Origin of the sequence: Psychrobacillus sp. AK 1817 (assembly GCF_008807035.1) — a bacterium.
Taxonomy (GTDB): Bacteria; Bacillota; Bacilli; order Bacillales_A; family Planococcaceae; genus Psychrobacillus; species Psychrobacillus faecigallinarum.
The window spans coordinates 288,357-403,699 of sequence record NZ_CP031739.1; the positions used below are offsets into that span (position 1 = coordinate 288,357).

Consider the following 115,343-nt stretch of genomic DNA (forward strand, 5'->3'; position numbering starts at 1 on the left):
TAACTAATTCCTATTACATTGTACGAGCAATTGTTTAATAGAAGATCATTCCTGTCCAACTTTACTACTTCTTCTTTCTAAAAAGTAATTATCTCTCCATTTATTTTTCAGTCTACCAATACGTTCACGGTGACCTACCACTCTAAACCCATTTTTCTTGTGTAGTTCTATACTAGCTTTGTTTTCTGGAAAAATACTTGCCTGCAGCATCCAATAGCCTTGTTCTTCTGACTTAGTGATCAGTGTTTGAAGCAGCTTATTTCCAATTCCCATTCCAGTGGCTTTGGGATGAACATAGATCCCCACTTCACCAACCCCTGCATAAACTGCTCTGTTTGAAACGGGGCAAAGTCTACACCAACCTAACACTAATTCACCATGGTAAATGATAAAGGTACAAAACTGATCTGCTTTTGAAACCCATATCTCATAGGATGAAGGAGCAGACGTTTCGAATGTTGCGTTACCTGTAGCACTGCCAGCCTCATAAATATATTTGATTTGCTCCCAGTCTTTTTCACTAGATAATCTGCATATATATTCCACGGTTATATTCCCCCTTGTAAAGAATATAAATATTTTACTTGTACTTTACAAGTAAAATTTAAAACGAAAATATATAATAGTTGTCTTTACAAATCAAACGAAAACAATTAACATTAGTTAGTCTAACTAACTAATGTAACTAATCCATAAGGGAGTAATTTTATGCAACCATTTTTCACGACATTAAAACTAATTTCTCGGCCATACAGTAGTAAGATGCAGGATTTACTACTGCCATTTGGCTTAACCGAAGTTCAGTGGGGACTCATACGTATTCTTTACGAAGAAGGACCTTCAACCTTCACTGATATAGCTACTTATTGGCGAGTTGAAAAACCTTCGGTGACTCCAATTGCTCAAAAACTAATTGAGCAAGAGTTAATTTACATAGGAATAGGTCATGACAAAAGACAAAAAGTAATGCATTTAACTAATAACGGGGTAGAAAAGTATAAAGAGACGAAACAAATAGTGGATACCCTACAAAAGAATTTACTGATTGGTATTACTGAACAAGAAAGACAAATTACAGAACAAGTATTGGAAAAATTACTTGTTAATTTAAAGGGAAGATGATGACGGTGACAAAGGAAAAACTATGGACAAAGCAATTTTTAATCGTTTCGTTGATCAATTTTATGATCACTTTAATGTTTTATTTATTAATAGTTACAATTGCGTCCTATGCCCAATCAAAATACGGTGCCTCTACAAGTACAGCTGGTCTAGTATCTAGTATTTTTATAATAGGCTCATTAATAGGAAGGTTAGGAACAGGAAGAGTCATAGGCGATTTAGGGACAAAAAAAACACTATGGACAGGTTTAGTATTTTTTACTATTACATCTATCTTATATTTTGCGGCCTTCAATATTGGACTTCTAATTATTATTCGATTGCTTCAAGGAATTGCTGTTGGTATTGCAGGTACTGCAACCGGAACAATCATAGCGCAAATTTTACCTAATACTAGAAAGGGAGAGGGGATAGGTTATTACAGTTTAAGTGCCATTTTAGCAACCGCCATTGGTCCGTTTATAGGTATTCTATTACTTAAAGCTGAAAATGGTTTTCAATGGATTTTTGCTTTAAATATTGTATTGTCATTTGTATGCTTAATCATCTATGCAGTGGTAAAAATAGATGTGGCATTGCCGAAATCTACTACTCAGCATCTAGAAAAAAGCTCGCTTCTCTCGAAATTCATAGAACCAAGAGCATTACCAATTTCTATGGTGGCACTCATAATAGGATTTAGTTATTCTGGCGTAATGTCATTTCTATCCTTTTATGCAGTAGAGGTAGACCTTGTATCTGCAGCAAGTTATTTCTTTTTAATTTATGCGATAGTAGTTATTATTTCTCGTCCATTCACAGGGAAACTGCTAGATACTAAAGGAGCTAATATTGTCGCTTATCCTTGTTTCGTTTTGTTTGCACTAGGTATGTTTTTATTCAGCCAAGCTTCAGCCGGGTGGATGCTTTTACTTGCTGCTGCGCTGATTGGATTCGGCTACGGTAATTTTAATTCGATTGCTCAGAGCGTCGCTGTGAAAGTTACTCCACCCCATCGATTTGGACTTGCTACCTCAACCTACTTCATTTTATATGATATTGGGTTAGGAATTGGTCCGTTTCTATTAGGATTTATAGTGCCTTATAGTGGTTATCGTCCGATTTTCCTCTCCATGGTCGTTTTAATCGTCATTTGCATTCCTCTATACCATTTGTTGCATGGTAGGAAGGACAAAGAACTGTTGAATATATCTTAATATAAAAAACCTTTAAGCTTTATCAAGCTTAAAGGTTTTTTCCCTTTTGTTAATAAGACAAGGGATATGAGTTGAAATGGTTCACCCCTAAAGGAGAAATAGACTTATGTGGACACGCAAACATTAGCATCAGCTTATGTAATATATACTTAACTTAGACAATGATTTAAAGAATAGGCTATGTTAAAGTCTAAGGTTGATTTTTAGTGAGGAGATTTTGTTTGTGAAATGTTACACTCAAACTAAAGGTGCAGTTTAGTTGAACAAGGATTATCGTCAGATTTACTACTACTAAGTAAAGAAACGTTTCCAAACGACGATTTTGGCACTAAATACCCAACGTTTAATCAAAAGTAATTAAATATAATATTATCTTTTAAATCTTAAGAGCATGTTTTGATAAGTATTTTATCAAAATATGCTCTTTCTATTTGTTATTTTAAAGTTGACGGTGGTAATTCAATCAAATAGTTAGAAATGAATAATATCATCTTTTAGATAGCTGATACTTTATTGTAAATATGCTTGTTCAGGCTTCTATTCTATTAATTTATGGCTGTTTTATATAAAATTTTCTGGAATTTCAAATAAAGTGGTTGCGCGATTGTTTTATGTGTGTATATAATGTGATTATAGTATATATACAATATATGAGGGTGTGAGTGATTTATGCAAATTGGTCTTCGATGACTGTTTTCAGCAAGCGGTACATGACATTTGTAAAGTATGTTTTCAAAAAAGTAAAGAAGAGGTATTGGCATGCAAATAATTATTTCCAACAGTTCAAAGGAACCGATTTATGAACAAATTACCAGTCAAATTAAATCGCTTATTTTAGCAGGTGAACTACAGGAGGGGGCAGCAATACCTTCTATGCGTAACCTCGCAAAGGAACTGCAAATTAGTGTTATAACGACGAAGCGTGCCTATGAGGAATTGGAAAAGGCGGGCTTTATCTATTCCATTGTCGGAAAAGGGTCTTTTGTTGCAGAGCAAAATCTAGAGGTTATAAGAGAGAAGAAGCTGAAGGTCATTGAGGAGCAACTCAGTGCAGTCATAACAAATAGCAGAGAAATTGGACTGTCACTTGATGATCTGCAGGACTTATTAAAGATTTTATATGAGGAGTGAATGGAATGGAGAATGTGGTTGAATTTACAAATGTAACGAAAAGGTTTAAAGATTTTTCCGTAAAAAATATTGATTTGCAAGTGAAGCAAGGCTTTGTAACGGGATTCATTGGAGCAAATGGTGCTGGTAAATCGACATCGATAAAAATGATGATGAATCTCTTAAGACCAGATGTTGGGGAAATTAAGCTTTTCGGGTTGGATTACAAGAAACATGAGAAGGCGATTAAGGAGCGCATTGGATTCGTGTATGATGGCAATGTATTTTTTGAAGGGCTAAACATGAAAGATATAAAACGGATTGTAGCACCAGCATACAAACACTGGGATGATACAGTATTTTATCAATATATTGAAAAATTCGAATTACCACTTAATAAAGCAATAAAAACTTTCTCGAAAGGGATGCAAATGAAGGCGTCATTGGCGATAGCACTATCACATCATGCAGAGCTGATCATTATGGACGAGCCAACAGCAGGCTTAGACCCCATTTTTAGACGAGAACTGTTGGATCTTTTACAAGAATTAATGATTGATGGAAATCGTACCATTTTCTTCTCAACGCATATTACAACAGATTTAGATCGTATCGCAGATTATATAGCTTTTATGCAGAGTGGCGAATTAGTATTTAATCAGTCCATTCACGACGTTGCTGAAAACTATGCCATTGTTAAAGGAAGATTGGATCTTCTGGATAGAGATACTGAAAAGGCATTTATTCATGTTCATCGTGCATCAACAGGATTTGAAGCATTAACGGACAATACTAAAGCAGTGAAAAATATCTTTGGAAACTCAGTTGCCATTGATCGTGCCTCTCTGGAAGATATCATGTATCACTTGAAAGGAGGAATACACCATGTTTAATTTAATCAGACGTGACGTCATTCTGCAGAAAAGGCAGCTATTACTCTTTATTCCTTTTATCTTATTCTTTATTATTATGGGCAAAGACCCAGCTTTTACTTTTCTCGTTTCCAGTATTTTTATTCCCTTTAACACATATGCTTACGATGAAAAAGCAGAGACAAACATATTATTAAATTCCTTACCATATACACGTACGGAAATTATCGCTTCACGCTATCTTGGTGCTATTATTTACATGATTTTAGCAATCGGGGTGACTAGTCTAACATTATTGGCTTTCAATAAACCTTTTACTATGACTGACATTGCGATTGGCTGTGGCTTATTCTTATTATTTGCCGCATTTACCTTTCCATTATTTTATATATTTAAACCAGGCTATATTTTTCCGGTTGTACTCATTTGCTTTATCCTTTTGGCAGCTATAGGTCCGGCTATTGTCACGTTTTTAACTGAACAATTAACCGCAATAACTGATTTCATTGTTAATTTAACTGTCTCGTCTTTATATACAGGAGCGACACTTGGCATCATGGTAGTCTATGCTATCTCTTGGGGACTTACCAATATCATTTACCAGCGAAAAGCGTTCTAAGTGGGGGAATTATATAGTTAGTAACTTAACATTAAAGTAGGTTACTGATATTTATAAAAGAACGTTAAAATCACCTCTCTAGTTTAACTGAGAGGTGATTTTTTTGTTGGATGTTTATGGTAAAATATCTATGTATTGAGAAGGGTTTCATTTAAACTAAACCACAGGAACAGCAAAAAAGTAGCGTTCGAAATCATTCGTTCATGCGGTGCTTAAAATAATGAGTGGAATAGAAGAAGAATTGGTAAAAATAAAAGACTTAAAATAGAGACGTATTAAAAGAACCCTACTTTCTGGGTTCTTGGCAACTCGGGAGACCCTACCGGTCTCTTCTTATAGAAGAGTATGGTGTACAAGTGATAATAAGCAAGGAAACCAAATGCCGTTGTAGGGAGTCGGATAGCAGCGTAGTACCAATGAAGTTGGGTAATGCCGATGGAGGAAAGGCTGCTACCAAGTTATCACCCTTACTAGGGACACATTTACTACACTCGGAGGTAGGAATACTAAATGGAAACAAAACTATTAAGGATAGCAGAATTAGCAAAATCTGATCCCGAATGAAATTTACATCTATTGTACATTTACTAAATAAGCAATCTCTAGTTCAATGTCATCTTGAATTACCTAATAAGAAGGCAACTGGGATTAATGGCACAACTAAAGAGCAATACAGTGAAAGACTAGAGGAAAATATAGAGGACTTAGTAAGTAGGCTTAAAAGTAAAAGCTATCATCCTGTTCCCGTAAGGAGAATGTATATTCCTAAGCTTAACTCCAACAAGAAAAGACCATTGGGGTTACCGGAACATGAAGATAAGATTGTACAGAAAGGCATTACCAAAATACTAAATGCCATCTATGAAATTGATTTTCTAGACTGCTCTTTTGGGTTCCGCCCAAATCGTAACTGCCACGATGCTTTGAAAATATTAAATCATTATATTGAAAAGAAATCAGTAAATTATATAGTAGATGTAGATATTAAAGGGTTCTTTGACAACGTTGACCACATATGGATGATGGAGTTCTTAAAACTGCGAATTACTGACCCTAACTTACTAAGAATAATTGGTAGGTTTCTTAAAGGTGGATACATGGAGGAAGGAAAGAAATACAAGACAGATAAAGGCACACCGCAAGGTGGGGTCATATCTCCGGTACTCGCCAATCTATACCTTCATTATGTCCTGGACCTGTGGTTTGAGAAGGAAGTCAGAAAACAGTGTGAAGGACATGCATACATAGTTAGATATGCCGATGATTTTGTGTGTTGCTTCCAATATAAGAGCGAAGCTCAGGAATTCTTTCAATCATTAAAGTTGAGATTACAGAAGTTTAACTTAGAAATAGCGGAGGATAAAACCAAAATTAATCTGGATACTTTCGTGTGAAACGGAAATCAAGCAGGAAAAAGCTACAAGGTAAACTAAAGGAATCGAAGGAATGGATAAAGAAGAACCGAAATAATGATATTCATATGATAATGGATAGATTTAAACGCTCGCTTGTAGGTTATTACAACTACTATTGCATCACGGATAACACTCCAAGTGTTCACCAATTTAAAGACAAAATCCAATATCTACTGTTTAAATGGCTCAACAGAAGAAGTCAAAGAAAATCCTTTACTTGGGATAAATTCAATCTCTTTCTTCAAAAATATCCGTTACCGTCACCAAGAATTAAGGTGAATATATACGAATTAAGAAAAGAGATTAGCTATATCTTGTGAAAGATGATTTGGAGGAGCCGTGTGCGTAAATAGCGCAAGCACGGTTCTGTGAGGGGGGAAGAACACAATCTACCGCAAGGTAGAGAGGTTCTCTTCTACTCGAATACTTTAATAAAGGGAGAAGACCAGTATGATAGATTTATGTAAATGTAATGAAACTTATGATTTAAAAGTTGAAGCAGATATAGGTGCCGACGCTATTTGGTGTAAAAAATGTTATTGTAACTTTGACATAGAATATGTTCCAATTTCAATCAAGTTGAAGGCTGAATTAATGGAGTGGATCTTGAAATATGGTAAATGGATTGATTGGAAAAATGATGGCATTTTTCCTAGTGGCGTAGAACTTGAAGAAACACATAATAAAGAAGGCTTGATATTAACTGAAAAAGTACAAAAAGAACTTGTAGGAAAATATAAAATTACGTTTTCACCTTCTACATTTGCAAGAGAACATGCAAATAAAAAGCAGTAACTCTTATTGCATTAACGCGTGCTTTACTTCAAGAAGGAGTTAAGCCTTTTTTCATATTGAACTAATGTCGCAGGTTAGCACAAGAAGGTTAGTTGAAGGATGTTGATTAACTCTAGGAGGGAATTGAAAGTGTTTACTAATAAGAAAGTTTTGATTGGAATTATTGCTATTATGATAATTGTAATGTCGTACTTCTTCTTTTTTTCTAGTTCCAATTCCGAAAAGAACAAAAGTATTGGTAAGGTTCTTTTTAAAGTTGAAAGTAAACACAATTACACAAAACCAAGAGAATATACGGAAATGTGGATTATTGGGTACAACAATTCTGATGAAAAAGATAACCGACGTTATAAAATTTTTATTGAGGATGCAATGGTTTACAACCTTATTAAAGTGGATGAAGAGTATATGATAAGTGCGAGATCTTTTAGAAAAGATAAAGATTATGATTATGCTTATGAGTTAATTCAAATTAGCAATCAAAAAGAATATCAGGTTAGAGGGAAAGGGAGGATTAAATGAAATTAATCGTTCTGCAATTGGGTGAGATTGTGGAATTAGAGTAGCTGTTCTTAAAAAATATACGGGTGCTTTAATTCAAGAAGGAGTAAACCTTTTTTCTTATTAATCTAAAGGAGCAGGTAAGCAAATCTAAGGGTACGTAGGATTCTATAGTAGACTTCATTAATTGGGAGGTAATTAATTGGTAAAAGTTAGAATTATTTTAGGTTTATTTATAGCCGTTATTGCAGTGTTCGTATTTATAAATAAATTATATTATCCTTCTCTTCCGATAGATGATTTATCTGCAAAACAAGCGATTGAACTACTAAAAGAATCGGATAGTAAGATAGCTGAAATTGCCGTAGAAGCCAATTCTATTTGGTATATCACAAGTAGTGAGAATCAAGGTATTTCGATTGCGGATGAAAATCTAATACAAATGATAGGTTCAACCGGATGGGAATTTAAGGGGAAAGATGGTGCTGGCCTGTTCTTTGAAAAAGACGAAAAAAGATTAATTGCCACCACTCAAATGTGGACTAAAAATTATGTTCTCGTTAAAATTCCAAGTAATTTTAAATAATCTTAAGAGACTTGTATTAATTTGATGGGTGCAAAATGTAATGAGCATGGAGGTACATTTCCAGCTCATTATTTATAGCATTTTTAAATCCACCTTTACCTTTATCATAGCTTCTATATTAAAAAATAGAAGGAATATCTGCTTTTATAGTCGAATTTAAATAGGCTATGGAGGGTTGTCTAATGAAAATTTTTCGTTTTGATCAACAGGTTGGACATAAGATTCACCACTTTAATTCGAATTTTATCATGTCACGGATCGCTAAAATAGAAAGTGAAACGGTAATAGGCTGTATGCATTTGGAGGAAAAAGGAGTCATTGGATATCATGAAGCAGTTGTTCCTCAGCTACTACTGATTGTTAATGGAGAGGGTAGGGTATCTGGTACGAATCAAACGAAGGTTGAAATACGAGCTGGCGATGCAGTGTTCTGGGAAAAGGGGGAGGGGCATGAAACCACAACTGATACTTATTTAACAGCAATGGTCATAGAGGCAGAAGGACTCCAACCAGAAATATATATGCCAATGAAAGGGGGAAGTAAAAATGATTTGGGCTAATGCTTCAGAAAATATTAAAGCATTTATAATACAGGTGATTGGCCAAATACAGAAAATAGTTGACGAAAATAATGTTGGTTATTACTTACATGGCTCTCTGGCAATAGGTGGTTTTAATCCATCAAGGAGTGACATAGATATTTTGGTGGTAACCAAAAAAGCATTGTCATTCCAAGAGAAATTATCGTTGACTGAGTTATTTTTAAAGATTTCAAATAATCCTTATCCAATTGAAATTAGTTTTATGAATAGAAGCCAGCTAGAAAACTGGGACTATCCTCCATCCTATGATTATCATTTTAGTGAATATTGGAGGGAAAGATACGAAGAATGTAGTGAAAAATGGTTATTAGGAGAAAAAGTAGATGCTGATTTAGCTGCACATATAACCATTGTTACTTATAAAGGAATATGCCTTAGAGGTGAACCCATAAAAGCAGTGTTTCCAACTGTACCCACTATTCACTATACATCAGCAATTTTACAAGACTATAAGGATTGTTTAAATGATTTAGAGATAGATCCTGTTTATTCCATATTAAATATGTTAAGAGTTTATCGTTATTTAAAGGAGAGTACAATATGCTCTAAATTGGAGGCTGGTCAATGGGGAGCCAACAGTTTACCAGAAGAGCATAAAACGTTAGTATTCCAAGCTATTAACATATATACAGGAAAAATATCCGAATCAAACTTTCAAAGTCAACAGCTAGTCGAATTTAAAGAGTTAATAGCTAGAGAAGTAAATGATTTACTAACTCAAAATTTTCAATTCGGAATTGAAGAGGCACATCAATTAAAAAATAGCTAATTAAAAATTACTGTAAACAAACTATACCGGGCTTGCGTTTGTTTGCAGTATAATTTAGTTTACTTCATATCTTCCGCAGGCAAAGTATTGTGCAATGAGGGAGGGGCAGGACTAAGAACTGGTTTTTCACCGAATGCTTTACCTTGGTCTTAGGAGAAAGGGTGTCCATCAGGAGCATTGCCCTTTAACCAAGGCAATTCGGCACTGTCTTCTCCTTCCGAATGATTATATAGAGTATGAGAAAATTCGGTTGCTTCCCACTCAGGTGGAATAGTTGTGGGACAAATAACTCCACCTTCTGTTGCTTCTAAGTCTTTTATAGCTGCTAGCCCTTGATTTTGGTGCATTGTATCTAGAGCTAAAAGGAAGGACAGCATATCTCTAACTCCTTTATCATCTGTCATGCTATAAAGACGAGCTACTTGTAAACGCCCTTCTGAATCAGCCATCACGTTATGTCGCATATCTGCTAATAAGTTACCACTTGCTACAATATAACCAGCATTCCATGGCACTCCAACTGAGTTCACAGGCATAGCACCTAAGCCCGAGACGATTGCGTGCTGAGGATTCATACCCTCTACTAATACATCCTTTGGACTCATAACCTCCCATAATTGCACCTTTTACTGGGTTAACTGCGCCATTTTCCTGTTCTGTGACTGGTGCGCCTTCTAAAAGTCTTGCCACCATTGTAGCTATCATTTCAATGTGACCAAGTTCTACTGTTCCTGTATCCATCAGTAAGTCTTTATATTTTTCGTTTCCTCTTGTATTCCAGCATTGGAAAAGATACTGCATCGCAACACTCATCTCTCCAAATTGACCACCAATAATTTCTTGTAGGTGTTTTGCTAATACTGGATCTGGATTGTCCGGTACCGCATGAAAGCTCAATTCTTTTTTGTTAAAGACATATATAGAATCCTCCTTTAGAAATTTATAGACAATTTTTAAATTTTACCCATGAATTTATCTATAAAACTTTCAATAAAATAAATAATCTAAAAGTCTTAATGAATTTAAAAGGAAATATGATTTAGTTAACAAAAAATTATATTGTTTTCAAAAAATTGAAATACTTAAACGTACTAAAAAGTGCTTGTGAAAGAGATTAATAATAAGTAGAAGAGGGGAATGTATATATATTGAACTGAGATAAAAAAGATAGGGGGATACTTTTTTGATATATGTAAAGTTAATTGTACAAATAATTTTAATATCTTTATTTATTTACTATGTAAGTGGAAAGCTGATGGGTTCCCAAATCAATTTTATGAAAAGAATCCTTTCTGTTTTTATTAGCATTGTGTTTACCTTTTTTGTTTACTGGTATGCTTATTTAAGGAATATTGACTTTCTTTCCGAGGATTTCGTTTATTCATTTATGGACGTCAGCACTATAATATGGATAGGTAGTATGCTTTTGATTTCTATGCTATTGTACTTATTCTTTGAATTATTTGGACCGATGGATAATGGGGAACGAAAATCAAGTACTATGCGACAAAGACCTTTTCTTTTAAGGCTAAGAAGTCAATGGAGAGGTCAAAAAAGAATGCGACAAGTAATTCAAATAGCTGCTAAGAATGGGATTTCTAGAGCTTTGAAATATACCAAGCATAGAGATAACGATTATGAAATGGCAATCGCCTTTCGCGATACACTAGAGCAAGCCGGAGGTATTTTCATAAAGTTTGGTCAGGTACTTTCAACTCGTAAAGACTTGTTTTCTCCTGTATTTATAAGAGAGCTGGAAAAGCTTCAGCAAAATGTGGAGCCATTACATGAATCAGAAGTAAAAAAGATTTTAGATAAATCGTTGCCATGTAGTATGGAAGATATATTTTCATATTTTGATATGATTCCTTTGGCTTCCGCTTCAATTGGTCAAGTACATAAAGCGGTACTGAAAGAAAACAATCAACAGGTTGTTGTCAAATTATTACGTCCCGATGTCAAGTCAATGATTAGGGATGATTTAAATATTTTATTAGAGTTTGTTCGTTGGTTAACAGACAAATCCTCTTGGGCAGAAAGATTGGGCCTATGTGAGCTAGCACTAGGATTTGCAGATAACCTTAAAGAAGAAGTCAATTTTGAAATAGAAAAACGGAATGCAGTTCAAGTCAAAAATGCCCTAAAAAACAGTAAATATGAGGTGAAAATACCTTATGTTTACACCGATTTGAGCAATAAAAACATCATTATTTTTGAGCATGCTTACGGGCAGAGTGTAGCAAATGGCGACACTTTGTTTCAAACACTAAATATAGATCGGGAGGAGTTTGCTCAAACGGTACTCTACTCATTTTTCGATCAAATGCTTTATTCTGGAATTTTTCACGCTGATCCACATCCGGGAAATATCTTCATTGATAAAACAGATGGACTCCCGATTTTGTTAGATTTTGGCGCAGTAGGAAGACTGGCAGAGCCTCAGCAAGAAGGAATGAAGATTTTTTTAATGGGTATTCAGCATAATGACGCTAATATGCTCTATGATGCAGTAACATTGCTTGTAGAAGATCATGATCACATTGATAGAGTAAAAATGGAACAGGCTTTGTCTCAAATCCTTCTTCGAATTTCATACGTAGAACGAATACCAACGGATGAGCTAATTCAAGCGTTCTTTAAGTTAGTTAGAGAATTTGGCTTATCGTTTTACCCTTCCGTAGGAATTGCTATGCGTTCAATCATAACTTTAGAGGGCACGCTTAAGCTAATCCAACCTAAATTTGATATTTTTGCAGAAGCAAAAGAATATTCGTCGGATTATTTGACTTCTCTGTTAAAAAAGCCATTTAAGGAACCAAAAGTTACAAAGGAAAGAATAGAAGAAGAGTTTGCTTTATTGCTACCAGCATTGCGAAAAATACCAAGACGAGTTGATAAGCTCGTCCAAAAAGTGGAAAGTGGAAAAATTATTTTACATCATGATATTTTTTCAGATAAGAATAATGCTCAATTTGTAACTCACCTCTTTTCTCGATTTATTCTATTGTTTGTCGGGATTACTTTTGGAATAATTTCTGTTTCATTACTAGCAATTGCTCAGTTTATAGAAACTGCATATGCTGTATATTTAAATACTGCTGCTTTTGTTGGATTATTTCTATGCGCAGTATTGCTTGTACGTCTCTCCATACAAGCAATTAGATTGATGAAACGACATTAATTTGAATGGATTATACTCCGAACGTCTACAAAGTACCTTGAGACTACCAAGTCTCAAGGTACTTTCTCATTTTAGAAGGTGGTGAAACAAATTCCCATGACTTTCATGCGTGTTACTCATCTATTGGACGTTTCATATCATAATAGGTAGCCTGCCATCTCCAACTGGGGATCTTTTTCAAATTCATCAATTAATAGCAAGCATCTTCACCATGGACAATTTTATGAGCACATATCATGATTTAAATTCTATGTCTGGCTTGACCCATAGCTTTGAAAAATCAACATACCCGAAATGCTTTATATTTATGTTCATTAAATCAGAAGAAAAAGGAATTTGTCTTTTTGAATAATATAAAGGACATGCTAAAGAATCCTCTATTAACATCCGATCAATTTTTTTGTGCAAGGAAGTCCATTCTACAAAAGGGGTATTAGCGTACTTTCTTAATACACATTGATATTTATCTTGTTTTCGTAAGACATTGGCTATAGGAGAATATCCATTAAGAAGAAAATGAAAAAAAGAAAAATTTTGATTCATTTCAAATATTTCCCCATGTATGTATAAATCTACTTCATTATTTGAGTCCCTATTCATAAGATTGTCCTCAAAGGAAACTGTTTTAATCTCTACAGGAACACCATTCTTTGTAAGAATGCCTTTTAACCAAAGAGTAGGTTTGTTTGTATAATCTATTAATTTCAGTATTATAGGTCTCTTAAACTCAGGGCGAGGTATACTATTTAAACGATATTTTTTACTTATTCCAATTAAGCAACCTTCTTCATTGGGTAATAGCCTCTCATCGGCAGTATTTATTTCATTTCGGTATTTGGAAATTATGTAATGAAGATAATGCCGTATTTCAATATCTAAATGTGGATTCATCAATACAATTCCAAAGCCAGAGTCACTTTTAATTGGAAAATAAGTTTGTTGAGCAGATGATGTGCGATAAACGTTCTCAAAATCTACTGGCACTTGAACAAATTCAATTTTATCTAAAAGAGGCCTTTCCCCATAGTAATCTTTAAAGACTACTAATGTAGTGATTGTTGGATTATTTTCTTCTACATAGTAACATCCCGTACCATAAATAAAATCCAAATGCTCCTTATAAATACTTGCATTCATACTTCCTAAAAGCTGTAGGCAGTAACTACAACCTGTTGGATAAGAGATATCTACTATTAATGGAGCAACAGCTTCTATTTTTTCAATTGGCTTACATAATACCGAAAATTGTATATTGTTTTTTAGTTTGCGAAGACATAATACGACATCTTCTGCGGTGAGAATAGAGCCGTCGTGAAAGGAGATATCTTTCTTTAGGTAAAGTCGAAGTTTGGTGTCTGTAATATCCCAACTGTGACAAAGTTCTGGAGAAACTATGCCGCTTTCATCCACAGAAACTAGACGATTATAAATCGTAGCGACCATATTGGCACTATGTGCGTCAGCAGATTTTAACGGATGAAGTGTAAGAAACGGGTTTTTTCTTGGAACAATGAGCTTATCGTCCATTTGCTGTACAAAGCCAAGTTTGTTTTGAAACTTTTTCATCAATCTTTGTCGACACTCTGTTGACCAATCATACATTAAGTATTTACTACTTATTTCTGCGCTTTCAATTTCTAAAATAAGCATGACTTGCTCCTCAAAGCAAGCTTCGACATCCTTTAACCACATTAATTGTGAAGAATTTCCTCTACCTTTTCCAGAGATGAACTTCATCCAGCCCTCAGAGCACCACTTCTGTATATACCTCTTTGTTTGCTTAGTGCTGAAACCTATTATATTTGCAATCTCTTCTTGCTTAATCTTACCTGAAGGGACAGTGTTCCAAAGGGTTAGCAATGAACGATCCATGTAAAACACCTCATTAAGTGGACAACTTATAAAAAAATGTCCATTTTTAAATTCAAAAGTCTAGTTTAATATACTAAATACAAAGGAGGTGTACAATATGAAATGGAAAAACTACCCACAAAATATTAAAGTTCGATTAATTACATCTTTTTTTAACAGAGCTGTTTCATCTGCTGTCATGCCTTTTATGGCATTGTTCTTTGCACAAGAGATGAGCAAAGTATGGGCCGGTTTATTTTTAATAGGCACAGTAGGAGTTAGTTTTCTTATCAGTCTTATTGGAGGATACATTTCAGACCGTCTACCAAGGAAGGGTTTATTAGTAATCACTTCATTTTTAAGTGGATGTATGTTTGTTTGTATGACAGTTAGCTTGTTGCCAAAATCGAATATCATTTGGCTGTTTGCAGCTGCATATACTATATATATTATTACAAGCAGCTTAGGAAGGCCTGCTATGCATGCATTAGTCATTGATTCAACTACTCCTGACAATCGTAAAGAGGTATATGCGTTAGATTATTGGTTAACTAATTTGTCTATGGCTATTGGGGCAGCATTAGGGGGATTACTATATTTAAACCACCAGGTTGAATTGTTTATGTTATTATCATTCACTTCTTTATGCCTGCCGATAGCATATAAAATCTGGTTAATTAACGGACATAATAAGCTTTTGGAAAAGCAGCATCAGAATGTTTTTGTTGATTTAATACATAATTATAAAATTGCTTTTAAGGATAAACCATTTGTTCAGGTAGTTGTAGGTTCCATGTTTATTTTTGCTGCTGAATTTTCATTAAACAGTTATATAGGAGTTCGGTTAGCGGAGACTTTTAAGGTGGTTAATATAGGAGAGTTCGAGCTTGTAGGAGTTCGAATGTTAAGTCTGCTAAATATTGAAAACATGCTTTTAGTTGTTTGTTTAACATTTTTTATAAATAAAATTACTGATCGTTTCAGCAACAGGCATGTTCTGCTTATAGGTTTAGCTTTCTATAGCGTAGGATACATCACCATTACATCTGCTAACACATGGTATATACTTCTACTCTTTAACTTTATAGCTACGGTCGGTGAATTAATCTATTCTCCTGTTAGAAATGCAGAGCAAGCAAATATGATTCCAGCGGATAAAAGAGGATCGTACTCGGCGTTTTCCAATTTCTCTTTTAGCGGAGCAGAGCTAATTGCTCGTTCAACAATCATAATAGGGGCTTATTTAGTACCAACTATGATGTCTGTATACATAGGAATAATATTAATGATAGGAATCGGTTTGTTATATGCAGGTTTGTTTCGGAGAAAACTAGCTATAGTTGTTTAAATAATTTTAAAATGTTTTTGTTCTATATCCTTCTAAGAAAACCTCACACCTTTGAAAGTGTGAGGTTTTTCGGTATATGTGTTTCAGAAAAGAAGACTCTCCAACTGGATGATTGAATCAGAAAATCATTAGATCTCATAGCTATCTCTTTATTGTTATAAAAAATAAGTATAAATAAATTGATTAAAATAATATTTTAAAATTTTCATTGTTTCTTATAATTTTATTTTATATACTATAAATGTGAATTATCTGAAAATTATGTGATAAGGGGGAGGTTTTATGCTAAGGGAAATTATACAGAAGTATATTGAGGAAGAAAAAATCCCAGGTGGAGTTATCCATGTTCAGCGTCATAAAAAAATTCTCTATAGGGATAGCTTCGGTTCTTTTATCACAAGAAATAACGAAAGACAACCTGTTACTTTTAGTACTCTCTTTGACATCGCTTCATTGACCAAGGTGGTTGCAACGCTTCCTGCATTCCTAGTGTTATTAGAAAGAAAACAATTATCTTTAAAGGATCCTGTTCAAAAATATATTTCCCAATTTCGTTATTCAGATATTAATATTGAACACCTTCTATATCATAATAGTGGACTACCAGCAGATTTATCTCCACCTGTTCAAAGGGATGAAAATAGAAAAATTTTAGAAGAGATACTAACAGTTGTTCCACTTTTTAAGCCAGAAAAAGAAGTTGTTTATAGTGATTTAGGGATGATTTTGTTAGGGAAAATTATTGAGGAGGTTTCTGGAGAAGTTTTCGATACATTCGTAGCAAAGGAAGTTTTAACACCAATGGGAATGCATCAAACAATATTTAATCCTAAGGGAGAGATAAGAAATCTAATAGCAACTACTGAAAAGATAAATGATTGCTTTATTCAAGGTGTGGTCCATGATGAAAAAGCATTTTTGTTAAATGGAGTTTCTGGTAGTGCTGGATTATTTTCATGTCTAGACGACCTCGTCCACTATGCACAGTTTTGGTTGAATATTTCAGAGCATTCTGTGTTTGATCCTGTTTGGTTACAAAATTGCCATCAAAACACTTTTAAGCACAGAGGCTTAGGATTTGAAGTATGGAATGGTATAGATACAGAAGTAACCATTAATAGCAGTTGGTCCAGAGGTTCGTTCGGGCATACAGGTTTTACTGGAACCTCGGTATGGATGGATCCAAAGGAGGAACTGTTTGTAGTATTACTAACTAATGCTATCCATTACGGGAGGGATGCGCCAAAGAAGGAATTTAGGCAGGCAATTCATAAAAGCGTTTACGACATGTATATCAAAAAAGGGGCGTATAAAAATGAAACAATGGATTAAAAATGGACTCTTAGTCCTTACAATCATGTTATTAACTTTTGTCATGGCTGCTTGCGCAGATGACAAAGATAATGATTCTTCATCAACAGGCTCTGAAAATGGTGGAGATAAGATAACTACATCAGCAGAAAAGGAAACAATAAATTTGACCATTGGCAGTTGGAGAACTGAAGATGTTTCTAAGTATGAAAAAGTAATTGCTCTTTTTAACGAAACGCATCCAGAAATAAAAGTAGAATTCAGTCCCACTAAAAATACGGAATATAATACAGTTTTAAATACTGCTTTACAAGCTGGAGAAGGTCCGGATATTTTTCACTTGCGTCCATATGGTGCTGGTTTAAAGCTAGTGGATGCTGGATTCGTTGAGCCGATTACTGGCTTAGAAGGGTTAAATCAATACTCGGAGGAATTCTTGGCAGCCTCTCGAGGAGCAGACGGAGAGCAATATGGTGTGCCATTAAACATTAGCTCTACTCAATTTTTCTATAACAAAAAAATATTTGCTGAACAAGGAATTGAAGTTCCAACTACTTGGGATGAATTCATAGCGGTCAATGAAAAACTTTTAAAAGCAGGAGTAACCCCAATTGCTATGGGTACTAAAGAAGGCTGGTTACTATCATTAACACATGGAATCTTAGGTGCAGGAGTTATGGATGGTAATTCGTTTGCAGATAAACTTGTAAAAGGAGAAACAAATTTTGCTGACCCTTCATTTGTAGAGTCAATCAAAGCGATGAATGATTTGAAGAAATATTTCCCAGCAAACTCTGAGGGCTTAGGTATGGACGATATTCGTACATTGTTTGCAATGGAACAAGCAGCAATGTTTCCGCTTGGTAGTTGGGAAATACCTGTCATAAACGATTTAAACGGAGATTTGGATTACGGTTATTTTGCAATGCCTTCTAAAGAAGGAAATCAAACAGTAACTTCGTGGGTAGATGGTTCATTTGCTATTAATGCTAATTCTAAAAACAAAGATGCTGCTAAGGAGTTCCTACAATTTCTAACAACTAAGGAATTTGGAGAGCTATTTGTTAAAGAATTTAATATGATTAGCGCGATTCCTGGAATTAGCTCTGAAAATGAACTTCTTAGTGAGTTAAGTAAAGAGGTGGAATCCAAATCGACGCCATATTACTGGGTTATCAATTTTGCCGGTGGAGATCCAACGACAAAAACTGTTTTAGAAACTGAACTTCAAGGGATGTATTTAGGTCAAGTAACACCTGAGGAAGTAGCGGATAAGGTACAGAAAAGTGCTGAATCTTGGTTTACACCTTTCCAATAATAAAAAGGAGGCTGTGATAAATGTCAGAAAAAACAGCTCCAATAAAACGATCAAAGAAGGGAAAAGGGTGGACTATACACCTTTTTCCTATCCCTATATTAATCATTTATGGGATGTTTGTACTTTATCCTATACTGGCTGCATTATCATACAGCTTTTTCTCCTTTAAGGGGTTCTCTAGAGATGCTTTTGTTGGCTTAGACAATTTTGTCACTCTATTTACTACGGAGCCTTATGGTTCTATGTTCTGGAACGCTTTTTCACATAATGTACTTTACTTTTGTATTCAAATGGTTGTAATGAATGGATTAGCGTTTTTATTAGCTTTTATCATCTACAAAAAAGTAAAGGGAGCAGAATTTTTTAAGGTTGCCTTTTTCTTACCACGGTTGCTATCTGTAATCGTTGTAGGTTTCTTATGGAAGTTAATATTAAACCCAAATTTCGGAACTTTAAATCTTATATTGGGAAAGCTTGGATTAGAAAATCTGCAAAGAGCTTGGCTAGGTGAACAAGAAACTGCTTTAATCTCTATTATTTTAGTAAACTGTTGGTTTGGTTTAGGTTTTGGAGTTCTCATATTTTTAGCTGGTTTTCAAAATATCCCAGGGGAATTGATTGAAGCTGCCAAGCTAGATGGAGCAAAAGGCTTTACGATGTTAAGGAAAATATTCATTCCATTGATGATTCCATCTATCTTAATCATGACGGTCTTAACTTTTATCCAATCATTTGAGGCATTTGAGCTGATATATGCTATGCAGGGCTCGATGGGTGAGCCGTATTATTCAACAGATACACTGGCTGTTTTCTTTTATCGGTTAGCCTTTGGTAGTTCTACAGCTTCTAGTTCTACTGCAATTGGTCTAGGTTCAGCCCTTGCGACTGTTTTGTTTTTCTTCATATTAATATGTACAATGATTTTCTTGAAGTTTATGAATAAAAAAGAAGTCCAAATGTAAGAGGGTGAAAAAGTATGGAGAAAAATTCAATTTGGATTAGGCCAATCTATTATGTAATTATGTTTGCTGTTGCCACGATAAGTTTGTATCCAATCTTTTTAATGTTTCTTTCCTCCTTCAAATCGAGTGCAGAAATATTTAAGAATCCTTTAGGACTACCTACGAGCTTCAGCTTAGATACTTATAGAACACTCTTAAGTAAAATACCTTTTGATCAGTATTTTATAAACAGTGTTATTGTAAGTGTCACCTCTGTAGTACTAGTGGTGATTTTTTGTTCATTAGCTGCTTTTTATATCGCCCGTTTCAATTTTAGCTGGAACAATGCAATTTTCTTTTTATTTTTATTGGGAATGATGATACCAATAAAACTAGGAATTGTACCATTATTTATATTAATGCGTGATCTTGGTCTAATTAACTCCTTGTGGTCCTTAATCTTTATGAATATAGCAACCGGTACCCCTATTACGATGCTTATATTAACTGGCTTTTTCAGGACTTTGCCTTTGGAGTTAGAGGAGGCTGCTAGAATTGATGGGGCAGGCAACCTACGCACTCTATGGCATGTCCTTCTTCCTCTCATGAGACCTGCATTAGGAACTGTTGTCATTATTAACTTCATCGCTTCTTGGAATGACTTCTTCTTCCCGCTTATTTTTATAACGGAGAAAGCAAAGATGACAATTCCTGTTGGTATGCTCTCTCTTTTTGGTGAGCATTCTGCTGATTGGGGCTCATTGTTTGCTGGTCTGACTCTAGCATCCTTACCAATGATGGTTCTATTCTTAATAGCATCTAAGCAGTTTATGGAAGGATTAACGGCGGGAGCAGTGAAGTAATTTGATTAGTGAGTGTTTGTACAAACTCCAGAAATGCAAATAAATATATTGGTTGAATAAATGTAAATCAATGGAAGGTTTGACATTAATGATTCAATTGGATAAATTATCAACAGAGCGACATAACCCTAAAACAACGGAATTAGACATGATGTCTGTCACTGAAATTCTTCACATAATGAATGAAGAGGATCAAAAAGTAGCGAATGCAATAACAAGGATCTTACCAAAAATAGAAAGTGCGATAGAGATAGTATATGAAAAGCTCACTGCCCAAGGAAGACTATTTTATATGGGAGCTGGAACTAGTGGCCGATTAGGCTTGCTAGACGCGGTTGAATGCCCTCCAACGTTTAGTACTGATCCAAATATGGTTCAGGCTGTATTAGCTGGAGGTTTAGATGCAGTCATGGTTGCAGTAGAGGGGGCAGAGGATAACTTTGATTTAGGAATAGCAGACTTAATGTATAGGAAATTTAGTTCTAATGATGTTGTTATTGGGATCGCAGCTAGTGGGAGAACTCCATATGTAGCAGGTGGACTTTCTTATGCCCAATCAATTGGTGCAAAAACAATTAGTTTAACTAGTAATACCGAATCTTTGATTAGCACGTATGCAGATGTTGCAATCGAAGTCGATACAGGTCCCGAGATTTTGACAGGCTCAACTAGACTAAAGGCAGCGACAGCACATAAAATGGTGCTAAATATGATTTCTACTGTAGCTATGATAAGGCTCGGGAAAGTATACAAAAACCTCATGGTGGATGTACGTGCGAGTAATCATAAGCTTCAAGAAAGGGCAAAAAAAATTGTTTGTGAGGCCACAGGTTTTACATATGAAGAAGCCGAGCTAGCATTAGAAGAAACCGAATATAATGTTAAACAAGCTATTATTATGATATTAACCAAGACAAATGCACAGGAAGCTGCAATATTGCTTCAAAAGGCAAACGGTAAAGTAAGGTTAGCGATTATTGAAGGTGGAGCGGAAGAGTAGCCCATTTCAAACAAACAAAAAACAGATAGAATTTCTAGGGATAATCATTAACTTTTTCTATATTCATATAATCATAGCTAACAACTTTAATATACTATAGAACTTTTATACCTCCCTTTTCTTAGGGAGGTTTTTGTTATTTATGAAATCCCGAGTATTAGCGTAGCGAATGTTTTATCGACATTAATCGTATATATAAGTAGCGTGGTAATTATTCTTCAGAAGGATGTGTAAATAGATGAAACTGATTTCTAGAACACCGTCCTCTAAAAGAGGATATGGTATTTTTTTAATAGTCCTTGTTTTTGTTATTGTTTTAAGCATTGTTTGGTTGATGAAAAAAGAAGACACTCAGAGTTCTGTCGATTTATCGGAGAGCATCAAATTAGCTGCTATATCCATATTAGAGAAAGATCCTAATATAACGGATTTCACGATTGATAATATTAAACAAAGTCATAGAAACAATGAATCAGAAGAGGTGTATATACTTACATTCTCCATTAAACCGATAGACCCAGCGAATTTCATACTAACTGGAGGAGGGGTAAAGGGGGAGAATGGTTGGATACACGAACGTGTCAATTATGTGACAGTCAAGGATAGTGAGACATTAGTTTTTAGTTCCAATCCATCGGAAGACCATTAGCAAGGAAAGGAGAAGCATGCCCATGAAGTTAATCTCAACCACTCCCTATCAAAAAATAGTAATGTTAAAATTAACTTTATTGATGCTATGTTTTTTCGTAATTATTACTGTTCCTTTTTGGTTTTTCTTTTTAAGAGGTGGATCAGAAGAAGATGAATTAAGAGAAAGAATTACAGAAACGGCAAAAGAAATTTTGAAAAGTGATGAAATTATAAATGAATTTACTCTGGATAATTTGGAGCTAAGTTATACAACTGATTCTTCTGAAGATGTATATAGATTGGAGTTTTCTGTAAAGACCATTAATCCGGATAGCTTTATCTTAGCAGGGAGAGGGGTTAGAGGAGAGGATGGATGGGTACATCAGCTTGAAAATTACATAACCGTCAGGAATGATAATAGTCTTGTGTTTAGTACCGTTCCTGAAGATGATGGTCATTAACTACAGTTACTTAGCATTGTACACTGTCATCCAAATCCTGATAATTTTATATACGTATGTTGTTATACTTGGCAAAATAGTAGTTTAAATGTCTCTTTATACTCAATTCTTTTCCTCGAGTGGTTCGCAGCAAAGATACCGTTTCCTTTTTCAAGCTCTGATTTTAAACTGCTTAGAACACTTGTCCAAGCGTTATCATGCCAATATAAAGCCTCATTCCAATCTTCTGTTTTAGAAAATCCGCTATGAATAAGATTTATCTTTGTTAAATTTGTTTCATTTTCTTCTAATGTAATTTCAATAATAGTCAGGTTGTCTTCCACATTCATGATTTCAGCAAATGAATCGGGAGCCTTCCACGTAAACATTAGTTTTTGCCTTTCAACTAGATCGATTATTTTGCATCCCTTTGTATTCATTTGCTTGAGATTTCCAGGTATAAAATAAAGTTCATATTTCCCACCTATACAAGGCTCTATAATGGCAGTTGGAGCGAACCATTGAGATACAATATTATTATTCATCCATGCATTCCATACAATGTATATAGAAGATTCTACATGTAAGTCTTTTTTATTTGAACTATCTCCGTATCATTCTTCATTTTCGAACCTCCTAATCTTTTATATTTTAATATTATTTTAACTATACTGAATAGTTAATAATATTATTTGTTTGATGGGAAAATAAATTCTTTCCAACTTGTTAGACCAATTAAACAAATAGAAATTCCTATCAATACCCCTTGTATTCTCGGAGCTATGAAAATGTCCTTTCCGATCCACATGAAGAATATAGAACAGACGGATAGGGAGAGGAAACAAACTAATAAAGACATTAGTTTCTTTTTACGAAGTAAGAAAAGACTAGTGAGTGCAAAGCCCTCTGGAATATGGTGTAAGATGGTAGAAGTAGTAATCGCGATTGGAAACATTTGATTGTTAAGCAACGAACCAAGAGTTAGGCTTAAAGGAATTGTATGTAAAAATAGTCCGAAAATCAATGGAGTCATAGAGCTCACATGCTTCTTTTCGTTATGTGAGTGAAGAACCGTTAGGCTATAAAAGAAATAACCAATGATAAATCCTAGAAGCAAACTTAGCTTTTCATAGGATTCAAGGGATTCTGGAATAATCTCAAAAACTAATAGACCGACCAATAATAATCCACACAATAACCCTAATGCTCTATTAAACTTCTGATGGAACATTTCATATGCTAAAAGAGCAATGGTTCCTCCACTGACAAGACTAATAAATAAAAGTATACCCATAAAGACAAATATCATATTTTACCTCTTTCGTTTAAGTTTGATAACATAATGAAATGAGCTTATATAAGGCTATATTAAAATTATATGTATGTTCGTTAGCGAGCAGAAGGAGAGTTAAATTGCTTAAAGAATTTAATATCCTGAATAAAGGTTACTTTCTGACAAGGGACAAAATCACTTTATTACCATGAAGCACTCATGTAGAATAGAAATATAACAATAATTATACAAGGGGGAAGCGAAAGCGTTCATATGACTATAAACGACATGAAGCAAACCAATTTTACCGAAGCAAGCTTTGCTGATTGGGAGCAGGCTGCAATTAAATCATTAAAGGGAAAATCGTTGGAATCTTTGGAAACTAAAACTTTAGAAGATATTATTTTGAAACCGCTTTATACATTGGCAGACTTAACAAATATTTCTTTAGACCAAACTAATACAGTAAGACATTCTAAAGAAACTGCTAATTGGAAGGTCGCGCAGCACTCTACAGCAAACACAGCTGAAGAAATTATTGTAGATATGAAGGAAAACCTATCTAAAGGAAATGATTTGATCAATTACAAGGTCGATGCTATTCATGAATGGAGTCCTTCTCAAATAGAAGAACTAAAAATACTGTTCCAAGAACATGAGGTATTATTGGATGTTGAAAATAATCCTAGTTTTCTGGATCACTTTGACGAATTACATGGCTTTATAATTGGAGCCGACAGAAAGCTTACAGGTGCTAGATCATTACATTTAGACGGCACCCAACTACATAAGGCTGGTGGAGACGTAGTTAGTGAACTAGCAAGTGTATTAGTTCAAGCAGATACACTAGCACATTTAAATGGTATTGAAGAACTAGAAGAAAAGGCATTTGTGCAATTTTCTATCGACACAAATTTCTTTATGGAAATTGCTAAGTTGAGAGCATTTAGAGTGCTTTGGAAGGCTTTTGGCGAAGCCTTTGGAAAAGAAAATATCAATGCTATCCCAGTTTATACTGAAACTTCTCTACGCTCTTTTTCGGCTCTAGATTCTAATGTAAACCTATTGCGTGCAGGTAATAGTATATTGTCTAGCGTTTTGGGCGGTGCAGATATAGTTTCTAGCTATCCACATAATTATCTTTCCGAGATAACTCCAACTTCTAAGCGCATTGCCCGTAACATGCAGCTTGTTTTAAAGGAAGAAACACATATTCAACGTGTTATTGATGCCGCGGGTGGTTCTTACTATATTGAGTCATTGACTAAGCAATTGGTTGAGAAGACTTGGGCATATTTTATAGATTTAATGAAGGACAGCTCTCCAGAATCGAGGGAAAGTATGTTGCTGCAACGTGCTTCAGAGAAATGGGAGCTACAGCTAAAAGCAGTATCAACCCGTAAAAAATCTCTCATCGGTACGAATAATTACGCTAATCCAGAGGACGGACTGGAGGAAATTGTTATACAATCCGACTATAGACGATTGGCAGAACCATTTGAGCATTTGCGCAAAGCTTTTAAGCAATATCAGCTAAAAGCGGCTATACTTCCATATGGAGTTTTGAAGGAGTATAAACCAAGAATGGATTATATTAATGGCTACTTGAATGCCATTGGAATAACTCCAGTTATCGCACAAGAGAATTTAAAACCATTTGATTTACAACAATGGATTAACAATGAAAATATTCAATATGCGATTTTTGTCGGAAGTGATGAGCAGACAGCTGGACTAGTGCCTGCTTTATTAAACGAAAAGCTATCCGTACCGTTAGATGTAGCGGGGAAATTTGCAGAGTATGATGATTGGCTTGAGGCTGGTCTATCTGGATATATTTATGCTGGCCAATCAATGCTTGTAAAAGGAAAGGAATTATTAGCATTAGCTCAAAAGGAGGGCTCACATGACAACGCCTAATTACGAAGCTGTGTCTATAGATGACGTATTAAAAAAAGCAGTAGGAAAGCATGCAGAAAATGACAACACATCTTTTGTGTCCAATGAAGGTATAAAATTGAAGAAAGAATATACAAAGGAGGATATAGAAAAGTTAAAACATTTAAATGATTTACCTGGTATAGCTCCTAATACACGTGGACCCTATCCTACTATGTATGTTTCTAAACCTTGGACAGTACGACAGTATGCAGGGTTTTCAACTGCGGAAGAAAGTAATGCATTTTATAGAAGAAACTTAGCTATGGGACAAAAGGGTTTGTCGGTTGCATTCGATTTGGCAACCCACAGAGGTTATGATTCCGATCATGAGCGAGTGACAGGTGACGTTGGTAAAGCAGGTGTGGCGATTGATTCGGTTGAGGATATGAAAATTCTATTTGATGGTATTCCTTTAGACCAAATGTCTGTATCAATGACGATGAACGGCGCAGTGCTGCCCATTATGGCTTTTTATATTGTAACTGCCGAGGAACAAGGTGTAACTCCAGAACAGCTTGCTGGTACAATTCAAAATGATATTTTAAAAGAATATATGGTGCGTAATACTTATATTTATACACCGGAAATGTCCATGAAAATAATCTCTGATATTTTTGCATACACTGCACAGCATATGCCAAAGTTCAACTCTATTTCCATATCCGGATATCATATGCAGGAAGCAGGAGCCACTGCAGACATTGAGTTAGCGTATACACTTGCAGATGGATTAGAATATGTTCGTACAGGTATAAAAGCAGGAATTGAGATAGATTCTTTTGCTCCAAGACTTTCTTTCTTTTGGGCAATCGGTATGAACTACTTCATGGAAATAGCTAAAATGAGAGCGGCTAGAAGAATATGGGCTCAAATGATGAAGAGCTTTAATCCTAAAAATCCAAAAACCTTAGCTTTACGTACCCACTCGCAGACATCTGGATGGAGTCTCACTGAGCAGGATCCATTTAACAATGTGACACGTACACTTGTGGAAGCAAATGCTGCTGCGATGGGACATACTCAATCGTTGCATACTAACGCTTTAGATGAAGCAATAGCTCTTCCTACAGATTTTTCGGCGAGAATAGCTAGAAATACACAGCTTTTCTTACAAGAAGAAACAAATATGACAAAAGTTATAGATCCGTGGGGCGGTTCATATTATGTAGAAGCATTAACAAATGAATTAATGGAAAAAGCATGGACATTAATAGAAGAAATTGAAGAATTGGGTGGAATGGCAAAAGCAATTGAAACGGGACTGCCTAAGATGAAAATTGAAGAAGCTGCTGCTAAAAAACAAGCACAAATAGATTCATCCAAAGAGATTATCATAGGGGTAAATAAGTACCGCCTAGATCAAGAGGATGCAATCGATATTTTGAATATCGATAATACTGTCGTTCGTCAAAAACAAATGGAACGCTTGGCAAGTGTAAAAGCTAATCGAGATGAGAAATCAGTTAAGGAAGCTCTATTAGCTTTAACGGAAGCTGCTAAAACAGGCAAAGAGAATCTTTTAGCTGCAGCTGTAAATGCCGCTCGACAAAGAGCGACCATAGGAGAAATATCGGATGCAATTGAGGTAGTTGCAGGGAGACATAAGGCGGTGATTCGCTCCGTGAGTGGAGTTTATAGTGCTAATTTTAGTGATGCTGAAGAAATTCAATCAGTGAAGCAAATGGCAGAAGATTTTAAAGAAAACGAGGGAAGACGTCCTCGTATTTTAATCGCCAAAATGGGACAAGATGGACATGACCGTGGTGCTAAGGTAATCGCAACCGCATTTGCTGACTTAGGTTTTGATGTAGATATTAGTCCATTATTCCAAACTCCTGCTGAAACAGCACAACAGGCAGTAGAAAATGATGTGCATGTAGTAGGAGTAAGTTCTCTTGCCGCAGGGCATATGACCCTCGTTCCATCCTTAAAAGAGGAACTTGCAAGACTAGGACGTGAAGATATTTTAATCGTCGTTGGTGGAGTGATCCCAGCGCAAGACTATGCTTTTTTACGTGAGAATGGTGCTTCAGCTATTTTTGGTCCAGGAACAGTTATTCCAGTTGCAGCTCAAAAGGTTATAGAGGAGATCTATAAACGTCTTGGCTACGAGGAAGTGGAAGGCTAATGGCTGATGAGGATAAAGTAACATCTTCTCTACATGTCAAGGGTGGTATTATATCTCAGCACGATGGTATGGGCAAGTCCTCTGTAAAAAAGTTTTCAAAGAAGAAATCTCTTACTATTGACATTCAGAGTTACAATCACGAGATTCAAGCAGGCTCACGCTTACATTTAGCAAAGGCAATTACATTTATTGAAAGCACTTCCTCGGAACAACAAGAGATAGGTCAACAAATTTTGAAAATGTTGCTTCCATACACAGGAAATAGTATACGCATTGGTATTACTGGGGTGCCTGGTGTAGGAAAAAGTACTTTCATAGAAGCATTCGGAAAAATGTTATGTGATTTAGGTCATAAAGTAGCTGTATTAGCAATAGATCCTAGTTCCTCCCTCACCGGAGGAAGTATACTAGGGGATAAAACAAGGATGGAAGAGCTAGCCAAGCATCCGAATGCTTTTATAAGGCCATCTCCTTCCGCGGGAACACTTGGTGGAGTGCATAAAAAGTCTAGAGAGACTATGCTACTATGTGAGGCTGCCGGCTATGACATCATACTAGTCGAAACAGTAGGAGTAGGACAAAGTGAAACGATTGTTCGAGGGATGGTAGACTTCTTCCTTCTTCTAGCCTTAACAGGAGCTGGTGACGAACTTCAAGGGATGAAGAAAGGCATAATGGAGCTCGCTGATGCAATCGTTGTCAATAAAGCAGATGGACATAACGAAAGTTTAGCTAAAAAAACGGTTGCAGAATATAAACAAATATTGCATTTCCTAGCACCTTCCGCTCCGAATTGGACAACACCAGCACTCGCTGTATCCTCTCTACACAAAAAGGGGCTGGACCTTGTATGGGAAACCATTAATAGCTTCGAAGGAAAGATGACACAACAGCATTTCTGGCAAAATAGAAGAAAAGAGCAAACTGTAAATTGGTTCAATGAGATGATAGTGAATCGTTTATATGATGACTTTTTTTCTTCCATTCAGAGAAAGCAGAGGATGAAACTGTTAGAACAGCAAGTGAGAGAAGAGAAAATGACTGTTTCGCAAGCGATTGAGGAGTTATTTTCCTCGAATTCTTATCAATAATCTGATAAACTAAATCTAGTTTGAAAAGGAGAGTTGTAAAATGAATATGGATTTTAACTTACTAATGAATGATATGATTATACAAGCGCGTAGTGAAATGGAAAATAGTGGCTATGAACAACTAACTACCCCAGAAGAAGTGGAAGCTGCTTTTGCTAGAACAGGTACAACTCTTGTTATGGTAAACTCAGTTTGTGGTTGTGCTGGAGGGATTGCTCGTCCTGCTGCAGCAAACGCTGTACATTACGATAAACGCCCAGATCATTTAGTAACTGTTTTTGCAGGACAAGATAAACTAGCTACACAACAAGCACGTAATATGTTTGGAGACGAACATTTACCTTCTTCTCCATCATTTGTTTTATTAAAAGATGGACAAGCAGTTGCTGAAATTGGTCGTCATGAAATAGAAGGTCACGCACCAACTTCTGTTATTACTCATCTTCAAGCATTATTCGAAGAGTATTGCGAGGAAGTCTAATACAAAAAAACAGCGGAAGCATAAATTGCTACCGCTGTTTTTAAATTTCCTATAGGACGAAGCTCAGACCGAACAATAATGTGGACATTACCATTACAAATATCATGAGATAAACGATAATCTTACGAAATGTTTGATTGCGCATTAATTTCTCTCCTTTAGCTTGTAATCCTATTTTATCAAAATTGAAAAAATGCACAAGAGGTAGAGATTTTTTTTTGTAATATATGTACAATAGTATAGTGAATAGTCAAACAATAGAGGATGTGTAAACAATGGAAAAGGTAGACCATATCGGGATTGCTGTAAGAAGTTTAGAAAACTCTTTACCATACTATACAGATATTTTAGGCTTAAAACTTATACATATTGAGGAAGTAGATTCAGAAAAAGTTAGAGTAGCTTTTATAGACAGTGGGAATGTCAAGATAGAGTTACTTCAGCCAATTGATGAGACAAGTACAATTCATACATTCATCGAAAAAAGAGGTGAAGGAATTCACCATGTCGCTTTTGGAGTAAAGAATATTCAAGAGAGACTAGATGAGTTAAAGGAAAAGGGGATTCGCCTTATTCAGGAAACTCCTAAAAGAGGAGCTGGAGGGGCAGAGGTTGCCTTTATACATCCAAAGTCATCTGGCGGAGTTTTGTATGAATTATGTGATAAATCAGGGGGAGCGAAGTAACCGATGGATATCTATGAAAAAATAAATGATCTATATGATCGTAAACGTAAAATTGAATTAGGTGGCGGAGACGATCGAATTGAAAAGCAACATGAAAAAGGGAAGTTGACAGCTAGAGAACGAATTGACCTTTTGCTAGATGAAGGTTCTTTCGTAGAGCTTAATCCCTTTATACAGCATCGAACTGTAGATTTTGGAATGGATAAGCAAGAGGGCCCAGGGGACGGGGTAGTTACGGGCTACGGCAAGGTAAACGGTAGACCTGTTTATCTTTTTTCACAAGATTTCACAGTATTTGGTGGTGCACTTGGAGAAATGCACGCACTTAAAATATCAAACGTTATGGACTTAGCGGCTAAGAATGGTGCTCCGTTTATAGGCTTAAATGACTCAGGAGGTGCAAGGATTCAAGAAGGAGTAGTATCCTTAGATGGGTATGGCCAAATATTTTATCGTAATGCTATTTATAGTGGAGTTATCCCTCAAATTTCTGTTATATTAGGGCCTTGCGCAGGAGGAGCTGTATATTCTCCAGCAATTACGGACTTCGTGTTTATGACAGATGAAACTAGCCAGATGTTTATAACTGGACCTAAGGTAATTGAAACAGTTACAGGGGAAAAGATTTCTTCTGAAGATCTAGGCGGTTCAAAAGTACATAATACAATAAGTGGAAATGCACACTTCCGTGGGAAAACAGAAGAAGAGGTTTTAGAGAGTGTAAGACTACTTCTAAGCTATCTACCACAAAGCTTTGAGGAAAAACCGCCATTAGTAGCGGTAGAGGAAAGCAGCGATGATAGACCGGATTTAGCTGATATAGTACCTTTTGAAGCAATACGTCCTTATGATATTCGTAAAGTAATTGAGCAGGTGGTTGACAAAGACACCTTTATGGAGGTACATAAGGAGTTTGCAAAAAATATAGTTGTTGGTTTAGCTCGCATAAAAGGTGAAGTTGTTGGACTGATATGTAACCAACCGAAGATTATGGCTGGTGGTCTTGATATCGACTCTTCTGATAAGGCAGCACGTTTTATTAGATTCTGTGATTCCTTTAATATTCCTTTAATAACGTTTGAGGATGTTACCGGCTTTTTCCCTGGCATTAAGCAGGAGCATGGAGGAATCATTCGTCATGGAGCAAAAATTTTGTTCGCATATTCAGAAGCAACCGTTCCCAAAATGACTGTCATTTTACGTAAAGCATATGGTGGGGCGTACGTAGCTCTTAACTCAAAGTCAATTGGTGCAGATTTAGTTTTTGCTTGGCCAAATGCAGAAATTGCGGTTATGGGTCCACAAGGCGCTGCGAACATTATTTTTGCGCGTGAGATTGCCTCAAGCGACAATCCAGAACAAGTTCGTGCCGAAAAAATCGAGGAATACCGTGAAAAATTTGCAAATCCGTATGTAGCAGCTTCCATGGGTATGGTAGATGATGTTATTGATCCTCGAGAGACTCGTATAAAGTTAATACAAGGGCTTGAGATGATGCGAAACAAAAAAGAAACTAGACCTAAGAAAAAACACGGGAATATCCCATTATAAAGGAGTCTTTTATAAGATGAATCGTTTAATAGAGGAATTTTTTGAACTAGTAAAAATAGATTCCGAAACAAAGCATGAGCAAGTAATTGCGCCAATTTTAAAAAATAAGTTAGAGTCGCTTGGATTTTCGGTTATAGAGGATAATTCAGCTGAAAGAACCGGGCATGGTGCAGGTAATTTAATCGCTACTTTGAAGGGAAATAAGGTAACTGCTGACCCTATCTATTTCACTACACATATGGATACAGTCGTTCCAGGTAAAGGCATACAACCAATTTTAAAAGAGGATGGCTTTATCTATTCTGATGGTACCACGATTCTAGGTGCTGATGATAAAGCTGGAATTGCAGCTTTATTTGAAGCAATACGTCGGTTAAAAGAGCAGTCTATTGAGCATGGTGAGATTCAAGTAGTTATAACTGCAGGTGAAGAAAGTGGACTAGTCGGTGCGAAAGAAATGGATCCTTCTATGCTATCTGCTAAATATGGATATGCCATAGACAGTGATGGGGAAGTAGGGGGCATTGTCACTGCAGCTCCTTATCAAGCAAAACTATGGACAACCATTACTGGAAAGACTGCACATGCTGGTGTTGCACCAGAAAAAGGTGTGTCAGCAATTACACTAGCGGCAAAAGGGATTTCCGCAATGAATTTAGGAAGAATCGATCATGAAACTACGGCCAATATTGGTCGCTTTGAAGGTGGCCAAGCTACAAATATTGTATGCGACACAGTTCATATTTTATCAGAGGCACGTTCAATTGACCGAGAAAAATTAGACGCTCAAGTTGAGCATATGGTAAATACATTTGCTGAAAAGGCAGAGCAATTCGGTGGGAAAGCAACTACAGAAACGCAACTTATGTATCCTGGTTTCCGTTTTGAGGATAACCATCAGGTTGTTGAAGTAGCGAAGCGAGCAGTTGAAAATATAGGTAGAAAAGCCGATATAAAAACAAGCGGTGGTGGGAGCGATGCTAACGTAATTGCTGGGTTTGGAGTGCCAACTGTAATTCTTTCAGTGGGTTATGAGGAAATTCATACTACCAACGAAAGAATGCCAGTGTTGGAGCTTGAAAAACTAGCAGATTTACTTGTAGAAATCGTGAAGATAGCTGCCGAATAAAGAGCTCAGGAGGTTCATCCATGTCTTCTCAAAAAGTAGTTGTGTTTCAATCGGGAAACGAAGAATATGCTGTTTCCATTGATCATGTAGTGTCTATCGAAAAATTAGAAAAAGTTAATCCAATTCCTCATTTACCAAAATATTTGATTGGATTGATGAAAATAAGAGGCGAGCTCGTTCCAATTATAGATTTTGAGCTAATTCTTTATAATCAGAGTGGTCTTTTGAATGAAAATGCCCGAGTAGTAACTATGCATACGGAGGATATGTCTGTGGGAATTCTCGTTAAAGAGGCAAAGGAAATTTTAGATGTCCCAGCCGAGTCTTTAAAACAGCTTGGTTTAATGAATTATGCGAAGACAAAATACTTCACAAATATTGCTAATTTAGAAAACAGAATGATTACAATTGTGGACCCTTCTATTTTAGTTCGCTCACTGGATGGTATAAAAGATATACAATCTTACTTAGAAAATGCAAAAAAAGAAGAAAATTTAGAAGTAAATAACGTGTAGTCTTAGACAAAAGGGGTGCCCTGTCTATCGATTTAACAGTCGGAAGGTAGCTAACTAGTAGCTACCTTTTTTCCCCTTCGTCTTTTGAGATGAAAATATAGTTATGTAAGAGGTGAAAGGACTTGACTAAACAGAACAGAATTATCTTTCATCTAGACATGAATAGCTTTTATGCTTCTGTGGAACAAGCCCATGACCCTTCTTTAAAAGGAAAGGCGATAGCAGTGGCTGGAAACCCAAAAGAACGAAGAGGTATTTTAGTTACTTGTTCTTATGAGGCTAGAGCTAAAGGAATTTATACAACTATGTCTGTATGGGAAGCTAAAAGGAAGTGTCCAGAGCTTATTCTATTACCTCCTAATTTTGAAAGGTATCGAGCAGCCTCGAAAGCAATGTTTGATATTCTTCGCTCGTATACGCAATTGGTAGAGCCTGTCTCCATTGATGAAGGCTATATGGATGTGTCCGATGTTGATATGGATGGAGATGCAGTTGCATTTGCAAAGTCTATTCAGCAACGAATAATCCGGGAACTAGATTTACCATGCTCCATCGGTATTGCCCCTAACAAATTCTTAGCTAAGACAGCCTCCAATATGAAAAAGCCAATGGGAATTACTGTTTTAAGAAAAAGGGAAGTTCCACATAAGCTATGGCCCTTACCCGTAATTGAAATGCATGGAGTTGGGGAAAGCACATCCAATAAATTAGAATCCTTGGGTATTAAAACGATCGGACAAATAGCAAACGCTAATCCTGACTTACTAAAGTCGAAACTTGGAAAATCGGGAACAAGACTTCACAATCGCTCACATGGAATAGACAATCGAGCGGTAGACCCAGAATCTATCTTCGAAACAAAGAGCGTAGGCAATTCCACAACCTTACCTTATGATGAAACAAATATAGATGAGCTTCGAAAAGTTCTCAGAAAATTGTCCAGTAAAGTAGCATCACGGTTAGATTCTAAAAATTTAGCTGGTCGATCTATCACTATACATATTAGAGATGCCAACTGGAAAAATAAAACGAGAAGCAAAACGGTTATCAATCGGCTCTTTAAAGAAGAAGATATATCACAACTCTCTATTCAATTATTTGAATCTAGCTGGGAGGATGAACCAATTCGATTATTAGGGGTCACTGTTAACAATGTATTTGATAAGGGAGAATCGATGGAGCAATTGTCTATCTTTAACTTTGAAGAGCACGCAAAAGAGGAACCTATCTTGAGGCTCGTCGAACAACTTCAAGATAAATTTGGTAAGACTATCATAAAACGCGGGATGAAGATTAAAAAAAATCCTTCTTTAGAATCGAAAACTAGCTTTAGTAAAGATTTTTTAGATGATCACGATAATAGAAAATAACTTAAGAGTTTATATATATAAGTAATTAACTTTGTTTATAAGGGAGTTTTACAAGTAAATGAAAAAAAACAAAACACCGGAAACTATAGGTCGTATAATAATGATAATTATAGGGGCAGTAATCGCTGCCTATGCACTAGAAGCAGTATTAATCCCAAACTCGGTTATCGATGGTGGAGTAACGGGTGTCAGTATTATGGGAAATTATTTATTTGATATTCCTCTTGGAATACTACTATTTGTATTAAATATTCCTTTTATTTATTTGGGCTACAAGCAGGTTGGAAAGACCTTTGCTTTACTAAGTATTATTGGTATAGCTGCACTTTCTGTATCAACCGTCTTGTTGCATCATATCGACCCGATTTTAAGTGCAAATGATCCATTACTAGTTGTACTATCTGGAGGGGTAATGCTTGGAGTAGGGATTGGTATTGTACTTCGTAATGGTGGCGCTTTAGATGGTGCCGAGGTCTTGGCAGTTTTAGTATCTCGAAAGGTTCCATTTTCTGTAGGAGATATTATATTATTTATCAATGCTTTTATCTTCATTGGAGCTGGCTTTATATATGGTCTTGAAAGTGCCCTCTACTCTGCAACCACTTATTATATTGCCAAAATCGTTATTGATGTAATTCAAGTTGGTTTAGAAAAATCAAAATCTGTACGTGTCGTAAGTAAACATTCAGAAGAAATTGGTGCAGCAATACAAGATCGGCTTGGCCGAGGGGTTACCTATTCTAGTGGCCGAGGAGGATTTACTAACGAGACTATGGATATTGTCACTTGTGTAATTACCCGAATGGAAGAAAACAAACTAATTACGATTATCAAAGAAAAAGATCCAGGTGCATTTGTAGTAATAACAGATGTAGCAGAGGTTCGAGGTGGAAGCTTCAAAAAGCGTGACATTCACTAATAATAAACCGTTAAATGAGTTCAAAACTTGTTTAACGGTTTTTTTATATAATTAAATGGCTTAAGAGAGAGTATTATCTTATGTCGTGTTAAATAGAACGATTGCTGATTCACTAAATTATAGAGGATGAGAAAAGCTCAAGTGGATCCTACTTTGTTACAATTGGGTCAAATGGTAAAATAATATATAGTTAATATATAAATAATGAAAGTTGGAAATATATGCAGATATTATTTTTAGGAACGGGAGCAGGTATGCCCTCTAAACAACGTAATACTAGTTCAATGATTTTGAAGCTGTTAGAAGAGAGAGGCTCAAACTGGATGTTTGATTGCGGAGAAGCAACTCAACATCAAATTCTTCGAACAACAGTAAAGCCTCGAAAAATAGAAAAGATATTTATCACTCATCTCCATGGAGATCATATATACGGTCTGCCTGGGCTACTAGGATCGCGCTCCTTTTTAGGTGGAGACGAACTTCTTACTATATACGGCCCAAAAGGTATTAAAGATTGGGTAGAGGTCACTTTAATCACGTCTCAAACACATTTAAAATATCCTCTAAAAATCATTGAAATTGAAGAGGGGATTATCTTTGAAGATGAACAATTCATAGTAGAGGCTAGACTTCTTGAGCATGTTGTTCCTTGTTTTGGTTATCGAGTAACTCAAAAGCAGCTGGCACCTGAATTATTAATTGAGAAAGCAGATGCATTAGGAGTTCCTAGAGGGCCGTTATTACGCTTATTAAAATCTGGTCAAGATGTTGAATTGCCTAATGGTAATGTTGTTAGAAGCTCCGAAGTAACGGGAGAGCCGAAAGAAGGATTTAAATTGGCAGTATTAGGTGACACGAGATATTGTGAAAATTCTATTCTCCTAGCGAAGGAGTCAGATGTTTTAATTCATGAGGGTACCTTTGATACTGGAACAGAGGAGCTTGCAAGAGAGTATGGTCATTCAACAATCGTTGATGCAGCAAATGTTTGTGAGAAGGCAGGGGCAAAGAATTTGATAGTTAATCATATAAGTGCTCGCTTTATGCCAGAAGATATTAAAAACCTAGCAGTACAAGTTTCAGAATATAATTTCCCTATTTATATAGCGGATGATTTTAATGAATTTAGTTGTATAAATGGCAAGTTGGATAGAATATAAAATTAAAGAAGGATCAGCAGACTTACGCATACTTAAACCTGTATAATGTCTAATTTCAGCTCTTTGCCCATTTCCTGTTAAAGCGGTGATGGACAGAGAGCTGTCTAGTTGTTTTCAATTACATATATTCTAATAGCTGATGGTTCATTCAAATTGTTCCCCAAGAGTACGTGATTTTTGCTGTGCAGCACTAATGCACGCAAAAATAGCTTCATCAACCTTATGGAACATTAGTTGTTCAATGCCTGCTTCTGTAGTTCCTCCTGGGCTCGTTACTTTTCTTCGAAGCTCAGCAGGCTCATCTTCGCCCTTCATGAGCATATATGCTGCACCTTTCATTGTTTGGATAAATAATTGACGAGCATCTTCCTGGCTTAATCCATGTTGAACGGCGGCTGCTTCAAATTGTTCGGCAAAATAATATAGATAAGCAGGTCCACTTCCAGAAAGGGCCGTAATCACATGCATATCCACCTCTTGGACTACCTTGACAGTTCCAATAGATTCTAACAGATTAATAATTTCCTTTTTTGCTACATTATTTATTTTCTCATTCCAACATAGGGCAGAAGCGCTTAAACCAACAGAAGCAGAAGTATTCGGCATAACACGTGCAATTGGTCTATCTCCAAGATACGATTCAATTGTTTTGATGGAAACACCAGCGATGACTGATACAACAATTGCTTGCTTATTCAAAAATGAAGCGATTTCTTTGCAAGCCTGAATCGCATCCTTAGGCTTCATAGCAAGAAATACGAGATCAGCCTTCTGCAATGCTAGTTTCTTTGTACACATAATTTCGATTTTATATTTAGCATTTAAATAGTGTAGCTGCTTTTCATCTGATTTGTTCATTACACAAATGGAGCTTGGAGAAACTTTCTCCTCTTCCAATAAACCTTTAATAATAGCTTCAGCCATAGAGCCGGCCCCAATAAAAACGATGTTAGTCATCCTATTCTCCTCCTTCAGTAAATTTATAGCCACCATTTTTCCTGTGGTAATAATATCGTCTTAATATGGAAGTTTTGCTCAAACCAGTCTTTTACTAATGTTTTATGGACTAGATATTCAGAAGCCGCGTGAGAAACTCCTATTAAAGACATTGATGTAGTGGCAATATATTCTTGCATTTTCTTAAATTTTCGATGGCCATACTCATTGTCGATATGGCAATGAACCTCTCCGGTTATATAAGCCTGCACACCATTTTTTTCAGCTTCCTGCATCCAATCAATAACATCTCCACATCCTGCCACTATTGCTATTTTGTTTAATTTCTCCTTATTAATCCCTTCAAAATCAACGTAGGGAATATCAAAAAGGGTTTTTAATTTTGATATTAGGCTGTCAGTACTTATTGTTTCTATGTTTCCAAGGGATAAATATTTGTTACTCCAATTGACAGGATTTTGTATTTCACAGTTTAATGCTTTGGCGATTGCACTATTTGTTCCCAACGTAGTGTGGCAATCTAGGGGATTGTGACATGTATAAACTGAAAGGTTCTTAACTTTTATTTGAGATAAATATTTCTCTTTTATTGGTAGAAAGCCTCTTCCCCAACTTCCTCTTGGGTCGCCACATTCCATGAGTAAAGGGTGGTGCATAAATAACAGGTCACCTTCTTGGCTTTCAGAAATAAATCTTTCCAAAACAATTTCAGTAGGGAAAACTGCTAAAAAAATCGTTTGTACCTCTTCTGAACCACTTAACATACAGCCGTTAAATAGTTGGGTGAAATCATATTCGAAGTTGTTTTTCCAGTCATATCCAATCGAATCATAGCAATGTGGAAGAAATCTACTAAAAGAAGGATCCGTTCCATAGCTTTGTACCTGGAACTCTTCATCAAGCGCATCTATTATTTTTTGCAGCTTTACCATCTGATTACCTCCTTAAATTTGTAGAAAATAAAAAACGCTCTCATCCCTATATGAAATAAGGACGAAAACGTAGGATTTCCGCGGTACCACCTAAATTTGCTGTAAATACAGCACAACTTAAACCTTCTTATCGCGAAGGTCACGACTATGTTTTCATAGTAGCTCAGAAGTAGGTTCGATATAAGAGAGGGAGGTGAAATTTTCAGCAAGCATTTCACTCTCTAAACTCCTTCATATATGTACTAGTCTTCTTCATAGCTTGAATTATCTGAATTAATGAAATTATAGGGGTCTTTTCAAAATAAGTCAACCTAATTTAGTGACTCCAGTCTCATTTACCTGTAAAATAAATGAATAGTCATTCAGATAAAGGGGAGCAATACAATGATACATAAGATAATTATACCTACACCATTTGCTGTGGGAGACGTAAATGCGTACCTTATAAAAGGAGATATATTGACTCTAGTTGATGCAGGTCCAAAAACCGAACAGGCTCTTTCTGCACTTGAAAATGGTATATGCGAAGCCGGATATCAGTTGTGCGATATTGAGCAAGTTATCCTTACTCATCATCATCCCGATCACTCTGGCTGCATTGATGCATTTAAAAATGCACAAATACTAGGTCATGCATATAACCAAGTGTGGCTAGAAAAAAATCATTCATTCCTAACCTATCATGATGAGTTCTATTACAAATGTTTAGTGGAGGAAGGAGTCCCTGAACATTACTTAAAGTGGATTGAAAAAATGAGAAGGCCTTTGAATTACATTGGCAATCGTTCCTTAGATACAATGTTAAACGAGGGAGATGTGATACCTGGCCATCCCAAGCTTCAGGTATTAGAAACTTTGGGGCACGCGCAGAGCCATATTTCCTTATGGGAAGAAGAAACTGGTGTTTTGATTGGGGGAGATCTAATTATTGATAAAATTTCTTCCAACCCATTAATTGAGCCACCATTAGACAAAAATGCACCTCGTCCAAAATCGATGCTACAATACAATGAATCCTTAAAAAGAGTTCAAGCTTTGGAAGTTCATAAAGTTTTTAGTGGCCATGGCAATGAAGTATATGATGTATCAGAGTTAATATCTTCTCGACTAATTAAGCAGCGTGAGAGAGCATTAAAAGTATTAGAAATGATGAGTAATGGGGAAAAGACCATTTTTGAACTTACTCAGCAATTGTTCCCAAAGGTATATGAAAAAGAGCTTGGTTTAACACTTTCAGAAACAATTGGTCAAATAGACTATCTGTTGGATGAAGGCCTTATTTTAGAAAAGCAAACAGATGAGGGGATTTTATTGTATGATCAAGCCTAAAAGGATTCTTATTACCGGTGCTACTAGTGGAATAGGATTTATGTTAGCGCAACAATTACATAAGGAAGGACATGATGTATGGGCTACTGGTAGAAATAAACAGGCTTTGGAGCAATTATCTAAGGTAGGGATACATACAACAGTGGCCGATTTAACAAGTCAGTATTCAATTGAAAACCTATTTAAAGACATAGAAACTCCAGACACGTTAGTTTTGAATGCAGGTATTGGTACCTTTGCTTATCTGACCGACTTACAGGATGTCGAGGTAGAGCAAATGCTTGATGTAAATGTGAAGGCGCCAATCATGCTTGCAAAATATTTTGCGAATAAGATGAAAGAAAAGAAATCTGGACATATCATTTTTATTGCCTCGCAAGCCGGGAAAGTGGCTACACCGAAGGCATCTGTTTATGCTGCCAGTAAGCATGCAATCATTGGATTTGCAAATGCAGCACGCATGGAGCTTCGAGAGCACGGCGTTAAAGTGACAACTATTAATCCAGGTCCTATTGATACTCCCTTTCTTGAGCGGGCAGACCAAACAGGCGGATATCGCGATAAGATGGGCAAGCAATTGCTAGCCCCACAGAAAGTGGTCAATGCTATTATTAAAGCAATTTATAAACCAGTCAGAGAAGTAGATCTTCCCTCATATATGACCGTAACAAGTAAGCTTTATGCTGTTTTTCCTAAAACAGTGGAAACGCTAGGTAAAAGATTTTTTACAAAGAAATAAGTTAAGTTTAAATTTAGTTCCACCTAAAAAATAAGACCGATTAATTCCTCTAGAAGAATAGAACGGTCTTATTTCTCATGCTATTCATTTAAGACACTTTATCTTGATATTTGTTAAGTAATTGATCTAGCTCTTGGCTGCAAGCGACAACAATTGGGTGAGTAAAACCAAGGTTTTTCGCTTTTTTATACATGTCTTTTCTTTTAATACTTATCAAAATCAATAAGGATTTTTGACGCAACTCCCTTTTCATACATATCCTCCATTTGATAGATTTGCTACATTCGAAAGAATAGTTTTCTTGAAATAACGATGGAACTTGTTCATTATAAATCAAGAGAAATGAAAAATTTGTCAAATCACGGAGGAAATCAAAATATTTTTTTATTTTTTTCTTGAAAACTAAGAAAGAAAGCACATATTAATTGCTCTATAAACAAGTTAGCCTAGATATGTAACCAATATATTTTTTTCATTAACTTCAGTATCTTCTTTTTCTATTTTGTAAGCATGGCCATTCAATTGAGAACTCACAGCCCCTTTTAAAACTTCATCTATAAAATGTAAAGCAACGCCATCTTCTACAGCATATCCTGATTTCATAACACCCGTAGCTATCAATTCGTGATAAGCAGGTTTTCTTTTACCCTCTCCATCATAATGTGGACAATTGCTTCCTTTTAAAAAGCCGAGGCAGTTTAGCTTATATAAGGGGGCGTTTAAGGGATCGGTTAACCCTTCCTCAAACCAACAAATAGAACCTGCACTAAGCCCTGCTAGAATAATTCCGTTTTCATATGCTTTACGAAGTATTAAATCTAAACCCCATTCCTTCCAAAGGACGAGCATATTCCTTGTATTTCCACCACCTATATAGAGTATATCCTGTGTCATCACATACTCCTCTAAATTATTGAAATTTGGTTCAAATAAGCTAAGATGGGATGCATTACAGTTAAAATTTTCAAAAGAATGATAAAATCTTTTGACGTAGTTATCCTGATCACCACTAGCAGTTGGGATAAAACAAACTTTTGGTTGTTCCTTTTTAACTTGTTTTAATATGTATTGGTCAAGAAGTGGATTTTCAGGTTCCATAGAGAAGCCACCACCACCCATTGCGATAATTTGTCTCATTTTACATCAGTCCTTTTCAAAGGTTAAGTATGAAGCAGAGGATAGATACCCACAATTCCGTTGTAAAATCTTCTTTTACTTAAAAGAAAAATATTAGATGGTGTCATCATATCACCGAGGATAGATAGCTTACAAGAAAAGATAGAAAAATTTAGTGCTAAGTTAAATGGAAGTTCCTCCTTATGGGGGAAGAGATCATAAGTTGCTTCATGTTAATATTCTTCTAAAAGGAGTGGTATATATGGAAAAATGGACAGATGGCTTGATGCAAATTAGAATCGCGAGACCAACAGATAAGATGGAAAAGAATATAAAGTTTTATACTGAAGGACTAGGATTGAAGGTTGTAGGAAGCTTTAAGGGGCACGAGGGTTATGATGGTGTGATGATTGGCTTACCTGACAAATCATATCACTTGGAATTTACAACCCATGTAGATTGCTCTCCTTGTCCTGCACCCACAAAGGACAATTTGCTTGTCTTCTATATACCTCATAAAACAATAATTGATGATATATGCTATAAATTATTTAAAATGGGCTATAATTCAGTGCCACCAGAAAATCCTTATTGGGAAGAGAAAGGCATTACAATAGAAGATCCAGATGGTTGGAGAGTAGTGCTGATGAATGACCAAGGGATTTAAATGAAGATATATTTGGAAAAATATTATTATAGCTATAATATTTAAAAACAATTTCATTTGATAACAATTTTTCATCTTTTGATGAAGACTCCTTAAGAAATAGCAACATTTTTTTATAAAATATAAGTTTTTCTATAAAAATTGTTGTATAGTTAAGTTCGATTAAAATTAAGGAGCAAGAAATGAAAAATTTTATTGTAATAACATTAGGATCTTTATTTATGGCTGTTGCATTAAATCTTTTTTTAGTACCTCATGAAGTGATATTAGGTGGTTTTTCAGGTATTGGTATGATTATTGGTATTCTTACAAACTGGAACATTGGATGGATCATCTTTATCCTTAACGTACCTGTTTTTATCCTTGGCTTTGTAAGTATTGGGAAAAAATTTGTTGCATATAGTATGTACTCTGTCTTTTTAACCAGTTTAGCTATGCAATATATTCCTGTGGTGCAAGTGACTGAGGACATTCTTTTGTCTTCTGTGTTTGGTGCAGTTATAGGCGGAGCTGCTACGGGAATGATTATTAAATTTAATGGTTCTACTGGTGGTATAGATATTATTGGACTTGTAATAACAAAGAAAAAAGACTTTTCATTGGGAACTATGATGCTCGTTATGAATAGTGTAATTGTGTTGGCTTCCGGCTATTTTATCGGTTGGGAACAAACGATGTATACATTATTGGTTTTGTATGTATTTGGTAAAGTTGTAGATGTGATTCATACGAAGCATGTAAAAATAACACTTATGATCATCACAGAAAAGGGAGAAGAAGTTCAAAAAAAATTACTCCAAAACCTAGTTCGAGGTATAACTGTGTTAGATGGAGAAGGGGCTTACACAAAACAATCTAGAAAAGTTCTCTTCACAGTTATCACTAGATATGAACTAGGAGAAGTAAAAAAAATGATTAAAGAAGTAGATAGTAATGCATTCGTAAATATTACAGAAACTATTGAAGTAATGGGTGCATTCAACAAAAATTAGTTTTCTAAAACGCTCAAGATTTATTCTTTGAGCGTTTTTATTTTGTCAATTATTTGTTTCTACTGACAATCCCGTATTCTATATCTTCTTAAGGTTTTCGAAAGTTGATATTTGTAAAACCAAGACATACTTTGACTGTCTCTAATTATCTTAATATTGCATTAAATAACATAAAACTTTATAAAAATAGTTTAATAGTCTGAAAGTAAGGGTATTAATATAAATAGCTTAGTTAAGAAAAAGATAGATAGGAGATGCTGTTTATGTGGAAAAGAATTTTATTTATCTCCGAACATGGTGACCCTCTAGAAACATTAGGTGGTAAGCAGGCGGGTGGACAAAATAACTACGTTAAAGAGCTTACTCTTGCACTCGGACGGAGAGGAATTGCAGTTGATGTAGTTACACACTGGAGTAATCCAGATACTCCAAAGATCGAAAAATTAGGTAGTAGGTCAAGAGTAATAAGATTTGCTGCAGGGCATAAGGGTTATATTCCTAAAACTAAAATATACGATCTTCTGCCAACATTCTATGAAGAAATAAAAAAAACAATATCTGTTCAAAAATATGATGTTATTCATTCACACTATTGGATGTCTGGTCTATTGGGACTTGCTTTAAAGGAAGAATTCGGTATTCCGCTTGTGCATACATCACATTCCCTAGGCATAGCCAAAAAACAGGCAACAGGCGTTGAGGAGCCTATTCGTCTAGAAGCAGAAAAGCATATATTAAACTCTGCTGACAAGGTTATTGCAACAACTGAAGTTGAAAAACAAATAATTTTAGATTTTGCAGACAACAATCCCGAAGTTGAGGTAATTTCGATTGGAGTTGCAAAAGAGTTCCAGTCACATTCTAAACGAAAAGCAGGAATGAAGCCCTTACTTGTATATGCAGGACGATTGGAAAAGACTAAAGGAATTAGTACACTATTAGAAGCATTTCATAAAATGAAAAAGGAAAGTCCAGAATTAGAGGCTAAACTCGTTTTAGCAGGTGGAGATAAAGAAGAAATAGATCCCATTACACTATTGCCAACGGATCCAAGTTTAAGAGAAAAAGTAAAAGGAATTGAAGAATATATAGAATTTATAGGTCCTCAATCTCAACATAACTTAAGTGAGCTGTTCTCTAAGGCTACATCTGTGATTGTTCCTTCCTATTACGAATCATTTGGTATGGTAGCTGCAGAAGCACAGGCATGCGGGACTCCAGTTATTGCCTCAGGCGTAGGTGGCTTAAAAGATGTTGTTTCTCACGGTAAAACAGGTTTACAAGTACCTCCAAAAGATTCTACACAACTTGCTAATGCAATGAAGAAAATATTAAAAAACAATCTTTTAGCAAAAAGACTAGGTAAAGAAGCTGCAGAACGTGCAAGTCGTATATTTAACTGGTCAAGCATTGCTAAAGAAATAGATAAAACATATGAGGATTTGTTACATGCAAATGATTACGCAAATGCTAGCCACCGATCTTGATGGTACGCTGGTCGGTAGTGAAGAGGATTTAAAAGTATTACTTAAATATTATGAAAGCCTTGATGAGAAGGTTTCCTTGGTTTATGTCACAGGTAGACATAAAGGTTCCGCTTTAGATTTAATTAGAGAAGCAAAAATTCCAATGCCAAGCATTTTAATCTCGGATGTGGGAACAGGTATATATGTAGGCACAGACCTTAATGTTGATTTAGAATGGGAACATAAAATGAAATCTAATTGGGATCCAGAAGCCATTAAAAATATTGTTTCTAAATACCCAACAATATTTCCTCAAAAACTACCCAATGAATCTAGAATTTCCTATACAGTAAAAGAAGATAATGACAGCGTGGAAAAGCTAAAGCAAGAGTTAGTGCTTTCAAAGATTCCTCACAAGTTTATCTTTAGTTCAGGTAGAGACATTGACATTCTACCTGAAAGTAGCGGAAAAGGATCTGCTTTGACATACGTGATTGAAAAATATGTAGATACAAATGCGTCGATTCTTATTGCTGGTGATTCTGGTAATGATGAGGAAATGCTTAGTCTAGGTTATCCGTCCGTAATTGTTGCAAATGCTCAACCAGAGCTTTTGGCAATTAAAGACCATCCGAAATTGTTTCGGGCAACGCAAAATTGTGCGGGTGGTATTTACGAGGCATGGTTACATTTTTATAGTAAATAATTTTTGGAAAACTGTTCAATTTTTATTGAACAGTTTTTTATTTTGCAAAATTTGTAAATTTCACATGAAGCAATTTACAATTAAACATGAACGTTTTTCACTCTGACCATCACTACGGATAGTGGCGTCATAAGCAGTCAGTGTACAACAGTAAAGGATTTTCATGTGAGACGATTGCTGTGTGTAAAAGTTTTATCGCTCAACTCATGAAAAAGCGTCTCTTCATGATTTTTGCTTAACAAACAATTATGGATATATTATTTATAAGTATTAGAGACGAAGAATATAGTATGGGGTGTGTTAAAATAATAAGTTGAAAGAGAAAAACTTAAATGGCGAACCAATAAGGGAAGAATAGATAATTTGACATTTAACACTTGTAATTTTATACTAGGTTACGTTATGTAAGTGAATTTGTACAATCAGAATATAATAGACATAAAATTCGATTGAATTAGAATGATAGGTGAGAATGAGAATGAATATAAAAAAAGAAACCATGCAAATTTTGCAAAATAAAATAAACATAATACCTACAAATGAGGCATTCGATCTTTGCCTAGTAGGTCCGGTAAGTTTGCCTATAAAACAAGATGATTTCGAAACGACTTTTAAATGGTACTCTTGGGTGAAAATAGATAAAAATTTATCAAAGGAAGACGTCGTAAAATCCATTTCCACAGCTAACTTGGCTTTTGGACAGCAATCATCGGTGCTAGTTTATGGTGATTTTTCTAATGAAGAAGATGCTTTAATTCGTATGCATAGCATTTGTCATACTGGTGACATTTTTGGTAGTCAAAGATGTGACTGTGGCTATCAGCTTCATGAGTCGATGAAGATGGTGGCAAACCACGGCTGTGGTGCCATCTTTTATTTAGCAGATCATGAAGGTAGAGGAATAGGTTTGTTTTCCAAGTCTCTTGCTTACCTTTTACAAGAAGAAGGATATGACACAGTAGAAGCAAATCATGCGCTGGGCTTTGAGGATGACACACGATCTTATGAAGATGCAATCCGTGTATTGGAGTCTTTAAGACAAAAGCCTGTAACTTTAATAACAAACAATCCAAGAAAGCTTGCTGCTTTAAAGGGACATGGTTTGCTTTCAGATCATCATGTTCCTCTTTGGGGTGGTTTAACTGAAACGAATGAGTTCTATTTGAAAACGAAAGTAGAAAAGTCTGGTCATATTTTAGAAGAAAACCCTAGTTTGACTGTATGAGGTGAGTATAGTATGGAAAAAGATCATTATTTTATGAAATTAGCACTTGAAATGTCTGCTAGTGCTAAAGGGAAAACGAATCCTAACCCAATAGTAGGGGCAGTAATTGTTAAGGATGGTGTTATCGTAGGAAGTGGAATTCACCGTAAAGCAGGAGAGCCCCATGCGGAAGTCCATGCTTTTAAAATGGCAGGAAGCCATGCGGAAGGAGCAACTTTATACGTGACGCTTGAGCCTTGCTCTCATTATGGAAAAACTCCTCCTTGTGCAAATTTGGTAAAGGATTCCAAAGTAGCACGGGTAGTTGTTGCGACTACGGATCCTAATCCGGAGGTTGCCGGTAGGGGGATACAATTACTACGTAATGCTGGCATTGAAGTGGAAGTTGGAGTTCTGGAAGAAGAGGCAAAAAAACTAAATGAACGCTTTATACACAATATGACTACTGGATTGCCGTTTGTCATCTCTAAGTTTGCGATGACATTAGATGGTAAGATTGCAACCCATAACGGACATTCAAAATGGATTACAAGTGAAAGTGCAAGGAAAGAAGTTCATCATCTCCGAAACGAAATAGACGGCATTTTAGTAGGTGTAGGCACAGTTATTGCTGACAACCCAGCGTTGACAACAAGACTTCCTGAGAAACAAGGGAAAAATCCTACTAGAATTATCTTGGATACTAATTTAAGAACACCTATCGATTCCCAGGTTCTTCAAACAGTAGCCGCTAAAACTATTATTGTAACAAGTGACGAAGTAGAAATGGAGAGAGCTAAGCCATTTGAAGCAAAGGGAGTCAAGCTAATATTTGTTTCCAAAGCAACAAATGGATTAGATTTATATGCTGCACTTCGAGAACTTTATCGATTAGGTATAACCGATATCCTTGTTGAAGGAGGAGGAGCAGTAAATGCCTCCTTTTTAAACGCTGGTTTGATTGACAAATATTATATTTATATAGCTCCAAAAGTATTGGGAGGAAAAGATTCCATTACACCTTATACAGGTCCTAATCCGGATACCATGATAGCTGCAAAGCATTTGTATTTCGATGAGTTCCAAAAGCTTGGAGAGGACCTTCGAATAATTGCATATCCTAAGCAAGGTGATGAAAAGTGAATCTAAAAGTCGATATTTGTATTGTTGGAGCTGGTCCAGGTGGATCTCTCCTTGCTTTCTTATTAGCTAGAAAAAATATTAATGTAGCTCTTATAGAAAGAGATAAAGAAGTAGGAAAAGCTTTTAGAGGAGAACATCTTAATGAAGAGGGAGAAGCAATTCTAAAAAAATACGGCCTTTTTGAAGAAATAGAACAGTTGGGCTTACTACGAATGGAAAAATTAGAGTACTGGCAGGATGGTAAGCCTTTTAAAACAATTTTACCACAACCAGAGATTGGTCATCTCGGCATTCATGTACCACAAGCTAACCTTTTATCAGTCCTCATAAAATCTGGGACTCATTTTCCAAATCTAACATGTATGATGAATACTAGAGTAGCCGATTTACTAAAGGATGATGCTGGAAACTATTGCGGTGTCTTAGCTATACAAAATGGACAAGAAATTACGATAGATTGCCAGCTCATTATTGGAGCTGATGGTCGTAATTCAACAGTACGTAAAAAAGCAGAAATTGAGGTAAATAAACGAAAACACGGTTATGATTTACTATGGGCAAGAATCCCATCACCAGAAGGATGGGAACCATCGATCAAAATGGCGTTAATCAATAATAAGCAATTATCGTTATTTACTCAAACGAATGATTTTATACAAGTCGGCTGGAATATTGAAGAAGGTTCATTTTCAACCTTACGTAAGGAGCCCTTTACAGCATTTATCCAACAGTTAGTGGAAGCTTTTCCTGACCTAAATGAAACTGTGCATAAGCATATTCAATCGTGGAAGGATTTTGTGCTATTAGATGTGTATAGCACAACAAGTGAAAACTGGGGCTCATCTGGTTTAGTATTGATAGGCGATGCTATACATACAATGACACCGACTGGGGCATTTGGTCTAAATAGTGCTTTAAAGGATGCTGATTATTTAGCTACGTTAATAGACAAAGACTACGTAACTTTATTGGATTCGTTTGATTGCTCGACTCAAAGAAAAAGAGAAATTGAAAAAATTCAAGCATCTCAAATTGAGAAGGAGCAGTCCTTTGCTTCCCAATTTACAATCATGTTATAAGAGTAGGAGAACAAAAAATGAAATTTGGTTTTGATATTGATGATACTTTAATTAATTTAAGAGAGCACGCTTTTCATTTGTATAATAAGAAACTCAACCAAAGTGTGGATTTAGATGTTTTCCGTGCATTACAGACGGTGGAGATCCATGAAGCATTTGGACTAAATAAAGAAGATGGAAATGCTATGTGGAGAGAGTGTATGGAGGAAATTTATTTTACGGATTGTCCATCTTTTGAGGGGGCTTTAGAAACTCTAAATTCCTTAGACAATGATGGTCATGAAATTTACTATATTACCTCTCGCCCCAAAAAATATTGTGCTCAGACTCGTGAGTGGATGAAAGCGCAAGGCTTTCCAGTGAAGGATGAACACTTCTATTGTGGAATGCTAGACGATGAAAAAATAGCAACCATCATGAAATTAGAGCTAGATTACTATTTTGATGACAAGCCAGCTGTTTTAGAAACGCTAAAAGATGTGCAGACAAAAGTTTTCATAATGGATCAATCTTATAATCAGTCAGTAGAGATGCCAAGGATGAAACAATGGATTGAATTAGATAACATTCTCAGTAATAATAAATAATCGGTCGGTTTTAATTTCAAAAGCACTGTTCTAACAGTGCTTTTTTTGTTTCCATATGATAAGAAATTGTTTCATATTTGCCTTGTAATAAAAGCTTCCGGAGAAAAATGTCGGAAGCTTTAAGTTCTTTTGGGGCGGTTTTCGCTCCCTTTAGGAGACACTTTTCTATTTTTAGGAGCGCTTTTTGATCTTTTAGGGGAGAAAGTACACTTTACGAGCGCTTTTAATTTTCTTTCTGAATTATCTCTCGTAGCTGTTTATCTTTTTCGGTTAAGATAGGAAAATCGTTCAAAGGTTTAAAAAGACTTAAATCTGAAAAAGTACTCTTATCTTGAAGAGAAGACTCGATTATTTTGTATATTTCTTCTTTTTTCAATTGATTCTTTTGGGTGTCAATTGTTATTTCATAAAAATGAATGCCATCAGACCACGTATAAGCTAGAAAATCATCTTTATATGCAGATACATATAAATTTACCTCGGTACCATTCTTTAGTAAAAATTTACTTTTTTCGTCATAAGCATCAATTACAAGATCACTATCTCTAATAGTATAAAGGAATGTTTTGTTTTGAAAATTTTCATATTCGATTATTAATTCGGGACCGATATGATCTGTTATCCATTTAGATATAATTGACTTAACTTCATAGCCCTTATCCATTGTGGGGAATTTAATTTTGTCCATATCTTTTAAAAGTGTATCATAAAACCGTTCAAAAACACCTTCCTCCACTGGTTTTAAAGACAAGCCAACAGCATCTACTACATCATTACTAAATCCCTCTTTCAGAAAATCAATATGGTATAGCTCATTTCCGTCAAGACCTAAAAGTGTTGTAAATGAGGCATCCTCATTATTACCAATTTCAATTTCCATGCTCTCGTGTGATAACCTTCTCAAATTTTCTAATGATTGAACGTAATTTTCGTAATCCTCTTTCGAATAATTTAGTAGAGAAGAGAACGAAAGATATTTGTAGCCGGTGCTTAAGTAAAATGTTTCTTGATACTTTAGTACATCCTTGGATGGGTCATAGGTCAAGAGTGTGCTGTCTAGCTTATCCTCTGGTTTGATAAAGCCTAACTTTTTAAAGCTTCTAATAGACTTGAAGGCATGTTCTATCATTGCTCTTTCATCCATTACTTCCGTAGTAACTTCATATGGGAATTTGTTACTATCATTTGTATTCGATAAAGCCACAGTCCCACAACCAATCAATAAAATGAAAATGATAAATCCACCAACCCATTTGCTAAGGTTTATAGGTTTTCCCCTCAAGTTTATTCAGAACCGTTTTTTATCTTCTGAAAGCTAGCTATGGAGGCGTGATATATTTTCTCCATTTTCTCTTCTAAAAAGCTAGTTCTTTCAAACAATGAAGTTCTTACATGATCGATTTGGCGCAAAATCTTCTCCATTAATCCTTCTTGATTGTCTACTCTGTTTGTTAATTCCTTTTGTCCATCTTCCAAATTATTAAACTGTTCATTAATTATTTGACGGAATTGATTCTGTTCATTAACTTTATTCATTATTTCATCATTAAAAATATCTACTTTTTCTATATGAGATAAAACTTCCTTATTCTCTAGAGAAAGATCTTCGAGCTTATTTACAATACATATTTGTGTTACCTCTGCTTGTTCTAATCGAGACATTATTTCATTTTGCGTATCGTCCAGTTTTTCAATTTGAACGGTTAAATCGTTTTTACCTAATTGCTCGTCTTTTATTAGTAGCTGTATAGTATGGTTTTGCAGCTCTAATTTTTCTAACCAGTTATATACTTGTTTCTCAACAAGCTCATGTTTGATATTGAGTTCTTTTAACTCCTGTAGTTTTGCATTCATTTCATACGATTGAGTTATTTGCTGATGACCATAGTGATATTGAGATCTTCTTAATCCTTTAATGGCTCGAAGAAAAGCTTCATTTGCAGTATTTTGATCTTGTATGAACTCAGATAAGTGGTTACATCGATATTCTGTTTGATTAGGTGCCTTTATTTCTGCCGTATTTTTAAATACCCCAGGGTTTTGGTATTCATTGATGAATAATCCCATTAGGTGTTCCTCCCTTGTGAGCTAGCCTTATAGTTAGAATATGCAAGTATGCAAAAAGTAGGCATTGTTAAATCGCTAACAGAAATAACAGCAAAACGAGTTATATAATTCCCAATTAAATGAAAAAATTATAATAAATAATGATTATTGTATTGTATAATATGGTCTAGAGGTATTTTATTTGAAAAAACAAATAATTAAAGCCCGCATTAGGGAAATTTTCTCTTTTTTCCTTTGCTAAGCGGCAAGGCGGAACATCTCATTCAACTTTTCCTGAAACAGAAAAGGGCTTTTTTGTATGGAAGGCTGTAACTGAATCACCTTATCGCTATTGGTTGAAAAGAGAAGCAGATGTAATAGCTACTTTAAATAATGAAATAAACTTATCTGCTCCAATTTCCATAGAGGAATTTAATTATTTTAATGAGTGCTTATGAATTTTTTTGAAATTGGGGTGAATATGTAGTGAAATTTATAGGTCCGATTATCATGTTTGCTGGAATATGCTGCTTGGCAATTGCTTGTTTTGAAATTTTTACTCTGGAGTTTTTTGAGGAGCCTCAATATTTCTGGTTATTCTTCGTAGGAGCACCCCTTATCTTTTTCGGCTTTTTATTAACAGGCGTAGGTAACTACAAGAAATTAAAAGAAATAAACAATGAGGCAATACGTGAACAAATGGCGGCAGCCAGCAAAGGATGGGAAGAGGGACAATTAAAAGCGGAAGTCTATTGCTCCAATTGTGGTCACCCAGTTGGCAAATCCTTCAAATTTTGCTCTGAATGTGGTAGCTCTCTGCAAAATAAATAAAGGTGGTTTTTGTATCAATTACTTTTTACGTCTGAACATAGTTAGCATTATTATTGCACTTATGATTTTTATATCATTTGAATTACAGTTAAACTTTTATAGAATAGCTCGTATAACGAATTGGGAAACTGACGCCGTAAACCTATTTATGATGATTCTCCATGTTTTAGGTTTCATATTATTGATAACAGTTCTGCTCCTAGTAAACGGCAGGTGGCTCCAATACAGAAAGAGCAGATATATTTCTTCTTTCCTGTGGTTTCCATATTTGATTTTTTTCATTCTTTTGTTCGCTAGTATTTTTCCTATAACCTACAGGGGAGATGACCCATCACCTGCAACAGCGTTTATCATTATTGGACAACTAATTATCTTTCCTTTCTTCCTCGCTTTTATATTTTTTATTGGTAAAGCTATATCTACGGAACCTGAATATGTATTATCTAAGGAGTGAAAATATTGGACACATGGAAAAAGCTAAGCTCATCCTATTTGTACCAGTCACCGTTTGGCAATTTACGAAAAGACAAATGCGAGTTGCCCAATGGTCAAATAATTGAAGATTATTATGTAAATGAATACGATGATTGGGTAAATGCTATTGTGCTTACAAAGGAACAACAAATTGTATTAGTAAGTCAATATCGCTATTCAGCTCAAAACATATTTTTAGAGATTCCTGCTGGAAAGCCAGAAGGGGAGAAAGCTATCAGGAAGCAATTTTAAGGGAAGTTCAAGAAGAGACGGGCTACTCAACAGACCGAGAACCTATATTATTGGGCCAATTTTACGTAAATCCGGCAACTCAAACCAATAAGGTATTTACCTATCTGCTTCTAGATGCTTATCATACTAGTGGTCAGCAGCTCGACCCTACAGAATTTATAGATGTTCATATTTATAACTGGAATGAAATGGGTTCATTGATCGTGAATGGAGAGATCCAACAACTTTTTACAGCTCATGCCTACTATATGGCTTTATCTTATTTAAAGGAGAAGCCCATTAGATGATAAAGGGTTATGCCACCAGAGAAAAAACATTAAATTATTTAAATAATCATGAGTCAAAATATAGAGAAACTACTTGGTTTTATTGCTCGCCAATTGCAATCGGGACACATTTAGGCGATATGACAAATGAAGATTCCGAGCTGTATGAAAAAACAATTAAATACTGCCTCAGAAATGGTGTGAATTTTATTGATACCGCTCTAAATTATCGTGGTATGAAATCAGAGAAAGATATAGGGAAAGTGCTAGAGTCGCTAATAACAAACAAAGAACTTGATAGAAGTGAGTTTGTCATCTCAACAAAGGCGGGCCTAATTCCAGGTGATATAGATGCGGGTCTTGTTCCAAGTGACTATCTAAAATATGTGCTCTTAAAAAATGAAATCATTCAAGAAAAGGAAATACAGACAGTTGCACATCAAAAGCACGTACTTACTCCAAGCTATTTTCAGTTTGCACTAAATCAAAGCAGATCACACCTTGGTTTGGAGACAATTGATATTTATTATTTACATGTTCCGGAAATTTCTATGAAAGTTCTTGGAGAAGAGGCGTTCTACAAAATGCTTGAAGAATTATTTTATTTCTTTGAGCAACAAGTAAAAAAGCAAACTATACGATTTTACGGTTTGGCTACCTGGCTGGGTTTAATTACAGATAGTGATGAGAAAGGCTATATATCTTTAGAAAAAACGGAAAAAATAGCGAGAAAGGTAGGAGGGCTTAGCCATCATTTTAGATTTATCCAAGTGCCCTTAAATAGTTCCTTACCTGGAGCAAATAATAGGAAAACTCAATCAGTTTCAGGGATAGCGCTGACAGTTTTAGAAGCTGCTAGGGATCTAGATATTCACGTTACGACCAGCGCACCATTTAACCTAGGTAAAGATGTGGAAAACACAGATGATATCTTGCGATTCCTAATGAATACAAAAGACATATTGTCAACAATGGTTGGAATGAAACGAGTAAACCACGCCAAGGAAAACATTGCAACTTACAAATGAACTTTTATTCATTAGGAGGATAAATTGAAAGCCTTAATTATTCAAGTATTGTATTTGTTGTTACCTATTGTCGTCGGATTGTTTGTCGTGCAAATGTTTATCGAATTTTCCAGTTGGTCCTATTTAGAATATGGCGTGCTCATTGCCCTCTTTGCTTTAAAAATTATCTGCTTAAAGATTAATAATCTTCTTATGACTAGTTTCTTTTTTGTTGGCACTCTATTATTTTCCATATTCATCGGAGGAAGCATTTGGTTGAACTATGCAGAGGAGCCTTATCAAGAGATAACTCCTTCATCTAAGATAACAAATACAGGAGAGAAAGAAATAGGAAGCATATTCCATATTTTCTTTAATAGCCTCATCCAAAAGGATATAGAAAAGAAAAAAATTGCGAATATTTCTTATTATTTTGCAGAAGAAAATATAGCCTCTGTGAATGAGTACTCCTCTCTTTTAGAGAAAGAAAAGGCTAAACTTGATCTGATTTTTGGAAATGAAGTGAAGGACCCTTTATCGATTGAAATATATAATGATCCAGCTGCTATTAAGGAAATATCGCCAGGAGCGGTAGGTTACTATAAGCGCATGGATCAATCAATACATCTTATGAAAATGGACGAGGAACAAAGATGGGAAAGAATATTATTACATGAATATACCCATTATCGTATTCACCAGTTCGCTAAAATCAATGGATTAAGCAGCAAAATGGAGCATCTACCTTTTTGGTTTATCGAAGGGCTGAGTGAGTACGTAGGATATCAGGATAGAGTTATCGACCCGAACATATTAAGTGAAACAGTGGATTATCGGTTAATAGACACAAACAAAACAATACCATCTAAATTAGAGCATTATAAGGTGTACCTTCAGGGATACTTTACAGTTAAAAAACTGGATAGTTTGTATGGTACTGAAGTTTTAACGGAGTTATTATTATCTAAGTCATTAGATGATTTTTATAAAAATTTTGAGAAGACTACGGGAAAGAGTACAATAGATTTTCAACAAACCCTTTTAGTAAATTTATAAAATTAAATTAAATGGTTTGGAAATAAGGAGCCGAGACAATAGTCACGGCTTCTTTACATTAATGCTTTTAAGAGGATTGTTTTTTAATTTTGCTTGTTCATGGTTTAAAAGCCATTCTTTTCTCCATAGCCCACCTGCGTAACCTGTCAACTTTCCTCCAACGCTAATGATTCGATGACAGGGTATAACGATAGGCAACCTATTTTTATTGTTCGCACTCCCAACAGCTCTAACCGCACGGTCATTACCTATAGATTGAGCAATATGTTTGTAGCTTGCAGTTGTGGCATATGGAACTTTAGTAAGTGCCTTCCAAACAGATTGTTGAAAATCAGTACCTTCAAAAATATATGGAAAAGTGAAGTCCATCCGGTCTCCATAAAAGTACTCATGCAATTGTTTAACGCATATATGAACTACAGCAGGATGATTGTCATCCAATTGAAAATCTGTCTCAGTTCTTTCGGTAAAGTGGATGGCATAAATAGCCTCCATCGTACTTAAGATTTCTAATACTCCAATCGGTGATTGAAAGTCTACTCTATGCATTATAATGACCTCCAAAGATAAAATGTAGCGTAAGCCTGCCAGCCTTCCCAATTCATAGCCAATTCTTTTAGTTCAGCCATAGTAGGTTTACGGTCTAAGTTTAATTGTTTTTTTAAGGCGTTATGCAAGCCAACATCGGAAATAGGGAAAGCAGTGGGCTCTTGTAGGCTTTTCATTAAAACATAGTCTGCGGTCCAAGGTCCAATTCCTCTAATAGATGTTAAAAACAAATGCTTTTGTTCGAGTGTCTTTTGTTTAAGTACTAAATCCTTCGATAACTTTCCCTGTAGAATGAGCTGAGCGATTCCTATAATATACTCTGCTTTTCTAGCACTAAATTGTAGCAGTTTTAAATCCTCTACAGTTAAAGATGCAACTATTTCTAATGAAGGAAAAACATAATATTTGTTACCTTCATACTCTAACGATTCTCCATATTTTTCTACTAAGCGCTTCTTTAAAGTGTAAGCAAATGTTAAATTGATTTGCTGACCTATAATAGCCCAACTTATTGCTTCAAAAAAATGGGGAATACCAACTATACGTAATCCATAATAACTTTGAACGATTGGACGTAAAATAGGATCATTATTAGCAAGTTCATAAAAATCTCTCAAGTCCTTCTCCAAATCAAACCATTCACTAATAAATGTAGTAACTTTTTTAACTTGTATAGTAGATGGTTGAGTAAGAGGGAATTTGACAATTATATTTCCTGGTTGCCACTCAATTATGAACAAAATGAGTTCATCATCCATTTTAAGTAGCTTATAAATGGAATTGTCGATAACTCTGTACAACCATTCTTGTTCAGGTTTCATTAAATGCTTCAGACATTCAGCGAAACTAAAGTCTTGTGGAGTTGGAATGCTCAGTTGACTTAGTTGTACTTTTTCATTCATACTTGCATCATCCTCCATTGTTTACGAAATTCACTTGGGGAACTTTGAAAAGAATTTCTAAAGGCTTTATAAAAAGTAGAGGTGCTTTGAAATCCAGTTTGCAAGCTTATTTCTAAGTTTGAGGCATTTGTATGCTTCAGTAAATGGGCTGCCTTTTCTATACGAATCCTTTCTAAGAGCTGGCGGGGACTCTCTGATGTAACCTTTTTAAATACACGCTCTAAATGGAAAGGGCTGACTCCCATATGTAATGATATATTTTCTAATGTTAAGGGTTGTCTATAATTATTAGTTAAAAAAGAAATGACCTGCTCGACTAAGTCCTCTTGAGGAGCTAGTAGTAAATCAGGCTTACATCGTTTGCATGCACGAAACCCTGCTTTTTCAGCTTCTGACTTAGTTTTGTAGAATACTACGTTTTCCTTCTTGGGTTTACGGGATTTGCAGGATGGCCTACAATAAATTTTTGTGGTTTTAACAGCAGTATAAAAATACCCATCATAATTATGATCACACGCTATTATCCTTTGCCACATTTCCTCAAAGGATAGATTTATTTTATCCATTAGTTTCCTCCTCCATTAATTTTACAAATATAAGAAAGAGCCTCAATCTTTTATCGCCATTATAGAAAAACATGAGCAATATTGAAACACAACAATTTTATACTTTTCAAACAATAAGATAGATTTTTTTCCTCTAGCAGGACACTTTTCTTATAGAGTTACCGAATGCCTCTAAGCTCTACAAAAACTATATAGCTAAATAAACTTAAGTGAAAAGTACTATTTATTTTTGATTAAACTAACGGTTCTTCCCAATTGGTTTTCTTGGTAAACATGGAGCATGCGGTTACTTAAATATCATACCATTTAAATTTTTCCAAAAGTAATCTTCATTTGTTTTACCATATCAAATAATTATGTAAGAATCGTCTTATTTCTTGCGCTTATGGTCTAAACATAATTTTTTCTTTTAGTTTTCAGAATTTTTCGTTGACTTAAATTTACAAAAATATTAATCTGTAATAAATACATTACTATTTTTAGTTTTACGTTTAAAAATGGTTATATGTTTTCGTCTCTATCTTTTATAAAAGGAGGATTTAATTTTCTTTACTTTTAATATAGATAAGTTTAGTAGTTTGCTTGTTATTTGTAACTGATTTTAAGAAAACGTTTTAACGTTGTTATGACTAGTTTTAGATAAGCATAGCTTGAATAAAGGAGGATTTTAGTTGAACGTAGTGCTAACTTCTGAAGAAGAACAACAAAAAATGTTTCAGTTTTTGGAGCGTATTCATTCAGGAGATAAAATTGAAGCAGACGATTGGATGCCAGAGGAATATCGAATAACTTTAATAAAATTAATTTCTATGCATGGAATGAGTGAAATAATGGGAGCATTACCTGAAAAGGAATGGGTTCCGCGAGCACCTTCCCTGTCTAGAAAACTTGGTATTATGGCTAAGGTGCAAGACGAGATGGGGCATGGTCAGCTCTTACTTCGAGTTACAGAGGATTTGCTAAAACCCTATGGAAAAAATAGAGCTGATTTGATGCAAGATTTGTTCAATGGAGACTTGAAGTTTCATAATGTATTTCATATGGAAACCAAGACATGGGCCGATGCTGGAATTATCGGCTGGCTTGTAGACGGAGCTGCAGTCATAACTCAAACCAATATGCTTAATGCCTCCTACGGCCCTTATGCTAGAGCGTTACAGCGGATTTGTGCTGAAGAGGTATTCCATGCTCAGCACGGAGAATCTATAATTATGGCCCTCGCTGAAGGAACAACCGAGCAAAAAGAAATGATTCAAGAGGCACTAAATCGGTGGTGGGAGCCACTTCTTATGTTTTTTGGCCCGGCCTCTAAAGAAACCACTGGATCCTCTAAACAGGATTTGACGATTAAATACAAAATAAGAACTAAAACAAATGAAGAATTCAGACAACTTTTTTTTGATAAATACATTCCTCGTATTTTATCGTTGGGATTAACTGTACCTGATTCAACGTTAAGATTTGATAGAGAGAGCAACAATTGGATATATCAACAACCTGATTGGAACGAATTTAAGAAAGTCATAAAAAATGGTGGTCCTAGATCAGAGGCACGTCTTAATCTTAGAAGAACCTCTTACGAAAATAACGCCTGGGTAAGAGAGGCGCTAAGTGCTACGGTAAGCTATGGGAGGAACAAATAACAATGAACGAAGAAAAGAGCTTTTATCAAGAATATGAAATCTTTAGCAAACGTACTTCAAGCTCTGCATTTCAACACCAATTTAGTCTGCTAGCTCCTAATGAACAAATGGCTTTTATAATGGCTCAGGAAAACTTCATGAGACGGGAGCCTGTAGCAGACATTTGGATTGTCAATCGAAAGCATATTCGCAAGATAGAAAATGAAGAGAAGCAAACACTAGCCAGATTGGACAATAAAGAATATCGCACAACAAAAGGCTATGGTTATCTAAAGAAAAAATGGCGCCAATACGAGCAACAAATTTTGGATGAAAAAGAAATACTATCGTGGGGAGGAGATCGTAAATGAGTGAGGAGATGAGCCAGGAATATAAGGACGCTACGCAGAGTCTTCTTTTTCAACTGGCGGATGATGATTTTATGTTTGCCTATCGTGGTTCTGAATGGCTAGGCCTCGCACCTCACATAGAAGAAGACGTTGCCTCCTCTTCTATTAGCCAGGACAGCATGGGGCATGCTGCCATGTATTATAAACTTTTAGAAGATTTCGGAGTAGGAAATGCAGACCTTCTTGCTCACCTTCGGCCTACTTCCACTAGGAAAAATAGTGTTCTTACAGAAAGAGCTAACGGTAAGGGAACATACATGGAAACCCCACAATACGATTGGGCCTTACAAGTTGTTAGAAGTTATTTTTATATATCGGCTAAAAAAATCAAAGTAGATTCCTTGTGTGCAAGTTCATATGTACCGTTAGCAGATATAGCCTTGAAGGTAAAAATGGAAATTTTTTATCACCTGTTACACTGGGAAATATGGTTCAAACAATTATTATCCTCAACGGATGTTGCCAAAAAGAAAATGATGCATGCAATCTTACAAGTGAGTGATGACTTTTCCGATTTTTTTTCATATGGCATAGATAAAGAGATTATAGAAAAACATCACCTAATTGAAACTGAGGAAATTTTAAAGGAAAGATGGAACAAGAGATTATCTCCCATTTTTGAGTCTCTTCAGATTGAAAAGCCTAATATTCCGATTATACCTAAGAAGAACGGGCGAAATGGAGAACATTTAAAAGACTTGGATGAAGCGCTTAAAACTCTTTCAGAAGTATATAGTATTGATCCAGCAGCATCTTGGTAAGGATTAAATGGAGAGAGGTGACAAATGTGTTAAAAAGCTCAACTGTTACTAAAGAGTCCATATTGGAAGTTCTATATCAAGTAATGGATCCAGAAATAGATTCTGTAAGCATAGTGGATCTCGGTATGATTGAAGAAATTATTATTGAGGAAGAAGCAGTAAAGGTCCATTTACTTCCCACATTTTTAGGGTGTCCTGCTTTAGATATCATCAAAGGAAATACAAAGGCTGCTTTAGAGAATATTTCTGGAGTAGGAAAGACTGAAGTAGATTTTGTTTTTCATACTCCTTGGACATCGGACCGAATAACAGAGCAAGGGCATGCCAACTTAAGGAAGTTTGGAATATCACCTCCTCCACTATTTAAGGAAGGGGAAAATTCATGGGAGGTTGAATGTGCCTATTGTGGATCTACTTATATATCCATGGAAAATATATTTGGTCCAACCGCCTGCAGAAGCATCTTATATTGTAAAAGCTGCAAAAATGTATTTGAAGCAATGAAACCTATTTCTACATTTATGTAAAGGAGGAAATCCAATGGCTAAATTGATAGCGATGTATAAACACCCAGAGAACAAACAGGAGTTTGATGACCACTATTTTAAGGTGCATGCTCCTATTACAGAACAAATTCCAGGCTTAAAGGAGATGAAGGTCACAAAATTTACGAATTCTCCAATGGGTGGAGACCCTAAATATTATTTAATGTGCGAGATGATATATGATGATTTAGATTCCTTGAAAGCAGGATTAAATTCTCCTGAAGGAAAAGCATCAGGTAAAGATTTAATGGGGTTTGCAGGAAACTTGGTAACTCTTATGATAGGTGAGGATTCTTAATGGTTTACCGATTCATTGAAACTAGAATGAAGAACCAAGTTGGGATAATTGAATTGAATAGACCCGAACGGCTTAATTCCTTAAATAGAAAAATGGTTAGTGAAATATTAGAAGCATTACTAGCGTTTGAAAGTCATGAAGACATTCGAGTTATAGTCCTTACTGGAAATGGGAAGGCCTTCTCAGCTGGTGCTGATATTGAAGAAATGATGGGCGATAATCCTATTAGTCTAGAATTATTAGATCAATTCTCTGATTGGGATCGATTAGCAACTATTAAAAAACCGATTATTGGGGCAGTAAAGGGCTATGTCTTTGGGGGTGGATTCGAGCTTGCTCTAGCATGTGATCTCTTAATAGCTGCAGCTGGGACAGAGTTTTCATTTCCTGAGGTAGGGCTTGGAGTAATGCCTGGCGCTGGAGGTACGCAAAGACTTACTAAGTTAGTAGGAAGAACAAAAGCCTTGGAATGGCTATGGACCGGAAAGCGGATCTCAGCAAATACAGCTTTGAACAATGGCATTATCAATAAAATTGTAGCGAGTGAGCTACTAATGGAAGAATCAATGAAGTTGGCTACCATTCTTGCTTCACAACCACCTATTTCTTTGCGACTTATAAAAGATTCTGTGAACAAGGCAATAGATTACTCACTCCATGAAGGGATGCAGTATGAAAGAAAAAACTTTTATTTACTATTTGGCACAGAGGATCAAAAAGAAGGAATGAGTGCGTTTGTTGAAAAAAGAAAACCAAATTACCAAGGGAAATAGGGAGGAGTGAATATGTACGAGTCCATTAAATATTTTGTGAAAAATAATGTAGCTTGGATTGTCTTAAACAGACCAGATAAGCTCAATGCATTTAACGCTAAGATGAATGAAGAGTTAAAAGCTGCATTTAAAACCGCGTCTTCTTCGGAAGAAGTACGTAGTATTCTCTTGACTGGAGAAGGTAGAGCCTTCTGTTCTGGACAGGATCTAACTGAAGTGGATGCTCAGATGGATTATGGAAACCTATTAAGAGAATCGTATTATCCGATGCTAAGACAGATTAGTTTATGCGAAAAGCCAATTGTTGCAGCGGTAAACGGGGTGGCTGCTGGTGCCGGCTTTAGTTTGGCCTTAGCCTGTGATTTCCGTCTAATTTCCGAAAAAGGTAGCTATTTAAATGCTTTTATCCATGTAGGTCTCGTACCAGACTGTGGGAATATGTATTACTTATCTCAGTTAATAGGCGTAGCTAAAACATTAGAACTCTCAATTTTAGGTGAAAAAGTTTCAGCTCAGCAGGCAATTAACCTAGGTTTAGCCAATAAAATTATTGAGGTTCAGGAGTGGGAAGATCAGTTAACATATTTTGCTGAACATTTAGCTAGCTTGCCTTCTAAAGCAGTTGCCCTTATAAAACGTTCAATGAAAGCGATTACAGAAATGCCTTTAGAGGAGTATCTAGAATTTGAAGCACAATCACAGCGAATAGCAGGACAAACCAATGATCATCTGGAGGGTATCGAAGCTTTTTTAGAAAAAAGAAAACCTGTTTTTTCAGGAAAATAAGGAGTGTCTTATTCATGACAACTATTAAAGACGATAAAACCGAAAAAGAGTCTCTAAAAAGAGCATTTTATCATTTAATAATAAATGGAGAAAAGATGAAAGGCTCGAAGGGTGAAACAATTAAAACCTTTAACCCAGCTAACGGAGAACTTGTAGCTGAGGTTGCTAAGGCTACCAAGGAAGATGCAGAAAAGGCAATTGCAGCAGCGCGTAACTCTTTTGATCACGGTAAGTGGAAAATGTATCCTATAGGTCGCAGAGCACAGATTTTAAATAAAATTGCTGCAATTATGCGCTCTCGCTTCAATGAGTTAGTGGAGCTAGAGATTTTAGATACTGGAAAGACGCTTCACGCTGCTCAAGGTCAAGTAACCCAAGCTATTGAGGATTTTGAGTTTTATGCGGGTGCAATTGTTGGACACCGAGGTTCTGTCAATAATGTGCCAGGTCAGTTTCATAACTATACAGAAAAAGAACCTGTTGGAGTTTGTGCACAAATTATACCTTGGAATTATCCACTGATGATGGCTGCATGGAAAATAGCGCCAGCAATAGCTGTAGGCTGTTCTGTTATCGTGAAGCCAGCATCTTTAACTCCATTAACCGCCATAATACTAGGTGAAATTTGTTTGGAGGCAGGTGTTCCACCAGGAGTTGTCAACATTGTCCCTGGTTCAGGCTCAGAAATTGGAAATTATTTAGTAGAGCACGCCGAAGTGGATAAGGTTGCTTTTACAGGGTCTACCCCTATAGGGAAAGACATTATGGGAAAAGCTTCTGAAAGCTTGAAGCGGGTAACTCTAGAACTTGGAGGAAAGTCCCCCAGTATAGTGTTTGCTGATGCGGATATTGATGCAGCTGTTGATGGCTCTTTATTTGGGATTTTTTATAATTCAGGTCAATCCTGTGAAGCTCGTTCTCGCTTGTATGTGCAAGAAGATATTTATGAAGAGTTTGTAAGTAAGTTTCTAGAAAAGACAAAAAGACTTCAATTAGGAGATCCTTTTGATAAAGGAACAAATGTTGGTGCTATTATAGACCAAACACAGTTGGATACGATAAATGGATATGTTCAATCAGCGATAAAGGATGGGGCAGAGATTATAGCAGGAGGCCATACATGTTCTCCAAAAGGATTTGAGAATGGTTTTTGGTTTGAGCCGACTATAATTTCTAACGTAAATCACGAGATGAGCGTAGTAAAAGAAGAGATATTTGGGCCGGTTGTGGTCGTAATGAAATTTAAAGATGAAAAAGAAGCGATTAAATTAGCTAACGATACTACTTTTGGACTTGGCTCTGCTATTTGGTCAAAGGATGGAGCAAGAGCTACAAGAGTTGCTAATCAGATCAAGGCAGGTATAGTAATGGTGAATTGTCCGTTTTCAGCATTTCCAGGAACTCCTTTTGGCGGATACAAGCAATCAGGCTTTGGACGAGAGCTTTGCATCGAAACGTTAGATCTGTACACAGAAACTAAGAGTATCTTATCTTACTATGGAAGCCGTCCATTAAATCCTTTGGGGCTTTAAAGAAATACATTAAAAGGGCGGGAGCTTAAAGATGGTTCCTGTCTTTTTTCTACATAAACAAAATGGGGAGGTGCTGTTTTTGGTTAAACATATAGTTGTTGTAGGCTCCGGTGTAATGGGACGAGGAATTGCCTATGTAGCAGCTCTGTCTAATTATGAGGTGACAGTTGTCGACAACAATCAAGTAGCCTTAGAACAAGCTAAGCAAGAAATCGAGGCTTTATTTGAAAAAGGTATTGAAAAAGAAAAACTAACTACTGAAATGGCAGAAAGATATTTATGTAACCTTAGTTATGAATTAGAACTTACTTTAGCGGTGCAAGGAGCTGATTTAGTAATAGAAGCTGTTCCTGAGAAAGCTGCAATTAAGAGAACAGTGTTTGAGACAATAGAAGAACATGCTAAAGCAGAATGTTATTTTGCGACTAATACCTCTACTATGAGCCCAACAGAAATTGCATCCTTCGCTAAACGTCCCGATAAGACAATTGCTATGCACTTTTTTAATCCAGTACATAAAATGCCATTGGTAGAACTAGTGAGGGGGCTAGAAACTAGTGATGATACCGTGGAAATTATAAAAAAAGTTGCTAAGCAGATGGGCAAGGAAACGGTGGTAATTAAAGAGTTTCCAGGGTTTATTACTAGTCGAATAAGTGCGCTTGTTGGTAATGAAGCATTCTATATGCTTCAGGAAGGCTTAGGTACTCCGGAAGAAATTGATAAAGCCATTAAATTAGGCTTGAATTACCCAATGGGACCTTTTGAACTCGGTGATCTTGTTGGATTAGATACTCGACTAAATAATTTAAAGTATTTACATGAAAAGCTTGGTGAAAAATATCGGCCAGCGCCTTTACTTGAACAATACGTTAAAGCTGGCCGGCTTGGAAGAAAGACGGGCAGGGGTGTTTATAGTTATACAGAAGAGGGAGAGTGAAATAAGAAATGAGAGAAGTTGTAATTGTAGATGCTGTACGCACTCCTATCGGTAGGTATAATGGATGTTTAAAAAGTATACGGCCAGATGATTTAGCATCCTTTGTTATAAAGGGACTTATAGAAAGAAATAAAGGACTTCCAGTCGATCAAATAGAAGAAGTTATTTTAGGAAATGCCAACCAAGCTGGGGAGGATAATCGTAATGTAGCGAGGATGGCTTCGTTACTCTCAGGACTACCGTTAGAGGTTGGTGGCACTACAATTAATAGACTTTGTGGTTCAGGTTTAGATGCAATACTTTATGCAGCTCGAGCAATTGCAGTAGGAGATGGTGATATATATATTGCCGGCGGAACAGAGAGTATGACTCGTGCTCCTTACGTAATGGCTAAGCCTACGAAAGAATTTCCAAGAGGAGATATGGAGCTTGTAGATACAACGATTGGATGGCGATTTATAAATCCATTGTTAAAAGAGTTGTATGGAACTGATTCAATGCCAAAGACTGCTGAGAATGTTGCTGTGAAGCACAGAATATCTAGGGAGGATCAAGATATCTTCTCCTTTGAAAGTCAACAAAGAGCTAAAAACGCGATGGAGGATAATCGTTTTTTAAATGAGATAATTCCTGTGAGGTTTACAAATCATAAAGAAGAAGAAGTATTGGTTGTGGCCGACGAACACCCCCGACCAGAAACAAGCTTAGGAAAGTTAAAAAAATTAGCTCCTCTTTTTGAGGGTGGTACTGTGACAGCAGGAAATGCATCTGGTGTTAACGATGGTGCGGCTGGGTTACTTCTAATGAGTGCAGATAAAGCAAGGGAATTAGACTTAAAGCCTATTGCAAGATATGTTGCTGCTGCAACTATCGGTCTAGAACCAGCTCTCATGGGACTTGGACCCGTATTTGCAACAAGAAAGGCTTTGAAACGTGCAGGTTTAAAAATAGAGGATATCGGATTAATAGAATTGAATGAAGCATTTGCTTCTCAATCACTGGCATGTATAAGGGAACTAGGGCTAGATCCACAAATCGTTAATGTAAACGGAGGTGCAATTGCACTCGGACATCCCTTAGGTGCTAGTGGAGCAAGAATTGTGACCACACTTATTTACGAGATGAGAAAAAGAGAAACAAAATACGGCCTCGCTACGATGTGTGTAGGTGTAGGTCAGGGAATTTCAGCAATATTTGAAGGTATTCAGTAAGTCCGAATAAAAATACAAGAACATCTCTATGTGCGTTTGACGTACCGTTTGTAAGAGATGTTTTTCTAATGCCTAAATAAACTAATGATTTTATTTTTATATTCACCCTAACAATAATTCGTACTATAAAATATGTAGTATATTTCTAGATTAAATGCTTTAACAATAAAATTTGTTTAATCTATATGAGGTTTATAAATACAGAAAATTAAATTATTTTCAGGGAAATAATTAGTATATCCTTATAACAAAATAGTGAAATAATTTAGAATTTGTGATATATTTCTAGTAGGTAAATTAGAAAAGAGTGAATGATAGTATGTCTAACACACAGTCAATGATCTTTACGATATATGGCGATTATATAAGACACTATGGCAATAAAATATGGATCGGTAGCCTTATTCGCCTTCTCAAGGAATTTGGACATAATGAACAATCAGTCCGCGTAGCTGTCTCTAGAATGATGAAACAGGGATGGTTAGAATCTGAGAAAGTAGGAAACAAAAGCTATTATTTTCTTACCAAACGAGGTAAATTAAGAATGGAAGAAGCTGCGAATCGAATCTTTAAGCTGATGCCCAATGAATGGGATGGTAAATGGCGCATATTAATGTATACAATTCCTGAAGAAAAAAGGCAGATACGTGATGAGCTTCGTAAGGAGTTGTTGTGGAGCGGATTTGGCAGCTTTTCAAATGGTTGTTGGATATCTCCTAATAATCTAGATAATGAAGTAGAATTTTTAATAGAGAAGTATGATATAAATGAATATGTTGATTTTTTTGTTTCAGAATATAAAGGTCCAAAAGAGAACAAGGCTTTGGTGGAAAAAAGCTGGCCACTCTTAGAAATAGAAGCAAGATATAAAGAGTTTATAACCACTTATAGCCAACAATATATAGTTCATCAAAGTATGATGAATGATAAGAAAATGTCATTAGCTGAATGTTTTGTAGAAAGGACTAGATTAGTTCATGAATATCGGAAGTTCCTATTTATTGATCCGGGTCTTCCAAAGGACCTGTTACCTGAAATATGGAGTGGTAATCATGCTGCACTTTTATTCGAGCAATATTATAAATTACTGGCACCTTCAGCAAGCGAATTTTTTGAAGAAGTTTTTCAAGCAGATAATGACCTTCAACGAAAAGATGTAAAATATGATGCTAACTACCACCCACTTTTAAAGGAATAGTGCTTGAAAACCGAATCTTAATAGGTTCGGTTTTAGTTATATAAGATATGAGGAGGAGAATAATGAAAAAATGCTGTATTTTTGATATGGACGGAACGTTATTTCAAACAAACTTAATATTAGAGCCTGCATTAGAAAAAACTTTTAATATGTTAAGAGAGCAAGATTTATGGAACGAAGATACGCCAATAGAAAAGTACCGAGAAATTATGGGCGTTACACTTCCTACCGTTTGGAAAACTCTTTGCCCAAAGCATTCTAACGAAATTCGAGAAAAGAGTAATGAATATTTTCATAAACAACTAATCGCCTTGATCAAAAACAACGAGGGTGCACTCTATCCACATGCAGAAAAGCTTTTAATGACTTTAAGCAAGGACTACGAGGTGCTCATCGCTAGCAATGGACAGGAAGAATACTTGAAGGCAATAGTCGAAACATATGATCTGGAAAAGTATATTAAGAAAGTGTATAGTATACAAACTGTTGCATCCGGCAATAAATCGGAGCTAGTAGAAAGAGTATTGAAAGAAAATCAAATTACATCAGGATATGTAATTGGTGATCGCTCATCGGATATAAATGCAGCGAAAGATAATAACTTGATCGCAATTGGAGTTGAATTTGACTTCTCTCAGCCAGAGGAACTGGAGAAAGCAAACTATATTGTAAAGGATCTTAGAGAGGTTCTTGAATTTACTTTATAATTCCGAAGCTATGACTAATTAAAATACATAACGTTTGTTAGAAACTTTTTTAATAGTAGTTCGTAAATTAATTTAAAATATAAGGGCCTACGAAAGAAGGGTATTTTACATGAGTGAGCGATGGAAGCGTAAAAAAGAAAAGAGAGCAGAAAGAAAACGTCAACAAGATAAATATACTTGGGCAGATGTTTTTGGGGACATTTTTTTCTGGATTCCTGAACTATTTTTTTTACCTTTTCGTTTATTGTTTTGGATACTGCGAGGTCTTGTTAGGGCATTAGGGAATCTTTTTGACGGAATATAACGGCGCACTAAAAGCAGGGGAAAAAAATCCCCTGCTTTTAGTTTTAACTCATAACTGACCTTGTTTTTTATGCAACTTTAATTGAAAATAATTTGATAACTAGTTATACCAAATTATTTTCAAATATTTCTCGGTAGTCATAGCCTTTTTGTACATAGGTGTCTATAGATAGCTGAATTAGCTCTATATCTTTGTCATTTAACTCTCTTACTACTTTTCCAGGCGAGCCAACGATTAAAGAGCGTGGAGGGAATTTCTTGCCAGAAGGAACTAAGGTGTTTGCCCCTACAATACATTCTTCACCAATCTCGGAATGATCTAAAATAGTAGAGCCCATTCCTATAATAGATCGCTTACCAACCCTGCATCCATGGAGAATAACATTATGTCCGACAGTTACTTCATCTTCTATAATTACTGGCGCGTCTTCATACAAATGTATTGTCGAATTATCCTGTATGCTACATCTCTTACCAATAGTAATAGGTGCCTCGTCACCCCGTAATACGGCATTGAACCAAATAGTAGACTCATCTCCTATTCGTACATTTCCAATTATTTTAGCTCCTGGTGCAATCATGGCTGTACCACTTATACTTGGGGTGTGCCCTTTAAACGAAATAATCAAATAATTCACTCCTTTTTTAATTTTAACAATTGTCATTCTACTAATTATAATATAACATATTTTAATAGGGGTGGATAAAAAATGATATACGTTTGTAAGATGTTAGATATTACTTTTCCTATTATTCAAGGCGGAATGGGGAACATAAGCAATGCACAGCTTTCATCTGCAGTGACTGAGGCAGGGGATTAGGGACCATTGGATGTGGAACGATGTCTCCAAGTGAAGTAGAAGAAATAATTTTAGAAACAAAGAAAAGAACTTCGAAAAATTTTGCAGTCAATATTGCAATTAATGTTTCTCCTTATGTGGTTCAGCTTATTGAACTTGTTATAAAACATAAAATTCCTATTGTTACTCTTTCTGCCGGAAACCCTGCCCCTTATATACCTATATTGCATAAACACGGTATTTTAGTAATGGCCTTAGTAGCTTCTGTTAAACACGCACTTAAAGCAGAACAGGCAGGGGCAGATATTTTAATTGCTGAGGGATTTGAAGCAGCAGGTATTAATTCTAATTTAGAGCTGACTACTTTTACCTTGGTACCCCAAATAGTTAAACAAGTGAAATTACCTGTTATAGCAGCAGGGGGGATCGGGGATGGAAAGGGGTTAGCAGCAGCGATATCGCTTGGTGCAAGTGGAGTACAGCTTGGAACTAGATTGATTACAACAAAAGAAGCTCCATTTCATGAAAATTATAAAAAACGACTGCTTGAAGCTGGGGATGTAGATACAATACTGGTTGGTCGTAGTGTGGGGAGGATACGAAGAGTATTAAAAACTCCATATGCTAGTAAAATTATTGATCTTGAAAAACGTGGGATGACTATTCAGGATTATGAGAAAAGCATGACGGAGTCGCATCATAAACGGGGTGCAATAGAGGGAGACCTGGAAAACGGTTTTTTAAACAGTGGTCAAATCGCTGGTTTAATAGATAACATACCTTCCGTTGAAGAGCTGTTCAATAAAATGATACTAGAAGCAGAACATAAATGGCAAGAAGCATTAGAGGAACTTAAAATGCTAACAAGGGAAAGATAAAAACGCCGACAATATGAAGTCGACGTTGTTAATTTCTCTGTTTAAAGGCCTCAAGTGTTTTTAGTTTATGATTCCTTGCATATTCCTCAATTTGCAAGCTGCTTGCATTGCTCTCCATTAATTTTATAAGGTATGCATGTTCCTCGATTGACTGAGGTGTTCTCTTAGGGTAGAAGGTAAAGCCTGCCTGTCTTACTATATCTAAACGTCCCCAAGTCTCTTCGATATTCTTGATTAGTAATTGGTTTGGACAGAACGAGTAAATATGAAAATGGAATTCTCTATTTAGTGCTCCTAGTTTGTCCAATTCATAGTTTTCAAGCATAGTTTGCATCTCAAGGTTTATTTCTTTTAATTTTGAAAGGCCATGAGCAGTGATATTGGTTGCACTAATTGAAGTAGCATAGCCCTCCAATAATGCGAGTACCTCCAAAGATTCCTGATATAGTCGGTTATCAATTCCTTTTACTATTGCACCAACATTTGGCCTGAATTCAAGTAACTGTTCTGATTCTAGTTGATGGATTGCTTCCCTAACTGGGATATGACTAGAGCCGACCTCCTTTGCAATTTGGTTAATGACGATTCGTTGTCCAGGGCTGTAAGTACCATCTACAATTCTTGTTCTAATCACTTTGTACGCGTATTGACGTTTATTCATAATAGTATCCATAATAAACGAATTGTATATCATTTGATATATGAAATCAATAAATAAAAAAGATATTTCAGATAATTATATAATCAGATAATATATAAAATTCAGATAAGATATTGTAATAATATATAAAATGATATATGATATTTGTAAATATTTAACGCAAGTTCTCCTAAATAAGTTTAAAGAAAGGAGATTTATTTTTTAGTAAGTGTAAGCGCTTCCATTAAGGCTGTTTTCTTTTTGAGTTAAACAACTTACAGAGAAGGTGAACAATTTGTTAAAAGGATTAGAGATTGGGAGGAAAGAAAAAATACAAATAACAGTTTCAGAGAGGATGTTTGCTGCTTTTGAAGGAGAGGTAGTCCATCCTGTCTATTCGACTGTTGCTATGACATATCATATGGAATGGGTATCGAGGAAAATCATTTTACCCTATTTAAATGCAAATGAGGAAGGAATGGGAGCCGCAGTAAAAATAAAGCATACTTCAGCTGCTCCATTCGGAAGCACTATTATTATAACGGCAACTGTTACAGAACTTCGAGACAATAAGGTCATAACCACCGTGGTTGCAGAGAACGAAAAAGGTACTGTTGGTCTTGGTGAGGTAATTCAAGTAATTTTGTTAAAAGATACGATAAAAACAAAGTGGAAAGAGGCTTCCACTTGAGGATACATTCTAAAGATTCCTAAGGAGGAACGGATTTAATGCTAGCTGAAAGCTTATCAATGACAAAAGAATTTGAGCTTTTCGATCGAATGGCTTCCCATGAACAGGTTGTGTTTTGTAATGATCCTGCTACGGGCTTACGAGCAATTATTGCTATTCATAATACTGCACTTGGGCCGGCGCTCGGTGGTTGTCGTATGCAACCCTACAACAGTGTGGAGGAAGCATTAGAAGATGTTCTTAGACTTTCAAAGGGTATGACTTATAAATGTGCTGCAGCTGATGTAGACTTTGGCGGAGGAAAAGCAGTTATCATTGGTGATCCTAAAAAAGATAAATCACCTGAGTTGTTCCGTGCTTTTGGTCAATTTGTAAATTCACTTGGAGGACGGTTTTTTACAGGAACTGACATGGGAACTACTATGGAAGATTTTATCCATGCGATGAGAGAAACAAATTTCGTAAATGGACTCCCCAAGGCTTATGGTGGTGGTGGTGATTCCTCGATACCTACAGCATCCGGAGTACTCTATGGATTAAAAGCAACTAATTTCACGCTTTTTGGAAACGAAGAACTCGGCACTAAAACTTATGCAATTCAAGGTTTAGGAAAAGTAGGCTATAAAGTTGCTATAAGCTTACTCGAGGAGGGCGCTAACATTTTTGTCTCTGACATAAATAATGAAAGTCTCCATGCTATTGAACTAGCTTCATCTGATTTAAAGGGAACATTGAAAATTGTACCTAATGAAGAAATTTACTCGGTTGACGCCGATATTTTTGTGCCGTGTGCATTAGGGGGCATTATTAATGATATGACCATTCCTAAGTTGCAAGTAAAGGCTATTGCAGGTTCAGCGAACAATCAATTGCTAGCAGATCGCCATGGCATCATGCTTAAAGAAAAAGGAATATTATATGCACCTGACTATATTGTAAATGCAGGTGGTCTTATTCAAGTTGCTGACGAGCTTTATGGCATTAATCATGAACGTGTTCTAGCAAAAACGAAGCAAATATATCATACCTTATTAGAAGTATTTAAGGAGGCATCCCTTACCGGAAATACAACAGATGAAGCGGCAAATGCTATGTGTGAAAAGCGTATTGAGAATAGAAAAACTCGCAATAACTTTTATTCAGCACCACTTAAACCAAAGTGGAGTATCCGTAAATAAGTGATTGGAGGGAAGTTAAGTGAACCAAAATTATCCTATGAAGAAAATAATAGATGAAAAAGGCCATCTTCTGAATGAAAGCTTTAATGAGCAAATCGAGGAAGGTTTGGTAAAGGAACTTTATTTTCATATGCTCAGAATTCGAACTTTTGATCGAAAAGCAATTAACTTGCAAAGACAAGGCCGCTTAGGAACCTACGCTCCTTTCGAGGGGCAAGAGGCTTCACAGGTAGGAAGTGCACTTGCTTTAAAGGAAGAAGATTGGGTTTTTCCCACCTACCGAGATCATGGAGCAACTTTAACATTTGGTAAAAGTATGGCGAAAACATTCCTTTATTGGAATGGGAGATTGGAAGGGTGTGTATCACCTAAAACAAGGAATATTTTCCCTCCAGCAGTGCCGATTGCTACTCAGCTTCCTCACGCAGCAGGTGCTGCATGGGCAGAAAAGAGAAAGGGTACACAAAATATTGCTATTGCTTACTTTGGTGATGGGGCTACTTCCGAGGGTGATTTCCATGAAGGTTTGAACTTTGCTACTGTTTTTAAAGTACCTGCCATCTTCTTCAATCAAAATAACGGTTTTGCAATTTCTGTTCCTACTGAGAAACAAATGAATTCCGAAACTATTGCTCAAAAAGCAATGGCATATGGTATGCCCGGTGTTAGAGTTGATGGGAACGACTGCTTCGCCGTTTATTTTGAGACGCAAAAAGCAATTGAATATGCAAGAGCAGGTCATGGGCCTACTCTAATAGAGGCGGTGACTTGGAGAAAAGGGGCCCATACTACTGCAGATGATCCCTCTAAATACAGAAATGCTTCACAAGGAGAAAATATAGTAGATCCCATATATAGATTTGAGTTATTTATGAAGAACTATGACTATTGGAATGAAGAATGGATACAAGCAACTAAAGAGGAAATTAGCAACGAAATAGACGCTGCAATAGAAGAAATGGAAAACTTTCCGCCACCTAATGTTGAAGATGTGTTTAATCATGTATTTGCTGAAATGCCTGATCAATTAGTAGAACAAAAAGATGCATATCTTGCATATTTAGGGAGGCAATAATTTATGACGCAACTAAGACAAACCAGTGCTACTAAGGAAACAGCGAAACAGATGACATTAATTCAAGCTATAAACGATGGAATGAGAGTCCTTTTAGAAGAGGATGAAAGGACAATTGTGCTTGGTGAGGATGTCGGGAAAAATGGAGGAGTTTTCCGTGCTACAGAGGGCCTACAAGAAATGTTTGGTGTTGATAGAGTAATAGACACACCACTTTCTGAGTCAGGAATAATAGGAGCTTCTATCGGCTTAGCTGTAAATGGTTTTAAACCTATAGCAGAAATTCAATTTTTAGGCTTTATTTATCCAGCATACGAGCAAATAATGACCCATGCTTCGAGAATTCGAATGAGATCTATGTCGCGTTTCACAGTTCCTATGGTAATCAGAGCACCTTATGGAGCTGGTATTCGTGCACCTGAAATCCATTCTGATAGCACAGAGATTTTATTTACTCATATGCCGGGAATCAAGGTTGTGTGCCCATCAAGTCCCTATGATGCAAAGGGCTTACTGATAGCAGCGATGGAAGATCCCGATCCAGTGCTTGTATTAGAACCAATGAAAAATTATCGCTCCATAAGAGAAGAAGTTCCTTTAAACAAATATAAGGTGGAAATTGGTAAAGCCAAGATTATACGTGAAGGGACAGATGTTACACTCATTGCATGGGGAGCAATGGTATCTGTTGCAAAAAAAGCTGCTGAGCTAGCAGACAAACAAGGAATACAATGTGAAATTATAGATCTCCTGACACTTTATCCAATAGACAGGAAAGCAATTGCCGATTCCGTACAAAAAACAACCAGAGCGGTAATCATTCATGAGGCTCATCCTACAGGTGGGTTAGGCAATGACATAGTGACCATTATAAATGATACCTCATTCCTTTATTTAAGAGCACCAATTGAGCGAATTACAGGTTTTGATGTACCGGTTCCTTTCTTTACTTTAGAAGAACATTATCTACCTACCCCTGCAAGAGTGCTTGAGGGGATTGAGAAAGTAATTCATTTTTAAGGAGGGAAATGAATGATTGATGTTAAGTTACATGATATTGGAGAGGGAATGACTGAAGGGGAAGTCACCCACTATTTAGTTAAAGTCGGAGACATGGTGCAAACTGACCAGCCTCTTGTGGAAGTTCAAACTGATAAAATGGTCGCTGAACTTACTTCTCCCTGTACAGGTATAGTTAAAGAGATTCAAATTGCTGTGGGTGAGACGGTAAAAGTAGGAACAAGTCTTCTTTCCTTAGAAAGTGCCGGTGGAGATCATTCACAGAAAAGTCAGCCAGTAAAGGGTTTAATTAAAGAAAACGGCAGCAGTAATCCTTCAAAAATAGAAGAGAACTCGGTTGAATTTACTTATAAGAGAGTACTTGCTACACCTTATACAAGGAAAATTGCCCGGGAACATAATATAAACCTAGAGGATATAATCCCTTCAGATCCTTCTGGAAGAATTACAGAGGAGGATGTTATTAGTTTCCTAGATAATACCAACAAGAAGATAGAACCAAAACAGCTTATAGCTGAAAAACTTAATGCTCCATCTCACTCAGAAGAAATTCCTTATAGAGGAATCAGAAAAAAAATTGCAGAAAATATGAAGAAATCACTCTTTACAATCCCACATGTAACCCATTTTGACGAAGTGAATATGACTAATCTATTAGAAATGAAAGAACAATTAAAAGCAGCGGGTAATTCTATAAGTGTTTCTGCTTTTCTCTTGAAAGCGCTTGTCATTTCATTAAAGGATTTTCCGATATTCAATGCCGAACTTGATGAAGAAAACAGTCGGATACTCCTCAAGAAAACCTATCATATTGGCCTAGCCACCAACACAGAAAATGGACTTATTGTTCCTGTACTCCATGATGCAGATAAAAAATCTCTCAAGCAAATAAATCACGAAATCAAAGACTTAACCCAAAAAGCTGTAGCTGGTTCTCTACATCTGTCAGCAATGCAAAATAGCACTATTACAATTAGTAATGTTGGACCTTTAGGTAGCATTGCAGCAACACCGATTATCAATTTTCCAGAGACTGCGTTAATTGCTTTTCATAAAACCAAAAAGCGACCTATTGTTAATGAAAATGATGAGATTGTTATAGGGCATATTATGACGCTATCGATGTCATTCGATCATCGTGTTGCAGACGGTGCAACAGCTATTGCTTTCTCTAATCGTTTTTCAAGTTTAATAGAAAATCCACATAAACTGATTTTGGAGATGATATAGATGGTAGTAGGAGAAATTAGCCATCAAAGAAATCTTATCATTATTGGAGGTGGTCCAGGGGGCTATAGTGCGGCAATTCGTGGAGCTCAACTTGGTCTTTCCGTGACACTGATAGAGCAAAAAGAGATAGGTGGAGTTTGTTTAAACGAAGGATGCATACCGTCTAAGGTTTATACCTATGTTGGGTTGAGGCGGACGGAAGCTGAACAGTTAGCGATGTTTGGGGTCGATACTATCGTTAAAGAAATAGACCTATACAAGCTAATGGAATACCAAACCAAAGTAATAGGTCAGCTGAAAACAGGTGTAGAAAGACTTTGTCAAGCCAATAAAGTGGAGATAATTCAAGGCAAAGCCTCCTTCATAGGGAAAAACAAAATTGGAGTAGAAAACGGACATCAATTTGATATTTATGAATTCGACAAAATAATTATTGCTACAGGAAGTAAAAATATCTTACCGGATTACGTTAAGTCTAAAGAAAATCGGATTTTGTACCCCTTCGAACTTTTTCAACTTAAAAAGCTACCAGAGCAGTTGATCATAGATGGCCAAGATTATATAGCTCTTGAAGCAGCATCAAGCTTTGCAGCATTAGGCTCTGAGGTAACTTTGTTAATAGAAACTAATACTGGAATGCCTTTTGATGAGGATATTAATAAAGAACTATTAAGGATATTTAAAAAAAGAAAGATAAAAGTGATTGCTAAAAAAGAAATTCTTACGATTAAGGAAAATGTAAATGGTATCTCTATTAACCTACTAACCGATCAACAAAAGGAAGTGATTTTAGAGGGATCCTATTTTGTAGTTCCAGAGACAAGAAAACCAAAACTGGAGGAACTGGGAATTTTACGCCTAGGTATGAAATTAAGTTTAAATGGATTTATCCAAATAAATAATTATATGGAAACCTCCATCTCAAACGTTTATGCAATAGGAGATGTAACGGAAGGTCCGATGCTTGCTTGGAAGGCTATCAAACAAGGAAAAGCAGTAGTTTCTTCGATCGTGGGAGAAAAACCCGAGGTCGATTTAACAATAGTACCTAACTGTGCTCATACTGTTCCTCCAGTAGCATCAATTGGTTTAACAGAGCATCAGGCCCTAAAATTAGGTCTATCTATACGAGTAAGCAAGTTTCCGCTTGCTAGTAATGGATATTCTACAATAACCGGAAAAAAAGATGGATTTATTAAAGTTATTTCTAATAATACAAATGATTTGATAGAAGGAATTCATATGATTGGTGAGGGAGCATTGGAAATGTCCGGATCCTTCTTGCAACTTTTAGAGATGTCGGCTAAAGAGGAAGATATTAAATTTCCTAACTACACACACCCTGGGTTCAATGAGGCACTTCTTGAGTCTGTGGAGGGATTGCTTGGACAAGCGATTCATCTCTCACCTCTAAAAAAAGAAGCTACCATTAGTTAACGGCTTTTCTTACAGTATAAATTTACTGTGGTATTTTATATTTCATTTAATAACAAAAAAGATTTGGAGGGATAAGAAATGAAGAATAGCTGGAAAGGGTTTTCAGCATTGTTGTTGAGTTCAACTTTATTGTTTGCTGCCTGTGGAGACTCAGGAGAAGATGCTTCTGCCTCAAAGACATACAAAATCGGTGTAACACAAATTGTGGAGCATCCTTCATTAAATGCAGCTTATGATGGCTTTCAAAAGGCATTAGAGGATGCAGGTATTGAAGCAGAATATGATTATCAAATAGCACAAGGAGATAACAGTAATAACACCACCATTGCTTCGAACCTAGTTAGCTCCAATGTAGACCTAATATTTGCTAACTCAACTGGCAGTGCCCAAGCAGCGCTGAGTGCTACTCAAGATATTCCAATCGTGTTCACTTCTGTTACAGATGCAGTTGGTGCAGAACTAGTAGACTCGATGGAGAAGCCTGGAGGTAACGTTACAGGCACGATAGATGCTCATCCAGATGCTATATCCAATACGATGAAATTTTTGAAAGAAGAGCTTGGAGCAAAAAAGGTTGGAATGGTGTTTAACTCAGGAGAACAAAACTCACGCTCCCAGGTGGATTCTGTTAAGGAACTATTGCAAGACATGGATATGACTGTTGTAGAAGCCTCTGTAGCTACAACTGCTGATGTTAAACAAGCAACTGAATCACTCCTAGGAAAAGTAGATTCTATGTATATTATTACTGATAACACTGTAGTTTCTGCATTAGAATCCGTAATCTCAGTGGCAAATGACAATAAAATTCCTGTCATGGTAGGAGAATTTGACTCTGTGAAGCGTGGCGGACTAGGGGCTTATGGCTTCGAATATTTCGATATAGGTTATGAGGCGGGGCAGATGGCAGTCAAAATATTAAAGGGCGAAAGCAAACCAGCAGATATACCTGTACAGGTGCCACAAAAGCTTAAACTAATCATGAACAAGGAATCAGCAGATACTATTGGCGTTGAGATAAAAGACGAATGGAAAGCTGAATTGAGCGAATAACTAGGGGGTGATTCTTTATGTTTTCAGCAATATTCGGCTCAATGGAACAAGGAATCATATACGCGATTATGGCACTTGGAGTGTATATTTCATTCAGAGTGCTAGATTTTCCTGATTTAACGGTCGATGGTAGTTTTGTAACTGGAGCTGGCACTGCAGCAACAATGATCATTTTTGGTTATCATCCTATTTTGGCAACAGCTATGGCAATTGTAGTCGGTTTTATCGCAGGTTGTATGACAGGTATATTGCATACAAAAGGTAAAATAAATCCGCTTCTATCCGGAATATTAATGATGATTGCACTTTATTCGATAAATTTAAGAATTATGGGTCTAACCTCTGAAAGTTCTATAGGCCGGCCTAATATTCCGTTGTTAAATGCTGAGACTCTCTTCATTCAGTTTCAATCATTTTGGAGTAAATTCGGAATCGATTCTGCATTTACAAGCTTCTTTCAATTGTTTGGTATTGAGAGGTTGCCATCCACTTGGGGAACTTTATTTCTAATGCTGATTGCAGTGGCGTGTATAAAATTTATCGTGGATTGGTTCTTAAAAACGGAAATTGGATTAGCTATAAGAGCAACAGGTGACAATAAAAAAATGATTCGTAGCCTGTCTGCAAATACCGACACTTTAATAATAGTAGGACTAGGTTTTTCAAATGCTCTTGTAGCTTTTTCGGGTGCATTAATAGCCCAATACGCTAAATATGCCGATATAGGCATGGGTATAGGTATGATTGTGATTGGTCTTGCCTCCGTTATTATTGGTGAAGCCATTTTTGGAACAAAAACTATCGTCCGAACAACCTTTGCGGTAATAGCAGGAGCAATTATTTATCGAATAGTACTTGGATTAGCGCTTCGAGTAAATTTTCTAGATACAGGTGATATGAAGCTTATAACGGCAGTAATCGTCATAGGTGCTTTAATATTACCTCAGTTGCTTGAGAAAAAGAGAGAGAAAAATAGAAAGGCAAGGCGGCATACTGAAAGATTAAAAGAGAGCCAATCAATGATAAGGAAGGAGGGGGCTCCCATTGTTAAAGCTCAATCAGATTAATAAGCTTTTTAATGAAGCAACTCCAGATGAGAAGGTAGCATTAGACCAAATCAATCTTGAACTGCATCCCGGTGACTTTATGACAGTGATTGGCAGTAATGGAGCAGGCAAATCAACTATGCTCAACATGATTTCGGGAGCCCTGGCTCCAGATTTTGGTGTGGTAGAAATTGCTGACAAGGATATAACGAAAATGCCCGAATATAAACGTTCTCAAATGATTGGAAGGGTCTTTCAGGATCCCATGGCAGGGACTGCGCCGACGATGACAATTGAAGAAAATCTCGCAATGGCTTATTCGAGAAACAAAAAAAGAAGTTTCAAAATTGGCGTCGATAAGAAAAGACGGGAATTTTTTCGATCTTCCCTAGAAACTTTACACCTCAATCTTGAAAATAGATTAAATGCAAAAGTTGGATTGTTATCTGGAGGAGAAAGGCAGGCACTTTCTTTGTTGATGGCTACCTTTACGAAACCCTCAATATTGCTTTTGGATGAACATACAGCAGCATTAGATCCGTCCAGAGCGGAACTAATAACAAGCTTGACAAAGCAGCTGGTGGAGAAGGATAAATTGACAACACTAATGATTACCCACAATATGCAACAGGCTTTAGATTTAGGTAATCGACTAATTATGATGGATAAAGGCCAAATCATCTTAGAGGTGGATGATGAGGAAAAAAGAAATTTAACGATAACCAAACTAATGGAAGAATTCCAGCGAATTCGAGGAGAGAAGTTAACGAGCGACAAAGCTTTGTTATCCATCTAAGGGGGGCGAGGCAGATGTGTCTAGCAAATATTAAGCATCAACATGTTAACGAACTAATAACAGTGAAAGCTAACCCACTTACTAATTCGTATTATTTAAATGGTAAAAGTTATGATATCAATAGTTTTCCTATTGGTTCCCCCGTTAGTGGAACTGTATATGGAACCTTGCTTAACTACCAGGAAGATTTGTTGCAAATGGAGGAGAAGTTTCTTCAAAAGCCATATGACGCTCCTCCCAATGCACCAATTCTATATATAAAGCCAGCAAATACAATCAGCTACAATGGCGCACCTATTTTAATGCCAAAAGAAATCAAAACCCTAGAAATTGGTGCATCCTTAGGGGTAGTTATTGGTAAGAGGGCAGTAGCTATAAAAGAAGGCGAAGCTTTTAACTATATAGCTGGGTACACAATAGTGAATGATGTCAGCATTCCTCACGAGAGTTTTTTTCGTCCAGCTGTCCCGTACAAAACAAGAGATGGTTTTTGTCCGATTGGCCCATGGATAGTAGAGGCAAAGGAGATTAAAGACCCCAATCGACTTACTATTAAGATTTTCGTTAACGAGGAGCTAAAACTAGAAAAGCACAACTATACATTAGTTCGTCCGATTGCAAAATTGTTAGCTGATATCACCGAATTTATGACATTAGACATCGGTGACACTTTGCTTGTAGGAATCTCCACTAATTCTCCCCAAGTGATCATTGGAGATAAGGTGAGAATTCATATAGATCAAATAGGATTTTTAGAGAATTATATCGTGGAAGAAGAAAAGGGGTGGCTGCCATAAAAAAAGCGCGTGTTGCATATGGTGGAGCTATTCATTACGCAATAGAATGTGACGCTCATATAAAGCTGGAGGACGGCAGAGTTGTCCGGCAGGATGAAGTGACGTGGCTAACGCCTATTATTCCAAGAACTTCTTTTGCATTAGGTCTAAACTATGCTGATCATGCTACAGAATTGGCATTTGATGCACCTTCTGAGCCTCTGATTTTTTTAAAGGGACCGAATACGTTTGTTGGTCACAATGGATACACCTGTCGACCGTCCGATGTTTCGTACATGCATTACGAATGTGAGCTTGCTGTTGTTATCGGTAAGAAGGCCAAAAATATTAAAAAAGAAGACGCGTACCAATATGTCAAAGGATATAGTATCGCAAACGATTATGCGATAAGGGATTATCTAGAGAATTATTATCGGCCAAATTTACGAGTTAAAAATCGAGATGCTTGCACACCTCTTGGACCTTGGTTAGTGGATGCGATGGATATACGAGATCCTATGAATCTCCAAATATATACGTATGTAAATGATAAACTCGTCCAGAAAGGTTCTACAAAAGATATGATTTTTGATATTCCCTCACTTATAGAATATTTAAGCAGTTTTATGACATTGAGTGAAAATGACGTCATTCTAACGGGCACACCAAAAGGATCAGTGGACACTAAAGTGGGGGATGTAGTTGTAACCGAAATTGAAGGAATTGGTCGCTTAACTAATACAATAATTGCAGACGAAGTTTTCATAAAACGATAAATTATTGGAGGGATCTACTTGCCTCATTTTATTGTGGAGTACACAGATAATTTGAAGGAAGACATAAAAGTGCCTCAACTATTAGAGGAAGTTCATCGAATACTTATATCTAGAAAAAATGTTTTTCCAATTGGAGGAATCCGTTCTAGAGCAATTGAGCTAAAGGATTATCGAGTTGCTGATGGAACAGAGGATGATGCTTTCTTACATGCCACATTAAAGATTGCTGCGGGTAGATCAGAAGAAATAAAGGCAGAGGTTTGTGAAGCTATATTTGAAGTTATTAAAGGTCATTTTGAGGTTGCAATGAATAAAAGATATCTAGCACTTTCTATGGAACTAGTTGAATTTAGTGATTTAGGAACTTATAAACAAAATAATATTCATAGTCGTTTTTGATAAAAGTATAGTTAAAATCATATATTATTTCGTATATTTTTATTTATTTTATTCAGAAAATTCAAATTAAGGTGGTAATAATTATGGGTGCTAGAACAGGAAAGGAATATATTCAAGGTATAAAGGATCGTCAAACAGAAGTATGGATACACGGAGATAAAGTGGATGACGTGACTTCTCATGCAGCATTTAAAAATGTAGTAGAAAGTGTTGCCGGTTTGTATGATCTTCAACATGAAAAACAAGAAAAAATGTTATATACATCACCAACCACCGGGGATAAAGTGGGGCTTTCCTTTATCGCTCCAAAGACAAAGGAAGATTTATTTAAAAGAAGAGAAATGCACAGTGAATGGGCAGCCTTCTCGGGAGGTATGATGGGACGCTCTCCTGATTATTTGAATACAAGCATCATGGCATTTGGAACTGCAAGTAAGTTTTTTGCACAAGAAGGTGGAGGAAGCAAACAGTTTGCAAAGAATGCCGAAAATTATTACGAATATGCGAGAGAAAATGATATCAGCCTTACTCATACTCTTATTCACCCGCAGGTAAACCGTTCTATGCTAACTCAATCAGAGCAAAAGGACCCTTTCTTGTCAGCGCGGATTACTAAAAAGACAGCGGACGGGATTATTGTGAATGGCTGTCGACTTTTAGCTACCTTAGGAGGAATTACAGATGAACTGGTCGTATTTCCATCCACGATAAATAGAACTCCAGGAACTGTGGACGATCCCTTTGCCTTTGCTTTTGCCATTCCAAATAATACGCCTGGTTTAAAATTTCTCTCTCGTGAATCCTTTGATTATGGTAAGAGTAAATGGGATCATCCACTAGGTTCCAGATTTGATGAAAGCGATGCAATCATTTCTTTTGAAGATGTGTTAGTTCCTTGGGAAAGAGTTTTTGTTTGCGAGAGTACGGATATTTGCAATCGAACTTATGCAGAAACGAATGCTGTTATTCACATGACTCACCAAGTAATTTCGAAAAACGTAGTGAAAACTGAATTTATTCTTGGTGTTGTTATAAGTATGATGGAGGCTATCGGAATAGATAAGTTTATGCATGTAAAGGAAAAGGCAAGTGAAATCATGGTGATACTTGAAGTTATGCGATCTCATCTATACCGTGCAGAGCATAACGCCAAGATAGACCAATATGGCAATATGACTCCAGATTTTGAACCTTTAAATGCAGCACGTAACTGGTTCCCTAAAATGTATCAGAGAATGAATGAAATTATCAAAATTTTGGGTGCCTCTGGATTGATGGCGCTTCCTACCGAAGATGACTTTAGCAATGGGGAAGTGGGTCCTTTAGTGCATCGCTACACACAAGGGGCTAACATGAATGGGGAAGAACGTGTACAGCTGTTCCGTTTAGCTTGGGATATATCTATCAGTGCATTTGGAAATCGTCAAGCACTTTACGAATATTATTTCTTTGGTGATCCAGTACGAATGTCCAACGCGTATTATGATAGCTTCAATAAACAACCATATAAGGATATGGTAACAAGCTTTTTAAATAGAACCAAAACAGAAGCAGGCATACTTTTATAGCCTGATTTAAGAAAGGAGAGTTTCTTTTCCATGCAGCAACTTAAAAATGAGATAGAAGATCAATTATTCAGAACCATAATGGGCAGCTTTGCTACCGGGGTTACAGTAATTACTACACAGGTGGATGATGAAATACATGGAATGACGGCTAATGCCTTTATGTCAGTTTCGCTGCAACCCAAGCTTGTGGCTATAAGTATTGGAGAAAAGGCTAAGATGCTTGGTTACATCAATTCATCCAAAAAATTTGCCATAAATATCTTGGCAGCTAATCAGAAAGATCTTTCTAAACAATTTGCGGGTCAGCTAAACTCTGATGAAGTTGTTGCCTTTGAAACCTATCAGGGTCAACCTATTATAAAAAATTCACTTGCGGTCATTAGCTGTGAACTATTCAATCAGCTTGATGCTGGTGATCATACTATTTTCATTGGAAGAGTGACTGGATTAAAGCATGAACCACATGAACCGCTTTTGTTTTTTGGAGGTAAATATCAAGAAATAAAAGAATGAAGTTGATGAAAAAACCTATTATAAGGAGTTGAAGAAATTGGCATATGAAGAAGCAAAAAAGAAGCTTAGAGGATCTATTTGTCCTGTAATTACTCCCTTTTTAGAGAATGGAGATATAGATATTGAGACCTTTCAGCGGCTTATCCATTGGCAAATAGAAAGTGGGAGTCATGGGATATCCGTAACTGGTACGAGTGGTGAGCCGAGTTCATTAACTATAGAAGAACGCAAAAGAGTGATGAAGATAGCCAGTGAAACAATTGCTGGACGTGTATTTTTTGCTCCTGGTACTGGGTCAACTAATCATGATGAAACGATGGAGCTTACTAAATACGCCGAGGAGCTGGGTGCTGATGCAGCAATGGTTATAGTACCTTACTACAATAAGCCCAACCAAGATGCATTATATACCCATTTCAAAATAGTAGCAGAATCTGTGAAAATCCCAATTATTATTTATAACATTCCTGGAAGGTCTGCAGTTAATATGGAAGTCACTACGATGAAGAGGCTAGTAGAGGATTGTCCTAATATTGTAGGGGTAAAAGAGGCGAATAAGGACTTTGAGCATGTAAACCGTGTACTCCTTAACTGTGGAAGAGATTTCCTTCTTTATTCAGGTATAGAGCTACTCTGTTATCCAATGCTTGCTATTGGTGGTGCAGGATTTATCAGTGCAACAGCTAATGTAGAGCCTGCTAAAGTTGCAGAGCTTTACAATGCATGGGTTGCTGGCAATGTAGAAAGATCCCAGGACCTTCATTTCGAATTAATGCCTTTAAATGATGCTTTGTTTAGAGATACAAATCCTGCTCCAGCTAAGATAGCGCTTGGTATGATGGGAAAAATTAATCCTAAGCTAAGATTGCCATTAGGACCACCATCACAGGCAGTTACAGATGAGGTGCGACAAACATTGATAAGCTTAGATATTCTACCAAAGGAAACCGCTCCACAACTATAAAAGAAAAGTAGGTGATTAAAATGGTGTCATCTCATGAGTTAACCTCATTAAAGCATGAAACACAACAAAGCATCTATCTTTATATAAATGGAGAATTTATTTCTGCAGCTGGAGGGGCCACCTTTGCTAACATTAATCCATTTACTAATGAGCAAATCAATTTAGTATCAGAGGGCCAGAAGACAGACATTGATAAAGCAGTTTCTGCAGCTAGAGATGCCTTTGAACACGGACCCTGGAAAACGATGAAGTTAAGCAAAAGACTATCATATATATACCGCATTGCAGATCTCATTGATGAGGAAGTAGAAAGGATTGCTTACTTAGAAGCTTTAGACACTGGTTTGCCTATTAGCCAAACGAGGAAAATGGCTAGCCGTGCTTCAGAAAATTTTCGATTTTATGCAAGAATGGTAGAGAGCAGATTAGTAGGAGATGTCTATCAGGTGGACGATGAATTTGTCAATTATACGATTCACGCACCTGTTGGAGTTGCAGGATTAATAACGCCATGGAATGCTCCATTCATGCTAGAAACGTGGAAGATTGCACCGGCTCTTGCTACTGGAAACACTGTAGTGCTAAAGCCAGCTGAACTTTCTCCTCTTACAGCTAATATATTAGCAGAAATTATTCATAAAGCAGACCTACCTAAAGGAGTCTTTAATGTAGTTCACGGTCGAGGAGAAATAGCTGGTGATGCATTGGTAAAGCATCCAGATGTACAGCTTATTTCTTTTACAGGAGAAACTACCACTGGCTCTACTATTATAAAAAATAGTGCCGACACATTAAAGAGTTGTTCTATGGAGCTAGGCGGGAAATCTCCTATTATCGTTTTTGAGGATGCTGATTTTGAACGTGCACTAGATGCCTGTGTATGGGGAATCTTCTCCTTTAATGGTGAGCGTTGTACAGCAAACTCACGCCTATTTGTTCAAGAAAGTATAAAAGATAAATTTATAAATGCATTAAAGGTGAGAGTGTCTAATATAAAAGTTGGTGATCCGTTAGATGATCAGACGGAAGTTGGTCCGCTTATTGATCAAGGACACTTTAATAAAGTAAAGGGCTATATAGACATAGCAAAGGAGGAAGGTACCGAAATAATTTCAGGTAAGATTCCAACTGAATTTTCCAAAGGTAATTTCGTGCCTCCAACCCTTATCTTGAATGCTCATAATGACATGCAAGTTGCAAAAGACGAGATCTTTGGACCAGTGCTGATCGTAATGTCTTTCAAGGACGAGGAAGAGGTCATATCATTAGCCAATAATACGGATTACGGATTAGCAGGTTATGTATGGACAAACAACATTAAACGTGGACATCGCGTCGCTCATAAAATTGATGCAGGCATGCTTTGGGTGAATGCTCAGAATGTTAGAGATTTAAGAACACCATTTGGTGGCACTAAATATTCTGGTATTGGTCGAGAAGGTGGACATTACAGCTTTGATTTTTATACTGAGCACAAAATTATTCACGTTTCAATTGCCGACCATCATATACAGCAATTTGGAAAGTTATAGAGAGGAGGAGGAACCTGTTGGATTTTTCCATCATACGTATAGCTCGAACCGTTCTCCATGTTAAGGATTTAGAGCTCTCTCGCAAATTCTATGTAGATGGCTTAGGAATGATAGAAACCGAGCGAGATGAAAATCATGTTTATTTAAGAGGGTTAGAAGAGCATTGCCATCATAGCCTAGCACTTAAAAAATCGGAAAAGTCTGTTGTAGAAGTGCTGAGCTACAAGGTGATGAAAGAAGAGGACCTTAATTTTTTAGAAAAGTTGTTTCTTGCTCAGGGACTTAAAACAAAATGGATTCCTAAAGGTGAACAGCATGCAATTGGTAGAACGCTAAGAGTTCATGACATTTCAGGTATACCTTTAGAATTTTTTGCTGAAATGCCTATTGTCGAACGAATGCTTCAAAAATACGAACATTACCGGGGAGCAAAAATTCAGCGAATTGATCATGTTAATTGTGCTGTACCGAACGTGCAAAAAGCCTATGACTTTTATGTAAACAGTCTAGGGTTTTCTTGCTCAGAGTATACAGAAACTGAAGAAGGGGACTTATGGGCTGCATGGCTCTTCCGAAAGCCCACCGTCCATGATCAGGCATTTATGAGCGGACCAGGACCAAAACTTCATCATTTCGCCTATACCCTATCAGATCGTCTAAGCGTGTTAGACTGCTGTGATGTATTGGCTAGTATGGGCTATGCGGATTGCATTGAGCGTGGGCCAGGCCGACATGGATTATCTAACGCCTTCTTCCTTTACTTAAGAGACCCAGATGGTCACCGAATCGAATTGTATACCGGCGATTATTTGACATGCGATCCTGATATGAAGCCAAAGCGATGGGACTTAAATGATCCACTACGTCAAACATTCTGGGGACACCAAGCACCAGATAAGTGGTTTAACGAAACTAGTACATTTATCGATATTGAAACAGGAGAAGAAATAAATAGCGAGGAGCCGATGCTTGAACAGAGAAAACCTAAAATTTTAGTATGACGTATAACCACCTGAGACTAGAGCTTAGGTGGTATTTTTGTGGATAGGGAAAGTTATGATAGTATGTGACTTCAAGGCTATATTGAAAAAATTGCGAAAAAATAACAGAAAAAGTATTCTGAAAAAATAGATTAATAATATCTATTAATAGTAAAATAAAATAAAGGAGGAAATAATTTTGAGTGAAAAATTAGTAAGAGTGGGAACTACGTATATACCAGTTTCTAATGTTGCACTTTCAAGCGAGTGGTACACGGAGAAACTTGGAGCTAGAAAAAATTATCAAGATGAGGATAAAGCCATTCTAAATTTAGCAAATCACAGCATCTTTTTGGTTAAGAGCAAAGCGGGTGAAACTTTAAACTTTATAGACAACAATGGTCAAGATTGTTTTGCGTTAACATTTGAAGTTGATGGTTTAGATAATCTTATATCTTTACATAATGAGTTAAATGAAAACCTAGTCCAAGTAGGACAAGTAGAAAATAGAGGACATGCAGGTAGAAATTTTGTGTTTGAGGATCCGGACGGTAACAAATTCGATGTTTGGAGTGAACTGAGCCCGTCATATAAAGAAAAATTTAATATGCAATAATTAAAAGAGACTATCATGGTCTCTTTTTTACAGACTATTTTTTCATAATTAGCGATTTGTTAAGTTTAAAGATTAATAAAATCGGGAAATAAAAATGAGGAATGCACTATTTCTAAGGGAGGGCTTCATCATGACAGAAGAAAAAGAAATGAGAAATGGTTCAAAAGAAAGTGAGCAGAAAAGAGAGACTCTAACAACTCGCCAAGGACATCCTGTAACGGATAACCAAAATATACGTACTATAGGTAATCGCGGTCCAGCTACACTTGAAAATTATCATTTTATCGAAAAGATTTCGCACTTTGACCGTGAAGAAGTACCTGAACGAGTAGTCCATGCTCGAGGAGCAGGAGCTTTTGGCTATTTTGAAACGTATGGAAAAGTGGGAGATGAACCAGTAGAAAAATACACTCGAGCAAAAGTATTCTCTGGTGCTGGAAAACAGACACCATTAATGGTTCGTTTTTCAACGGTAGCGGGTTCAAAGGATTCTCCTGAGACAGCACGTGATCCTCGCGGATTTGCCGTAAAAATGTACACAGAAGACGGCAACTGGGATTTAGTCGGGAATAACTTGAAAATTTTCTTTATTCGCGATGCGATGAAGTTTCCTGATATGATACATGCTTTTAAAGCAGATCCTGCTTCAAATATTCCGAGTCCTCAGCGTATGTTTGATTTTGTTTCTCGATCACCTGAAGCGACACATATGATAACTTTCTTATTCTCGCCATGGGGAATTCCAGCTACATATCGCCATATGCAGGGATCTGGAGTTAACACCTATAAATGGGTTAACGAAAAAGGCGAAGCAGTACTAGTTAAATACCACTGGGAGCCTAAACAGGGTATTCGCAATCTAACACAAGAAGAAGCGGATGCTATTCAAGCAAAAAATGTGGGACATGCTACACAAGACTTGTATGAGTCAATTGAGCGAGGAGAATATCCAGAATGGGAACTATTTGTTCAAATCATGAGTGATGATGAACATCCAGAGCTTGATTTTGACCCGCTAGATGACACCAAATTATGGCCACCAGATCAGTTTCCATTCCTACCAGTCGGTAAAATGGTCTTAAACCGCAATCCGATTGATTACCATGCAGAAATTGAACAAGCTGCTTTTGGTACTGGGGTATTAGTTGATGGATTGGATTTTTCAGACGATAAGATGCTTCAAGGACGTACTTTCTCCTACTCCGATACACAACGCTATCGTGTAGGAGCTAACTATTTGAAATTACCCGTAAATGCACCTAAAGTTCCAGTTAGAACAAATCAGCATCGTGGACAAATGGATGTGCATAGACCTGATGAAGCTGGAGGCAATCCACATGTCAATTATGAGCCATCTATGATTGGTGGATTACAAGAAGCAGAAAAAACAGAACATATAAAACACGAACCTCAATATAATGCAAAAGCAACAAGTGCACCAATAGATCGTGAGAACAACTATGGTCAAGCAGGTGAAACATATCGTAGTTTTGAGGATTGGGAACGCGAAGAATTGATCAAAAACTTATCTGCAGCACTTTCTATTTGTGATCCTCGTATCCAAGAGGCTATGATTTATCATTTTACGCAGGCAGATGAAGACTACGGTCGACGTGTAAAAGAAGGTATTCAACGTAAGATGAAAGAAATGGAAGAAATGAAAAAACAAGAAGAGCAACAAAGCTCTCCTGGTGCCAATGCTGCAGCAGATAAAGCAGAGGATGTTGGCCGAGAATCTAAACCTTACTAATAATTTCTACCCCCTTCGCTAAATGGAGGGGTTCTTTATTTCATCCATCAAAAGGAGTGAGTTTCAATGAAAGTAATAGTTGTAGGAGCAAATGGACAAATTGGTAAACAGATAGTAGAAAAATTACAAATTGATAATCAGCATACTGTAACTGCTGTTGTTCGCAAACTGGAACAGGTTAAAGACTTTAATAATCAAGGAATAAAGGCTGTATTACTTGATTTGGAGGGTAAGGTTGATTCGCTGACAGAAGCATTTACAGGAGCCGAAGCTATCATTTTCACTGCTGGTTCAGGTGGACATACAGGTCCGGATAAAACCTTGTTAATTGATTTAGATGGAGCAGTGAAAACAATGGAGGCAGCAGAAGCCGCAGGTGTGGAAAGATATATTCTAGTGAGCGCTTATGATGCTGACAAACGAGAAAACTGGAATGCCGAAATGCGTCCATACTATGTGGCGAAGCATTATGCAGATAGAATGCTAGAGCAAAGTAGCCTAAACTACACAATTGTTCGACCTGGTGGTTTAATAAATGAAAAGGCTCAAGGTAAAATTACGGCTGGAATTGAGGCAAAACCAAGTACGATAACACGTGAAGACGTGGCGGATATTTTAATAGCGTCATTAGAGGAACCAAGTACTTATCAAAAAAGCTTTAATGTCGTAAATGGTACAGTTTCTATTACGGAAGCTTTAAAAAATATATAAAAAGTTGAAAATTAATTAATAGAATGTAATGAATAAAACTAAGTTTTACTTAACGATTAAAAATGATATTAGCAGACTCCATTCTCTTAGGGGTCTGTTTTTCTTTTGTTAAACACTACTCGAATAGAAATGAAATAGTATGCTAGTAGTAGGAGGTTTTATTATTTATTCAGTCAGACATACTGCCCTGGTTAGTAATTGAATATCATGAAGGATTTCTTTTTTTAAAGTATCATTTTCACACCTATAGTAATCGTCTACTAGCTTAACTAGTTCTAAATATATGAGATTCATTCGAAGTAGCTCCTTTTAATTGGGTTAAAAGTTTCTAATCTATTATTCCTGAATTATATACATTTTAAACATTATTTTTAAATGAAGTTTATAAAAATTCAGAAATTCTAATGTATATTCTTAAAACAGGAATATATTGTATTATATTTTTTTTACTTCTGGTATAGTACATTGACACACATAGTAATATGTCTTACATTATAAAGGAGGTGATAAGCTTGTCGGAAAATGAGGTAAGTGCCGATTTAATAAGAGGCCATATCGATACAATTATCTTAAAAATTTTAAAGCGTGGAGATAATTATGGGTATGAAATTGTGAAGGCTATTTCCAACGATAGTAATGGGGTTTATATTTTGAAGGAGCCAAGTTTATATAGCAGTCTAAAAAGATTAGAAAAGTTAGGATTTATTAATGCCTATTGGGGAGATCAGTCTCAAGGAGGAAGAAGAAAATATTACACTATCACGAAGGAAGGTTTATCTGTATATCAAGAAAATGTAATGGCATGGAATAGAGCGAAATTGCTCATAGATCAATTAGTATTAGAAGGGAGCGAACAGAGTGAGTGAAGTTCGGAAATATGTCAATAAGATGTTTGCTGGGTACCCCAAAAACGAAGAAACATTAGATTTAAAAGAAGAAGTAATAGGAAATCTAGAGGCGGAAATGGAAGACTTAGTTATTAATAAAGGATTTTCCGCCGAACAAGCATTTAAGGTCAGTACTGAAAAAATGGATAAACTGGATGGGGTAATAGAAGGGGTACAAACCATTCAGTTAAATAAAGTTATGGTTGAGATAACTCAATGGTTGCTTCTTTATTTGTTGGTCTCGTGGATAGTTTCCATTCCTTTAAATATTTATAGTTCCTTAAGGGCTACTAGCTGGCTTCTGTTTATACTGATAATAATAATTGGCATTTTTTATATCGTGTTAAAGTTTAGTGGAGGTTTTTTAACAAATGATTTAAAAAATATTAACCTCGGGCTTTTAAAGAAATGGCAAAAAGTGATTTGGATTATATGGACGTTATTTATCGTAGGTCAATGGGGAATGATTACTGCCGTTTATTTTGGTAGTGACATATGGTTTGGACGCACTATATCTTTTGATGGACCATATCAATTTGGACAAATAGTTACTAGCTACTTGGCTCCGCTTGTTTCAATAATCATACCCCTATTAATGAACAGACTTAGACAAATGCTAATCTTAGGAGGAAAGCATAGAATTTATGAAGAATAAGATAATCATTGTGCTATTCATTATCGGAATTATACTGTTTGGTTGGATGAACCTCTTTTATATACCAGCAGAAGAAAAGGCAATGGAAGAAGAAACGATACAACAGCTTAATCCTGAAACGCATGATTTTAGCAAAGTTCTAGCTTATGAGAACAGGTATATGGGGAATTTAACAAACAACGCAAAACTATTTCAATCGCTCCCTTTACAAAATTATTTGAATGGATATGAGCAGGATTCCAAAATTCACTTGTTAATTGTCAATTACAAGGATTTAGAGGGTTTACCTCAACAGCATATCCAAAAATCCATCATCTATAATACAACCGCTGCTTTTGTTCTTATTAAAAATTTAGAACAGATAGAGCTTCGATTTCCTACAGAATCATTTTTTGTAAAGAGAGAAAATGTGGAGAGAGTTCTGGGAGATTTGGAGGTGCTTTTAGATCCAGAAGTATTTGAAGAACAAGTGCAATCTCCACTGAACAATGCTGTTTTAGAAGAATGGATAGTGCAGTATACGTCAATCTAAAAAGGAGCAATCATTTTGAATAGAAGTGTAATAAAAGCATATGATGAACTTGCCAATGACTATGAGCATCATGTGGATCAAAGAAGCTTTTATAACACAGAGTATGAAAGACCTGCCATGATTAAGGAATTACCAAGGTCGGTAAGTAACTTAAACGTGTTAGATGCGGGTTGCGCAGCTGGTTGGTACACCTGTGAACTTATTAGATATGGAGCAATAGTTACAGCTACTGATATTAGTCAAAATATGGTTGACGCTACTAAAAGAAGAGTTGGTGAAAAAGCTACCGTTGTTTGTTTAGACCTAGCAGAGGAACTTCCATTTGAGAATAGCAGCTATGACTTAATTATTTCTTCTCTAGTCCTTCATTATTTAAAAGATTGGAAGTCTACATTCAAAGAATTTAATAGAATCTTAAAACCAGGTGGAAAATTGCTATTTTCTGTTCATCATCCATCTATGGACGTGAGATTATCAAAAGAAGGGAACTATTTTTCTCACGAACTAATTGTTGATGAGTGGACCCGTGATGGTAAAATCATTGTGGTCCCTTTTTACAGAAGGCCTATGCAAACAATACTGAATGAAACCTTACAATATTTTAAATTAGAAAAAATAATAGAGCCACAGCCTACAGAAGAATTTAAGAAAAGGGATTCAAGTGGTTATCAAAAACTGAAAAAAGCACCGCATTTCTTGATAATACAGGCAAGTAAACATGGCTAGATCTATTCTATGTTTAATAAGAAATTACACAAACACAATGATTGTTAGTACTCCATATAGAAAAGAAACTATCTCTTCTTTTCAAATTTTTTTCTATTGGTTTTTTGTATTATTTTACGGAACTTACAATTTTATTCCATTAACTATGTTATTGTTTTGATATACATAATTCTTGGAGGGGTTTAGATGGTCTTAAAAATTGTAACTATATTCACAGAAAAACATTTAAATGACTTATTTCTTTTGTTTCAAAATGAATGGTGGACAAAAAATCGAACAAATGACGATATACTAAAAATGTTAGATTTAAGTCATGTAGCTATAGGTTTAGTTGATAGTGAGACCGATGAGCTAGTAGGGTTTGCAAGAGCTATTACAGACGGTATGTACAGAGCCTTTATTTTTGATGTAATAGTAAAAGGTAGCGATAGAAATCGAGGACTAGGTTTTACATTAATGAATAGTCTTCTGGAAAATTCCCTTATTCAAAGTGTGGAAAGAATTGAGCTTTATTGTCCTGAACGATTAGTTTCTTATTATGAGCAATTTGGGTTCTCAACTGATGTGAACGGGAGTACTTTAATGAGGTTGAAGCGATGAATTTAATAGCCAATGGAGAGTACAAAATTAAGATCAACGACATTTTTCACTGGATTAAAGTCGAGGGAATAGAACATAATACGATACCCCTAGTAGCTATTCATGGAGGACCAGGAGGTAATCATTACGTATTTGAGCATATTGCAGGAGCAAAATTATCTGATCACAGAACGGTTATTTATTATGAGCAACGAGGCTGTGGAAGGAGTGAAAAACCTCTATCACAAAGTGATTATTCATATGAGCTCTTAATCGAAGATTTTACTAAGATACTAGAGTGGTCTGGATTTCAAAAAGTTGACTTACTTGGCTATTCGTTTGGAGGAGAGTTAGCTCTCGAGATAGTTGCTAGCTTACCTGAAAAAATACACAAAGTAATAACCTCATGTCCAAGCCTTATTTCATTAGAAACACAGTATTTGCTTCAAATCGCAGGATTTGTCTCTGTGGCGGAGCCAAGACTTTTATACGAAATAGAACAAGTTTTAGCCGAAACATCCTCCATTCACACAAAACACAAAAAGATTTGGGAAATTGTTAATGAAAACACTTTAGACAAATTTATGTTCAATAATATAAAAAACGCAAATATTTACCGAAAGCAAATGATTGAAAGTGGCTTAAAAAATTCGGGTCATATGATGGCAGCGTTACAAAGAAATCCTCGCGAAATTCCATTGTATGAAAGATTATCTCAAATTACCAATGAAATCCTTATCATTACAGGAGTCCATGACCGTAATAGCGGTTTAGGCATTTCAAATCTCATACATAATAATTTACCAAAGAGTAAGTGGGTTTTGTTTAATGAAAGTGCACATTTTCCTGAAATAGAGGAAACAGATAAGTACGTAAATCAAGTCCTCGCATTTTTAGAATCTTAGATTATAGTAGCAAGTGAAAGGATAAGAAAATGAACATAGATGTAATTCTAGATGAGCTTATTAGTAAGGGGATATTGCCAGCAGATGTAAAATGGCAAGTTTCTCATTTGCAAGGTGGAACCGTAAGTGAATTATACCTTATACAAAACACAGTGGGAGAAAAAATAGTAGTAAAAAGTAATGTCCCTGCCTTAATAGATGCAGAAGGTGAGTTTTTGAAAATATATGAAGAAATTGACCTTGTACCGAATATTATGTATGTGGAAAAAACACATAAGTATTTAGTTTATAGTTTCATAGAAGGAGAGACTAATCTCGGAGTAATAGATAAAAAGCAAATGCTTAAATTACTTGTTGAGGGGCTCATCAATCATTATAAAATAACAAAAAAATATAATGGTTGGGGATGGGCTGATGATCTTTCTTCCTCCTGGTTTGATTTCATGGAAACAAGAGTTGAAGAATCATCAATCTTGTTAGCAGATTATTTAGGTGAAGATGACTTCAAGCTCGTACAAGATTTAATCCAAAATCAAAGTAATCTGAATTTAAAGCCATTCCTTTTACATGGAGATTGTGGAGTACATAATTTTATATTTAATGGTAAAGAACTTAAAGGTGTTATTGATGCTTCACCAGTCATAGGTCATCCAATGTATGACCTGGTTTACGCCTTTTGTTCATCCGCTGATGACCTATCTAAGGAAACAATCGACTATGCCTTTTCCTTGATGAATATAAAAGATGAATATTTGGCTAATAACCTGTATAAAGAGGTTGCAATTGGTTTATATTTTAGATTGGCTACTTGCCTCAAGCATCATCCAGAGGACTGGCCGATTTACAAAAAAGGCTGGGATTATTGGAAAGCGATTGTTTAGAAACCCTATCTACATCTGATTGATAAATAATCCAATAAAAATAAGTGTGATAGTGGAATTTCCAATCATCGATATTAATTTTGAGTAGCCCATATCAGTTTCTATTATTTCAGGCTTATCTTGATAAATCCATTTCTTTAACGATTGCACTGCTTCCTTCCGATTGATCAAAGGTTAAATACGCCACATCGTGTGGAAATTCGACTTTGTTACCAACATCCTGTTGGCCTGAAGCGCTCGGACTGAGCGCAGCGAGGGAGGAGGGTGATGCCGTGCCCGTGGAAAGCGCAGCGCCTGAAATGGAAATCGACGATTTCTCAATATGTATTGTAAAAAAAAAGACTATAGACAATTTCAAATTTCTCTGGTTTGTCTACAGTCAGTGGCCATATCTTTGAGAAATGGCCTTTCAAGCTTTGAAAATATTGCTGTGGTTGCTTAAGTGTTATTTTGTACTGATTTTCGATTAATACATAAGAGATCAATGTATGCTCTCTAAAGCAATTTTTAAATTTGGATATACTATAGAAGATATTTCTATCCCTTCTATGATAGTCATTTTAGCTAGATCAGGACTGACTCCAGTGGCAATTACATTAATGCCCATTAAACGAATCATTTGAACCATTTCATTTATAAGGCGAATATTTACTTTGTCTATTTTATAGACGCCAGAAAAATCAATTATTACGTAATTTACATCCATATTTGCTATTTTAGGAGTAGAATTTTCTATCAAATATTTGATTCGAAAAGTATCGATGCGGCCTACTAATGGTAAAACAATTATTCCATCTTTTACTGGAATAACTGGTGTTGCTACTTTAGCTATTTCCATTTGAGAAGTCTTCTTATATTCGCTTACAAGAAATTCATAATTTGCAACAGTTTCGTTAAGGCTAACATCTAACATTCTATTAACTTGAATTATCATTTTACTTAATTCGTGCAAGCTAAGATTGAACTGAACAGCTAAATTAGTTAGTATCTCAGTTATAACATTGCGGGTAGGGAGATATCTAACTACTAAAATAGATAAATTACCATCTAGAGAGACCATTGCCGCATTCCTCTTACTCCATTCCAACAAGGAATCAGGAATTTTTTCTTCTCCGCTTACGACATACTCCCCAATAAAGCTTACAAATTCTATATACATATTTATCGCTTGCTCTTGCTCCCAAGGCGGAATTTCCATATCTATAGAATGGACTACACCATTAACTATTTCGTTAGCCAACAATTCCTTGTTATTAAAGATATAATTCGAAATGCTTTTAAGTGAGCTCATATTCTTTCTCCCTTTTTGTATGGCTTCTTATTCATCATAAAAATTTGATTCTTGTAAGTCAAGGTTTTAAGCAATAAGAAATAAATGAATATAGTAAGCTTTTCAGTATTAATTTCACAGACATTTCAAATAAATAAAATAAAAAGTTATACTAGTAACAAATATTCTTGTAGAAAGGATAGGGTGAAATGGAAATAAATAATTTGATAAGAGTTAGTACAAGGCAGGGATTAAGAGATTGGCTTGAGCTAAATTCAAATAAAGAAACATTTTGTTGGGTATTAGTAAGTATGACTGAACAATCAGGCGACATCCTGTATTTAGAAGCAGTTGAAGAGGCATTATGTTTCGGTTGGATTGATGGTACAAAGAAGAAAATATCAGATACTGAACTAGCTCAAAGGCTTTCCAAAAGAAAGGAAAAAAGTAACTGGACAGAATTGAATAAAGAAAGAGTATGGAGACTCGAAAAATTAGGTTTGATGAAAGAAGAAGGACTGAGAATTCTCCCTGATATGCAACCTGAATCCTTTACTATAGATATAGAAATCGAAACTTGTCTGAAAAAAGAGGAGCAATTATATCAGAACTTCGTTAATTTTCTTGAACTATACAGGAGAATTAGAATTGATACAATTCAAAGTTATAAAAATGAACCTGTTATCTTTAATAAAAGGTTGGATAAGTTTATTGAAAATACGAGAGAAAACAAAATGTACGGTCAGTGGAATGACAATGGTCGCTTAATTAATTATTGAAGGAAGGAAATGAGAATTGAAAATAGAACGATTGATATCCATCATATTCAAGCTCCTAAATAATGAAATTTTGTCAGCTTCTAGTTTAGCTGATGAATTTCAAGTATCATCCCGGACAATTTATAGAGACATCGAAACTATTTGTGCAGCAGGAATACCAGTCGTTTCATACCAAGGTACTAACGGTGGCTTCGGAATAATACAAGGCTATAAATTTGATAAAAGTTTAATGGGTTCCTTTGACATACTAAATTTAATAACAGTATTAAATAGTTTATCGAGTATTTTTGAAGATAAGAAAGTTATCATACGGGATATTCGGAATTCTCTATTATTCTTACGTTCTCTGCAATAACCATATAAATACCAGTTACGAAACTTATAATGGAGGCGAAGGGGTTCTATTTTAGGTTTTGAGGAAGTAATAATTTGGGTGAAACCTAATTCCTTAGCAGAAGTGTTAGACCAATTCCAAAATTATCCAAAAGAACTTAACAGTGATGGAAGTATGACATTTACAATTTCTGTTTATAGGCCTCTACAAGCTGGATAGCTTAAATCTATTCTTTTAAGCTTCGGTAGTGGGGCTAAAATTATCAAACCTGTAGAACTACAATCAATTTTAATAGAGGAGGCAAAAAAAATAATTAAAGTTTATAAAGATGTATGACAAACTGCTGTCATATATCTTTTTTTATAATACAAGTGTATCAACTATTAAAACCAAGAAAAGAAGGAGTAGATGTTAAATGAATCACGGAAAAAAATGTATGAGTATCATGTTTGGGCTAATAAGGTGTTACTAGAAAGACTAAAGGAATTACCAAGGAATGTTTTGAATGAAGAAGTTAGTAGTTCTTATCCTACTATTGCACAAACGTTTAGTCATATTTATGTGGTAGATGTTATGTGGTTAAAAGTACTTAAAGGAATGGATATTCAAGAAGCATTGGAAGCTTCAATAGCTTTCTTAGAAAAGACCAATTTATATTCTGAAGATGAATTTGTTAAGTCATTGGAAGAACTGGCTTCAGACTATGAGGAATGGTTGGATAGCCAAAAGGATTTAGAACAAAAAATTAATCTAAATAATCCTTGGTCAGGTGCTAGAGAAACGGCTTACTCAGAAATTTTATTTCATGTTGCTAATCATGGAACTTATCATCGAGGTAACATAACAACGATGTTAAGACAACAGGGGCACGCTTCGACAATGAATGACTTATCTTTATATTGGTATCATAGTTAGTTCAAATTAACTTATTGAAGTACAGCTTAACAAGCCAAATTTTAAAAAATGATAAAAAGTGAGGTATAAGCGAAAAGAACCCATTTTGATAGCAATCATCAAAATGGGTTCTATTTTATATTGTTAAGCTCTCAATTTTTGTACTTCAATAAATTGAATATGATTGTCTTGCTTGTCATGGATAGAGAACATAAAACCATCATGCTCAATTTGATTATCCAAATTTAAATCTATATCCTGTGTATAATACCATCCACCGATTGTATCTACGTCAGGATTATACAGGTCAATTCTCAATAATTTTGCAACATCATCAAGTAAAACGTTTGTATGGATTATATAATGGTCTTCTTTTACTTTACGAACATCTGGTACTTCATCGTCATCAAACTCATCTCGAATTTCTCCTACTATTTCCTCCAGGATATCTTCAACAGTTACAAGTCCAGAAGTACCACCGTATTCATCCAATAATATAGCCATGTGAATACGTTCTTTTTGCATTTTTAACAGTAAGCTGTTGATTGGGGTTGTTTCAATAGTATTAATCACGGGATTTACAAAATGCTTTATAGTAAAGTTCTCTACTGTTATACGATTGTTAATACCTTGTGTTAGGAAGTCCTTAATGTTGATAAATCCAATTATGTTATCTCGATCTTCTTCATATACAGGATAACGCGTATACCGCTCTTCAGAGATGGTAGTTAAGACCTCATGAAACGTTGCGTTTATCTCAAATCCAATTATTTGAGTTCTCGGTACCATAATCTCTCGTGCGATTCGATCATCAAATTCAAAAACGTTATTTACATATTTCAATTCATTTTGGTTTATCTCTCCACTCTTATAGCTTTCTGCAAGAAGCAGGCGAAGCTCTTCCTCTGTATGAGATAGCTCGTGCTCTGATGCTGGTTTCATACCAAAAAGGCCAACTAGCAAACGAGCAGAACCATTTAAGAACCAAATGAAGGGATAAAGTATCTTATAAAAAATCATTATTGGTTTAGCGAATACAAGAGTTACTGCTTCAGCTTTTTGAATTGCTATTGTTTTAGGAGCCAGTTCACCAACTACTACGTGTAAAAAGGTAGCTATTACAAAGGCAGCCCCTATGGTGAAGTAATGAATATTGTCAGTGCCTATTCCTATCGCTTCAAATAATGGATGAAGGATAAACTCGAAAGTTGACTCACCAACCATCCCGATACCTAAAGCTGTTACAGTTATACCAAGCTGACAGGCCGATAAGTATTCATCCAAATGAGTAGTAACTTGTTTTGCAGCTTTAGAACCTTTCCGTCCTTCAGCAAGTAATTGATCTATTCTTGATTGTCGTACCTTTACAATGGCAAACTCCGTAGCAACGAAGAATGCTGTTAAAGCTATTAATATGACAAATATCGTTAAATTCAATGCGGTCAATAAGTTGTCTTACTCGAAAGTAAGACTTCACCTCCTAAGTGATCAATAGTAATAAGGATTGCATAAGCGCAACACTTTCTGTTGAAACTTTCTGTTTAATAGAATGTTTAGTGTTATCTTCTTTGTCATTTATTTGTTCCAATAAATGAGAAACTTCTTTTTCTAAATATTTCATCTGTAATCGTATTTCTTGAATGTCTATTTCCTCAACAACATCTCTTGCAAGCTCTCTTTTGATTTGCTCTAGTGACATACCATCTGACTTTTTCTCTTCAATTAGTCTTAGTTTTTCAATCGCATCATAAGGATAGTAACGATAATTGGAACTAGAACGTTCAGCTTCTAATAGACCAAGAGTAGTATAATAATCAATGGTACGTTTAGTGATGCCACTTTTCTCAGCTAATTCGCCAATTCTTAGTTTCTCTTTCCCAACTGTATCACTCCTAACCGTAACGTTATGGTTTAGTATATTATGTGTTTAATTGAATTGCAAGTGATAATACTAAGGTTTAGCAAATTCATTTATAGTTTTTAGCTTTATGTAAATAAGAGTATAGTGTATGAAAAAAGGCAAAATTCATAGCTTAATTATCCATAAATATATACTTTTCATAGGAGAAGGGCCTTAAGAAATTGCTGGAAAAGGGACTTAGACATGAATATAAATCATCTTAATATATCTCTTGTTATACGATAGTTTAGAAGATAGACAGTACTCAGCAGCCGAGAGTATATAGTCTTTTCGTATAAAGAGTGAAACGGTCATAAATTTCTCTATCCGGTTATAAAACCTCTTGGAACGATCATAAAAAATTCTAAACGGATATAAATCTACTTCTTTCGACAATTTCTTATTAGAAGACATTTCGTGAATACTTTAATGGTTTATAGTAGAAATATGAAAGAATTCTACTATTTTAAAAGGTGAATTTTTCAAGTAGAAGGGAGATAACAGATGCCAACTATCATATGTGAAATTTTTATAGATGCTCCAATAGACCTTTGCTTTGATCTTTCGAGGGATGTGACCATTCATACAAAAACAACCGGACAAACAAAGGAAAAGGCTGTTGATGGCAAAACTAATGGCTTATTAAATAAAGGAGATTGTGTTACCTGGGAAGCCACCCATTTTGGTATTAGACAAAAACTAACAGCCAAAATCATTGAAATGGAGAAGCCGTATACATTTAAGGATGTCATGGTAAGTGGTGCCTTCCATTCTTTTACACATACTCATCATTTTAAAGTACAAGGTACTGGCACGTTAGTCAGGGATGAATTTGTCTATAGATCACCTTTAGGAATTTTAGGGAAACTAGCAGATGTTTTGTTTCTTGAAAGATATATGATAAATTTTTTAAAACAACGTTCCCATGAATTAAAAAGGATAGCTGAAAGTCAAAGAATACAAATCTAAATCCGTTAGGTTATCACTAAATACATGCAATTATCACTCTTTTTAATAGTTTTGTAATATTTGTAGAATTGGAGATGATAATAATGGTAATTACTACAATGAGTTCGAGAGCTGATTTGGTTGAAAAGCTACAAGTCGAGGTAAAAACAAGAGGGCATAAAGTGATAATCGACGAACCAACTCGTTTAGGTGGAACAGATGAAGGAATGAATCCATTAGAATTATTACTTTCTTCACTAGGTGCTTGTCAAACAATAGTCGCTCAAATGTCAGCTAAGAAACTTGGCGTCCAATACCATCATCTAACAGTTGAGTTAGAAGGAGATATTGATACAGATGGGTTCCTTGGACTTTCGGATATTCGACCTGGTTTTTTAGAGATCAGATATAAAGTCAATATTATATCCGATGAGCCTCAAAAGAAAATCGAAGAATTCATTTCATATGTAGAAGCTCACTGTCCAGCATTAGATTCATTAATTAATGGTGTCAAGGTTGTATCTCAAGGTGTAAATGTTCAACAAACAGAAAAATAAGCTTGCTTACTATAATGAACGAGGCTTTTATATCAATTTCTATAGTAGCGAATGAGTTCTCGAAAATAACTAGAGGATGGTAATGACATAAGTCACGACCATCCTCTTTTTTTAGAAGATCCCTAGAAAAGACTCTTGTTCTTATCTTAAAATCCTCTTTTATAAGCTTTTGGCACGGTAGCTTTGCCATCTAAAATTTCTTGAGTATGCAATGCCCAATATGGATCTTTTAACATACCTCGACCAATAGCTACCAGTTCTATATCCTCTTCCGCCATGGTTTTTTCGGCTAAAATTGGATCTTCTAATATTCCTACAGCAATTACTGGTAGATCTAGTGCTTGTTTATATGCTCTTGCAAAAGGTACTTGGTAACCAGGAGTATTTGCAGGCTTTACTTTTCCAGGGTTAGCTTCCCCTCCGCTAGAAACATGGAATACGTCTACTCCAGCTTCCTTGTACTGTTTTGCAATTTCAAGAGAGTGCTCTAAACCATAACCACCATCTATATACTCTATTGCTGAGATTCGGAACAATAGTGGCATATCCTCAGGCATAACACTTTTCACAGCTTTAATTACTTCTACACCAAATTTAGCATAATTGTCTCCATATTCATCAGTACGATTATTTATAGAAGGGGAGTGGAATTGGTGTATTAAATAGCCATGAGCTCCATGGAGTTCAATTGTATCGAAGCCTGCATCTACCGCTCGGCGAGCTGCTTCTTTATATTTATTTACCATTTCTTTTATCTCTTCTATAGTTAATGGTCTTGGTTTCTTCCATGTGCCATCAGATTCTACAGGTAAATTGGAGGAGCTTATCGGCTGGTCGGCATCTGTAGCTTTTCTTCCAGCATGAGCAATTTGGATACCAATTTTAGCATCGTGTTTATGTACTTCAGTTACGATTCTTGCATATGCAGGAATCTGCTCATCTGACCATAAACCTAAATCATAATCTGTAATTCTCCCGTCAGGTTCTACATCTGTCATCTCCACAATGATTAAGCCTGTGCCACCGACCGCTCGTGATACATAGTGAACAAAATGCCAGTCATTCGGGATCCCATCCTTAGCTTCTACGGAGTATTGGCACATTGGAGCCATTACAATTCTATTTTTTAAACTTAAACCTTTCACATTATACGGTGTAAATAGTTTGGACATTTCTATCAATCACTCCTTTTTGTTATTATCGCTTGTTTTGTCTATTCGTTCAAATAATGCGCATTAATAGAAACACAGATTTTATAAATGAAAAGTTTCAATATGCATATTTAATAAATTTTGGTTGTATTTATACAATCTTAATGTTACATTATGTATATTAATACGAAATAACCGTATATAAATACATTGGAGGAATTTAATATGAGAAAAAAAGTTGTTTTAGCATATTCAGGTGGATTAGATACTTCAGTTGCAATTACTTGGCTAAAGGATGAGGGCTATGATGTTGTAGCTGTTTGTTTAGACGTAGGAGAAGGCAAGGATTTGGAGTTTGTGAAAAACAAAGCATTAGAAGTTGGAGCAATTGAAAGCTATATGATTGATGCAAGGGAAGAATTTGCAAATGAATATGCATTGATCTCCATGCAGGCTCACACGTGGTACGAAAATAAATATCCGTTAGTATCTGCTCTGTCACGTCCACTGATTTCTAAAAAACTAGTGGAAATTGCTGAAAAAACAGGTGCCACTGCAGTAGCTCATGGTTGTACTGGTAAAGGTAACGATCAAGTACGTTTTGAAGTTTCTATTAATGCATTAAATCCAGATTTAGAGGTAATCGCTCCGGTACGTGAGTGGAGCTGGAGTCGTGAAGAAGAAATCGCTTATGCAAAAGAGAAGAATATTCCGATACCAATTAACTTAGATAGTCCATTTTCTATTGACCAAAACCTTTGGGGACGTGCAAATGAATGTGGTATTTTAGAGGACCCTTGGGCAGCACCACCTGAAGATGCATATGATTTAACAGTTTCATTGGAGAATGCACCCGACACTGCAGACATTATTGAAATCGAATTTTTAAAAGGAGTTCCAGTATCACTTGATGGAGTTAATTATCCATTACATGAGCTTATTCTAAAATTAAACGATGTAGCTGGGAAGCATGGAGTTGGACGTATTGATCACGTAGAAAACCGTTTAGTTGGTATAAAGTCCCGTGAAGTATATGAAATACCTGGGGCACACACCTTACTGCTCGCTCATAAAGAACTTGAAGATATCACTTTAGTAAAGGAACTCGCTCACTTTAAACCGGTAATGGAAAAGAAATTAACAGAGCTTATTTATGAGGGGCTTTGGTTTTCGCCATTAAAAACAGCACTTGTGGCATTTTTAAAGGAAACACAGCAATATGTAAATGGAACTGTACGAGTAAAACTATTCAAAGGTCATGCGATTGTAGAAGGACGTAAATCCCCAAACTCCCTATACAATGAAAAACTTGCTACCTATACGTCCGAAGACGAATTTAACCATACTTCAGCTGTTGGATTCATTGAGTTATGGGGACTACCGACAAAAGTACATGCAATGGTAAACAAGGGAGAAAAGAAGGTGCAGGTATGACCAAGTTATGGGGTGGACGTTTCCAAAAATCCGCCGAGCAATGGGTGGACGAATTTGGAGCTTCTATCGAATTTGATCAAAAGTTAGTAATGGAAGATATAGATGGTAGTATTGCACATGTCCAAATGCTTGGCGATTGCAATATTTTATCTACTGATGATGTAGACATAATTCTCGGTGGCCTAGTTCAACTGAAGCAGCTTGCAGTGGAACATAAGCTTGAGTTTTCTATTGCTAATGAAGATATACATCTGAATTTAGAAAAGATGTTAATAGATTTAATTGGACCAGTTGGTGGAAAGTTACACACTGGGAGAAGCCGGAATGACCAAATTGCAACAGATATGCATTTGTATTTAAAGAACCGAGTAGAAGAAATTATTGAGTTGATCCAAGTATTCCAAAAAACAATCGTGAATCAAGCAGAGGATCATATCGAAACACTTGCACCAGGTTATACTCATTTACAACGTGCCCAACCAATTTCCTTTGCGCATCATTTAATGGCTTATTTTTGGATGCTTGAGAGAGACAAAGAACGTTTTTTAGATTCTATGAAACGCATTGATATTTCACCGCTAGGTTCCGGTGCACTTGCAGGAACTACCTTTCCGATAGACCGTAAGCTTTCAGCAGATTATCTTGGATTTAGTAATGTTTATGCTAATAGTATGGATGCAGTAAGTGATCGTGATTTTATCGTTGAATTTTTAAGTAACTCTTCCTTGCTCATGACTCACTTATCACGTTTTGCAGAAGAAATTATTTTATGGTCTAGCTCTGAGTTTAACTTTATCGAATTGGACGATTCCTTCTCTACTGGATCAAGTATTATGCCTCAGAAGAAAAATCCAGATATGGCGGAGTTAATCCGTGGTAAAACTGGTCGTGTATTTGGAAACCTAATGGGACTTTTAACCACTTTAAAAGGGTTGCCGCTTGCATACAACAAAGATATGCAAGAGGATAAGGAAGGTATGTTTGATACTGTAGAGACAATTGTTGGATCTCTTAAAATTTTTGAGGGAATGATTCGGACAATGATTGTACATACTAAGCGGTTGCATGATACAGTGCATAAGGATTTTTCAAACGCTACAGAGCTTGCAGATTATTTAGCAGCAAAGGGACTTCCGTTCCGAGAAGCTCATGAGGTGACTGGTAAGCTGGTGTTCCTATGTATTCAACGTGGATATTTCCTTTTAGATCTTCCTTTAAATGATTTACAAGAAGCTAATAGCTTAATAGAAGAAGACATTTACGAGGTATTATCACCATTAGCTGCTGTCAGAAGAAGAAATTCATTAGGTGGAACAGGCTTTAATCAGGTTGAAATTCAAATAGAAGAAGCTAAAAAACGATTAATATAAAGTAAAACCCGTAGGAATAGATAAACACAATTTCTGCGGGTTTTCTTTGTACGTTATTTAGTAAGCTACTAATTTTACTCAGCGGACTCCAGATAGCGATATAGTGTTGACTTGCTTATGCCCGTTTCTTCTTTAATCTCATGGAGAGTGAATTCTCCTGAATGGTACATGGCAATTGCTTTTTTTATATTAGTATCCGGTTTTTTTGGTCGTCCTAATGTTTTTCCTTGTTCCTTTGCATTTTCTATGCCAATTGTTGTAGTCTGTTTTACTATGTCTGTCTGAAAATCCATTAAATACTGCATATATACTCTCAATGAAAGATTAAGTACCTCATCACTTTGTATTCCCTCATGAATGAATTGAATGACAACGCCGTCTCTTTCACCAAGCTTAAGAAGATCTACAAGATGTCTTGTTGTATCGGCAAGGACAAACATTCTTTCCACTACTATGATGTCTCCTTTTTTTAAGTTCATTAGAAGTGACTCTAGCTCTGTACGTTTTTTTGATGAGCCGTGGCTCTCCTGAAAAATATTTTGTGTTCGAGAGCCTAAACATGCTAGCTGTTGTTTGCAAGTAACATCATTATAGAGGGGTCTAACATATCCATAAATCATATAAAAGCAACTCCTTACATTTGTCCCCAAAAAGGTTCCATTTTGGGAATGAAGATGGTATGATAATCGAAGATTTTTTTTAGAAGGAGATTATCATGGAAAATATAAAACAACAATGGTTTGGAAACATACGGGGGATATACTGTCTGGTATTGTGGTCGCGCTAGCCCTCATACCAGAAGCAATCGCTTTTTCAATTATTGCAGGTGTCGACCCTATGGTTGGTCTGTATGCTTCCTTTTGTATTGCGGTCATTATAGCATTTGTAGGCGGACGACCAGGTATGATTTCTGCAGCTACAGGAGCTATGGCGTTAGTAATGGTACCACTAGTTAAGGAATACGGTTTAGATTACTTATTAGCAGCAACTATTTTAACAGGTATTATTCAAATAATGTTTGGTGTATTTAAAATTGCTAAATTGATGAAATATATTCCAAATGCTGTAATGATCGGTTTCGTCAATTCGCTTGCTATTTTAATATTTATGGCTCAGGTTCCACATTTCATCGGTATTTCAACTATGACATATATATTTGTAGGCATTACGCTTATTCTTGTATATACATTACCACGTTTTGTAAAGGTAATACCAGCACCGTTAATCGCAATTGTCATTTTGACTATTATTGCAATTTACAGTGGATTAGATTTAAAAACAATTGGAGATTTAGGTAACATTACTCAAACTTTGCCTTTCTTCTTTTTACCAGACGTTCCTTTAAATTTTGAAACGTTACAGATTATATTCCCTTATTCAATCGCCCTTGCAATCGTAGGATTAGTGGAATCTCTGCTCACTTCTCAAATCATCGATGATATGACTGCTACGGAAAGTGATAAAAATAAGGAAGCAAGAGGTCAAGGTATTGCTAACTTTATCAATGGGTTCTTTGGAGGAATGGCTGGTTGCGCCATGATAGGTCAATCGGTAATCAATGTGAAATCAGGGGGTAGAGGAAGACTATCTACATTAGTTGCTGGATTGTTTCTTATGTTCTTAATTATTGTATTAGGTGATTTAGTTATTAAAATTCCAATGCCGGTATTGGTTGGAATCATGATCATGGTTTGTATCGGTACCTTTGACTGGAATTCTTTTAAGTATTTAGTTAAGGCCCCAAGAACCGATGCAATTGTCATGCTAACAACTGTAATTATTGTAGTTTATACACATGACCTATCTAAGGGAGTTATCGCAGGGGTAATTTTAAGTGCTGTTTTCTTTGTTGTAAAAATTTCAACCTTAAAGATAATTCAACAGGAACAGCGATATATTATAGAAGGACAGCTATTTTTTGCTTCTACTGATAGCTTTGTGGATTACTTTAAAAAAGTATCCATACATTCGGAAAGTATACAAATCGATTTTTCTAATAGTCGGATCTGGGATGATTCAGGGGTAGTTGCATTATTTAAAGTAAAAGATTTACTTAGTGACCGAGCTATACAAGTAGAATTAGTTGGCTTAGATACATATAGCCAAAAAATGATTGCACAGATCGATGGCTTATCATCTCATTAAGGGGGAAATCACAAATGTATAAACATATCGTTTTAGCAGCTGATGGCTCTGAAAATGCTGTCCGTGCAGCGAAAGAAACTATAAAAATAGCTTCTATGAGTAAGGACTGCGTAGTGGAAGTAGTGTATGTTGCGGATTTTGAAAATGCGAAGACCGAGGTATTGCACTCTAGCTCTAAAGAGGCTGTAGAGCTAGAAAGACGTAGAAAAATTAAAAATGTAGAAAAACTATTAAATGAATCAAAGATTTATTATAAAGTAAGAATACTGCATGGTATCCCAGGACCAGAAATTGTGAAATTTGCTAATGAGAATAATGTAGATCTTTTAGTTATAGGTAGTAGGGGATTAAATTCCTTGCAGGAAATGGTTTTAGGTAGCGTCAGTCATAAGGTGATTAAACGAGTAAATTGTCCAGCTTTAGTAGTTAAATAGGTTTTTTGATAAGTCCTGTGTTTCACAGGGCTTTTAATTTTGAACGAATTTTCATATAATTTAAGAAACAAAAGGAGGAGAATTTTGGAGACTCAAGAAGGTATTTATATTCGTTTACTTAAAATAGAGGACACTGAAGCCTCATTAGCTCTAGAAACAAAAAACAAGGAATTTTTTAAGCATTACACAGTATTAAGAGAACCAAGCTTTTATACATTTGAAAAAATAAAGGAACGGATCGAAAATGGGATTGAAGGAGCAGCGAATGATACTTTATATGCTTTTGGAATTTTTTTGTCAGGTACGGATGAGTTAATAGGCAATGTATCATTGTCGCATATCTCACGTGGTCCGGCTCAAAGCTGTATGATTGGTTACTACTTAGATAAAAATCAGAATGGGAAAGGTTATATGACGAAGGCTGTCCAGTTAGCGGTTGACTATGGTTTTAAGACGTTGAAATTACATAGAATAGAAGCTGGAGTTATGCCTCACAATATTCCTTCTATAAATGTTCTAGAAAAAGCCGGCTTTCACAAAGAGGGAATTGCTAAAGAAAATGTGAAAATTAACGGAAAATGGCAAGACCATCTTATATTAGCAATTATTAACCCCGATGATTCAGAATCTGAGGTTTAAATAATATTTGATTGTATTTGTAGTTTAGACTCTTTTAGGCTAAATAACTCAAATCAAAAAGCTTAACTTAGGAGAAATCAAGTAATGTTAAATTTTAAAAGGCTCAATTTAGAACATAACAAAAGAGTTATTATAATTTCAGATATACATGGAAATTTACATTTATTCAAAAGCTTATTAGAAAAAGTCAATTACCAATCGGAAGATTATTTGTTTATAAACGGCGATTTATGTGAGAAAGGGGATAACAGCCTAGAAGTCATAGAATTTGTTCGGTTGCTCCAAGAAAGCTCTAGTAACGTATTTATAACGAAGGGTAATTGTGATGTTGTTCATCGATATATAATTCAGGAAGATAAATCCATTATTGCTTATATGAAAAATCGTAAAAAATCTGTTTTAAACGAGATGCTCAATCAACATGGAAAGAGTCTGGATGAATATACTAGCTTAAGCGAACTATCTAAGTTTTATCAAAAGCATTATTCAGAGATGATTGCCTGGCTGGAGGGGCTTCCAATTGCCTTTGAAACAGAAAATTTTATAGTCGTTCATGCAGGAATTGATCCTATAAAAGATTGGAAACTTACTGATGAAGAAACCGCATTAAATATTTCCTCTTTTCTAGATAAGGGGCATCAAGCCAATAAGCTAGTCATTGTAGGACATTGGCCGGTTATAAACTACCGTTCAACTTCAGTAAGCTCCCATAACCCTATGATAGATATAGATAAAAACATAATTTCAATTGATGGGGGAAACCAAATAAAACAGGATGGACAATTAAATGCTTTAATCATAGAAGGCGATACATATTCATATACCTATGTCGACAATCTTTCTAAATACATAATTGCACACAATGATTTCGGAGGATGCTCAAATAGAGTTGGTACTGTAGCTTATCCTAATTACGAATTAAAAATTATAAGACAAGAAGAATACTTTACCTTATGCGAAAATGTAAAACTAGGTATAGAACAGTGGATTAAAAATGAATATATTATTGAAAAAAACGGGACAAACTTTTGCAGGACAGATTTAAGTACTACCTTTCTCCCAGTAATGAGAGGAGAAAAGGTTTGGGTAGTAGATGACGGGTGTGCCGGTTACATGCTTGTTAAAAATGTTCTCGGAGAAATCGGATGGATTGAACAATAAATTTATTTACAAAAGGTATGGAGTAAACTCTGTACCTTTTTCTATTGACATTTAAACAGCACTACTATAAATTTTAATTAACGTTGAATAGTCAACGTTGAATAAAAAGAAGGAGTGGTGAAATGTTATATTTGCAAGCTACAAATTTAGTAAAGAAATATGGTAACCGAGATGTAGTTAAGGATATTAATATGAATATTAGCCAAAACGAAATCCTAGGTGTAATTGGTCCCAATGGTGCAGGTAAGACAACTTGTATTGAGTTACTAATCGGATTAAAGGAAGAGGACGGCGGGACTATTCAATATTTTATGGAGGATTTTAAAAACAATATTGGAGTACAGCTACAATCAATATCCTTTTTCCCAAGGTTATCTGTCTCTGAAAATTTAAGGTTGTTTGGAGCCTTTTACAAAAAGAATGTAAATAAGTACGAAATGAAAGAAATCCTTTCAAAATGTAACTTAACTCAAAGCGCTAATATGGAAGCATCCAAGCTTTCCGGAGGTCAGCAAAAACGTCTTGCAATTGCTATTACGTTAATACATGATCCGAAGCTAATATTTCTAGATGAACCAACAGCTGCATTAGATCCACTTTCAAAAAAAGAATTACATTCCCTAATTCGCCAAGTAAATAAGGAAGGAAGAACAGTTGTGTTTACTTCACATGACATGGAGGAGGTAAACTATCTAGCGAACAGAATTATATTTATAAATAAAGGCAGGATTATTTGTGAAGGTGATCCTAAATTATTGATAGAAGAACACAATGTAGCTAATTTAGAAAGCCTATATATTAAATTAATCTCTGAGGAGGTCTCTGAATGTTAATTATTTTTCGTTCTATGATTGTAAGTTCTTTGAGAGATAAAATTACCTTATTTTATTCTCTTTTGTTTCCTATAGGAATGATTATTGGATTAGGTCTCTATTTTAATAATATGGATGAACGTATTTTAACAGGCGTGACAGCAATTGGAACATTATTTTGGGGTATGCAAGGAATCGCTTTTCAAATTCTTTATCAACGAAACAAAGGTGTCTATAAAATGTTGAAAATAACTCCTTTACCGATTGGCCATTTTATCATTGCTATGGTGCTCGCTAGAACTGTATTGGGGGTAATCTTAAATATGGGTGTATGGATTATTGGAGTCTTGTTTTTTCAAATATCGATTAGTAGTGAAGCAATCATAGGAACTTTGCTACTTGTTACAATAGCAACACTCTGTTTTACTAGTCTTGGTTTTTTAATAGCCAACTTAGCTAATAATGAGGGCCATATTAATATGATTGCAAACCTGATTCAAATTCCTTTTATACTAATAAGTGAAGCTTTTTATTCTTTAAGTAAAGCACCCGGTTGGATCCACTTCATCAGCAAACTATCACCTTTTGAACACTACGTTAAAGCGTTGAAAGGCTTAACAGATGGAATGATGTTACCTATGGGATCCTCTATACTAATATTGTTAATTTACACACTGTTTAGCTTTTTATTGGCTGTTATTACCTTTAAATGGGAAGAACGGATAGGTAGTGAATACAAACCTATTTCTAACTAGGCTGACAATCGTCTTGTGCTATAATAATACTCAATATTGATTATTTATAATTGAGGAGAACTTTATGACAAGATTGATGGTATTAGGCCTACTAAAATTGAAGCCGATGAGTGGTTATGAAATTCAACAAACACTTCAAACAAGTGAAGCGGATCGTTGGGCAGGAATCTTAGCTGGTTCTATCTATCACGCTCTTAAGAAAATGGAAAAGGAGCAACTAGTAGAGCTAGAAGCAGTAAAGAATATTGGGAACAGAAGTAAAGCCATCTATAGAATCACTGAACATGGTAAAAAGGAATTTCAAACATTGCTAAAAGAAACATTGCAGGAACAATCTGTTAACCTGCCAAGTAATCTATACACAGCATTAAGCTTTATACAAGACCTTCCAAAAGATGATGTTTTAGAAGCTCTCTATAATCAAAAATTACAAATTGAAACAGATTTAGAACAGCAAAAAAGAGGTATTCAAGTTAAGAAAGAACATATGAAAGCCGATGAAGTTACAGAACTTATTTTTCACAATATGTACAGTCAATACGAACTACAAATACAGCTTCTCGACGATTTAATTAAAATCTATGAAAAAAGATGAATCTTGTTCCACAATCTAGGTTTTTCAATTCATTAGTCAGATTCAAGTCCAAGTGGAGAGCTTTTTCAATTGGCAACGCCTTTGTGACCGACATCCTCTTGGCCTGAAGCACCAGAACTGAACGTAGAGAGGGAGAAGTCTGAGGCCGTGTCGGTGGTTAGCATAGAGCTTGAAAACGATTTATTTGAGTTTATAAAGTGTGAATTGCTTGATAATAGTTTAATAGTTTTTTCCACTTGATAGCTGCCGTGACATACAAATGTCGGCAGCTTTTAATTTTTTTCTATCTTTATTCGAGCCATAATGATATATTTAATGTGAATTTTTAGACTTTTAAGTTTAATGCTTCATTGATTATTATCAGTTAGCACTTACAAAGTAAAACTGCCAGAGTCAGTGTCTTCCCTAAAAAAGTGTATGTAACTCCACAGCTAAATAAATTATTCTCTATTGGATCATACAGAGGCAAGGTGCAAAGTCAGACAAAGCATCTATTTATCTTTTTAAAAGTAATAGACAATAATTTAAAATGTCTCTAATACATAGGAGTGTTATGAAATGAGCCAAAAATGGTTGGAATGGGCAAAGAGGATTCAAGCTTTATCACAATCTGGATTAGCCTTTTCTAAGGATATATACGATATCGAACGATACGAGGAATTAAGAGCTATAAGTGCTGAAATTATAGCGGGACATACAGGAATAGAATTTCAAAAGGTACAGGATTTATTTACTAATGAAACAGGTTATCAAACTCCCAAAGTAGACGTCCGTGGAGTAGTTTTCAAGGATAACAAGATTCTCATGGTTTGTGAGAGTATTGACAACAAATGGTCCTTACCAGGTGGTTTTTGCGATATTGGGTTATCTGCATCTGAAAATATTGTAAAAGAAATAAAAGAGGAATCCGGGTATGAGGTAAAACCTATTAAATTGCTTGCATTATTGGACAAAAATAAGCATCCTCATCCACCAGAAGCATATCATTATTATAAAATATTTATCCGCTGCGAAATAATTGGAGGGACACCAGCAAGCGGTGTCGAGACAAGTAATGTTCAATTTTTCTCTCCTACTAATTTACCGCCACTTTCTACTAACAGAAACACAGAATCACAAATAATCACTATGTTTGAATACCTGCACAATCCGGATAAAGATACGATATACGATTAAACAAATATGGAGGCATTCCGAATGATTTATGTAGTGCGTCACGGAGAGACAGATTTAAATAAAGAAGGCAGATTACAAGGACGCATGGGTCTACCTTTAAACGAGAAAGGTAAACAGCAAGCAAGAGAAATGAAAGAAATGTTAAAAACTGTACAATTTGATCTAGTTTTTTCTTCTCCCAAGAACGAGCAGTTCAAACTGCTGTAATTATAACAAATTTAGAACCTATAGTAGATTCTAGGTTAGACGTTTTTGACTTAGGAGAGGCAGATCAATCAAAAAAAGAAGAAGTAAAACTAAAAGGTGCAATACCTGATCCAACTATATACAAAGGCGTGGAGGATATAAAATCCTATGTTGGGCGTATATTTGATTTCATGGTGCAGCTTGAAGAGCAATATAAAAGTAATAGTGGAAATATACTTATAACCGGTCATCGTTGTACTACAGGATGTATAGGGGCCTACTTCAAAGGAATACCTGAAGATAAAAATATCTTATGTTATTCCTCAAACAACGGAGAATTTAAAATATACACATTTAAGGAGGAGTTAAATGTTCATCGTTAATGTGGAGGGCGCTATATACAAAGAGGGAAAGTGGCTCTTAGTGAAACGAAGCGAGAAGGAAGAACATGCTGCTGGAAGTTTGGCATTTGTGGGTGGCACAGTAGATCAAGAGGGTGATGCAATTGACATATTTGAAAGAACGTTGCACCGAGAGATCAAA

125 protein-coding genes, 8 pseudogenes and 1 other annotated feature (2 of these 134 cut by a window edge) are annotated in these 115,343 nt (G+C 35.9%); of the genes and pseudogenes, 107 read left to right on the forward strand and 26 right to left on the reverse strand.

Translation table 11 applies throughout. The features are described 5' to 3' along the window. On the forward strand, nt 1–38 hold the final stretch of the coding sequence (locus tag D0S48_RS01455; RefSeq protein ID WP_151109577.1) for a class I SAM-dependent methyltransferase. It extends 742 nt beyond the left edge of the window; the window shows 38 of its 780 coding nt (coding positions 743–780); its start codon lies off the left edge, out of view; the stop codon is at nt 36–38. 7 nt (nt 39–45) lie between these two features. Here D0S48_RS01455 and D0S48_RS01460 read toward each other — a convergent pair whose 3' ends face one another. Continuing rightward, the gene (locus D0S48_RS01460; protein ID WP_225321662.1) at nt 46–546 is read right to left on the reverse strand and encodes a GNAT family N-acetyltransferase; all 501 of its coding nucleotides are present in this window, start codon (nt 544–546) and stop codon (nt 46–48) included. Nucleotides 547–708: 162 nt separating this feature from the next. Here D0S48_RS01460 and D0S48_RS01465 point away from each other — a divergent pair, with 162 nt between their 5' ends. The 12 genes and pseudogenes from D0S48_RS01465 to D0S48_RS01520 all read left to right on the forward strand — a co-directional run bounded on the left by D0S48_RS01465 (nt 709) and on the right by D0S48_RS01520 (nt 9,587). Then, nucleotides 709–1,122 carry a MarR family winged helix-turn-helix transcriptional regulator gene (locus tag D0S48_RS01465; RefSeq protein WP_151109581.1) on the forward strand — a complete coding sequence of 138 codons (414 nt, stop codon included), beginning with the start codon at nt 709–711 and terminating at the stop codon, nt 1,120–1,122. After that, nucleotides 1,122–2,318, forward strand: a complete 1,197-nt coding sequence (locus D0S48_RS01470) for an MFS transporter (protein ID WP_191696916.1) — start codon at nt 1,122–1,124, stop codon at nt 2,316–2,318. The genes D0S48_RS01465 and D0S48_RS01470 overlap by 1 nt, the downstream gene beginning before the upstream one ends. A gap of 62 nt (nt 2,319–2,380) precedes the next feature. Then, a pseudogene (locus D0S48_RS01475) lies at nt 2,381–2,465 on the forward strand (PhzF family phenazine biosynthesis protein); the annotation flags it as partial. Nucleotides 2,466–3,077: 612 nt separating this feature from the next. After that, the gene (locus D0S48_RS01480; RefSeq protein ID WP_151109584.1) at nt 3,078–3,449 is read left to right on the forward strand and encodes a GntR family transcriptional regulator; all 372 of its coding nucleotides are present in this window, start codon (nt 3,078–3,080) and stop codon (nt 3,447–3,449) included. A 5-nt stretch (nt 3,450–3,454) separates the two neighbouring features. Next, a complete protein-coding gene (locus tag D0S48_RS01485) occupies nt 3,455–4,321 on the forward strand; it encodes an ABC transporter ATP-binding protein (protein WP_151109586.1) in 867 nt (288 codons plus the stop codon). Continuing rightward, nucleotides 4,314–4,919: an ABC-2 transporter permease gene (locus D0S48_RS01490; RefSeq protein WP_151109588.1), complete on the forward strand. Its 606-nt coding sequence runs from the start codon at nt 4,314–4,316 to the stop codon at nt 4,917–4,919. The genes D0S48_RS01485 and D0S48_RS01490 overlap by 8 nt, the downstream gene beginning before the upstream one ends. Nucleotides 4,920–5,429: 510 nt before the next feature. Continuing rightward, nucleotides 5,430–6,654: pseudogene (ltrA, locus tag D0S48_RS01495) on the forward strand (group II intron reverse transcriptase/maturase). Nucleotides 6,655–6,784: 130 nt separating this feature from the next. Next, entirely contained in the window at nt 6,785–7,129 is a 345-nt protein-coding gene (locus tag D0S48_RS01500; RefSeq protein ID WP_151109590.1) for a hypothetical protein, read from the forward strand. Nucleotides 7,130–7,258: 129 nt separating this feature from the next. Next, a complete protein-coding gene (locus D0S48_RS01505; protein ID WP_151109592.1) occupies nt 7,259–7,651 on the forward strand; it encodes a hypothetical protein in 393 nt (130 codons plus the stop codon). A gap of 181 nt (nt 7,652–7,832) precedes the next feature. Next, on the forward strand, nt 7,833–8,216 hold the full coding sequence (locus D0S48_RS01510; RefSeq protein ID WP_151109594.1) for a hypothetical protein: 384 nt from the start codon (nt 7,833–7,835) through the stop codon (nt 8,214–8,216). Nucleotides 8,217–8,398: 182 nt separating this feature from the next. After that, nucleotides 8,399–8,776: a cupin gene (locus tag D0S48_RS01515; protein WP_151109596.1), complete on the forward strand. Its 378-nt coding sequence runs from the start codon at nt 8,399–8,401 to the stop codon at nt 8,774–8,776. Further along, nucleotides 8,763–9,587 (forward strand): aminoglycoside adenylyltransferase domain-containing protein, encoded by an 825-nt coding sequence (locus tag D0S48_RS01520; RefSeq protein WP_151109598.1) that lies wholly within the window; start codon nt 8,763–8,765, stop codon nt 9,585–9,587. Before D0S48_RS01515 ends, D0S48_RS01520 begins: the two co-directional genes overlap by 14 nt. A 59-nt stretch (nt 9,588–9,646) precedes the next feature. Here the strand turns inward: D0S48_RS01520 and D0S48_RS01525 are convergent. After that, nucleotides 9,647–10,508: pseudogene (locus D0S48_RS01525) on the reverse strand (manganese catalase family protein). Between the two features lie 262 nt (nt 10,509–10,770). Here D0S48_RS01525 and D0S48_RS01530 point away from each other — a divergent pair. Beyond that, nucleotides 10,771–12,768: an ABC1 kinase family protein gene (locus D0S48_RS01530; protein WP_151109600.1), complete on the forward strand. Its 1,998-nt coding sequence runs from the start codon at nt 10,771–10,773 to the stop codon at nt 12,766–12,768. Nucleotides 12,769–13,002: 234 nt separating this feature from the next. Here D0S48_RS01530 and D0S48_RS01535 read toward each other — a convergent pair whose 3' ends face one another. Continuing rightward, nucleotides 13,003–14,640: an ABC transporter substrate-binding protein gene (locus tag D0S48_RS01535; protein WP_151109602.1), complete on the reverse strand. Its 1,638-nt coding sequence runs from the start codon at nt 14,638–14,640 to the stop codon at nt 13,003–13,005. A gap of 97 nt (nt 14,641–14,737) precedes the next feature. Between D0S48_RS01535 and D0S48_RS01540 the strand changes: the two genes are divergently transcribed. The 8 genes from D0S48_RS01540 (at nt 14,738) to D0S48_RS01575 (ending at nt 22,491) form a co-directional block, all read left to right on the forward strand. Next, a complete protein-coding gene (locus tag D0S48_RS01540; protein ID WP_151109604.1) occupies nt 14,738–15,967 on the forward strand; it encodes an MDR family MFS transporter in 1,230 nt (409 codons plus the stop codon). A gap of 282 nt (nt 15,968–16,249) precedes the next feature. Beyond that, a complete protein-coding gene (locus tag D0S48_RS01545; RefSeq protein ID WP_151109606.1) occupies nt 16,250–17,299 on the forward strand; it encodes a serine hydrolase domain-containing protein in 1,050 nt (349 codons plus the stop codon). Continuing rightward, nucleotides 17,283–18,596, forward strand: a complete 1,314-nt coding sequence (locus tag D0S48_RS01550) for an ABC transporter substrate-binding protein (protein WP_151109608.1) — start codon at nt 17,283–17,285, stop codon at nt 18,594–18,596. Before D0S48_RS01545 ends, D0S48_RS01550 begins: the two co-directional genes overlap by 17 nt. Nucleotides 18,597–18,616: 20 nt before the next feature. Beyond that, entirely contained in the window at nt 18,617–19,558 is a 942-nt protein-coding gene (locus D0S48_RS01555) for a carbohydrate ABC transporter permease (RefSeq protein WP_144536126.1), read from the forward strand. Between the two features lie 14 nt (nt 19,559–19,572). Continuing rightward, entirely contained in the window at nt 19,573–20,400 is an 828-nt protein-coding gene (locus D0S48_RS01560; RefSeq protein ID WP_144536128.1) for a carbohydrate ABC transporter permease, read from the forward strand. A gap of 88 nt (nt 20,401–20,488) precedes the next feature. Then, nucleotides 20,489–21,400 (forward strand): N-acetylmuramic acid 6-phosphate etherase, encoded by a 912-nt coding sequence (gene murQ, locus D0S48_RS01565; RefSeq protein ID WP_151109610.1) that lies wholly within the window; start codon nt 20,489–20,491, stop codon nt 21,398–21,400. A gap of 238 nt (nt 21,401–21,638) precedes the next feature. Then, on the forward strand, nt 21,639–22,049 hold the full coding sequence (locus tag D0S48_RS01570) for a hypothetical protein (protein ID WP_144536130.1): 411 nt from the start codon (nt 21,639–21,641) through the stop codon (nt 22,047–22,049). A 22-nt stretch (nt 22,050–22,071) separates the two neighbouring features. Then, nucleotides 22,072–22,491, forward strand: a complete 420-nt coding sequence (locus D0S48_RS01575) for a hypothetical protein (protein ID WP_151109613.1) — start codon at nt 22,072–22,074, stop codon at nt 22,489–22,491. A 62-nt stretch (nt 22,492–22,553) separates the two neighbouring features. Here the strand turns inward: D0S48_RS01575 and D0S48_RS01580 are convergent, their stop codons facing one another. Both D0S48_RS01580 and D0S48_RS01585 read right to left on the reverse strand, forming a co-directional pair. Further along, nucleotides 22,554–23,015, reverse strand: a complete 462-nt coding sequence (locus D0S48_RS01580; protein ID WP_225321665.1) for an SRPBCC family protein — start codon at nt 23,013–23,015, stop codon at nt 22,554–22,556. Between the two features lie 143 nt (nt 23,016–23,158). Then, on the reverse strand, nt 23,159–23,779 hold the full coding sequence (locus D0S48_RS01585) for a ZIP family metal transporter (RefSeq protein ID WP_144536136.1): 621 nt from the start codon (nt 23,777–23,779) through the stop codon (nt 23,159–23,161). A 237-nt stretch (nt 23,780–24,016) separates the two neighbouring features. Here D0S48_RS01585 and D0S48_RS01590 point away from each other — a divergent pair, with 237 nt between their 5' ends. The 4 genes from D0S48_RS01590 to D0S48_RS01605 are packed head-to-tail and all read left to right on the forward strand — an operon-like array spanning nt 24,017 to nt 29,384. Then, nucleotides 24,017–25,663, forward strand: coding sequence for a methylmalonyl-CoA mutase family protein (locus D0S48_RS01590; RefSeq protein ID WP_151109615.1), 1,647 nt, complete (start codon nt 24,017–24,019; stop codon nt 25,661–25,663). Then, nucleotides 25,650–27,812: a methylmalonyl-CoA mutase gene (gene scpA, locus D0S48_RS01595; protein ID WP_144536140.1), complete on the forward strand. Its 2,163-nt coding sequence runs from the start codon at nt 25,650–25,652 to the stop codon at nt 27,810–27,812. Before D0S48_RS01590 ends, scpA begins: the two co-directional genes overlap by 14 nt. Further along, nucleotides 27,812–28,903 (forward strand): methylmalonyl Co-A mutase-associated GTPase MeaB, encoded by a 1,092-nt coding sequence (gene meaB, locus D0S48_RS01600; RefSeq protein ID WP_144536142.1) that lies wholly within the window; start codon nt 27,812–27,814, stop codon nt 28,901–28,903. Before scpA ends, meaB begins: the two co-directional genes overlap by 1 nt. A 40-nt stretch (nt 28,904–28,943) precedes the next feature. Continuing rightward, the gene (locus D0S48_RS01605) at nt 28,944–29,384 is read left to right on the forward strand and encodes a BrxA/BrxB family bacilliredoxin (RefSeq protein WP_144536144.1); all 441 of its coding nucleotides are present in this window, start codon (nt 28,944–28,946) and stop codon (nt 29,382–29,384) included. Between the two features lie 49 nt (nt 29,385–29,433). Here D0S48_RS01605 and prli42 read toward each other — a convergent pair whose 3' ends face one another. Further along, on the reverse strand, nt 29,434–29,529 hold the full coding sequence (gene prli42 / locus D0S48_RS01610) for a stressosome-associated protein Prli42 (RefSeq protein WP_151109618.1): 96 nt from the start codon (nt 29,527–29,529) through the stop codon (nt 29,434–29,436). Nucleotides 29,530–29,659: 130 nt separating this feature from the next. Here prli42 and mce point away from each other — a divergent pair, with 130 nt between their 5' ends. The 7 genes from mce to rnz all read left to right on the forward strand — a co-directional run bounded on the left by mce (nt 29,660) and on the right by rnz (nt 36,714). Then, entirely contained in the window at nt 29,660–30,070 is a 411-nt protein-coding gene (mce, locus tag D0S48_RS01615; protein WP_151109620.1) for a methylmalonyl-CoA epimerase, read from the forward strand. A 3-nt stretch (nt 30,071–30,073) separates the two neighbouring features. Beyond that, a complete protein-coding gene (locus D0S48_RS01620; RefSeq protein WP_151109622.1) occupies nt 30,074–31,621 on the forward strand; it encodes an acyl-CoA carboxylase subunit beta in 1,548 nt (515 codons plus the stop codon). Nucleotides 31,622–31,637: 16 nt separating this feature from the next. Continuing rightward, entirely contained in the window at nt 31,638–32,750 is a 1,113-nt protein-coding gene (locus tag D0S48_RS01625) for a M20/M25/M40 family metallo-hydrolase (RefSeq protein ID WP_151109624.1), read from the forward strand. Nucleotides 32,751–32,770: 20 nt separating this feature from the next. After that, nucleotides 32,771–33,265: a chemotaxis protein CheW gene (locus D0S48_RS01630; RefSeq protein WP_144536152.1), complete on the forward strand. Its 495-nt coding sequence runs from the start codon at nt 32,771–32,773 to the stop codon at nt 33,263–33,265. Nucleotides 33,266–33,387: 122 nt separating this feature from the next. Continuing rightward, nucleotides 33,388–34,635, forward strand: coding sequence for a DNA polymerase IV (locus tag D0S48_RS01635; protein WP_151109626.1), 1,248 nt, complete (start codon nt 33,388–33,390; stop codon nt 34,633–34,635). Nucleotides 34,636–34,693: 58 nt separating this feature from the next. Continuing rightward, nucleotides 34,694–35,554: a YitT family protein gene (locus D0S48_RS01640; protein WP_144536156.1), complete on the forward strand. Its 861-nt coding sequence runs from the start codon at nt 34,694–34,696 to the stop codon at nt 35,552–35,554. Between the two features lie 221 nt (nt 35,555–35,775). Further along, entirely contained in the window at nt 35,776–36,714 is a 939-nt protein-coding gene (rnz, locus tag D0S48_RS01645; protein ID WP_151109629.1) for a ribonuclease Z, read from the forward strand. Nucleotides 36,715–36,858: 144 nt separating this feature from the next. Here the strand turns inward: rnz and proC are convergent, their stop codons facing one another. Both proC and D0S48_RS01655 read right to left on the reverse strand, forming a co-directional pair. Continuing rightward, complete coding sequence (proC, locus tag D0S48_RS01650; RefSeq protein WP_151109631.1) at nt 36,859–37,671, reverse strand: pyrroline-5-carboxylate reductase; 813 nt, start codon at nt 37,669–37,671, stop codon at nt 36,859–36,861. A gap of 23 nt (nt 37,672–37,694) precedes the next feature. Continuing rightward, nucleotides 37,695–38,603 carry a Nif3-like dinuclear metal center hexameric protein gene (locus D0S48_RS01655; RefSeq protein ID WP_144536162.1) on the reverse strand — a complete coding sequence of 303 codons (909 nt, stop codon included), beginning with the start codon at nt 38,601–38,603 and terminating at the stop codon, nt 37,695–37,697. A 54-nt stretch (nt 38,604–38,657) separates the two neighbouring features. Next, nucleotides 38,658–38,868, reverse strand: a binding site (T-box leader). Nucleotides 38,869–38,987: 119 nt separating this feature from the next. Between D0S48_RS01655 and D0S48_RS01660 the strand changes: the two genes are divergently transcribed. Both D0S48_RS01660 and D0S48_RS01665 read left to right on the forward strand, forming a co-directional pair. Further along, nucleotides 38,988–39,932, forward strand: coding sequence for an MBL fold metallo-hydrolase (locus D0S48_RS01660; RefSeq protein ID WP_151109633.1), 945 nt, complete (start codon nt 38,988–38,990; stop codon nt 39,930–39,932). Continuing rightward, on the forward strand, nt 39,919–40,671 hold the full coding sequence (locus D0S48_RS01665) for an SDR family NAD(P)-dependent oxidoreductase (protein ID WP_151109635.1): 753 nt from the start codon (nt 39,919–39,921) through the stop codon (nt 40,669–40,671). Before D0S48_RS01660 ends, D0S48_RS01665 begins: the two co-directional genes overlap by 14 nt. Before the next feature lie 88 nt (nt 40,672–40,759). On the opposite strand, the gene D0S48_RS01670 is transcribed toward D0S48_RS01665, so the two are convergent. After that, nucleotides 40,760–40,924, reverse strand: coding sequence for an aspartyl-phosphate phosphatase Spo0E family protein (locus tag D0S48_RS01670; protein WP_144536167.1), 165 nt, complete (start codon nt 40,922–40,924; stop codon nt 40,760–40,762). 188 nt (nt 40,925–41,112) lie between these two features. After that, nucleotides 41,113–41,808: a Type 1 glutamine amidotransferase-like domain-containing protein gene (locus D0S48_RS01675; RefSeq protein ID WP_151109637.1), complete on the reverse strand. Its 696-nt coding sequence runs from the start codon at nt 41,806–41,808 to the stop codon at nt 41,113–41,115. A gap of 241 nt (nt 41,809–42,049) precedes the next feature. On the opposite strand from D0S48_RS01675, the gene D0S48_RS01680 reads away from it, so the two are divergent. The 8 genes from D0S48_RS01680 (at nt 42,050) to D0S48_RS01715 (ending at nt 49,631) form a co-directional block, all read left to right on the forward strand. Further along, a complete protein-coding gene (locus D0S48_RS01680; protein ID WP_151109639.1) occupies nt 42,050–42,454 on the forward strand; it encodes a VOC family protein in 405 nt (134 codons plus the stop codon). Between the two features lie 182 nt (nt 42,455–42,636). Next, a complete protein-coding gene (locus D0S48_RS01685; RefSeq protein ID WP_144536173.1) occupies nt 42,637–43,446 on the forward strand; it encodes a YitT family protein in 810 nt (269 codons plus the stop codon). Nucleotides 43,447–43,709: 263 nt separating this feature from the next. Further along, entirely contained in the window at nt 43,710–44,933 is a 1,224-nt protein-coding gene (locus D0S48_RS01690; protein WP_151109641.1) for a glycosyltransferase, read from the forward strand. Continuing rightward, nucleotides 44,896–45,618, forward strand: coding sequence for an HAD-IIB family hydrolase (locus D0S48_RS01695; RefSeq protein WP_225321666.1), 723 nt, complete (start codon nt 44,896–44,898; stop codon nt 45,616–45,618). The genes D0S48_RS01690 and D0S48_RS01695 overlap by 38 nt, the downstream gene beginning before the upstream one ends. 499 nt (nt 45,619–46,117) lie before the next feature. Continuing rightward, complete coding sequence (locus tag D0S48_RS01700) at nt 46,118–46,843, forward strand: GTP cyclohydrolase II (protein WP_370455747.1); 726 nt, start codon at nt 46,118–46,120, stop codon at nt 46,841–46,843. 12 nt (nt 46,844–46,855) lie between these two features. Further along, entirely contained in the window at nt 46,856–47,965 is a 1,110-nt protein-coding gene (gene ribD, locus D0S48_RS01705) for a bifunctional diaminohydroxyphosphoribosylaminopyrimidine deaminase/5-amino-6-(5-phosphoribosylamino)uracil reductase RibD (RefSeq protein WP_151109645.1), read from the forward strand. Next, a complete protein-coding gene (locus D0S48_RS01710) occupies nt 47,962–49,044 on the forward strand; it encodes an FAD-dependent monooxygenase (protein WP_151109647.1) in 1,083 nt (360 codons plus the stop codon). The genes ribD and D0S48_RS01710 overlap by 4 nt, the downstream gene beginning before the upstream one ends. Nucleotides 49,045–49,061: 17 nt before the next feature. Beyond that, complete coding sequence (locus tag D0S48_RS01715) at nt 49,062–49,631, forward strand: 5' nucleotidase, NT5C type (RefSeq protein WP_151109649.1); 570 nt, start codon at nt 49,062–49,064, stop codon at nt 49,629–49,631. 223 nt (nt 49,632–49,854) lie between these two features. On the opposite strand, the gene D0S48_RS01720 is transcribed toward D0S48_RS01715, so the two are convergent. Continuing rightward, nucleotides 49,855–50,835 (reverse strand): hypothetical protein, encoded by a 981-nt coding sequence (locus D0S48_RS01720; RefSeq protein WP_191963851.1) that lies wholly within the window; start codon nt 50,833–50,835, stop codon nt 49,855–49,857. An 80-nt stretch (nt 50,836–50,915) separates the two neighbouring features. Next, nucleotides 50,916–51,698 (reverse strand): hypothetical protein, encoded by a 783-nt coding sequence (locus D0S48_RS01725; protein WP_151109653.1) that lies wholly within the window; start codon nt 51,696–51,698, stop codon nt 50,916–50,918. A gap of 465 nt (nt 51,699–52,163) precedes the next feature. Between D0S48_RS01725 and D0S48_RS01730 the strand changes: the two genes are divergently transcribed. The 5 genes from D0S48_RS01730 to D0S48_RS01750 all read left to right on the forward strand — a co-directional run bounded on the left by D0S48_RS01730 (nt 52,164) and on the right by D0S48_RS01750 (nt 55,563). Further along, nucleotides 52,164–52,508, forward strand: coding sequence for a zinc-ribbon domain-containing protein (locus D0S48_RS01730; protein WP_151109655.1), 345 nt, complete (start codon nt 52,164–52,166; stop codon nt 52,506–52,508). 459 nt (nt 52,509–52,967) lie between these two features. After that, complete coding sequence (locus tag D0S48_RS20805; RefSeq protein WP_225321754.1) at nt 52,968–53,234, forward strand: NUDIX hydrolase; 267 nt, start codon at nt 52,968–52,970, stop codon at nt 53,232–53,234. Then, nucleotides 53,228–53,521, forward strand: a complete 294-nt coding sequence (locus tag D0S48_RS20810; protein WP_255475388.1) for an NUDIX hydrolase — start codon at nt 53,228–53,230, stop codon at nt 53,519–53,521. The genes D0S48_RS20805 and D0S48_RS20810 overlap by 7 nt, the downstream gene beginning before the upstream one ends. Continuing rightward, nucleotides 53,518–54,528: an aldo/keto reductase gene (locus D0S48_RS01745; RefSeq protein WP_151109657.1), complete on the forward strand. Its 1,011-nt coding sequence runs from the start codon at nt 53,518–53,520 to the stop codon at nt 54,526–54,528. Before D0S48_RS20810 ends, D0S48_RS01745 begins: the two co-directional genes overlap by 4 nt. A 24-nt stretch (nt 54,529–54,552) precedes the next feature. Next, nucleotides 54,553–55,563: a collagenase gene (locus tag D0S48_RS01750; RefSeq protein WP_151109659.1), complete on the forward strand. Its 1,011-nt coding sequence runs from the start codon at nt 54,553–54,555 to the stop codon at nt 55,561–55,563. 42 nt (nt 55,564–55,605) lie between these two features. On the opposite strand, the gene D0S48_RS01755 is transcribed toward D0S48_RS01750, so the two are convergent. The 3 genes from D0S48_RS01755 to D0S48_RS01765 are packed head-to-tail and all read right to left on the reverse strand — an operon-like array spanning nt 55,606 to nt 57,580. Next, nucleotides 55,606–56,112 (reverse strand): methylated-DNA--[protein]-cysteine S-methyltransferase, encoded by a 507-nt coding sequence (locus D0S48_RS01755; protein ID WP_191963852.1) that lies wholly within the window; start codon nt 56,110–56,112, stop codon nt 55,606–55,608. After that, a complete protein-coding gene (locus D0S48_RS01760; RefSeq protein ID WP_151109661.1) occupies nt 56,112–57,014 on the reverse strand; it encodes a DNA-3-methyladenine glycosylase family protein in 903 nt (300 codons plus the stop codon). The genes D0S48_RS01755 and D0S48_RS01760 overlap by 1 nt, the downstream gene beginning before the upstream one ends. Further along, the gene (locus D0S48_RS01765) at nt 57,011–57,580 is read right to left on the reverse strand and encodes a bifunctional transcriptional activator/DNA repair enzyme AdaA (protein ID WP_151109663.1); all 570 of its coding nucleotides are present in this window, start codon (nt 57,578–57,580) and stop codon (nt 57,011–57,013) included. Before D0S48_RS01765 ends, D0S48_RS01760 begins: the two co-directional genes overlap by 4 nt. Nucleotides 57,581–58,290: 710 nt before the next feature. Between D0S48_RS01765 and paaA the strand changes: the two genes are divergently transcribed. The 13 genes from paaA (at nt 58,291) to D0S48_RS01830 (ending at nt 68,667) form a co-directional block, all read left to right on the forward strand. Beyond that, entirely contained in the window at nt 58,291–59,223 is a 933-nt protein-coding gene (gene paaA, locus D0S48_RS01770; protein ID WP_305076198.1) for a 1,2-phenylacetyl-CoA epoxidase subunit PaaA, read from the forward strand. A gap of 2 nt (nt 59,224–59,225) precedes the next feature. Then, nucleotides 59,226–59,573, forward strand: a complete 348-nt coding sequence (gene paaB / locus D0S48_RS01775) for a 1,2-phenylacetyl-CoA epoxidase subunit PaaB (RefSeq protein WP_151109667.1) — start codon at nt 59,226–59,228, stop codon at nt 59,571–59,573. Beyond that, nucleotides 59,570–60,373, forward strand: a complete 804-nt coding sequence (paaC, locus tag D0S48_RS01780) for a 1,2-phenylacetyl-CoA epoxidase subunit PaaC (RefSeq protein WP_191963853.1) — start codon at nt 59,570–59,572, stop codon at nt 60,371–60,373. The genes paaB and paaC overlap by 4 nt, the downstream gene beginning before the upstream one ends. A 26-nt stretch (nt 60,374–60,399) precedes the next feature. Further along, nucleotides 60,400–60,900 (forward strand): 1,2-phenylacetyl-CoA epoxidase subunit PaaD, encoded by a 501-nt coding sequence (gene paaD, locus D0S48_RS01785; RefSeq protein ID WP_151109669.1) that lies wholly within the window; start codon nt 60,400–60,402, stop codon nt 60,898–60,900. Nucleotides 60,901–60,913: 13 nt separating this feature from the next. Next, on the forward strand, nt 60,914–61,216 hold the full coding sequence (locus D0S48_RS01790) for an EthD family reductase (protein WP_144536207.1): 303 nt from the start codon (nt 60,914–60,916) through the stop codon (nt 61,214–61,216). Next, on the forward strand, nt 61,216–61,989 hold the full coding sequence (locus tag D0S48_RS01795) for an enoyl-CoA hydratase/isomerase family protein (protein ID WP_151109671.1): 774 nt from the start codon (nt 61,216–61,218) through the stop codon (nt 61,987–61,989). Before D0S48_RS01790 ends, D0S48_RS01795 begins: the two co-directional genes overlap by 1 nt. 12 nt (nt 61,990–62,001) lie before the next feature. Further along, complete coding sequence (locus D0S48_RS01800; RefSeq protein WP_144536211.1) at nt 62,002–62,775, forward strand: enoyl-CoA hydratase-related protein; 774 nt, start codon at nt 62,002–62,004, stop codon at nt 62,773–62,775. Between the two features lie 14 nt (nt 62,776–62,789). Then, a complete protein-coding gene (locus D0S48_RS01805) occupies nt 62,790–64,307 on the forward strand; it encodes an aldehyde dehydrogenase family protein (RefSeq protein WP_151109672.1) in 1,518 nt (505 codons plus the stop codon). 79 nt (nt 64,308–64,386) lie between these two features. Beyond that, nucleotides 64,387–65,247 (forward strand): 3-hydroxyacyl-CoA dehydrogenase, encoded by an 861-nt coding sequence (locus D0S48_RS01810; RefSeq protein ID WP_151109674.1) that lies wholly within the window; start codon nt 64,387–64,389, stop codon nt 65,245–65,247. A gap of 8 nt (nt 65,248–65,255) precedes the next feature. Further along, nucleotides 65,256–66,458, forward strand: a complete 1,203-nt coding sequence (locus D0S48_RS01815) for an acetyl-CoA C-acyltransferase (RefSeq protein ID WP_151109676.1) — start codon at nt 65,256–65,258, stop codon at nt 66,456–66,458. 319 nt (nt 66,459–66,777) lie between these two features. Beyond that, on the forward strand, nt 66,778–67,656 hold the full coding sequence (paaX, locus tag D0S48_RS01820) for a phenylacetic acid degradation operon negative regulatory protein PaaX (protein ID WP_144536219.1): 879 nt from the start codon (nt 66,778–66,780) through the stop codon (nt 67,654–67,656). 62 nt (nt 67,657–67,718) lie between these two features. Further along, nucleotides 67,719–68,363 (forward strand): NIF family HAD-type phosphatase, encoded by a 645-nt coding sequence (locus D0S48_RS01825; RefSeq protein ID WP_151109678.1) that lies wholly within the window; start codon nt 67,719–67,721, stop codon nt 68,361–68,363. Nucleotides 68,364–68,472: 109 nt separating this feature from the next. Then, nucleotides 68,473–68,667: a hypothetical protein gene (locus tag D0S48_RS01830; protein WP_144536223.1), complete on the forward strand. Its 195-nt coding sequence runs from the start codon at nt 68,473–68,475 to the stop codon at nt 68,665–68,667. Nucleotides 68,668–68,770: 103 nt separating this feature from the next. Here the strand turns inward: D0S48_RS01830 and D0S48_RS01835 are convergent, their stop codons facing one another. Next, nucleotides 68,771–69,247: a gamma carbonic anhydrase family protein gene (locus D0S48_RS01835; RefSeq protein WP_225216031.1), complete on the reverse strand. Its 477-nt coding sequence runs from the start codon at nt 69,245–69,247 to the stop codon at nt 68,771–68,773. Between the two features lie 129 nt (nt 69,248–69,376). On the opposite strand from D0S48_RS01835, the pseudogene D0S48_RS01840 reads away from it, so the two are divergent. Continuing rightward, nucleotides 69,377–70,344: pseudogene (locus D0S48_RS01840) on the forward strand (NAD(P)H-dependent flavin oxidoreductase). Nucleotides 70,345–70,372: 28 nt separating this feature from the next. Here the strand turns inward: D0S48_RS01840 and D0S48_RS01845 are convergent. Then, nucleotides 70,373–71,005 carry a GntR family transcriptional regulator gene (locus tag D0S48_RS01845; protein WP_225321667.1) on the reverse strand — a complete coding sequence of 211 codons (633 nt, stop codon included), beginning with the start codon at nt 71,003–71,005 and terminating at the stop codon, nt 70,373–70,375. A gap of 274 nt (nt 71,006–71,279) precedes the next feature. Between D0S48_RS01845 and D0S48_RS01850 the strand changes: the two genes are divergently transcribed. From D0S48_RS01850 to D0S48_RS01945, 20 genes are all read left to right on the forward strand, one after another. Continuing rightward, nucleotides 71,280–71,675, forward strand: a complete 396-nt coding sequence (locus tag D0S48_RS01850) for a thioesterase family protein (RefSeq protein ID WP_151109684.1) — start codon at nt 71,280–71,282, stop codon at nt 71,673–71,675. Between the two features lie 38 nt (nt 71,676–71,713). Continuing rightward, complete coding sequence (locus D0S48_RS01855; protein WP_305076190.1) at nt 71,714–72,853, forward strand: Leu/Phe/Val dehydrogenase; 1,140 nt, start codon at nt 71,714–71,716, stop codon at nt 72,851–72,853. Between the two features lie 19 nt (nt 72,854–72,872). Then, nucleotides 72,873–73,928: a pyruvate dehydrogenase (acetyl-transferring) E1 component subunit alpha gene (pdhA, locus tag D0S48_RS01860; protein ID WP_151109685.1), complete on the forward strand. Its 1,056-nt coding sequence runs from the start codon at nt 72,873–72,875 to the stop codon at nt 73,926–73,928. A 3-nt stretch (nt 73,929–73,931) separates the two neighbouring features. After that, nucleotides 73,932–74,948 (forward strand): alpha-ketoacid dehydrogenase subunit beta, encoded by a 1,017-nt coding sequence (locus tag D0S48_RS01865; protein WP_151109687.1) that lies wholly within the window; start codon nt 73,932–73,934, stop codon nt 74,946–74,948. A 12-nt stretch (nt 74,949–74,960) separates the two neighbouring features. Further along, on the forward strand, nt 74,961–76,178 hold the full coding sequence (locus D0S48_RS01870; RefSeq protein ID WP_151109689.1) for a dihydrolipoamide acetyltransferase family protein: 1,218 nt from the start codon (nt 74,961–74,963) through the stop codon (nt 76,176–76,178). Further along, nucleotides 76,179–77,615, forward strand: coding sequence for a dihydrolipoyl dehydrogenase family protein (locus tag D0S48_RS01875; RefSeq protein ID WP_151109691.1), 1,437 nt, complete (start codon nt 76,179–76,181; stop codon nt 77,613–77,615). It abuts the gene before it with no gap. 78 nt (nt 77,616–77,693) lie between these two features. Further along, entirely contained in the window at nt 77,694–78,668 is a 975-nt protein-coding gene (locus tag D0S48_RS01880) for an ABC transporter substrate-binding protein (RefSeq protein WP_151109693.1), read from the forward strand. A gap of 17 nt (nt 78,669–78,685) precedes the next feature. Beyond that, nucleotides 78,686–79,735, forward strand: a complete 1,050-nt coding sequence (locus D0S48_RS01885; protein WP_151109695.1) for an ABC transporter permease — start codon at nt 78,686–78,688, stop codon at nt 79,733–79,735. Next, nucleotides 79,713–80,510, forward strand: a complete 798-nt coding sequence (locus D0S48_RS01890) for an ABC transporter ATP-binding protein (protein ID WP_151109697.1) — start codon at nt 79,713–79,715, stop codon at nt 80,508–80,510. The genes D0S48_RS01885 and D0S48_RS01890 overlap by 23 nt, the downstream gene beginning before the upstream one ends. A 14-nt stretch (nt 80,511–80,524) precedes the next feature. Then, a complete protein-coding gene (locus D0S48_RS01895; RefSeq protein WP_151109699.1) occupies nt 80,525–81,307 on the forward strand; it encodes a fumarylacetoacetate hydrolase family protein in 783 nt (260 codons plus the stop codon). Next, nucleotides 81,304–82,062, forward strand: a complete 759-nt coding sequence (locus D0S48_RS01900) for a fumarylacetoacetate hydrolase family protein (RefSeq protein ID WP_151113654.1) — start codon at nt 81,304–81,306, stop codon at nt 82,060–82,062. The genes D0S48_RS01895 and D0S48_RS01900 overlap by 4 nt, the downstream gene beginning before the upstream one ends. Before the next feature lie 18 nt (nt 82,063–82,080). Then, nucleotides 82,081–82,461 (forward strand): 5-carboxymethyl-2-hydroxymuconate Delta-isomerase, encoded by a 381-nt coding sequence (locus D0S48_RS01905; RefSeq protein ID WP_151109701.1) that lies wholly within the window; start codon nt 82,081–82,083, stop codon nt 82,459–82,461. Between the two features lie 83 nt (nt 82,462–82,544). Next, entirely contained in the window at nt 82,545–84,029 is a 1,485-nt protein-coding gene (hpaB, locus tag D0S48_RS01910) for a 4-hydroxyphenylacetate 3-monooxygenase, oxygenase component (RefSeq protein WP_151109703.1), read from the forward strand. Between the two features lie 51 nt (nt 84,030–84,080). Next, nucleotides 84,081–84,542: a flavin reductase family protein gene (locus D0S48_RS01915; protein ID WP_151113656.1), complete on the forward strand. Its 462-nt coding sequence runs from the start codon at nt 84,081–84,083 to the stop codon at nt 84,540–84,542. Between the two features lie 37 nt (nt 84,543–84,579). Further along, complete coding sequence (gene hpaI, locus D0S48_RS01920; protein WP_151109705.1) at nt 84,580–85,506, forward strand: 2,4-dihydroxyhept-2-ene-1,7-dioic acid aldolase; 927 nt, start codon at nt 84,580–84,582, stop codon at nt 85,504–85,506. A gap of 20 nt (nt 85,507–85,526) precedes the next feature. After that, the gene (gene hpaE / locus D0S48_RS01925) at nt 85,527–87,038 is read left to right on the forward strand and encodes a 5-carboxymethyl-2-hydroxymuconate semialdehyde dehydrogenase (protein WP_151109707.1); all 1,512 of its coding nucleotides are present in this window, start codon (nt 85,527–85,529) and stop codon (nt 87,036–87,038) included. Nucleotides 87,039–87,055: 17 nt separating this feature from the next. Next, the gene (hpaD, locus tag D0S48_RS01930; RefSeq protein ID WP_151109709.1) at nt 87,056–88,039 is read left to right on the forward strand and encodes a 3,4-dihydroxyphenylacetate 2,3-dioxygenase; all 984 of its coding nucleotides are present in this window, start codon (nt 87,056–87,058) and stop codon (nt 88,037–88,039) included. A 178-nt stretch (nt 88,040–88,217) separates the two neighbouring features. After that, nucleotides 88,218–88,634 carry a VOC family protein gene (locus tag D0S48_RS01935; protein ID WP_144536257.1) on the forward strand — a complete coding sequence of 139 codons (417 nt, stop codon included), beginning with the start codon at nt 88,218–88,220 and terminating at the stop codon, nt 88,632–88,634. A 130-nt stretch (nt 88,635–88,764) separates the two neighbouring features. After that, the gene (locus tag D0S48_RS01940) at nt 88,765–90,384 is read left to right on the forward strand and encodes a catalase (protein WP_151109711.1); all 1,620 of its coding nucleotides are present in this window, start codon (nt 88,765–88,767) and stop codon (nt 90,382–90,384) included. A gap of 66 nt (nt 90,385–90,450) precedes the next feature. Further along, nucleotides 90,451–91,095: an SDR family oxidoreductase gene (locus D0S48_RS01945; protein ID WP_151109713.1), complete on the forward strand. Its 645-nt coding sequence runs from the start codon at nt 90,451–90,453 to the stop codon at nt 91,093–91,095. Nucleotides 91,096–91,260: 165 nt separating this feature from the next. Here the strand turns inward: D0S48_RS01945 and D0S48_RS21060 are convergent, their stop codons facing one another. Further along, entirely contained in the window at nt 91,261–91,389 is a 129-nt protein-coding gene (locus tag D0S48_RS21060) for a hypothetical protein (RefSeq protein WP_255475378.1), read from the reverse strand. Nucleotides 91,390–91,607: 218 nt separating this feature from the next. Here D0S48_RS21060 and D0S48_RS01950 point away from each other — a divergent pair, with 218 nt between their 5' ends. The 7 genes from D0S48_RS01950 to D0S48_RS01980 all read left to right on the forward strand — a co-directional run bounded on the left by D0S48_RS01950 (nt 91,608) and on the right by D0S48_RS01980 (nt 96,260). Further along, a complete protein-coding gene (locus D0S48_RS01950; RefSeq protein WP_144536262.1) occupies nt 91,608–91,961 on the forward strand; it encodes a PadR family transcriptional regulator in 354 nt (117 codons plus the stop codon). Continuing rightward, nucleotides 91,954–92,637 (forward strand): hypothetical protein, encoded by a 684-nt coding sequence (locus tag D0S48_RS01955; protein WP_151109715.1) that lies wholly within the window; start codon nt 91,954–91,956, stop codon nt 92,635–92,637. Before D0S48_RS01950 ends, D0S48_RS01955 begins: the two co-directional genes overlap by 8 nt. Then, entirely contained in the window at nt 92,627–93,169 is a 543-nt protein-coding gene (locus tag D0S48_RS01960; protein WP_151109717.1) for a DUF4825 domain-containing protein, read from the forward strand. Before D0S48_RS01955 ends, D0S48_RS01960 begins: the two co-directional genes overlap by 11 nt. Nucleotides 93,170–93,184: 15 nt before the next feature. Further along, nucleotides 93,185–93,895, forward strand: a complete 711-nt coding sequence (locus D0S48_RS01965) for a class I SAM-dependent methyltransferase (RefSeq protein WP_340844451.1) — start codon at nt 93,185–93,187, stop codon at nt 93,893–93,895. Nucleotides 93,896–94,081: 186 nt separating this feature from the next. Continuing rightward, complete coding sequence (locus D0S48_RS01970; RefSeq protein WP_151109720.1) at nt 94,082–94,495, forward strand: GNAT family N-acetyltransferase; 414 nt, start codon at nt 94,082–94,084, stop codon at nt 94,493–94,495. Further along, on the forward strand, nt 94,492–95,379 hold the full coding sequence (locus D0S48_RS01975) for an alpha/beta fold hydrolase (RefSeq protein WP_151109722.1): 888 nt from the start codon (nt 94,492–94,494) through the stop codon (nt 95,377–95,379). The genes D0S48_RS01970 and D0S48_RS01975 overlap by 4 nt, the downstream gene beginning before the upstream one ends. Nucleotides 95,380–95,408: 29 nt before the next feature. Further along, nucleotides 95,409–96,260 carry a phosphotransferase gene (locus D0S48_RS01980; protein ID WP_151109724.1) on the forward strand — a complete coding sequence of 284 codons (852 nt, stop codon included), beginning with the start codon at nt 95,409–95,411 and terminating at the stop codon, nt 96,258–96,260. A 9-nt stretch (nt 96,261–96,269) separates the two neighbouring features. Here the strand turns inward: D0S48_RS01980 and D0S48_RS20505 are convergent, their stop codons facing one another. Further along, nucleotides 96,270–96,410 carry a hypothetical protein gene (locus D0S48_RS20505; RefSeq protein WP_154310755.1) on the reverse strand — a complete coding sequence of 47 codons (141 nt, stop codon included), beginning with the start codon at nt 96,408–96,410 and terminating at the stop codon, nt 96,270–96,272. 331 nt (nt 96,411–96,741) lie between these two features. Then, entirely contained in the window at nt 96,742–97,551 is an 810-nt protein-coding gene (locus D0S48_RS01985; RefSeq protein ID WP_151109726.1) for an STAS domain-containing protein, read from the reverse strand. Between the two features lie 188 nt (nt 97,552–97,739). On the opposite strand from D0S48_RS01985, the gene D0S48_RS01990 reads away from it, so the two are divergent. Both D0S48_RS01990 and D0S48_RS20815 read left to right on the forward strand, forming a co-directional pair. Then, on the forward strand, nt 97,740–98,309 hold the full coding sequence (locus D0S48_RS01990) for a YdeI/OmpD-associated family protein (protein ID WP_151109728.1): 570 nt from the start codon (nt 97,740–97,742) through the stop codon (nt 98,307–98,309). Between the two features lie 16 nt (nt 98,310–98,325). Further along, nucleotides 98,326–98,607: pseudogene (locus D0S48_RS20815) on the forward strand (helix-turn-helix transcriptional regulator); the annotation flags it as partial. Here the strand turns inward: D0S48_RS20815 and D0S48_RS21230 are convergent. Next, nucleotides 98,517–98,738 carry a WYL domain-containing protein gene (locus tag D0S48_RS21230; protein ID WP_370455748.1) on the reverse strand — a complete coding sequence of 74 codons (222 nt, stop codon included), beginning with the start codon at nt 98,736–98,738 and terminating at the stop codon, nt 98,517–98,519. The pseudogene D0S48_RS20815 and the gene D0S48_RS21230 sit on opposite strands and share 91 nt — an antisense overlap. Nucleotides 98,739–99,058: 320 nt before the next feature. Here D0S48_RS21230 and D0S48_RS02000 point away from each other — a divergent pair. Then, a pseudogene (locus D0S48_RS02000) lies at nt 99,059–99,558 on the forward strand (DinB family protein). Between the two features lie 123 nt (nt 99,559–99,681). On the opposite strand, the gene D0S48_RS02005 reads toward D0S48_RS02000, so the two are convergent. From D0S48_RS02005 to D0S48_RS21240, 3 genes and pseudogenes are all read right to left on the reverse strand, one after another. Then, nucleotides 99,682–100,983 carry a hemolysin family protein gene (locus D0S48_RS02005; RefSeq protein ID WP_151109732.1) on the reverse strand — a complete coding sequence of 434 codons (1,302 nt, stop codon included), beginning with the start codon at nt 100,981–100,983 and terminating at the stop codon, nt 99,682–99,684. A gap of 34 nt (nt 100,984–101,017) precedes the next feature. Further along, nucleotides 101,018–101,236: a hypothetical protein gene (locus D0S48_RS21235; RefSeq protein ID WP_370455717.1), complete on the reverse strand. Its 219-nt coding sequence runs from the start codon at nt 101,234–101,236 to the stop codon at nt 101,018–101,020. 27 nt (nt 101,237–101,263) lie between these two features. Next, nucleotides 101,264–101,455, reverse strand: a pseudogene (locus D0S48_RS21240) (MerR family DNA-binding transcriptional regulator); the annotation flags it as partial. A gap of 486 nt (nt 101,456–101,941) precedes the next feature. Here D0S48_RS21240 and D0S48_RS02015 point away from each other — a divergent pair. Together D0S48_RS02015 and D0S48_RS02020 are read left to right on the forward strand one after the other, a co-directional pair. Next, a complete protein-coding gene (locus D0S48_RS02015) occupies nt 101,942–102,406 on the forward strand; it encodes an SRPBCC family protein (protein WP_151109734.1) in 465 nt (154 codons plus the stop codon). An 83-nt stretch (nt 102,407–102,489) separates the two neighbouring features. Further along, nucleotides 102,490–102,942 carry an OsmC family protein gene (locus D0S48_RS02020; RefSeq protein ID WP_151109736.1) on the forward strand — a complete coding sequence of 151 codons (453 nt, stop codon included), beginning with the start codon at nt 102,490–102,492 and terminating at the stop codon, nt 102,940–102,942. Between the two features lie 146 nt (nt 102,943–103,088). Here the strand turns inward: D0S48_RS02020 and D0S48_RS02025 are convergent, their stop codons facing one another. After that, nucleotides 103,089–104,114, reverse strand: a complete 1,026-nt coding sequence (locus D0S48_RS02025) for an NADH:flavin oxidoreductase/NADH oxidase (RefSeq protein ID WP_151109738.1) — start codon at nt 104,112–104,114, stop codon at nt 103,089–103,091. Nucleotides 104,115–104,318: 204 nt separating this feature from the next. Between D0S48_RS02025 and D0S48_RS02030 the strand changes: the two genes are divergently transcribed. Both D0S48_RS02030 and argH read left to right on the forward strand, forming a co-directional pair. Next, nucleotides 104,319–105,527, forward strand: a complete 1,209-nt coding sequence (locus tag D0S48_RS02030; protein WP_151109740.1) for an argininosuccinate synthase — start codon at nt 104,319–104,321, stop codon at nt 105,525–105,527. Next, nucleotides 105,524–106,897 (forward strand): argininosuccinate lyase, encoded by a 1,374-nt coding sequence (gene argH, locus D0S48_RS02035; protein ID WP_151109742.1) that lies wholly within the window; start codon nt 105,524–105,526, stop codon nt 106,895–106,897. Before D0S48_RS02030 ends, argH begins: the two co-directional genes overlap by 4 nt. 74 nt (nt 106,898–106,971) lie before the next feature. On the opposite strand, the gene D0S48_RS02040 is transcribed toward argH, so the two are convergent. Beyond that, on the reverse strand, nt 106,972–107,517 hold the full coding sequence (locus tag D0S48_RS02040) for a recombinase family protein (RefSeq protein ID WP_151109744.1): 546 nt from the start codon (nt 107,515–107,517) through the stop codon (nt 106,972–106,974). A 95-nt stretch (nt 107,518–107,612) separates the two neighbouring features. On the opposite strand from D0S48_RS02040, the pseudogene D0S48_RS02045 reads away from it, so the two are divergent. The 11 genes and pseudogenes from D0S48_RS02045 to D0S48_RS02090 all read left to right on the forward strand — a co-directional run. After that, nucleotides 107,613–109,042 (forward strand): annotated as a pseudogene (locus D0S48_RS02045) (SulP family inorganic anion transporter). Between the two features lie 14 nt (nt 109,043–109,056). Beyond that, complete coding sequence (locus tag D0S48_RS02050) at nt 109,057–109,476, forward strand: universal stress protein (RefSeq protein ID WP_151109746.1); 420 nt, start codon at nt 109,057–109,059, stop codon at nt 109,474–109,476. A gap of 84 nt (nt 109,477–109,560) precedes the next feature. Then, nucleotides 109,561–110,115 carry a GNAT family N-acetyltransferase gene (locus D0S48_RS02055; protein WP_144536301.1) on the forward strand — a complete coding sequence of 185 codons (555 nt, stop codon included), beginning with the start codon at nt 109,561–109,563 and terminating at the stop codon, nt 110,113–110,115. 84 nt (nt 110,116–110,199) lie between these two features. Next, complete coding sequence (locus tag D0S48_RS02060; RefSeq protein ID WP_151109748.1) at nt 110,200–111,276, forward strand: metallophosphoesterase; 1,077 nt, start codon at nt 110,200–110,202, stop codon at nt 111,274–111,276. A gap of 122 nt (nt 111,277–111,398) precedes the next feature. Then, nucleotides 111,399–112,109, forward strand: a complete 711-nt coding sequence (locus D0S48_RS02065) for an ABC transporter ATP-binding protein (RefSeq protein ID WP_151109750.1) — start codon at nt 111,399–111,401, stop codon at nt 112,107–112,109. After that, a complete protein-coding gene (locus tag D0S48_RS02070) occupies nt 112,103–112,843 on the forward strand; it encodes an ABC transporter permease (RefSeq protein WP_151109752.1) in 741 nt (246 codons plus the stop codon). The genes D0S48_RS02065 and D0S48_RS02070 overlap by 7 nt, the downstream gene beginning before the upstream one ends. Nucleotides 112,844–112,907: 64 nt before the next feature. Further along, nucleotides 112,908–113,438 carry a PadR family transcriptional regulator gene (locus D0S48_RS02075; protein ID WP_151109754.1) on the forward strand — a complete coding sequence of 177 codons (531 nt, stop codon included), beginning with the start codon at nt 112,908–112,910 and terminating at the stop codon, nt 113,436–113,438. Nucleotides 113,439–113,996: 558 nt separating this feature from the next. Then, a complete protein-coding gene (locus D0S48_RS02080; protein ID WP_144536314.1) occupies nt 113,997–114,614 on the forward strand; it encodes an NUDIX hydrolase in 618 nt (205 codons plus the stop codon). Between the two features lie 21 nt (nt 114,615–114,635). Continuing rightward, nucleotides 114,636–114,821 (forward strand): histidine phosphatase family protein, encoded by a 186-nt coding sequence (locus tag D0S48_RS21065; protein ID WP_255475379.1) that lies wholly within the window; start codon nt 114,636–114,638, stop codon nt 114,819–114,821. Nucleotides 114,822–114,841: 20 nt separating this feature from the next. Next, complete coding sequence (locus tag D0S48_RS21070) at nt 114,842–115,183, forward strand: histidine phosphatase family protein (RefSeq protein WP_255475389.1); 342 nt, start codon at nt 114,842–114,844, stop codon at nt 115,181–115,183. Further along, on the forward strand, nt 115,170–115,343 hold the beginning of the coding sequence (locus D0S48_RS02090) for an NUDIX domain-containing protein (RefSeq protein WP_144536319.1). Its footprint extends 249 nt past the window's final position; 174 of the gene's 423 nt are visible here — the first part of the coding sequence; its start codon is at nt 115,170–115,172; the stop codon falls past the right edge of the window. The genes D0S48_RS21070 and D0S48_RS02090 overlap by 14 nt, the downstream gene beginning before the upstream one ends.

Excerpts from the sequence above, each read along its gene's own strand:
- D0S48_RS01465 (WP_151109581.1), top strand. The coding sequence starts at position 709 with ATGCAACCATTTTTCACGACATTAAAACTAATTTCTCGGCCATACAGT.
- D0S48_RS01470 (WP_191696916.1), top strand. The coding sequence starts at position 1,122 with ATGACGGTGACAAAGGAAAAACTATGGACAAAGCAATTTTTAATCGTT.
- D0S48_RS01480 (WP_151109584.1), top strand. The coding sequence starts at position 3,078 with ATGCAAATAATTATTTCCAACAGTTCAAAGGAACCGATTTATGAACAA.
- D0S48_RS01485 (WP_151109586.1), top strand. The coding sequence starts at position 3,455 with ATGGAGAATGTGGTTGAATTTACAAATGTAACGAAAAGGTTTAAAGAT.
- D0S48_RS01490 (WP_151109588.1), top strand. The coding sequence starts at position 4,314 with ATGTTTAATTTAATCAGACGTGACGTCATTCTGCAGAAAAGGCAGCTA.
- D0S48_RS01500 (WP_151109590.1), top strand. The coding sequence starts at position 6,785 with ATGATAGATTTATGTAAATGTAATGAAACTTATGATTTAAAAGTTGAA.
- D0S48_RS01515 (WP_151109596.1), top strand. The coding sequence starts at position 8,399 with ATGAAAATTTTTCGTTTTGATCAACAGGTTGGACATAAGATTCACCAC.
- D0S48_RS01520 (WP_151109598.1), top strand. The coding sequence starts at position 8,763 with ATGATTTGGGCTAATGCTTCAGAAAATATTAAAGCATTTATAATACAG.
- D0S48_RS01535 (WP_151109602.1), bottom strand. The coding sequence starts at position 14,640 with ATGGATCGTTCATTGCTAACCCTTTGGAACACTGTCCCTTCAGGTAAG.
- D0S48_RS01540 (WP_151109604.1), top strand. The coding sequence starts at position 14,738 with ATGAAATGGAAAAACTACCCACAAAATATTAAAGTTCGATTAATTACA.
- D0S48_RS01545 (WP_151109606.1), top strand. The coding sequence starts at position 16,250 with ATGCTAAGGGAAATTATACAGAAGTATATTGAGGAAGAAAAAATCCCA.
- D0S48_RS01550 (WP_151109608.1), top strand. The coding sequence starts at position 17,283 with ATGAAACAATGGATTAAAAATGGACTCTTAGTCCTTACAATCATGTTA.
- D0S48_RS01555 (WP_144536126.1), top strand. The coding sequence starts at position 18,617 with ATGTCAGAAAAAACAGCTCCAATAAAACGATCAAAGAAGGGAAAAGGG.
- D0S48_RS01560 (WP_144536128.1), top strand. The coding sequence starts at position 19,573 with ATGGAGAAAAATTCAATTTGGATTAGGCCAATCTATTATGTAATTATG.
- murQ (WP_151109610.1), top strand. The coding sequence starts at position 20,489 with ATGATTCAATTGGATAAATTATCAACAGAGCGACATAACCCTAAAACA.
- D0S48_RS01570 (WP_144536130.1), top strand. The coding sequence starts at position 21,639 with ATGAAACTGATTTCTAGAACACCGTCCTCTAAAAGAGGATATGGTATT.
- D0S48_RS01575 (WP_151109613.1), top strand. The coding sequence starts at position 22,072 with ATGAAGTTAATCTCAACCACTCCCTATCAAAAAATAGTAATGTTAAAA.
- D0S48_RS01580 (WP_225321665.1), bottom strand. The coding sequence starts at position 23,015 with ATGAATAATAATATTGTATCTCAATGGTTCGCTCCAACTGCCATTATA.
- D0S48_RS01585 (WP_144536136.1), bottom strand. The coding sequence starts at position 23,779 with ATGATATTTGTCTTTATGGGTATACTTTTATTTATTAGTCTTGTCAGT.
- D0S48_RS01590 (WP_151109615.1), top strand. The coding sequence starts at position 24,017 with ATGACTATAAACGACATGAAGCAAACCAATTTTACCGAAGCAAGCTTT.
- scpA (WP_144536140.1), top strand. The coding sequence starts at position 25,650 with ATGACAACGCCTAATTACGAAGCTGTGTCTATAGATGACGTATTAAAA.
- meaB (WP_144536142.1), top strand. The coding sequence starts at position 27,812 with ATGGCTGATGAGGATAAAGTAACATCTTCTCTACATGTCAAGGGTGGT.
- D0S48_RS01605 (WP_144536144.1), top strand. The coding sequence starts at position 28,944 with ATGAATATGGATTTTAACTTACTAATGAATGATATGATTATACAAGCG.
- prli42 (WP_151109618.1), bottom strand. The coding sequence starts at position 29,529 with ATGCGCAATCAAACATTTCGTAAGATTATCGTTTATCTCATGATATTT.
- mce (WP_151109620.1), top strand. The coding sequence starts at position 29,660 with ATGGAAAAGGTAGACCATATCGGGATTGCTGTAAGAAGTTTAGAAAAC.
- D0S48_RS01620 (WP_151109622.1), top strand. The coding sequence starts at position 30,074 with ATGGATATCTATGAAAAAATAAATGATCTATATGATCGTAAACGTAAA.
- D0S48_RS01625 (WP_151109624.1), top strand. The coding sequence starts at position 31,638 with ATGAATCGTTTAATAGAGGAATTTTTTGAACTAGTAAAAATAGATTCC.
- D0S48_RS01630 (WP_144536152.1), top strand. The coding sequence starts at position 32,771 with ATGTCTTCTCAAAAAGTAGTTGTGTTTCAATCGGGAAACGAAGAATAT.
- D0S48_RS01640 (WP_144536156.1), top strand. The coding sequence starts at position 34,694 with ATGAAAAAAAACAAAACACCGGAAACTATAGGTCGTATAATAATGATA.
- rnz (WP_151109629.1), top strand. The coding sequence starts at position 35,776 with ATGCAGATATTATTTTTAGGAACGGGAGCAGGTATGCCCTCTAAACAA.
- proC (WP_151109631.1), bottom strand. The coding sequence starts at position 37,671 with ATGACTAACATCGTTTTTATTGGGGCCGGCTCTATGGCTGAAGCTATT.
- D0S48_RS01655 (WP_144536162.1), bottom strand. The coding sequence starts at position 38,603 with ATGGTAAAGCTGCAAAAAATAATAGATGCGCTTGATGAAGAGTTCCAG.
- D0S48_RS01660 (WP_151109633.1), top strand. The coding sequence starts at position 38,988 with ATGATACATAAGATAATTATACCTACACCATTTGCTGTGGGAGACGTA.
- D0S48_RS01665 (WP_151109635.1), top strand. The coding sequence starts at position 39,919 with ATGATCAAGCCTAAAAGGATTCTTATTACCGGTGCTACTAGTGGAATA.
- D0S48_RS01670 (WP_144536167.1), bottom strand. The coding sequence starts at position 40,924 with ATGAAAAGGGAGTTGCGTCAAAAATCCTTATTGATTTTGATAAGTATT.
- D0S48_RS01675 (WP_151109637.1), bottom strand. The coding sequence starts at position 41,808 with ATGAGACAAATTATCGCAATGGGTGGTGGTGGCTTCTCTATGGAACCT.
- D0S48_RS01680 (WP_151109639.1), top strand. The coding sequence starts at position 42,050 with ATGGAAAAATGGACAGATGGCTTGATGCAAATTAGAATCGCGAGACCA.
- D0S48_RS01685 (WP_144536173.1), top strand. The coding sequence starts at position 42,637 with ATGAAAAATTTTATTGTAATAACATTAGGATCTTTATTTATGGCTGTT.
- D0S48_RS01690 (WP_151109641.1), top strand. The coding sequence starts at position 43,710 with ATGTGGAAAAGAATTTTATTTATCTCCGAACATGGTGACCCTCTAGAA.
- D0S48_RS01695 (WP_225321666.1), top strand. The coding sequence starts at position 44,896 with ATGCAAATGATTACGCAAATGCTAGCCACCGATCTTGATGGTACGCTG.
- D0S48_RS01700 (WP_370455747.1), top strand. The coding sequence starts at position 46,118 with ATGCAAATTTTGCAAAATAAAATAAACATAATACCTACAAATGAGGCA.
- ribD (WP_151109645.1), top strand. The coding sequence starts at position 46,856 with ATGGAAAAAGATCATTATTTTATGAAATTAGCACTTGAAATGTCTGCT.
- D0S48_RS01715 (WP_151109649.1), top strand. The coding sequence starts at position 49,062 with ATGAAATTTGGTTTTGATATTGATGATACTTTAATTAATTTAAGAGAG.
- D0S48_RS01725 (WP_151109653.1), bottom strand. The coding sequence starts at position 51,698 with ATGGGATTATTCATCAATGAATACCAAAACCCTGGGGTATTTAAAAAT.
- D0S48_RS01745 (WP_151109657.1), top strand. The coding sequence starts at position 53,518 with ATGATAAAGGGTTATGCCACCAGAGAAAAAACATTAAATTATTTAAAT.
- D0S48_RS01755 (WP_191963852.1), bottom strand. The coding sequence starts at position 56,112 with ATGCATAGAGTAGACTTTCAATCACCGATTGGAGTATTAGAAATCTTA.
- D0S48_RS01760 (WP_151109661.1), bottom strand. The coding sequence starts at position 57,014 with ATGAATGAAAAAGTACAACTAAGTCAACTGAGCATTCCAACTCCACAA.
- D0S48_RS01765 (WP_151109663.1), bottom strand. The coding sequence starts at position 57,580 with ATGGATAAAATAAATCTATCCTTTGAGGAAATGTGGCAAAGGATAATA.
- paaA (WP_305076198.1), top strand. The coding sequence starts at position 58,291 with ATGTTTCAGTTTTTGGAGCGTATTCATTCAGGAGATAAAATTGAAGCA.
- paaB (WP_151109667.1), top strand. The coding sequence starts at position 59,226 with ATGAACGAAGAAAAGAGCTTTTATCAAGAATATGAAATCTTTAGCAAA.
- paaC (WP_191963853.1), top strand. The coding sequence starts at position 59,570 with ATGAGTGAGGAGATGAGCCAGGAATATAAGGACGCTACGCAGAGTCTT.
- D0S48_RS01790 (WP_144536207.1), top strand. The coding sequence starts at position 60,914 with ATGGCTAAATTGATAGCGATGTATAAACACCCAGAGAACAAACAGGAG.
- D0S48_RS01795 (WP_151109671.1), top strand. The coding sequence starts at position 61,216 with ATGGTTTACCGATTCATTGAAACTAGAATGAAGAACCAAGTTGGGATA.
- D0S48_RS01800 (WP_144536211.1), top strand. The coding sequence starts at position 62,002 with ATGTACGAGTCCATTAAATATTTTGTGAAAAATAATGTAGCTTGGATT.
- D0S48_RS01805 (WP_151109672.1), top strand. The coding sequence starts at position 62,790 with ATGACAACTATTAAAGACGATAAAACCGAAAAAGAGTCTCTAAAAAGA.
- D0S48_RS01815 (WP_151109676.1), top strand. The coding sequence starts at position 65,256 with ATGAGAGAAGTTGTAATTGTAGATGCTGTACGCACTCCTATCGGTAGG.
- paaX (WP_144536219.1), top strand. The coding sequence starts at position 66,778 with ATGTCTAACACACAGTCAATGATCTTTACGATATATGGCGATTATATA.
- D0S48_RS01825 (WP_151109678.1), top strand. The coding sequence starts at position 67,719 with ATGAAAAAATGCTGTATTTTTGATATGGACGGAACGTTATTTCAAACA.
- D0S48_RS01830 (WP_144536223.1), top strand. The coding sequence starts at position 68,473 with ATGAGTGAGCGATGGAAGCGTAAAAAAGAAAAGAGAGCAGAAAGAAAA.
- D0S48_RS01835 (WP_225216031.1), bottom strand. The coding sequence starts at position 69,247 with ATGATTGCACCAGGAGCTAAAATAATTGGAAATGTACGAATAGGAGAT.
- D0S48_RS01845 (WP_225321667.1), bottom strand. The coding sequence starts at position 71,005 with ATGAATAAACGTCAATACGCGTACAAAGTGATTAGAACAAGAATTGTA.
- D0S48_RS01855 (WP_305076190.1), top strand. The coding sequence starts at position 71,714 with ATGCTAGCTGAAAGCTTATCAATGACAAAAGAATTTGAGCTTTTCGAT.
- D0S48_RS01865 (WP_151109687.1), top strand. The coding sequence starts at position 73,932 with ATGACGCAACTAAGACAAACCAGTGCTACTAAGGAAACAGCGAAACAG.
- D0S48_RS01870 (WP_151109689.1), top strand. The coding sequence starts at position 74,961 with ATGATTGATGTTAAGTTACATGATATTGGAGAGGGAATGACTGAAGGG.
- D0S48_RS01875 (WP_151109691.1), top strand. The coding sequence starts at position 76,179 with ATGGTAGTAGGAGAAATTAGCCATCAAAGAAATCTTATCATTATTGGA.
- D0S48_RS01880 (WP_151109693.1), top strand. The coding sequence starts at position 77,694 with ATGAAGAATAGCTGGAAAGGGTTTTCAGCATTGTTGTTGAGTTCAACT.
- D0S48_RS01885 (WP_151109695.1), top strand. The coding sequence starts at position 78,686 with ATGTTTTCAGCAATATTCGGCTCAATGGAACAAGGAATCATATACGCG.
- D0S48_RS01895 (WP_151109699.1), top strand. The coding sequence starts at position 80,525 with ATGTGTCTAGCAAATATTAAGCATCAACATGTTAACGAACTAATAACA.
- hpaB (WP_151109703.1), top strand. The coding sequence starts at position 82,545 with ATGGGTGCTAGAACAGGAAAGGAATATATTCAAGGTATAAAGGATCGT.
- hpaE (WP_151109707.1), top strand. The coding sequence starts at position 85,527 with ATGGTGTCATCTCATGAGTTAACCTCATTAAAGCATGAAACACAACAA.
- D0S48_RS01940 (WP_151109711.1), top strand. The coding sequence starts at position 88,765 with ATGACAGAAGAAAAAGAAATGAGAAATGGTTCAAAAGAAAGTGAGCAG.
- D0S48_RS01945 (WP_151109713.1), top strand. The coding sequence starts at position 90,451 with ATGAAAGTAATAGTTGTAGGAGCAAATGGACAAATTGGTAAACAGATA.
- D0S48_RS21060 (WP_255475378.1), bottom strand. The coding sequence starts at position 91,389 with ATGAATCTCATATATTTAGAACTAGTTAAGCTAGTAGACGATTACTAT.
- D0S48_RS01960 (WP_151109717.1), top strand. The coding sequence starts at position 92,627 with ATGAAGAATAAGATAATCATTGTGCTATTCATTATCGGAATTATACTG.
- D0S48_RS01970 (WP_151109720.1), top strand. The coding sequence starts at position 94,082 with ATGGTCTTAAAAATTGTAACTATATTCACAGAAAAACATTTAAATGAC.
- D0S48_RS01975 (WP_151109722.1), top strand. The coding sequence starts at position 94,492 with ATGAATTTAATAGCCAATGGAGAGTACAAAATTAAGATCAACGACATT.
- D0S48_RS01980 (WP_151109724.1), top strand. The coding sequence starts at position 95,409 with ATGAACATAGATGTAATTCTAGATGAGCTTATTAGTAAGGGGATATTG.
- D0S48_RS01985 (WP_151109726.1), bottom strand. The coding sequence starts at position 97,551 with ATGAGCTCACTTAAAAGCATTTCGAATTATATCTTTAATAACAAGGAA.
- D0S48_RS01990 (WP_151109728.1), top strand. The coding sequence starts at position 97,740 with ATGGAAATAAATAATTTGATAAGAGTTAGTACAAGGCAGGGATTAAGA.
- D0S48_RS21235 (WP_370455717.1), bottom strand. The coding sequence starts at position 101,236 with ATGTCACTAGAGCAAATCAAAAGAGAGCTTGCAAGAGATGTTGTTGAG.
- D0S48_RS02015 (WP_151109734.1), top strand. The coding sequence starts at position 101,942 with ATGCCAACTATCATATGTGAAATTTTTATAGATGCTCCAATAGACCTT.
- D0S48_RS02020 (WP_151109736.1), top strand. The coding sequence starts at position 102,490 with ATGGTAATTACTACAATGAGTTCGAGAGCTGATTTGGTTGAAAAGCTA.
- D0S48_RS02025 (WP_151109738.1), bottom strand. The coding sequence starts at position 104,114 with ATGTCCAAACTATTTACACCGTATAATGTGAAAGGTTTAAGTTTAAAA.
- D0S48_RS02030 (WP_151109740.1), top strand. The coding sequence starts at position 104,319 with ATGAGAAAAAAAGTTGTTTTAGCATATTCAGGTGGATTAGATACTTCA.
- argH (WP_151109742.1), top strand. The coding sequence starts at position 105,524 with ATGACCAAGTTATGGGGTGGACGTTTCCAAAAATCCGCCGAGCAATGG.
- D0S48_RS02040 (WP_151109744.1), bottom strand. The coding sequence starts at position 107,517 with ATGATTTATGGATATGTTAGACCCCTCTATAATGATGTTACTTGCAAA.
- D0S48_RS02050 (WP_151109746.1), top strand. The coding sequence starts at position 109,057 with ATGTATAAACATATCGTTTTAGCAGCTGATGGCTCTGAAAATGCTGTC.
- D0S48_RS02060 (WP_151109748.1), top strand. The coding sequence starts at position 110,200 with ATGTTAAATTTTAAAAGGCTCAATTTAGAACATAACAAAAGAGTTATT.
- D0S48_RS02065 (WP_151109750.1), top strand. The coding sequence starts at position 111,399 with ATGTTATATTTGCAAGCTACAAATTTAGTAAAGAAATATGGTAACCGA.
- D0S48_RS02070 (WP_151109752.1), top strand. The coding sequence starts at position 112,103 with ATGTTAATTATTTTTCGTTCTATGATTGTAAGTTCTTTGAGAGATAAA.
- D0S48_RS02075 (WP_151109754.1), top strand. The coding sequence starts at position 112,908 with ATGACAAGATTGATGGTATTAGGCCTACTAAAATTGAAGCCGATGAGT.
- D0S48_RS02080 (WP_144536314.1), top strand. The coding sequence starts at position 113,997 with ATGAGCCAAAAATGGTTGGAATGGGCAAAGAGGATTCAAGCTTTATCA.
- D0S48_RS21065 (WP_255475379.1), top strand. The coding sequence starts at position 114,636 with ATGATTTATGTAGTGCGTCACGGAGAGACAGATTTAAATAAAGAAGGC.